The sequence below is a fragment of the Streptomyces sp. NPDC111628 genome, assembly GCF_055635195.1.
Window position 1 is genome coordinate 1 of sequence record NZ_JBVKBZ010000008.1, and the last position, 114,088, is coordinate 114,088.

Sequence of the window (114,088 nt, forward strand, 5' to 3'; positions counted from 1 at the left end):
CTGGCGTTGACTTTTGGCACGCTGTTGAGTTCTCAAGGAACGGACGCTTCCTTTGTACTCACCCTCTCGGGCTTTCCTCCGGGCGCTTCCCTTCGATGTTTCCAACACTATCAGGCTTTCCTGCTGCTCTTGACCACCGTCCTGCGGGCATGCAGAAGGCGATCCAGCGATAGGATCTGACAAGTTGGATGCTGCCGAGGCGAGGACACCTTGCTACGCATCACTCAACCCCAAGCAGGAGTAACGACTGTACACGGAGTCGCGGAACGGGTGCAAATCCGTGAGGAGTGTGGTCTAGACCTCTAATCGGAACACTCATGCGGAACCGGTACTTCCTATGACATACCCTGCTGCTCAGTGTGCCGTCCGGGACAAGGCAGTGACGGCCCGTACAGATCCCCGCCCTGGGAGGCTTCCCATGACCACCGTCTCGTCCCCGCTCGCAGGACGCGCCATCGGACTGGCCGCCGTGCCCGATCCCGTCTTCTCCGGGGCCATGGTCGGCCCGGGCACCGCCATCGACCCCGTGCGGGAGCCCTCCGAGGCAGTCGCTCCGGTGGACGGCGTCATCGTTTCCCTGCACCCCCACGCCTTCGTCGTCGTCGACGAGAGCGGGCACGGCGTGCTGACCCATCTCGGCATCGACACCGTGCAGCTCAACGGTGAGGGCTTCGAACTCCTCGTGAACAAGGGCGACACCGTCGTGCGGGGTCAGGGCGTGGTGCGCTGGGACCCGGCCGCGGTCGAGGCCGCGGGCAAGTCGCCGATCTGCCCGATCGTGGCCCTGGAGGCCACCGCCGAGGCGCTCACGGACCTCCGTGAGGACGGCGACGTGAAGGCCGGCGAGAGTCTCTTCCTCTGGAAGTGACGTCGATGCCGTCGCACGGCGGTATCGACTGCTGGTAGGACAACCACCGCGGCGGCGGGACCCGCCGCACTATCGGGACGGGTGAGATGGAGACAACGCTGCGAGGCGTCGGTGTGAGCCACGGTGTGGCGATCGGCGAGGTTCGGCACATGGGGACGGCGGTTCTGGAACCGCCGGCGAAGCAGATTCCGGCCGAGGACGCGGAGCGTGAGCAGGGGCGCGCCCGCAAGGCGGTGGAAGCTGTGGCGGCCGATCTGATGGCGCGCGGCAACCTGGCCGGGGGTGAGGCGCAGGCCGTGCTCGAGGCGCAGGCCATGATGGCGCAGGACCCCGAGCTGATGGCCGACGTCGAGCGGCGGATCACCGTCGGGAGCACGGCCGAGCGTGCCGTGTACGACGCCTTCGCCGCCTACCGGGCCCTGCTCGCAGGGGCCGGCGAGTACCTGGCCGGCCGCGTGGCTGACCTCGACGACGTGCGGAATCGTATCGTCGCCCGTCTGCTCGGGGTCCCGATGCCGGGCGTTCCGGACAGCGACGAGCCGTACGTCCTCATCGCGCGGGATCTGGCGCCTGCGGACACCGCGCTGCTCGACCCGACGCTCGTTCTGGGCTTCGTCACCGAGGAGGGCGGGCCGACCAGCCACAGCGCGATTCTCGCGCGGGCGCTCGGTGTGCCCGCCGTGGTGGCCCTGCCGGGCGCCGGCGAGATTCCCGAGGGCACCGTCGTGGCGGTGGACGGAAGCACCGGTGAGATCTTCGTGAATCCCGCCGAGGAGAAGAAGGCACGGCTGGCGGCCGAGGCCGCCGAGCGCAAGGCGGCGCTGGCCGCCGCGACGGGTCCGGGGGCGACCTCGGACGGTCACAAGGTGCCGCTGCTGGCGAACATCGGTGGTCCCGCCGACGTGCCCGCGGCGGTCGAGGCCGGCGCGGAGGGTGTCGGCCTGTTCCGGACCGAGTTCCTCTTCCTCGACGACAGCGCGAACGCTCCGTCGGAGGAGAAGCAGATCACCGCCTACCGCCAGGTGCTGGAAGCGTTCCCGGAGGGCCGGGTCGTCGTGCGGGTGCTGGACGCCGGTGCCGACAAGCCGCTGGACTTCCTCACCCCGGGTGACGAGCCGAACCCCGCGCTCGGCGTGCGTGGTCTGCGGACGCTGCTCGACCACCCGGACGTGCTGCGGACGCAGCTGACGGCGCTGGCGAAGGCGGCCGAAGGGCTGCCGGTCTATCTCGAGGTCATGGCACCGATGGTGGCGGACCGGGCGGACGCCAAGGCGTTCGCGGACGCCTGCCGCGAGGCCGGGCTGCGGGCGAAGTTCGGCGCGATGGTGGAGATCCCGTCGGCCGCGCTGCGGGCCCGCTCGGTACTGCAGGAGGTGGAGTTCCTGTCGCTGGGGACGAACGACCTCGCGCAGTACACCTTCGCCGCCGACCGTCAGGTGGGCGCGGTGTCGCGGCTGCAGGACCCGTGGCAGCCGGCGCTGCTCGACCTGGTCGCGTTGTCGGCCGAGGCGGCGAAGGCCGAGGGCAAGAGCTGCGGTGTCTGCGGCGAGGCTGCGTCGGATCCGCTGCTGGCGTGTGTGCTGACCGGTCTCGGTGTCACCTCCCTGTCCATGGGTGCGGCGTCGCTGCCGTACGTGCGCGCGACGCTGGCGAAGTTCACGCTGGCGCAGTGCGAGCGTGCCGCGGCCGCCGCCCGGGCTGCGGAGAGCGCCGAGGAGGCGCGGAACGCCGCGCAGGCGGTGCTGTCCGGCGAATAGGGCCGGGTGCGGCCTGCCGCTCGGGCCACGGTGCGGGGCGTTCCACCTTCGGGTGGGGCGCCCCGCCCGCGTTCAGTGGTGGTGTCCCGGTGGGAGGCGGTCGTCTCCGAGGTCGGGCGGTGCGCAGTAGTCGACGTTGGATTCCGGGGAGATGAGGTCGCCGGACTCGACGTCGGTGCAGTAGGCGTCGAAGACCTGTGCGGCGGTGAGGGGTTCGAGGCCGTATCCCCGCAGGCTCCAGCCGTGGATGCGGTCGGGGCCGCCCGGGGCGCTGATCCGCATGACGAGTCCGCCGGGGCTGTGCGTCGCGAGGCCGAGCGCGAGGACGCTGGTGAACTCCAGGGCCTCGGCCTCGTCGATGTGCGGGGTGCCGTCGGTCTCCTCGTCGACGAGGAGGACGGAGACGAGGGTCTCCTCCGGATGGCCCGAGACGCTGCAGACCAGGTGCCGGCTGCCCGGTGGTGCCGTGGCGAGGACGCGACGCAGGAGGCCGGTGGCCCGGGTGAAGGCGGCGCGGCCGAGGTCCTCCCCGCAGGTGGCGCAGTTGCCGAGGCGGGCGAGGAGGGTCGACGTGTACTCCCAGGTGGCCTGGCGGACGGCTTCGTCGACGAGGGCCGGGAGCAGGTCGGTGAGGGGCTGGCCCTCGTAGGGCACGGTGGGGCCGTGGGCGGCAAGTTCGGCGGTGAACCGGGCGCGGCTGGTGGAGGCGTCGGCGTCGAGGCCCGCCGCCGTGCAGAAGTCCGCGTACTCCTCAGGGTCGAAGAGCGCGACCGTGGTGTGGGTGCCCTGGGCCGCGCGGGTCCTGAGCAGGGATTCCACCTGGCGGAGGTAGGCGGTGTGGTCGTGGAAGGTGAAGCTGCGGTAGCGCCGCATGGTGCGGAAGTCGTGTTCGTCGGTGAGCAGGCCGATGGTGCCCGCGATTTCGCGGCGCAGGACGCGTCGCATGGTCTGGTCGGTCTGGTCGGTGTGCGCCATGTTTCCCCCTGTGCACGGTCGATCAATGCTCACTCACAGTAATCGGCGGCACTGACAACGGGGCCGGGCGGGCGCGGGGAGCCGACCGTCGCCCGGGGCGGCCGGCTCGTCGGCGTGCTGGTCAGGAGCGTTTGCGGGCGAGGTCCTCGTAGAAGTGGAGCAGGTCGAGGTTGTCGATGGAGCCGGGGTTGACGGCCTTGTCGAGCGGGGTGCCCTGGAGGAGGCGTTTGACCGGGACCTCGATGCGTTTGCCGGTGAGGGTGTGCGGGATGCCGGGCACCTCGATGACCTCGTCGGGGACGTGGCGCGGGGAGAGGTTGGCGCGGATGGTCCGCTTGATGCGGTCGAGGAGGGCGTAGTCGAGGGCGGCGCCGGGGGCCAGGTGCACGAAGAGGGGCATCCAGTAGCCGCCGTCGGGCTGTTCGATGCCGATGACGAGGGATTCCCTGATCTCGGGGAGTCGCTCCACGGCCTCGTAGATGTCGGCCGAGCCCATGCGGACCCCCTGCCGGTTGAGAGTGGAGTCGGAGCGGCCGTGGATGACGACGGAGCCGCGGGAGGTGAGGGTGATCCAGTCGCCGTGCCGCCAGACGCCGGGGTAGGTGTCGAAGTAGCTGTCGTGGTAGCGGCTGCCGTCGGGGTCGTTCCAGAAGCGGATCGGCATCGAGGGCATGGGGTTGGTGACGACCAGTTCGCCGACCTCGTCGGTGAGGGCGTTGCCGCTCGGGTCCCAGGACTGGAGGTCGGTGCCGAGGCCGGGGGCCTGGAGTTCGCCGATGTGGACCGGGAGGGTGGGGACAGCGCCCGCGAAACAGGAGCAGACGTCGGTGCCGCCGCTGACGGAGGCGATCCACAGGTCGGCGCCGCCGGCGGCGAACTCGTCGTGCAGCCAGCGGAAGCCGTCGGGCGGGAGCGGGGAGCCGGTGGTGGCGACGCACTGGATCGCGGAGAGGTCCAGGTCGCGGGCCGGGTGGACGTCGGCCTTGCGGCAGGCCATGACGTAGGCGGCGGAGGTGCCGAAGAGGGTGGCGCCGGTGCGTTCCGCGATGCGCCACTGGGCGTCGGTGGCGGGGAAGCCGGGGCTGCCGTCGTAGAGGACGATCGTGGTGCCGGTGAGCAGGCCGGAGACGAGGAAGTTCCACATCATCCAGCCGGTCGAGGTGTACCAGAAGAAGCGGTCCTCGGGGCCGAGGTCGCAGTGCAGGCCGAGTTGTTTGAGGTGCTCGACCAGGATGCCGCCCTGGGACTGGACGATGGCCTTGGGCAGTCCGGTGGTGCCGGAGGAGTAGAGCACCCACAGGGGGTGGTCGAAGGGCACCTGCTCGAAGACCGGTTCCGTGTCCGCGGCGGTAAGGGTCTCCCAGTCCAGCGCGCCGTCGGGGGCCTCGGTGCCGAGGAGCGGGATGTGGACCACTGCGCGAAGGGTGGGCAGCTCCCGGCGGAGTTCGGCGACGGTGTCGCGGCGGTCGTGTTCCTTGCCGCCGTAGCGGTAGCCGTCGACGGTGAACAGGACGACGGGTTCGACCTGCTGGAAGCGGTCGAGGACGCTGCGGGCGCCGAAGTCGGGGGCGCAGGAGGTCCAGACGCCGCCCACGGCGGCCGTGGCGAGGAGGGCGACGACGGCCTGCGGGACGTTGGGGAGGTAGCCGCTGACGCGGTCGCCCGGGCGTACGCCGAGGGCGCGCAGTTCGGCGGCCAGGGAGGCGACCTGGCGGCGCAGCTCGGCCCAGGTGACGGGGGTCGGCTCGTGGGTCTCGTCGACGTGCAGGAGGGCGGGTTCGTCCGGGCGGGTGCCGGCCGCGCGCAGGGCGTGTTCGGCGTAGTTCAGCGTGGCGCCGGGGAACCACTGGGCGCCGGGCATGGTCCGGTCGCCGAGGACGCGCGCGTAGGGAGTGGAGAAGCGGACGTCGAACCACTCCGTGACGGCTTTCCAGAAGGTGTCCAGCTCGTCGACGGACCAGCGGTGCAGGGCTGCGTATCCGCCCTCGGCGGGGGCCCCGTGGTGCTCGGCCGCCCAGGTCTGGAACCTGGTGATGCGTGCCCGGGCGATGCGTTGCGCGTCTGGCTGCCAGAGCGGCTGTGGGTTCTCGGTCGACATGGGGCGGCTCCCGGACTGTGCGCGTCGTGTGCGTCCTCCGCGCACGGGCTGGGGTGTGCGCGTGACGCGGCTGACAGGGACGATGCCATGTGATCGACTTCCGCACCAGGGCGCGCCCCACATAGTCGGTGACATGAAGATGTGGTCCGGTCACGGGTGAACGGCAGTTGAACGACGTCTCCGGGCGCGGCGGTCGATGGCAGGGTGAGCAGCATGGACGGTCGTGACCTGGTGCGTTCGATGAAGACGGTCGGTTCCGTGGGGGTGGCGCAGGGGTTGCGTACGGTACGGGCGGCGTGGCGCAGGCGGCGTGCCGATGCGGCCGGGCTGCCGCCGCGGGGTGCGGAGCGGGCGCGGGTGCCGGGTCCGCTGCGGGAGGTGGAGCCGGGGCCCGGGGGCGGTGTCCTGCGGTTCGGCCGCTCGGAGCTGCGCGTTCTCGTGGCGGTGAACGGAGCCGTGTTCTGGGGGTGGGACGGGGCCGGTCCCGAGCCTTCGTACGCGCTGGCGGGCCGCTGTCCCGAGCCGGATCCGCGGGCGGTGCTGGAGCCGGACAAGGACGGCGGTTGGCGGGTGGTGGCGGAGCGCGCCACGGTGGCCGTGTCCCGGCACGGCGCGGTCGAGGTGCGTACGCCCGGGGGTGTGGTGCTGCGCCGTGAGCTGCCGCCCCGCTGGTGGGAGCCGGCGGGCGGCGGTCCCGCGCGCTGGACGCAGCGGTCGGAGGTGGCGGCCGACGCCCGGTTCTTCGGGCTCGGCGGGCGGTCCGCGGGGCCCCGGCTGCGCGATGGCACGTACCGGCTGTGGAACACCGGTCCCGGCCTGCCCTTCGCCGCCGCCGAGGACGCGTCGTCCGTCACGATGCCGGTGCAGCTGGTGGTGGCGGACGCCGGGACGCACCTGGTCTTCCACGACAGCACGTGGGACGGCACGGTGGCGTTGCGGGAGGGTGAGGAGGGGGCCGGGTCGGGGCACGACCGGCCGGGGCGGAGCGTGCTGCGGATGGACGGCGGTCCGCTGCGGTGCTGGGTGACGGTGGGCACCCCCGCGCGCGTGCTGCTGGCCTGGGCGTCGCTGACCGGGGCGCCCGTGCTGCCGCCGGCGTGGGCGCTGGGCCATCATCACGCGTTGTGGGGTTCCGGCGACGAGCAGGATCTTAGGCGGGTCGTGGCCGGCCACCAGGAGCGGGATCTGCCCCTGGACGCGGTGCATCTGGGCGTCGGACACGGCACGGCCCGGCAGGTGTTCACCGTCGACGAGGAGCGGTTCCCGAAGCTGCCCGTACTCGCCGAGGAGCTGCGCAGGGAGGGGGTCCGGCTGGTGTCGGCCGTGGAGCCGGCGGTCCGGGCCGCGCCCGGCAACCTCGTGTACGACGGCGGTGGCCGCGGGGACGTGTTCGTACGGGATGCGGCTGGGACGGTCGTCCGGGGTGTGGGGCGTCCGGGGGAGGTGGTCTTCCCGGACTTCACCCACGCGCGCGTGCGCGAGTGGTGGGGCGGGCTCTACGAGGAGCGGCTCGGGCAGGGGTTCGCCGGGTTCTGGCACGACCTGGACGAGCCCACCTCGTTCGCCGCGTTCGGGGAGTCGACGCTGCCGCGGTCGGCCCGGCATGCGCTGGAGGGCCGGGGCGGTGATCACAGGGAGGCGCACAACGTCTACGCGTTGTGCATGGCGCGGGCCGGTTACGAGGGGCTGCGGGCGCTGGCGCCCGACGAGCGGCCGTTCGTCCTCTCCCGTTCCGGGTGGGCCGGCCTGCAACGCTACGGCGGCGTCTGGTCCGGGGCCGCGGCCACGGGGTGGCCGGGGCTGCGGGCGTCCCTGGCGCGGGTGCTGGGGCTCGGGCTGTGCGGGGTGCCGTTCTCGGGGCCGGATGTGAGCGGCTCCGAGGGCGATCCTTCGCCGGAGCTGTATCTGCGGTGGTTGCAGCTGGCCGCGTACCTGCCGCTGTTCCGCACCCGTGCCGGGACGCGGGCGGGGCGCCGGGAGCCGTGGGAGTTCGGGACCGAGGTGCTGGAGCACGCGCGCGTGGCGCTCGTCGAGCGGCGGCGGCTGCTGCCGTACTTCGTGACGCTCGCGCACCTGGCCCGGCGTACGGGTGCTCCTTGTGTGCGTCCCCTGTGGTGGTCGACGCCGGAGGACCGGGCGTTGCGGGACTGTGAGGACGCGTTTCTGCTGGGCGACTGTCTGCTGGTGGCCCCGGTGCTCGGTGCCGGGGCGGACCGGCGTGCGGTGCGGTTGCCACGGGGCCGCTGGTACGACGTGGTGACAGAGCGGGCGTACGACGGACCGGCGCAGGTGCTGGTGGACGCGCCTGCGGCGCGGATTCCGGTGTTCGCGCGCGCGGGAGCGGTGATTCCGGTGCGGGGAGCGGACGGCGGGCCGGAGCTCGAGGTGTGGGCGCCCGCGCGGGGGCGGACCGGCGGTGGGCTGGTCGTGCCGGACGCGGGCGACGGCTGGGTGGAACCGGAGATCGAACGGTACGTGGCCCGCTGGGAGGGGCAGCGGGTCGTCGTGGAGCGGGAGGGCGAGGACGGGCTGAGCGCGCCGTCCTGCCCGGTCCGCGTCCGGGGGCTCGCTCAGCGCCCGGCTCAGATGTAGCGGCCCTCGAAGAAGGCGCGTACGGCCCTGGTGTGCAGCGGGAAGGCGAGCTCTTCCGACCTGCGCAGGAGGTGCCATCCCTCGGTCTCGTCCGTGGCGGCGGAGGGCGGCAGACCCTCGGCCGGCCGCTCGGGCAGCAGCCCGAAGAGCAGCAGGTGGCCGTCGGGCGAGCTCATGGCGTCGGCGAGCCGTACGTCGCGGCTCGCCGCGTCGATGCCGGTCTCCTCTTTGAGCTCGCGTACGACGGCCTGCCGCCAGTCCTCCCGGTCGTCGACGTAGCCGCCGGGCAGGGCGACGCCCCCGCGCGCGGGGGTCACGGTGCGGGTGATGACGACCAGGGCGGTGCCCTGCGTGTCGTACACGGGCTGGAGGGCCACCGCGACCGGCAGCGGATTGCGGTAGGCCACGGTGCCGCACCCGGGGCAGGTGCGGGGCCGGCCGGAGACGCCCTCTCCGTAGGGCGATCCGCAGCTCGAACAGTGGGAGCCGGGCGCGGAGTTGGGAACGGAGGTTTGAGTTTCGGACACCCGGCGGACGGTATCCGATTACGGAGGGGACGGCTCCGGCAGGCCGGTCAGCGGCGGCCGGAGAGCGACTTCGCGGAGACCGGGAAGTCGAAGTAGGTGTCCGGGTAGGGCTCGGGCCGGTAGGTGAAGTGCCACCATTCCTCGGGGAGGTTCACCAGGCCGACGTCCTCCAGGGTGTTCTTGAGCAGCAGCCGGTTGGCGCGCTGGACGCCTTCGATGCGGGGGTCGAGGGTGTGCGAGCGGGTGTCGAAGCAGTCGTAGCCGGTGCCCATGTCGACGGAGTTGTCGGGGAAGCGCTCGTCCTTCGGGGCGAAGCAGGGCACCAGGGGCTGTCCGGGGTGGTACGGGCGGGTGGGCTTGGCCGGGAGCCGCACGAGGGTGAGGTCCATGGTGGAGCCGCGGCTGTGGCCGGACTTCTCGGCGATGTAGCCGTCGGCGAAGAGGCGGGTCTTGTCGACCTCCGGGTAGAACTCGGCCTTCATGTCCTGGTCGTCGAGGTCTTCGGCCCAGCGCACGAAGTGGTCGACGGCGCGCTGGGGCCGGTAGCAGTCGTAGACCTTGAGGGAGTAGCCCTGCCGCAGCAGCCGGGTCTGGGCGAGGTGGAGGGCTTCGGCCGCGGGGCGGGTGAGGATGCACAGGGGCTGCCGGTAGCCGTCGACGCGCTCCCCAACGAAGTTGTGCGCGGTGACGTAGCGCATCTCCTCGATGATCGTCGGGTCGACGGCGCGCAGGGCCACGAAGTCCTCGGGGGCCCTCGGCTCGTGCCGTGCCTGCGCGGTGGCGGGGGCGGACGCGGCGGGGAGGGCGGTGACGGCGAGCAGGGCGGCGAAGGTGGTGGCCAGACCGCGGAGGGCGGCGGAGAGTCGTGTCATGTCCCCTGCATTTATCAGGCTGGGACTCCGGGAGGGAAGTGGGCGGCACCGCGACTCGCCGGACACACGCTGCGTGAGCGCACCGGAATCCTGCGTGAACGTCGCGTGAACCGGGCCCGGGTGGGAGCCTGCCGCGCCATCCTGCTCCCGTGCGCTCCTGGACGGACACTCTCCGCTTCGCCTTCCAACCGGTGGTCAACCTGATGACCGGCGGGGTCGCGGCGCTGGAGATACTGGCCCGGCCGGAGAGCGGCGACGTGCTCGCCGAGGCACGGCGCGATCCCGAACTCGACGGCCTGCTGGCGGTGTCGGCGCTGCGTGCGGCCGTGCGCCGGGAGACTCTGCTGCCGCTGCACGTCAACGTGTTCGCGGGCACGCTCGCCGACCTCGGTGGTCTGCGGCCCCTGCACGACGCCGTGCGCGAGGCGGGTCGGCTGCCGTGGGAGGTGACGCTGGACGTGTGCCCGCCGTACACGCATGTGCCGCGGCGGGCCCTGCTCGACGCGGTGGGCGTGTTGCGGGGGCAGGGGTTCCGGATCTCGGCGGACGGGGTCGGTGACGGGGACGCGCCGTTGCGGCTGCTGGCGGACCTGGCGCCGGAGCTGGTGAAGCTCGACGCGTCGCTGCTGGCGCGGCCGGCGGCCGTGCGGGCGATGCGGGTGCTGTGCGACGAGTCGGGGGCGCTGCTGGCCGTCGAGGGCGTGGAGACGGAGGCGCAGTGCGCCGTCGCGCGGTCGGCGGGTGCGCAGTTGGCGCAGGGCGAGCTGTTCGCACCGCCCGCGCGGCTGCCCGCGGCGGACGTCTACGTTCCGCCCGGCTCCCCCGGCCTCGTGCCGGCGCCTCGGCCGGGGCCGTCGGTACGGCAGTTCGTGCGCCCGGCCGCGCTGTTGCCAGCGACGGCCTCGGCGGGGCGGGTGCGGGCGCTGCTGACCGGGTCGCCGGACGTGTCCGGGGTGCTGCTCGTGGACCGGGACGGGGTTCCGGTGCGCTCGGTGCACCGCTCCCGCTTCCTGCTGTCGATGTCGGGGCGCTACGGGCACGCCCTGTACGCCGACCGGCCCGCCGCGAAGCTCGGCGACCCGCCGCGGACGGTGGGCGTCGACGCGACGGCGTGGGAGGTGCTGGACGTGGTGGCCGTCGGTGGTCCGAGCCGTACGTCGGACGACGTGGCCGTGGTGGACGCGCGCGGTCGGTGTGTCGGCGTCGTTCGGCTCTCGGACCTGGTGCGGGCGCTGGCGGAGAGCCGGGTGGAGGAGGCGGCGGGGCTCAATCCGCTGACGCGGCTGCCCGGTTCGGAGGCGATCACGGACGAGGTGGACCGGCGGATCGCGGCCGGGCGGGCGTTCGCGCTGAGCTGGCTCGACGTGGACCACTTCAAGCAGGTCAACGACGGGGCCGGGTTCGCCGCGGGCGACGAGCTGATCCGGTCCGTCGGGCGGACGCTGCTGCGGACGGCCGGCGGGGAGACCCGCGTGGGGCACATCGGCGGTGACGACTTCCTGGTGCTCTGCGACCCGGAGGTGCTGGATCCGCTGGCTGCCGCCGTGCTGGACGTGTCGTGGTCGGCCGGCGGGCGGCCCGTCACGCTGTCCCTGGCGACGGTCCTGTGCGCGCCGGGCAGCGTGCCCGACCACCGGCGGGCGGCGGCCCGCCTGGCGCCGCTGAAGAAGGCCGCGAAGGCGTTGGGCGGGGCGAGTTGGGTGCTGGGCAGGGCGGAGGCACCGGGCCACGAGGTCCGGCGCGGCACGGTCCGGACGACGGCACCGGCCGGCTGAGCGCCTGTCGGCTCGGCACCACCGACGTGGAGACGCCGGTGCCCCGACCGCGAGCGCCACGACCGCCGCGGGGCGGTGGAGCGCGGGACGACGGAGGAGGGCCGGCCGCACGGACGAGCGAGACGTACGGCGGTCCGGCCGGCGGGACCTCAGGTCGGCACGGCCCGACGGGGACCTCAGGTCGGCACGGCCCGACGGGGACCTCAGGTCGGCACGCCCGGCGGGGACCTCAGCTCGGGACGGACCGACGGCGACCTCAGGTCGGCACGCCCGGCGGGGACCTCAGGTCGGGACGGCCCGGCGGCGGTCTGCCGCCTGGGTCATCGCGTGCTGGACGACGCCGATGAGGACCTCCTTGACGGACTCCCGGTCCCGGGCGTCGCACATCACCAGGGGTACGTCCTCGTCGAGGTCGAGGGCCTGGCGGACGGTGTCGCCGGGGTAGCGCGCCGATCCCTCGAAGCAGTTGACGCCCACGACGAACGGGATGGAGCGCCGCTCGAAGTAGTCGACGGCGGCGAAGCAGTCCTCCAGGCGCCGGGTGTCGGCCAGCACGACGGCGCCCAGCGCGCCCTCGGACAGCTCGTCCCACATGAACCAGAACCGCTCCTGGCCGGGCGTGCCGAAGAGGTAGAGCACCAGGTCCTCGCGCAGGGTGATCCGCCCGAAGTCCATGGCCACCGTGGTGGTGTGCTTGCCCTCCACGCCGCTGATGTCGTCGACGGGCCGCCCGGCCTCGGTGAGCAGCTCCTCGGTGCGCAGCGGCCTGATCTCGCTGACCGCGCCGACGAGGGTGGTCTTGCCCACGCCGAACCCGCCGGCCACCAGGATCTTGAGCGTGACGGGCTCGACCGGCGGCTTGCCGCGCTGGGAACGCCCGAAGATCATCGGTCTCTTCTCCTTAACCTGCCGCCGCCCGACGGGCCCGGGGGCCGGCTCACAGTGCCCTCAACCCGTTGATCACGTCGCGCAGAATGTTCTCGTCCGGCAGTTCGGCCGGGGGCACGGGCCGGTTGACGTGGACCAGTTCGATGTCCACGAGGTCGCCGACCAGGACCCGCACGACCCCGATGGGGAGGTCGAGTCCGGCGGCGAGTTCGGCGACCGACTGCGGGGCGTCGCGGCACAGGCCGACGATGTCCACGTGCTCCGGGGAGAGGGTGACGTCCGCCTCCGGATCGTCCGCGTGCGGTTCCACGACGACCACCGCGATCAGGTCGAGGCGGTGCTGCGCCGCGCTGCTGGTGCGGCCGCGCGTCATGGCGTACGGACGGACGACGGGACCGGCCTCGTCGTCGAACCAGTGGTTTCTTCCCTGACCGTCTGCGCTCATGTCATCCCACTTACCCGCCCGAGGGCAGATCGGTGCGCGGCGCGGTGCCCAGGTGCACGCCGACCCGCTTGACGAGCAGGGTCATCTCGTAGGCGACCTGGCCGACGTCCGAGTCGGCGTCGGACAGGACGGCCAGGCAGCTCCCGTCGCCTGCGGCGGTGACGAAGAGGAAGGCTTCGTCGAGTTCGACGACGGTCTGCCGGACGCTGCCCGCCTCGAAGTGCCGGCCCACGCCCTTGGCGAGGCTGTGGAATCCGGACGCCACGGCGGCCAGGTGCTCGCTGTCCTCCCTGGTCAGGTCCTTGGACACGCCCGTGGCCAGGCCGTCGCCGGACAGGACGACGGCCTTGCGGATGCTCGCGACACGGTCCACCAGGTCGTCGAGGAGCCAGTTCAGCTCGCCGGACTTGGTCGCGGTGTGGCCGGTCGCCTTCGGTGCGGTCATCGACCGTCCCCCTTTGTCGTTCCTCGTGGTGCTGATGGTGCTGTGCCGCCGGGTGGGTCGTCACCCGTGGCGTTCTCCCTGCGGCCGCGCTGCCAGCCGCGCTGGAGCGAGGCCATGCGGCTGCGTACCTCGTCGGCGTCACGGTCGGCGGGGTCGGAGCGGTCTTCGGCGGCCGGTTCGGGGCTCTGCCTGAGCTGGGGGGCCAGACTGGCCTGCCGGACGCGTCGGGGCAGTGCCCCCGCCTCGGCGCCCGCGGGCGGAGCGTCCTCGCGCGCGGCGGGCACGCCGCCACCTCGCTCGGTGGTGGAGCCCTCGGTGCGGTCGGTGCCGGGGTCTCCGGTGCGGTCGCTGGCGCGATCTCCGCGTCGGCGGGCGGGCAGGGCGGGCAGCTCGTCCGCACGGGTGCGGGACGCGGTCGGGGGCTCCGCCCCGTCCGGGCCGGCCGCGGGCGGCTGGTCGGCGCTGTTCCGGGCGCCGCGTTCGGTGACGGGGCGTCCGTGCGAGCTGACCAGCTTGGGAGTGCGGCGGCGGGGCAGCGCCACCGGTGCGTCCGCCTCGGTCCCGTCCTCGGCCGTCGCCTCGTCACCGTGACGGGACTCGGAGCGTCGCGGTCCCGGGCGGCGGGCCACCTGGTCGTCGTCGGCCGCGACCAGGGAGCGGCGCGGACGGAACAGGCCGCCGCGTTCGCTGTCCTGGTCGTCGAGCGCGCCCGGGAGGTCGTCGAGGGCGTCCAGGTCGACGGGCGCCTCCAGCTCGACGGGGCCGTCCAGCAGCGCGGCCGGACGCTCCGGGAGCCGTGCGGGCACGTGGGAGAGGGCGGCACGGCGGCCCTCCTCCCGCTCCTTGTCCTTGACGTGCTGGGGTCGGTCGAGGCGGAAGCCGACGCCGTTGGTGTCCGGGGCGTCGTCGGTGAGCAGCGCGTCGGGGACGAAGACGACCGCGGTGGTGCCGCCGTACGGGGAGGGCTGCAGGGAGACCCGGACGTTCTGCCGCTGGGCGAGCCGGCTGACGACGAACAGGCCGAGCCGGTCGGTGTCGGACAGCTCGAACTCGGGTGTCTCGGCCAGCCGGAGGTTGGCGTCGAGGAGGGCGTCGGCGGCCATGCCGAGGCCGCGGTCGTGGATCTCCAGGGTGAAGCCGTTGGCGACGCGTTCGCCGAGGACCTGCACCGCGGTGTGCGGCGGCGAGAACACCGTGGCGTTCTCCAGGAGTTCGGCCACCAGGTGGGTGAGGTCGGCGACCGCGGGTCCGGTGACGGCGACGCGCGGCAGCCTGCGGACCTCGATGCGCTCGTAGTCCTCGACCTCGGCGACAGCGGCCCGCACCACGTCCATCAGCTGGACGGGCTTGCGCCACTGCCGGGAGGGTGCGGCGCCGGAGAGGATGACCAGGCCCTCGGCGTGCCGGCGCATGCGGGTGGTCAGGTGGTCCAGGCGGAACAGGTCGGCGAGTTCCTCGGTGTCCTCGGTCCTGCGCTCCATGGTGTCGAGCAGGGTCAGCTGCTTGTGCAGGAGGACCTGGCTGCGGCGCGCGAGGTTGACGAAGACCTCGGAGACGCCCGCGCGGAGTTCGGCCTGCTTGACGGCGGCTTCCACGGCGGCCCGCTGAAGGGTGTTGAGGGCCTGGCCGACCTCGCCCATCTCGTTCCGGTCGTACTCGAGGCGCGGTACCTCGGTCTCGACGTCGACCTCCTCGCCCGCCGACAGGCGGCGCATCACGCTGGGCAGGCGGACACCGGAGGCCTCGTGGGCCTCCAGGCGCAGCTGCTTGAGGTCGCGGATGAGGGAGCGGCCGACGCGGACGGACAGGAAGAGGGAGTACAGCAGGGCGATCAGGCCGAGCGCTCCGGCGACGACGGCCTTGGCGATGGTGCTGGTGGCGACCGGGTCGACGCGGTCCTGGTAGCGGTCGGCGGCGTTGTCGTCGAGGTCGCCGAGTTCCTTCAGGACACTCCCGGCGGCGGTGTCCCAGCTCTTGGCGGTGACTCCGCGCGGCGTGCCGGTGTCGGAGGATACGGCGGCCTGCTCGGCGACCCGGAGGGGGGCGGAGGAGGCGTTCTTCCAGAAGCGCTGGTAGCGGCCGCGTTCGGTGGCGGGCAGCAGCGGCAGGTTGATGTCGTACATCACGGTGCGCTGCGCCACGAGGTCGGAGACCTCCCGTACCTCCGTGCGGCTGAGCCGTCCGGTGACCAGGGCGGAGCCGAGGAGGGCGTCCTCACGGGAGAGCAGTTCGCGGGCGCGGGAGACGTTGACGAGCGCGCGGTACTGCTTGTCGAGGCCCACGTCGTCGACGACGTTGAGGTTGGCGAGCAGGTCGTGGCAGGGGTCGACCAGACGGTTGTAGAGGCCGAGGGCCTGGGCCCGGTCCACGGTGCCGTCCTCGACGCTGCGGCGCAGGGAACCGAGGCCGTCGAAGGCGTCCAGTACCGCGGTGAGCCGTTCGTCCCCGGCCTGGCCGAGGTCGTCCCGTACGCCGGCGTCGGCGGCGTTGCGGCGGATCTCCGCGACGGCCTCGTCGGTGGCGGTGCGGCTGCGCTCCAGTGCGGCCAGTCCGTCGGAGGCGCGGGGGTCGGCGAGGTGGACGAGGGTCTGGCGGCGTTCCTGCTGGAGGACCCGGACGGTGTCCTCGACCGGGTAGCCGATCTCCTCGACGACGGTGGAGACGCTGAACAGCCGTGCCGCCTCGCGGCCCGTCAGTACCGTGGCGAAGGCCCAGATCGCGGTCAGGGACAGCAGCGGCACGAGGAGCAGCGCCACGATCTTCCGGCGGATCGACTTCCCGCGAAAGCGCATGGCCTCCCCCAGCTCGACCCCCACCGGTGGGGGTACTCATGTGCGTCAACAAACGGCGCGAGCCTACTACTGACGCACAGGTAACTCGAAGACCCGTCCGGAGGCCGAACTTCCGCACCCGTGGCGGACGATGGTCAGTTGTCCGGTCATTGCGGGAGATTGCCTCCCGGGATCGGCGGACGGGCGGGAGGCGGTCACGACGGCGTGACGGGCGGATTGGCCGAAATTATTCGACTGCGCGGGATTTTCGGGAATCTTGGGGGCCCGTCGTTCGTCCTTCACTACGGGAAACGGAGGCGGAATCGGCCACAGGAGCCGCATCCCGCCCCTGGGCGGCGTAAAGCAGTGCAAGCCGGGCAGTCAGAGGGGAGACGTGTCCTCGGACACGGACGAGCGGTCTGCCGGCGGTGGGGAGTGACATGTTGATGGGCACGGCGGAGCGACGCGGGGCGCCGGATCGCGACGTTCCGGCGACCGGGCCGGACACTCGGGCGGGCGAGCGGCCGTCGGGGTACCGGCCGTTGTGGAGCGAGGAGCCCGCGCGGCGCCGCAGGATGCCGGATCCGGTGCGTACGGCGGCCGTGCGCGCGGTGCTGGTGGTCGCCGTGACGCTGATACTGGCGATGGTGGCCTTCCTGTGCACGCTGGCGGAGTCCTGGCTGGCGTTCCCGATGGTGCTCGGCAGTGTGGCGGGCACGGTGGTGGCCACCTGGGGCGTGCTGGACGTGTGGGTGACCCGGCAGGTGTGGAATCAGCGGCACGGTGTCGTGTCGGTGCCGAGCAGCACCGCGCGAGCCATGCGCCGCGAGCGTCGCCGGGCGAGGCGGCAGGCGAGGGCCGACGAGCGGGGCCGTGGGCGGATAGGCCGGCGGGGCGGCACGGGGCAGCTGTCGCACCCCTGAGCTGCGGGGCGGCGCCGTCCGGACGGCGGGAGTCACCAAGCTACGCCGGCACCGCCCGGTCGGCCTCGCGCGCAAGTTCGCGCCGCGCCCTCATGAAGGAGCGGGGGCGGTCCACGGCGAGCACGGCGGTGGTCCGGCCGTCACGTTCGTAGTGGGCGAGAAGACCGTCGTCGCCCGGAGCGTCGTCGCTCACCCGGCCCTCGACGACGCGGACGGTGTCGCCCGCCCGTCGTCGGCCGGCGAACTGAAGGCGGGCTCCGTACTGGTCGGACCAGAAGTACGGCACCGACCTCGCGCTCTCCACCGTGCGTCCGGCGAGCAGGTTGGCCACGGCGGCCCGGGGCTGCCGGGTGGCGGAGGTCCAGTGCTCCGCGCGGGTACCGCCGACGCGGGCCACATCACCGACGGCGACCACCTGCGGCAGGGACGTCACACAGCCGTCGTCGCACAGGACGCCGTCGTTCACGACCAGCGGCGAGCCCGCCAGCCAGGCGGTGTTGGGCGTGGCCCCGATGCCGACGATCACCACCTCGGCGGGCAGGGCACGGCCGTCGGTGAGTGCCACCCCGGTGACGGTCCCGCCGCCCCGCAGCGCGCTCACGGAGGCGCCCGTGACCAGCCCGACGCCACCCCGGCGGTGCAGTGCGGCGCACACGGCGGCCATCTCGGGGCCGAGCTGGGGCGCGAGCGGGAGCGCGGCGGCCTCGACGACGGTGACTTCGTGCCCGAGGGCGGCACACGAGGAGGCGGTCTCCGCACCTATGAATCCGGCGCCGACGATCACCACCCGGCGTGGCCCGCGGGTGAGTTCGGCACGCAGAGCACGGGCGTCGTCCAGGGTGCGCAGCGTGTGAACACCGGACAGTCGGCCACCGGACCGTCGAACGCCGGACCGTCGATCGCCGTACGGTGAATCACCTGACCGTCGGCCCCCGGTCAGGCCCCGGGCCGACGCGCCGGTGGCGACGACGACGCCGTCGGTGGAGACGGTGCGTCCGCCGTCGAGCAGGACGGTACGCCCGCGCGCGTCCAGTCCGCGGGCGCGGACGCCGAGCAGCCACTCGGCGTCCAGGTCGGCGGTCTCCTCCGCGTCGGTGAGCGCCAGCCGGTCCTCGTCGGCCCCGCCCGTGAGGTACTCCTTGGAGAGGGGCGGCCGGTCGTAGGGCCGGTGCGGTTCGTCGCCGACGATCACCAGTCGGCCGTCGAAGCCCTGGGCCCGCAGTTCCCGGGCGGCGTACAGGCCGGCCAGCGAGGCGCCGACGACGGTCACGGTTCTCATGCGGCGCTTCCCTCCTCGGCGGCGAGGTGGACGTGGACGACGCCGTCGTCGTCCACGGAGACCCGGTGGGTGCGCACGGGCCTGCGGGCCGGCAGGCAGGTGGGCCGGCCGGTGCGCAGGTCGAACGCGGCGGCGTGCAGCGGGCATTCGACCAGGCAGCCCTCGAGCCAGCCCTCGGACAGGGAGGCGTCCTGGTGGCTGCAGGTGTCGTCGATGGCGTAGAGATCGCCGTCGTCGGTGTGGAAGACGGCGATCGGCGGAGTGGACGCGACGCGGGCGGACTCGCCCTTGGGGAGGTCTTCGAGGCGGCAGACCGGAATCATGGGGGCTCCCCTCTCGGTCCGGAACGCGGGTCCTGTCGGGCCGCGGTACGCGTACCCTTCCGGGATCCGGACGCTTGAGTAACATGATGTTTCACATGGCGCACTGGAGAGCGCTATGCGCAACAGAATCCGGGGCGGGTGCCCGTGCCGTCAAGGGCTTCCCGCGGACGCGGTCCCCACAGGGCCGTCAGGTGATGAGAGTTGAGCCATGACCCGCACACAGAGGCAGCCCGACCATCGTGAGGACCGCGTGGCGAACAAGCAGGCCGGCGGCAGGGGCGCGGCGAGCGCCGTGCAGTCGGTGGACCGCGCCGTGAGCGTGCTGGAGATCCTCGCCCGGCACGGCGAGGCGGGCGTCACCGAGATCGCCGACGAACTGGAGGTGCACAAGTCCACCGCCTTCCGGCTGCTCGGCGTGCTGGAGAACCGCGGCCTGGTGGCCCAGGAGAAGGAGCGCGGCAAGTACTACCTGGGCGCCGGCGTGCTGCGCCTCGCGGGAGCGGCCGCGGTACGGCTGGACATCTCGCAGGAGGGCGTGCCGGTCTGCCGCGAACTGGCCGACGAACTCGGCGAGACGGCGAACATCGCGGTCCTGGACGACGACGCGGCGGTCAACGTCATGCAGGCCCGCGGCACCGCCTCCGTGACCGCGCAGAACTGGCTCGGCCGGCGCACCCCGCTGCACGCCACCGCCAGCGGCAAGGTGCTGCTCGCCCATCTGCCGCCCACCTTGCGCGAGGGCCTGCTGGCCCGCCCGCTGCACCGGTTCACCGAGCACACCGTCACCGGCGCGGCGGTGCTCCGCGGCGAGTTGGAGACCGTGACCGGGCAGGGCTACGCGATCACCCAGGAGGAGCTGGAGATCGGGCTGGCCGCGGTGGCGGCGCCCGTCCGGTCCCACGACGGCAAGGTGATCGCGTCGATCAGCGTCTCGGGCCCGGTGTACCGGCTGACGCCGGACCGCCTGCCGGACCTGGCGAAGCGCACCTCGGCGGCGGGAGGCGAACTGTCCCGCCGTATGGGCTACGGCGGCTGACCGGGTGCCAGGGGCGGCGCGGGCGGCCGGGCGAGCCGTCTCGGCGCGATTCGGCCGTCCCGTTCCCTTTTGCCGAGGGGTTGACCCGCACCTCTTGACGGCTCCTGGACGGCGTTCTCACTATGTTCCTCATCGCGCAACCCATCGTGCTATGCGCAACAGCAGAGGAGCTTGTCGTGCCACACGAGGTCCGTGCCGTAGTCGCTGTGAAGAGGGGCGCACCCGTCGAGGTGCAGACGATCGTCGTCCCGGATCCGGGACCCGGCGAGGTGCTGGTCGCGGTGCAGGCCTGCGGGGTCTGTCACACGGATCTGCACTACCGGGAGGGTGCGGTCACGGACGACTTCCCGTTCCTGCTGGGTCACGAGGCGGCCGGCACGATCGAGGCGGTCGGCGAGGGCGTCGACGCACTCGCGCCGGGCGACTACGTCGTGCTGGCGTGGCGGGCTCCCTGTGGGGACTGCCGGTCCTGCCGGCGCGGCCGCCCCTGGTACTGCTTCCGGTCGCGCAATGCCGCCCAGCCGATGGCGCTGCCGGACGGCACCCCACTGACCGCCGCCCTCGGCATCGGGGCGTTCGCGGAGAAGACGCTGGTCGCGGCCGGTCAGGCGGTGAAGGTCGATCCGGCCGCCCGGCCCGAGGCCGCCGGTCTCGTCGGCTGCGGGGTGATGGCCGGATACGGCGCCGCCGTCCACACGGGCAGGGTGGGGCGGGGCGACTCGGTCGCCGTCATCGGCTGCGGCGGAGTGGGCGACGCGGCGATCGCGGGCGCCGCCCTGAACGGCGCCGTCAAGGTCATCGCGGTCGATGTGGACGGCCGGAAGCTGGACCGGGCGGAACGGTTCGGCGCCACGCACACCGTCGACTCCCGCGGCACCGACCCGGTCGAAGCGGTCCGTGCCCTCACCGACGGCCACGGCGTGGACATCGCGATCGACGCGGTGGGCCTCCCGGAGACGTTCCGCCAGGCGTTCTACATGCGCGACCACGCCGGAGTGCTGGTCCAGGTCGGTGTCCCCACGCCCGGGACGACGGTCGAACTCCCGCTCGCCGACGTCTTCTCGCGCGGCGGCGCGATCAAGTCGTCCTGGTACGGCGACTGCCTGCCCAGCCGCGACTTCCCGTTCCTGATCGACCAGTACCTGCACGGGCTGTTGGACCTGGGCGCCTTCGTCTCGGAGACGACGACGCTGGACGGGGTGGAGGAGGCGTTCGCCAGGATGCACCGCGGCGAGGTGCTGCGCTCGGTGGTGGTCCTGTGAACACCCCTGACCCCGGCCGCCGCCCGCCCCGCGTGGTGGTCATCGGTGCCGGCATCGTCGGCTGCTCCCTCGCCGACGAACTGACCGCCCGCGGCTGGACGGACGTCACCGTCCTCGAACAGGGCCCGCTGCCCGCCCCCGGCGGCTCCACCTCGCACGCGCCCGGCCTGGTCTTCCGCACCAGTCCGTCCCGCACCCTGACGGCCTTCGCCCGGTACACCGTCGAGAAGTTCTCCTCCCTCGCCTCGGCCGGCGTGCCGTGCTTCCAGCCGGTCGGCGGCCTGGAACTGGCGACCACCCCGGAGCGCCTCGCCGACCTGCACCGCCGGGCCGGGTACGCCGCCTCCTGGGGCGTGCGCGGCGAGATCGTCGACGCCGCCCGCTGCAAGGAACTCTGGCCGCTGCTCGACGCGTCGGTGGTCCTCGGCGGCTTCCACACCCCGGAAGACGGGCTGGCCGACGCCCTGCACGCCTCCCGTGCCCAGCTGGACCGCGCCGTCGCGCGGGGCGCCCGTGCCCTGGACCGGCACACCGTCACCGGCATCGAGCGGGCGGACGGCAGGGTCACGGGCGTCGTCACCGACCGGGGCGCCTTCCCCGCCGACCACGTCGTCTCGGCGGCGGGATTCTGGGGACCGGTCGTCGGCCGCATGGCGGGGGTCGACGTCCCCCTGCAACCGCTCGCCCATCAGTACGCGCGAACCGGGCCGCTGCCCGAGCTGCGCGGCGCCACGGCGGAGGCCTCGAAGCCGATCCTCCGCTTCCAGGACCGGGACCTGTACTTCCGCGAACACGGCGACCGTCTCGGCATCGGCTCCTACGCCCACCGTCCGCTGCCCGTCGACCCGTTCGCCGTCCTCGGTCACGACGAGGCCCGCGCCCGGGGCATGGACATGCCGTCGTCGTACCCCTTCACTCCCGAGGACTGGGCGCCCAGCTGGGAGGACTGCCGCCGCCTGATGCCCGCCCTGCGCGGGGCCGGGATCGAGTCCGGGTTCAACGGCGTCTTCTCCTTCACCCCGGACGGCATGCCGGTCCTCGGCGAGTCCCGCGCGCTGCGCGGCTTCTGGCTGGCGGAGGCGGTCTGGGTGACCCACTCGGCCGGGGTCGCCAAGGCCGTCGCCGAGTGGATGGTGAACGGGCGGCCGTCGATCGACGTGCACGAGTGCGACCTCACGCGCTTCGAGGAGGCGCAGCGTTCACCGGCGTACGTCCGTGAGCGCGGGGCACAGCAGTTCGTGGAGGTGTACGACGTCGTCCACCCGCTCCAGCCGATGGAACGGCCGCGTCCCCTCCGGGTCAGTCCCTTCCATGCCCGTCAGCAGCGGCTCGGCGCGTATTTCCTGGAGGGCGGCGGCTGGGAACGCCCGCACTGGTACGAGGCGAACGCGCCTCTCGCCGCAGACCTCCACGTGCCCGGCCGCGACGCCTGGTCGGCCCGCCACTGGTCCCCGATCGCGGCGGCGGAGGCACGCGCCACCCGTGAGCGGGTCGCCCTGTACGACATGACCCCGCTGCGCCGCCTGGAGGTCACCGGCCCCGGCGCCCTGGCCTTCCTGGACCGCATGACCAGCAACAACCTCCGCAAGAAGCCCGGCGCGGTCACGTACACGCTGCTCCTCGACGAAAGCGGCGGCATCCGCTCCGACCTCACCGTCGCCCGCCTCGCCCCCGACCGCTTCCAGGTCGGCGCCAACTCCCCCGCCGACCTGGACCACCTGCTGCGCCACGCGCCGGACGGTGTCCACGTCAGGGACATCACCTCCGGCACCTGCTGCGTCGGCGTCTGGGGCCCGCTCGCCCGCGACCTCGTCCAGCCGCTCACGCCGGACGACTTCTCGCACGAGGCGTTCGGCTACTTCCGCGCGAAGCAGACCTACGTCGGCCACGTCCCGGTCACCGCGCTGCGCCTGAGCTATGTCGGTGAGCTGGGCTGGGAGCTGTACACCACGGCCGACCTGGGGCTCAGGCTCTGGGACACGCTGTGGGAGGCCGGGCGCGGACTCGGCGTGATCGCCGCCGGGCGGTCCGCCTTCGACTCCCTGCGGCTGGAGAAGGGGTACCGGGCCTGGGGCAGGGACATGACCGACGAGGACAACCCCTACGAGGCGGGGGTCGGCTTCGCGGTCCGCATGGACAAGGGGGACTTCGTCGGCAGGCCGGCGCTGGAGCGCACGGGCGAACCGGAGCGGCGGCTCACGCCCCTCCTCCTCGACGACCCCGCCGCCGTGGTGCTCGGCAGCGAACCGGTGTACGTGGACGGCGCTCCCGCCGGGTACGTGACCAGCGCCTCGTACGGCTACACCCTCGGCCGCTGTGTCGCGTACGCCTGGCTCCCGGCGGGTCTGCCGGACGGCACCGGCGTGCACGTGGAGTACTTCGGCGAGAAGGTGTCCGCCACGGTCGCCGAAGAGCCCCTGTTCGACCCGAAGATGACCCGCATCCGCCGTTGACCGTCCCCAGGAGGCCCCGAGTTGTCCCCCACCTACGACGTGATCGTCATCGGTCTCGGCGGCATGGGCAGCGCCGCCGCCCACCACCTCTCCGCGCGGGGTGTGCGCGTCCTGGGCCTGGAGCGGTTCGGCCCGGTGCACAACCGGGGCTCCAGCCACGGCGGTTCGCGGATCACCCGCCAGTCGTACTTCGAGGACCCGGCGTACGTCCCGCTGCTGCTGCGCGCCTACGAGCTGTACGAGGACCTGGAACGGGCCACCGGCCGGGACATCTCCCTGCTCTGCGGCGGACTGATGATCGGCCGCCCCGACGCGTGGACCGTCTCCGGCTCACTGCGCTCGGCCCGCCAGTGGGACCTGCCGCACGAGATGCTGGACGCCCGGGAGATCCGCCGCCGCTTCCCCACGCTCGCGCCGGACGACGACGAGGTCGCGCTCTACGAGGCCAAGGCCGGGCTGCTCCGGCCGGAGAACACCGTGGCCGCCCATCTCCAGCTCGCCACCCGGCAGGGCGCCGACCTGCACTTCGACGAGCCGACGACCCGCTGGGAGCCGTACCGGGACGGCGTGCGGGTGCACACCGCCGAGAACACCTACACCGCTTCCCACCTGGTGGTCTGCCCGGGGGCGTGGGCGCCGCGGCTGCTCTCCGACCTCGGGGTGCCGTTCACGGTCGAGCGGCAGGTCATGTACTGGTTCCAGCCGCGCGGCGGCATCCGCCCCTTCCGCCCCACGAGCCATCCGATCTATGTCTGGGAGGACGCGGCCGGTGTCCAGGTCTACGGCTTCCCGGCCATCGACGGCCCCGACGACGGCGCCAAGGTCGCCTTCTTCCGCAAGGGGCGGGCCACGACCCCCGAGACGATCGACCGCACCGTGCACGAGCACGAGGTCCGGGCCATGGCGGACCACATGTCCGGCCGCATCCCCGATCTGCCCGGCACCTTCCGCAAGGCCGCGACCTGCATGTACACCACCACGCCCGACGAACACTTCGTCATCGCCCGCCACCCGGCGCACCCAGACTCGGTCACGGTGGCGTGCGGCTTCTCCGGGCACGGCTTCAAGTTCGTGCCCGTGGTCGGGGAGATCCTCGCCGACCTGGCCCTGACCGGCACCACCGCGCACCCCATCGGTCTCTTCGACCCCGCCCGAGGAGTACGCACGTGACGACGACTCCCCTGCCCTCCAGCCTCGTCCCGACGCTGCCGGGCCGCTACTACACCGACCCGGAGGTCTTCCGCGAGGAGCAGCGGCACGTCTTCGAGGCGCTGTGGTTCTGCGCCGTACGCGGCGCCGACCTCGAACGGCCCGGCGCCTTCCGCACCGTGCAGGTCGGCCGCGAGAACGTGATCGTCACGCGGACCCGGACCGGCGACCTGCGCGCCTTCCTCAACATCTGCCGGCACCGCGGCGCCAGGCTGTGCCTGGAGGAGTCCGGCGAAGTGCGCCGCACCCTCCAGTGTCCGTACCACGCGTGGACGTACGACCTCGACGGCAGGCTGGTCGCCGCGCCCGACCTGCCGAAGATGACGGACGTCGACCGGTCGGCGTACGGCCTGGTCGAGGTGGCCCTGCGCGAATGGCTCGGCTATGCCTGGGTGTGCCTGGCCGAGGAGCCGCCCTCGTTCGAGGAGACGGTGTGCGGGGCGGTGGTCGAACGGCTCGGCGATCCGGCCGCCGTCGAGCGGTACGGGACCGAGAGGCTCGCGCTCGGCCGGCGCGTCCGGTACGACGTGCGGGCCAACTGGAAGCTGATCGTCGAGAACTTCATGGAGTGCTACCACTGCGCGACCATCCACCCGGAACTCACCGACGTCCTGCCCGAGTTCGCCGACGGCTACGCGGCGCAGTACTACGTGGGGCACGGTGCCGAGTTCGGCGCGGGCGTGGAGGGCTTCACGGTCGACGGCAGCGCGGGCTTCGGCAGGCTGCCCGAGGTGTCGGACGGCCAGGACCGCCGGTACTACGCCGTCACCGTGCGGCCGACGGTCTTCGTGAACCTGGTGCCGGACCACGTGATCCTGCACCGCATGTTCCCGCTGGCCGCGGACCGCACGGTCGTCGAGTGCGACTGGCTGTACGAGCCCGAGGTCGTGGCGTCCGGGGCGGACCTGTCGAAGTCGGTCGAGCTGTTCCACCGGGTCAACGCCCAGGACTTCGCGGCCTGCGAGCGGACCCAGCCGGCCATGGCGTCCCGGGCCTACCGCGCGGGCGGGGTGCTGGTGCCGACCGAGCACCACATCGGGATCTTCCACGACTGGCTGCTCGGCCGGCTCGGCGAACGGCCGGCCCAGGCCGGTGACGCCCGGGCCGGTGACGCCTAGGCCGGTGACTGGGCGGGACGCTTGAACATGCGGGTCGCGGTGATCTCGCTGTGCACCGCCTCGCCCTCCCCCTCGGCGGCGGGTGTCGGCTGGGGCAGGCCCGGCCTGAGGTGCTCCTCCACGCTGATGTACTTCAGGCCCGCCCGGAGGTCGGCGTCGTTGCGCAGCCGGATGACCAGCGGGAACTCGGCCAGCGCGGTCGTGTCGAACAGGCCGGTGGTGTACAGGAGCTGGACGCCGAGCGCGTCCGAGACCGCCCGCTGGAGCTCCAGCAGGTAGGTGGCGTTGGCGCGGCCGATGGGGTTGTCGAGGAACAGGGTGCCGGCGTGGCGGTGCCGGTCGCGGCCCCGGTCGTTGCTGCGCAGCGCGGCCATCGTGCAGTACAGGGCGATGGCCGCGGTGAGCAGCTGGCCGCCGGAGAAGACGTCGCCCATCTGTCCGACGGGGACGCGTTCGGCGCGCAGTACGGCGTCGGGTTTGAGGATCTCGACGGCGACGCCCCTGGGCTGCAGGGCGGCACCGACGCCGCGCAGCAACAGGGACATGCCGTCGCGGCGCAGGTCGGAGTTCTTCTTCACGGCCGCGCGAGTGGCCTCGTCGACGACCTCGCCGAGCCGCTCGGTGAGGGTGGCCTGGTCGGGCTCCTCGAAGCGGATGCGCAGGAACTCCTGCCCGGACCACTCGCCGAGGCCCTCCGGCAGCCGGGACAGGCGCTGGGCGGAGCGGAGGGTGGCGAGGGCGGACTCGACCAGTCCGCGCAGCCGGTCCACGATCGAGTCGCGGTTGCGCTCCAGCTGGGCCAGCTCGTCGGTGAGGACGCGCAGCCGGGGCGCGAAGGCGTCGGCCCACTTGGCGGCGTGCTCGGGCAGCGCGGCGGCGGGCAGTTCGCGGATCTGCTGGCGGGCGGGGGTGCGGACCTGCTCGTAGCGGGTGGAGTTGGCGTGCCGGACGAGGACGTCGCTCGCCTCACGTACGGCGGCCTCGGCGGCGGAGAGGTCGGCGGCGCAGCCGCGCAGCGAGCGGCGGGCCTCGGCGGCGGACCGTCGGGCCTCCTCCAGGTCGCCCGCGTAGGGCTCGGGCTCCTCCGGCTCCTCCTCGGGCGCGTGTTCGCGCAGCAGGTCGCGGAGCATGGCGGCGATCTCGTCGAAGCCGCCGGCGGCGTCCTCGGCGGCGCGGTGCGCGTCGAGCAGTTCGGCGTGTGCCTCGCGAGCCTGGGCCAGGGCCTCGGTGCGGGTGGCGAGTTCGGCGGTCGCCGTGCGCAGCAGGGTCTGGGCGTGCTCGGCGTCGCGCGGCAGGAGTTCCTCGGGGAGGTCGGTGTGGGTGTCGCCGTCCTCGGGCGCGTGCCGTTCGGCCTCGCCGCGCAGCCGGCCGAGCTGTTCGCTCGCGCTCGACATGCGGGTTTCCAGGAGCTGCACCAGTTCCTCCGCCCGGGCGACGGCGGCCTGCCGGGAGGGTCCGTCGGAGCCGTCGGGCGACTCCAGGAGCTGTGCGGCGCGGGTGCGGACCTTGTTGCTGAGCCGGTCGAGATCCGCGCGGGCCGCGCTCTCGTCGCTCTCCGCGCGGGCCTGTTCGGCGCGCAGGTCGGCGCCGACGCCGACCTTCTCGTACACCTGGGAGGCGGCGCGGTAGGCCTCGCGGAGGTCGGGCAGGGACGCCTTCGGCGCCTCGGCGCCGTCCCCGGGTGCCTCTTCGGGTACGTCGTCGGGGGCGCCGGCGATCTCGGAGCGCTCGGCGCGCAGCGCGCGGGCGGTGCGGCGGGCGTCGTCGGCGGCGCGCTGGGCGGCGCGCCGGTCCTCGTCGGCGGCGCGGGCCCGCTCCAGGCAGACCTGGGCGCGGGCCTCGGACTCGGCACCCTCGTCGGCCAGTTCACGGAGTCTGACCTGCCAGCCGGCGCGTTCGCGCAGCCGGAAGGCGAGTCCGGCGAGGGCGTCGGCGGCGCGGCGGGCCTTCTGCGCGGCCTCCTGCCGCTCGTCGCGCAGGTGGACGGCCTCGGCGGCCCTCTCGTCCGCCTCGGCGCGCAGGGTGCGGGCCTCGGTCAGCTCGGCCTCGGTCTCCTCGGCGAAGGCGCGGGCCTCCTCGGCGGTCCTGGCGAGTTCCGCGAGGCGTCCGGCCGGGCAGCCGGTGCGCCAGGAGGCGAGCCGGGCCGCCAGCTCCCGGTCCTTGCCGAGGCGGGCGGCGAGGGTGCGGATCTCCTCGTCCCGCTCGCCCGCCCGGGCGCGCAGCGCGTGCCGCTCCTCGTCGGCGGCCTGCTCGTCGTGCATGGCCGGGTTCGGCGGTACGAGGAAGACATCCCCGGTGTCGGCTGCCGCGACGGCAGGGGTGGGGGCCAGCAGGGCGGCGGCCGTGCCGACGGCGACGGCGGAGCGCGGCAGCAGGGCCGCGTCGTCGAGGACCTCGCGGGCGCGGGTGTGCGAGTCCGGGTCGGTGATGATCACGCCGTCGACCAGCTCGGGGCGGGCGCTCAGCACGCGCGCGTGGTCGGCGGGGTCGACGGCCTGGGCGAGGTAGCGCCAGCCGGGCAGGGCGGGGATGCCGTGCTCGCCGAGGAACTCGACGGTGGCCAGCACGTCCGGTCCCGGTGGCAGCAGTCCGCCGTCGCCGAGCGCGCCGAGGATGCGGGAGTCGTCGGCCGCGGCGGTGCGCAGGTCGAACAGCTGGCGTTCGGCGGAGGAGACGGTGTCGTCGAGCAGTTCGCGCAGCTCGTCGGCGAAGCGGTCGAGTTCCTCGGGGGTCAGGGCGCCGTCCGCCGCGGTGGGGGCGGCGGCCCGGTCGTCGCGGTCCGCGTCCCTGCGGGGCTGCGGGATGCCGGGGCGGGCCTCGGCGGCCAGGCCGAGCAGCTCGGCGAGCCGCTCCTCGGCGGCCAGCGCCTCGGCGGTGCGCCGCTCGGCCCCGTGGGCGCGCCCGGCAGCGGTGGCGGCGTCCGCCGCGCGGGCCGCGGTCAGTTCGGCACGGCTCTCCGCGGCGGCGGCCTCGCGCGCGTGTTCGGTGGCCCGGCCGGCCGTCTCGCGGGCGGTGTCCCAGGCGGCGACGGTCGTCTTCTCCGCGTCGCTGGCCGCGAGGGCGGCGCGGGCGGGGTCGGCGTCGGGCGCGCTGTCGTCCAGCCAGCCCGCGCGGACGGCCTCGGCGGTCTCCTGCTCGACCTCGGTGAGGCGCTGGCGCAGGTGTCCGGCCTCGCTGCGGGCGCGCTGCGCCTCGGTGGCGGCGGTGGTGGAGTCCCGGTGGGCGGCGTCGCTGACCTCCTGGAGGCCGGCGGACCTCGCCTCCTCCTCGTTGGCGTGGTGCTCGGCCTTTCCGGCCGCCGCGTGCAGGGCGCGGACGAGTGCGACGGCGGCCTTGGCGCGGGCGGCGAGCGCCGGGGCGGCGTCCCGCTCGGCCTCCTGGATGGCCGCGGACACGCGGGCGACCCGGTCGGCGGCGGCGCGGTGGCGCAGGACGGCCTCGGCGGCCTGCCAGGCGGAGTGCAGGGTGCGGGCCTCGGCCAGTTCGCGCTTCTGCGCGGCGGCGGCCTTCTCGGCGCCGGTCAGGGCCAGCGAGGCGTGCCGGTAGGCGAGTTCGGCGGCGATGAGGGCACTGCGGTCCCGGGCGGACTCGGCGTGCGTGACGGCGTACGCGGCGGCCGTGACGCGCTGGGCGAGGTCCGAGGCCCGCACCCGCTCCTGGGCGCCGCGCGCGGTGAGCCGCCGGGCCAGGTTCCTGGTGCGGCGTTCGGCGGCGGTGTGGATGTCACGCGCGCGGGTGCGCGCCTCGGCGGCCTCGACGATCCGGCCCAGGAGGTCTACGGATCCGGCGGTGAAGTCCCGTTCGGCGATCAGCTCGGCGCGTCGGCCCAGTTTGTTGCCGAAGCCGCCGACCAGGTCGGCGAGGCCGTCGGTGTCGCGGGTGTCGGTGACGGCCCGCAGCAGCAGGTCGGTGAAGTCGGAGTCCTTCTTGACCGCGAAGAGACCGGCGGCCTCGCCCTCGTCCGCGTTCATCTCGCGCTGGTAGCGGAAGAGTTCGGGGTCGAGTCCGAGGTCGCCGAGGTGCTCGATCCAGCGGTCGTGGATCTCCTCCCAGTGCACCTCCAGGTGCGGGTAGGCCTTGCCGGCCTCGGTGAGCGCGTCCCGGAAGCCCTTCATGGTGCGCCGCCTGCCCTGCGCGCCGGAGGCGCCCTCGACGGACGGGCGGACGGCGGTGGCCTCGGCGACCGGCAGGTTGTCCAGGGTCAGTCCGGGGCCGGGCCGGAAGGAGTACCAGGCCTCGGCGAACTTCCGCGGGTCGCCCGAAACCTGCCGCCCGCGCCACTCGCTGACCTTGCCGACGACGACGCACTCGCCGGTCAGCACATGCTGCCACTCCAGCGCCACATGGCCGCAGTCGTCGGCGAGCAGGAACTTGCGCAGCACGCCGGAGCTGGCGCCGCCCAGGGTGTTGCGGTGGCCCGGCAGCATCACGGAGAAGATCAGCTTGAGGAGCACGGACTTGCCGCCGCCGTTCTCCAGGAAGAGCACGCCGGCGGGCGCGGGCCGGCGCGGCGGGCCGACGGGCTCCTCCTCGAAGAACTCCGCCTGCGTGGGGGCGGGATCGGGCACGGGCAGGCCCACACCGCGCAGGTCAAGCACGGTGTCGGCGTAGCGCGCACCGGCGGGTCCGATGGAGTAGAGGCGGACCCTGGACAGCTCGTACATGGCGGACTCTCGTAAGTCTTCGGACGTCGGGGACGGGCGGGGCGGTCGGGCGGGGTCAGGCGGAGTGGAAGGGCAGGCCGGCGTCGGCGACCAGCTCCAGGTCGTCGGTCTCCTCGGCGGGCAGCAGCGTCGCCGTGCCGTCGGTGACCGGGACGACGCCCAGGTCGAGCAGCTCGGTCAGGGCGGCGCTGCCCGCCATGTCCCGCACCTGGAGCTGGTAGCGGGCCGTGGTCCGGTAGGTGCCGCCGTGGTCGTCGCCGGTGCGCTGGAGGAAGCCGGAGTCGGTGAGGAACGCTGCGGCCTTGCCGACGATGCCGGTGGTGGAGCCGGGGAGTCGACGCGCGTCCTTGGTGGCGCCGGTCGAGCTGCGCCTGACCCAGATCCGCCAGGCGCCCTCCAGGCCCGGGGCGTCGGTGGCCGGGTCGGTGTTCTCGCCCTGCTGCTCGGCCCGCTCCTCGAGTCTGCGGCAGGCCTGGCGGACGAAGGCGTCCACGCCGTTGACCGTGACGCGGCCGATGTAGCCGTCGTCGGCGAGGTCCTCGGGGCGCGGGTAGGCCATGGCGGCCACCGCGAGGTGGGCGAGGCCGTGCAGGAAGCGGTCGCCGGAGTCGGTGGCGGCCCGGCGCGCGTAGTCGCCCATGCGGACGGCGAACACCGAGTCCTCGGCGGCGGCCACGGCCATCCCCGCGCGCGGGGACACCTCCAGGACGATCAGCCCCAGGCCGGCCGCCACGGCGTCGGCGAGCCGCGCGAAGGGCGGGTCCTCGCGGTAGCGGCGCAGCAGGTCGGCGTACTCCTGGTCGCGGGCAGGCAGCAGCTTGGGCTGGAGGCCGAACGCGACGAGCCGCGCCGCGTCGGCGGCGTCGGCGGGCGTGACGGCCGCCGTGGTCGGCGCGGCACCCGCCTCCGGTTCGCTCCGGTCGACGTACTCGGTCACGGTCGGTGCTCCTCGCTGTGCTGTCGTGCTGTGCCGCGGTGGTGGGTGAGGTGGTGGCCGGGGCGGTCGGAGGGGCGGTGCGGGCCGGTCATGCCGCCTCCGTCCGGTCCGCCGCCATTCCCGCCGCGTCCAGCAGTGCCGTGCCGACAATGAGGTCGGCGCCGCCGAACTCGGGGTCGTCCAGTTCGGTGCCGTCGTCGACGGCGAACAGCAGCTTCGGCTCGCCCTGGCGGTAGGCGGTGCCGACCGGCGGGCTGGCCGCGTGGACGGCCAGCAGCGCGACGAGGTACGGCAGTTCGGCGTCGCGGGCGCGGGCGTCGGCCAGCAGCCCAGAGAGCCGGCGCGGGGCGTCGTGCGGCAGGTCGAGCAGTTCCATGGCCGCGGCGAGCTGCTCCTCGCTGAAGCGGCTGTCGTCCGGGGTGGCGATCAGGTCGGGCTCCGGCATCTCGGCGCCCAGGTGCTCCCGCTCCACCGGTGGGGTGAGGAGGAGGTCGACGAGGTCGCCGACCCGGACGGAGACGGGCGTGCGCAGGCCGGTGCCGCGGGCGAAGAAGGCGTCGGTGACGCGCAGGGCCCGCTCCACGGGCAACGGCAGCACGGGGGCGACGAGATGGCCGTACAGGTCGAGGCCGGAGGTGGTCAGGGGGGTGGCGAAGGCCTGCCGGTCCTGTTCGGCGCGGAAGAGCGGGCCGGCCTCCAGGAGGCGGGACTGGAGCTGGGTGTGGCGGCGGATGCAGTCCTTGACGATGTCGACCAGCTCGGCGGCGCGGCGCTTGTGCTCGGCGTCCTCGGTCTCGTCGCGGGCCTTGCGGATGTTGGTGAGGATCGCGTTCTCGTGCCGGTACCGGTCGGCGACGTGGTCCAGGGCCTCGGCGATCATGTCAGGGACGGCGCCGAGCCAGTCGACCGCGCGGACGTTGCGCCGGGTGGCGTCCAGGGCGCGGCGGAGGGTCTCCGAGTACTGGACGGTGCGGTACCTGGCCTGTTCGGCGGCGAGCTGGGCGTCGGCGAGACGGCCGCGGCTGATCAGCACCTCGAGCTTGACCTCGGCGGCGATCTGGGCGCTGGTGACGTCGGTGTCCAGGGCGCCGACGAGGACGTTGACCGCCTCGTCGGTGGTGCGCAGGTAGACGGTGCCGCCGGGGCCGGGGACCTCTTCGAGCAGTTTGAAGTCGTAGTCGCGGCGGACGTAGGTGCCGTCGGGCCCGAAGGTGCCGTACACCGCGCGGAAGCCGCGGTCGACGCTGCCGACGTTGATCAGGTTCTCCAGGACCCAGCGGGCCACCCGCTCGTGCTCGGCGGCGGGGCGGGGCGGGGCCTGGGCGGCGACGCGCGGGATCAGCCTGGCCACTATCTGGTCGTGGTCGGCGCCGGTGTCGAAGTCCATGTTCAGTGTGACGAGGTCGATGGCGGCGAGGGCGACCTCCGCCATGCCGTAGACCGAGTACTCGCCGGCGAGGTTGGCCTTGCGTGCGTCGAGGTCGTGCAGCGGCGCCGTGCAGGCGAGCGCGCGCAGCCGCCGCGCCAGCCCTTCGTCGGCGGCCGGGCCCGGGGCGGGGCGCGGCCCCGCGCTGAGCTGGGGCGGAACGCTGTCCGTCGATGCAGGCGAAGTCACGGTGCACAGACTAGGTCCTCGGTCTGACATCGGCCCAAACGACGCAGATGGGCCGCCGCGGGCACCGTGGCCGACCGCCGTGCCGCCCGGGCCCGGCCCTCGTGGCTACCCCTCGTCCCCGACCCGGCGCAGGTAGACCTCCACCACGCGCTTGAGCGAGTTCTCCAGGTAGACCGCGAGCAGTCGCGCCGCCGTCTCCCGCTCGCCGCTCTCCAGGGTCGCGAGGATTTCCGCGTTCCGGGCGATGTACGGCTCGTGCAGGCGCCGGGGGTCGTCCACGACGTGGAAGGCGAGGCGCAGTTCGGCGAAGACGCTGCGCATCAGTTCGTCGGTGCGTTCGCTGCCGGCGAGGGCCACCAGTTCCCGGTGGAAGTGGATGTTGGCCGTACCCACGCCTTTCCAGTCACCTTCGCGGGCCGACCGCCGCCCGTCCTCGACGGCCTCGGCGAGCCCGTCCAGCGGGTACGGCGGGTCGCCGAGGCCGCGGACGACGGCGCACTCCACCAGGGAGCGGGTGCGGTAGATGTCCTCGACGTCCTCGACGGTGAGGACCCGGACGAAGACGCCCCGGTTCAGCTCGTGGACCAGTAGCCGTTCGTGTGTGAGCAGGCGGAACGACTCGCGCAGGGTGTTGCGGGAGACGCCGAGGGCGCCGCCGATGCTGTCCTCGGACAAGCGGGTCCCGGGCGGGAAGTAGCCCTCGGCTATCCGGCTCCTGAGGATGTCCGAGACCCGCTCGGCGGTGCTGGTGCGCCCGAGGAGGGCGCGGTCGTCGGCCAGTCCCGTCAACTGCTCTGCCATGCCCGGAATTCAATCGCAGATACCAGAACGAAACAACAGGGGTATTGAGGGATCGTTGAACGATCCCCTACGGTGCCCAAGTACCGTCGCTGTACCGCTCGACCAGCACCCTCCGTCCTCCCACTGCGAGGTGCACCATGAGCACTCCTCCTCCCCCACGGATCCTCCCCTCCGGTACCCGTCCCCCCGACACGGCCGAACACGCGCCGGAAGCGGGCCCGTTCGGCTGGCTGCGCGCCCTCGGTCCGCGGGGCCGCCGCGCCTTCGGCGGCGCTTTCGGCGGCTACGCCCTCGATTCCTACGACTACTTCACGCTGCCCCTGACCATGGTCGCGCTGGCCGCGTACTTCGGTCTGGACAGCGGCCAGACCGGGCTGCTCACCACGGTCACGCTGGTCGTCTCGGCCGTCGGCGGCGCGCTCGCGGGTGTGCTGGCGGACCGCGTCGGCCGGGTCAGGGCGCTGCTGCTCACCGTGATCACCTACGCCGTGTTCACGGTGGCCTGCGGTTTCGCGCCCAACTACGAGACACTGCTCGTCTTCCGCGCCCTCCAGGGCCTCGGCTTCGGGGGCGAGTGGGCGGTCGGCGCCATCCTGGTCGCCGAGTACGCGAGCCCCAGGCACCGCGGGCGCACGCTGGGCGCGATCCAGAGCTCCTGGGCCGTGGGCTGGGCCCTGGCGGTGCTCGTGTACACGCTGGTCTTCTCACTGGCCGGGGACGACCTGGCCTGGCGTGTGATGTTCTGGACGGGCGCGCTCCCGGCGCTGCTCGTGGTGTGGGTGCGGCGCAGCGTGCAGGACGCGCCGCGGGCCGCCGAAGTCCGGGAGAGGGGAGCCGGCAAGGGTTCGTTCGCGGCGATCTTCAAGCCGGGCACGGCGGACTCACCGGGCCTGTTGCGCGTCACGCTCTTCGCGAGCCTGCTGTCCACCGGCGTCCAGGGCGGCTACTACACCCTCGCCACCTGGGTGCCGACCTATCTGAAGGACGAGCGCGACCTGTCGGTCGTCGGCACCGGCGGCTACCTGACGTTCCTCATCTCGGGCGCCTTCCTGGGCTACCTCACCGGCGGTGTGCTCACCGACGTGCTGGGCCGCAGGCGCAACATCTGGCTCTTCGCGCTGCTGTCGGCGGTCTGCATCCTGGCGTACGCGAACATCCCCAGCGGCGCCGACACCCTGCTCCTGGTGCTCGGTTTCCCGCTCGGCTTCTGCATGTCGGCCATCTTCAGCGGGTTCGGCTCGTATCTGAGCGAGCTGTACCCCACGGCGGTGCGGGGCGCGGGCCAGGGCTTCACGTACAACACCGGACGCGCCGTGGGCGCCGTCTTCCCCACCACGGTCGGCTTCCTCGCCGACAGCTGGGGCGTGGGCGGCGCACTGGTCTTCGGTGCCATCGGCTACGGCATCGCGGCACTGGCCCTGCTGGGGCTGCCGGAGACGCGCGGAAAGGAACTGGCATGAACCGTCCGCACCCCGCGACCGGGGACCGGCCACCGGCCCTCGTCGACGAGCACGCGCACGCGTGGAGCCCGAAGACGGCCCGCGCCCGCTTCCGGAAGGGGCTGACCGGCCCCACGGCCGGGGTCGCCGCCGGCCACACCCAGGCCAACCTGATCTCGGTGCCCGCCGACTGGGCCTACGACATGCTGCTGTTCTGCACCCGCAACCCGCAGCCCTGCCCGGTGCTCGACGTCACCGACGCCGGGTCCTGGACCACCGTGCTCGCCGACGGCGCCGACCTGCGCACCGATCTGCCGCGCTACCGGGTGTGGCGGGACGGCGAGCTGGTGGACGAGCCGTCGGACGTGCGCGAGCACTGGCGGGACGACCTGGTGACGTTCCTGATCGGGTGCAGTTTCACCTTCGAGTGGGCGCTGGCCGCGGCCGGCGTCCCGATCCGCCACGTCGAGCAGGGCCGCAACGTCCCGATGTACGTCACCTCCCGCGCGTGCCGTCCGGCCGGGCGGCTGCGCGGCCCGATGGTGGTGTCGATGCGTCCGGTGCCGCCCGCGCACCTGTCGGCGGCGATCCACGAGAGCGGCCTGCTCCCGGCGGTGCACGGCAGCCCCGTGCACTGCGGCGACCCGTCGGCGCTGGGCATCGACGACCTGGACCTGCCCGACTTCGGCGAGGCGGTGGACCGTGAGCCGGACGACATCCCGGTGTTCTGGGCCTGCGGAGTGACTCCGCAGGCGGCGGTCATGGCCTCGCGGCCGCCCTTCGCGCTCACCCACGCGCCGGGGCAGATGTTCCTCACCGACGCCCGTGACGAGCAGTACCGGGTGGCCTGACCGCCGGTGCCACGACACGGCTCGGGACGGCCGCTGCGCAGGGCTCCTGCCGGGACCTGGCAGGTTTCGGGCGGCGCGCGCGCCGGACGTGCCGCCCGCCGGGCCGGCGGACACGCGCTTCGTGGCGGTACGCCGACGCCGAGACGGCCACGCGCCACCGGCCGGGTCACACCCGGCCGGGGTCTCTCCGTCGACCGCGGCGCCGCCCGGCCACCCGGCATCGACCGGGCACCCAGAAACGCCTCGACGGCCGCGAAGGCGCCCCCGCCCCGCGATCGGTGTCCCCGCGATCGGCGGCGACGGCGCCGTTCACCCGGCGCGGCCCCGCGCTCGAGCCGCGCGGCCTGCGCGGCTGCCTGCCGCGCCGGGTGCCGGGGCTGTCACACGGTGGGCGCGTCCGGTCCGAAGCGGCTGCGGACCGCCGTCTGGACCTCGTCCTCCTCGGCCGGGTCGGTGGCGAGCCTGCGCAGCCGTTCGACGACGCGGTTGTCTCCGGTCTCGGCGTGGCGGGCGGCGAGTTCGCGGGTGGTCTCCTCGCAGTCCCACAGGCACTCGATGGCGAAGCCCGCCGCGAAGGACGCATCCGTGGCGGCCAGCGCGCGGGCGGCCCGGCCGCGCAGGTGGGAGGAGGCGGTTTCGCGGTAGATGTGGCGCAGTACGGGCGCGGCGCAGGCGATGCCGAGCCGTCCGGTGCCGTCGACGAGGGTCCACAGGGTCGACGCGTCGGGGCCTTCGCCACGTACCGCCTCCCGCAGCGCGGCGAGCACGAGATCGCGGTCCTGGGCGGCGCCCCGGCAGGCCAGCACCCGTCCGGCGGCGGCCCCCAGGGCGTCGGGCCGGTGCACCCAGCCGCGGGCCCGGTCGACGGCGGCGAGGCTGCGCATGCGCTCGTACGCGGCGACGGCGGCCTCCACGACGGGGGTCGAGCCCGTCGCGACGGCGCCGTCGATCAGATCGAGGACGTCCGGGTCGTTGCTGTCGGCGAGATAGCGCAGGGCGGTGCAGCGGGCGCCCTCGGTGCCCGACCGCGCGGCCTCGACGATCTCGGGCCGGTCCTCGGGCCCGGCGACGGCCGTGAGGCAGCGGGCGGCCGGCACATGGAGCGGGGTGCCGCGCTCGATTCCCTGCTCGGCCCACTCGAAGACGGCGCGCACGCTCCAGCCGGGGCGCGGCCCGGAGGAGTTCATCTGGCGCTGCCAGCGGTCGAAGCAGCCCGTCTCCTGGGCGGCACGCACGCGCGTGGCGATCGATTCGCGGGGGTCGTCGGCCCACAGGCGCCAGGGCCTGGGTTCGAAGGCGTCCCGTACGGCGGCGGCCAGCTCGGCCTCGCCCTCGGCGTCGCGCGGGAAGCGGGCCAGGACGGGCGCGGCGAGGGCGCGCAGTCCCGCGTCGTCGTCGCGCAGCGCCAGCTCGTCCAGGGCCCACGCCCAGTTGACGCCGTGGGCGGCGTACCGGCGCAGCAGCTGGAGCGCGTCCAGCCTGCCGTAGGAGGCGAGGTGACCGAGAACGGCGAGGGCCAGCCCGGTGCGCGACTCGTCGGCGTCCAGGACGTCCTCGGGGTCGAAGAGATGGGCCTCGATCGCGTCCAGCTCGCCGTTCAGGTCGAGGTAGAGGCGGGCGTAGTAGAGGGAGCGGTTCTCGACCTGCCAGTCGTGGCGCGGGTCGTGGAGCACACAGTGGTTCAGCGCCGCGAGCGCTTCGGCGCGCGGAGCGGTGAGCGCGTGCAGCGTGCCGTCGCCGCGACCCCGCTGAAGCAGGCCGAGCAGCGTACCGCTGGGCGCTATGACCGGATCGAACATGGGAAACAGCCTCACATCAAGCGTCGACGCAACCGGGGAGCACGCGTTACCTGGCCGTGCGCCAACACGTCGGAGCGCCCGCCGTCTCTTGCTTGCTGAAGACCATGTTCCTCTGCCTCTCGTCGGTGGCCCTTGCGGGCCGAGTCACGGCCCGCGCGGTGCGGCAACACCTGCCCAGCCATCACGTCCGTGAACCACGTCGTCATGATGGCCCGGCGGTCACATCTGCCGCGACCGAAATTTCGGCGGCCCTGTACCGCCTCCCCCGTTTTCGGTGTTTTCCCTGGTCAGAAAATGTGGAGCGGGTCCGGACAGGACCCTCTCCACCGCCCCGTCACCGGGCGCCGAACAGCTCCAGCAGGTCCGTCCGGGCGAACATCCGGGCCGTGTCGACGGCCGACGGGGTGCCCGCCGCCGGGTCCGCGCCCGCCTCCAGCAGCGCCTTGGTCACGTCGATCTCACCCTTGAAGGCGGCTCCGGCGAGCGGCGTCTGACCCCGGTCGTTGACACGGTCGGCGTCGGCGCCACGGGTCAGCAGCGCGCGCACCGCGTCGCCGTGGCCGTGGTAGGCGGCGAGCATGACGAGGGAGTCGCCGCGGTCGTTGGTGAGATCGGCCGGGACGCCGGCGTCCACGTACGCCACCAGCTCCTCGGTCCGCCCCTGCCGGGCCAGATCGAAGATCCTGGTCGCCAGCTCCACGACCTCGGGGTCGGGGGCTTCACTCATCGGCCGGACCACCTCTCACTGCGAACATTCGGCAAATCGCCAGGGTACTGGCTCGCGGCGCACCCGAGCGGCCCAAGGACCTCTCCGCCACCTGGGGTAATTCCGGCGAATTTCGCCCGTTTGCACCTTTTATCGTATGGATACATGCTGTGAGCCTGGAAGTACTCATGGTGACTGTCCCCGTGAACCAGGAGAACTCACATGATCCTCTCGATCTCAGGCGTGGTCCTGCTCGGCATCGTCGTCTTCATCTTCTTCCGCAAGGACGGCCTCAAGGCCTCGCACCTGCTGGTCGCCGTACTGTTCGGGTTCTACCTCGCGAGTACGGCCATCGCCCCGAGCATCAAGGCGGGCGGCGAGAGCCTGGCGGGCCTCCTCGGCGGCATCAAGTTCTGACGACCCGCTCCCCCGCCCGACATCCGCACGTACGCACCTCCAGGAGGCAGCAGTGGCCCGGCGGCCCCTCCCCCGCATTCTGAGCAACGGCGGCGCACAGCTCGCCCGGAGCCGGGAGCTGGCCCGGACGGCGGCCGACAGCGCCACCGACGTCCTCCAGCCGCTGATCACGATCGCCCGCGGTCTGCGCCGACTGGCCGCGGCCGCGCGGCGCAGATGGACCGAGACCCCCAAGGACCGGCGCGGCGCGCTGCTGTTCCTGGTGGCCTCGGTGGTCCTGGTCGTGGCGCTCGTGCCGTACGGCCCGCTGCTCGCCGTCATCGTCCTGATGGCGGCGGCAGCCTGGCAGGGCAGGGATCGCACCCCTCCTGCGCCCACGGTCACGGACGACCAGCGGGCCGGGCGCCTCCAGTCGCTCTACGAGGCGCTGGTCCCGTACTTCTCGATCGCCGAGGACCCCGACCCCCTGTACGCCCACGGCGGGGGGTGGGAGAAGGCGTTCCCGGCCCACGAGTTCGACGAGGACGGGCGCGTCGCCCATCTGGTGATCCGCTACCCCGCCTACTTCACCGACGGGGAGGCGGAGTCCCGGGCCCGGATCGAGCACCTGCTCACGGCGAAGTCCGGCCGGGGCCGGGAGTACCGCTTCACCTGGGACGAGGAGGCCAACCACCTCTCCGTCGACGTGCTCGCGGCGCTCCCCACCGACATCGCCGCCCAGCGTTTCGTGACGGCGCCCGGCGAGACCGTCCTCGGTTTCACCGACCCGACGCGCGTCCAGCGCACGCTCCCGCTCACCCACGGCGCGGAGCAGCGGGACGTACCGCCGGTCGTCTGGCGCACCGGCATCCGCTCGACCGAGCCCCACCTGCTGGTCCTGGGGCAGCCCGGCACCGGCACGTCCACCCTGCTGCGCTCGGTCGCCCTCCAGGCGCTGCACCACGGCGACCTGCTGATCGTGGACGGCGGCGGCACCGGGGAGTACGCCTGCCTGGTCGGCCGGGACGGCGTCCTGGCCGTGGAGTGCGGCCTCACCGGCGCGCTGACCAGCCTGGAGTGGGCCGCCGCGGAGACGGAGCGGCGGCTGATCTCCGTGAACCGCGCCCGTCAGCAGGGCCTCGCGGCGCCGGACGACACCCGGCGGCCCCTGTGGGTCTTCCTGGACCGTCCGACCGCGTTCACGCACCTCGCCGCCACGGGCGGGCGCCGGGACCCGCAGACCCTGCTCCAGGTCCCGCTGCGGCACGGCCGGGCGGCGAACGTGACGGTGGTCGTCGCCGACCAGCTCGACGCCCTGGACGGCCTCACCGACGCCGTACGGCAGCACACACGCGCGCGTGTCGTGCTCGGCCCGGCCACCGCGGACGAGCTGGCGAACGCGCTGGGCGCTCCCCCGCACACCACTCCGCTCGACCAGGTCCCGCCCGGCCGGGGATACGCCCGCCTGGGCACCGGCCCGGTGCACCGCCTCCAGGTCCCGGCCACCCCGGACCCGTACGACGACGCGACGAGCGAGGCCCACCGGCAGGCGGTGCTCGACCTGCTCCCCCCGCGCACGACACCGGCGGACGGGGAGCAGGCGCCCCTGCCCCCGGAGGCGGAGGCCGAGGTGGAAGCGGAGGCCGAGGCGAAGGCGAAGACCGTCTCCATGGAGAAGGAGGACGCCCCGGTCCGCGTGGTGGCGAGCGAGCCGGAGGCGACCGCGGCGGACGCGGAGCCGACCCCGGTGCCGGCGGAGAAGGCCACGGCCGGGACGCCGGCCGAGCCCGCAATCGCACCCGCTGAGACGGTCCCCGCCGACGCGGTCGCGGCGGAGACCTCCTGACACCCCGGCCGGGACGACGCACCCCACCGCCCGTCCCGGCCCCTGTCACCTCTCCGTCGCCCGTCCGCGTCCCACCCCTCTCGCGGATCGGCGGCCACGGCGCCCCCGGCGGGGCACCCCGCGGCGGGTGCGGCACGCACGCACGCCGTGGTCGATACGCCTAGGCCACGAACGTCCGCGGTGCCTCGCCGCCGCCCCCGACGCCGCCGCTCTCCACCAGCCGGGCCGCCGCGGCCAGGCGTACCGCCGCCTCCTCGGCCACCGCGCCGCCGACCGTGAACGGCAGTCGGACGTACCCCTCGAAGGCACCGTCGACCCCGAAGCGCGGCCCGGACGGGACGCGGACGCCCACCCGCTCCCCCGCCTCGGCGAGCCGGGATCCCGACAGGCCCCCCGTGCGCACCCAGAGGGTGAGCCCACCGCGGGGCACCTCGAACTCCCAGTCGGGCAGCTCCCGGCGCACCGCCGCCACCAGTTCGTCCCGGTTCTGCCGGGCCTGCTCACGGCGCACCGTCACGGCCTGCTCCCAGCCGCCCGTGCTGAACAGCCAGTTCACGGCGAGCTGCTCCAGCACCGGTGTGCCCAGGTCGGCGTAGGCCCGCGCGGCGACCAGGCTGCGGATCACGTCGGGCGCGGCACGGACCCAGCCGATGCGCATCCCGGCCCAGAAGGCCTTGCTCGCGGAGCCGACGGTGATCACGGTGGAACCGGCCGGGTCGAAGGCGCACACGGGACGTGGCATCTCGACCTCGTCGTCCAGCCACAGCTCGCTCATCGTCTCGTCGGCCACGAGCACCGTCCCGGCCGAGCGGGCCGCGTCGACCAGCCGCCGCCGCTGGTCGTCGTCGGCGAGCGCGCCGGTGGGGTTGTGGAAGTCGGCGACGACGTAGGCGATGCGGGGCGCGGCGTCGCGCAGTACCTGGCGCCAGCGGTCCACGTCCCAGCCGGTGAGGCCCTCGGCCATCGCGACGGGCACCAGCCTGGCCCCGGCCTCGCGCATCAGCTGGAGGATGTTGGCGTAGGACGGGGACTCCACGGCGATGCGCTCGCCGCGTCCCCCGAAGAGGTGGCAGATGGCGTCGATGGCGCCCATCGCCCCCGTGGTCACCATGATCTGCTCGGGCATGGTGGGAATGCCCCGCACGGTGTAGCGCTCGGCGATCATCGCGCGCAGCGCGGGCAGCCCGGCCGGGTAGTCGCCGTGAGTGTGCGCGTACGGCGGCAGCTCTTCGAGGGCGCCCTGCACGGCACGGGTGAGCCAGGGCTCGGGTGCGGGCAGCGCCGCGCATCCCAGGTCGATCACCGAGCCGAGCGCCTCGGGGGGCAGCGGTTCGAGTCCGCGCGCCGGCAGCGGGTTCCCGGCCGGTACCGCGGTCCAGCTGCCCGCGCCCCGCCGGGACTCCAGGAAGCCCTCGGCACGCAGGGCCTCGTAGGCGGCGGCGACGGTGGTGCGGCTGACGGTGAGGGCGAGGGCCAGTTCGCGTTCGGCGGGCAGCCGGGCGGCGACCGGGACGCGGCCCTCCAGCACGAGCAGCCGGATGCCGTCGGCGAGCGCGCGGTAGGCCGGCGGACGGCGCGTGCCGGGCCCGGCCGGGCGGTCCTGCTGGGAGCCGAGCAGCCGCGCGAGCTGCCCCGCCCCCACGGCCGAGGTCCACTGCGCCATAGAAATCAGTCCACCTTCCCCGAATTGGCCATGGTTGACTCTTCTTCTCAAGCCACAGGGTGTCATGTGGCAGTCCACTACCACCACCCAGGGGGCACTTCTTGTCCAGGCAGTCCAGGCAGTCCAGGCAAGTCAGGCAGTCCGGGCAGTCCGGGCGACTCGTGCGGCGGCTGACCCAGCTCTACGGCGGTCTGGTCCTGTACGGAGCGAGTTCGGCGCTGCTGGTCAGGTCCGGGCTGGGCCTCGAACCGTGGAACGTGCTGCACCAGGGCCTCGCGGAGCACACCGGGCTGTCGATGGGCGTGGTGCTGACCGTCGTGGGCGCGGCGGTCCTGCTGCTGTGGATCCCGCTGCGCCAGCGGCCGGGCCTCGGCACGGTCTCCAACGTGCTCGTGATCGGCGCCGCGATGGACGCCACGCTGAGCGTCGTGCCGGACGCCCACGGCTGGACGCTGCGGATCGCCGCGATGGTGGCGGGCATCGTCCTGAACGGTGCGGCGACCGGGCTGTACATCGCCGCGCGTTTCGGCCCGGGCCCTCGGGACGGCCTGATGACGGGGCTGAACCGGCGCACGGGGCTCTCGGTGCGTCTGGTGCGGACCGCCGTCGAGATCACGGTCGTGGTGACGGGCTTCGCGCTCGGCGGCACGGTGGGCCTCGGCACGCTGCTCTACGCCGTGTCGATCGGTCCGCTCTCCCAGGTGTTCCTGCGCGTGTTCGCCGTTCCGGCGGCGCCTGACGGCAGCACGGTGGTTGCCGCCGGTCAACCCCGGCGCGCGATACTGCGTCGGTGACCACCCCGATACGCCACCCCTACCTCGACCATCCGGGACCCATCGCCTTCGCCCACCGGGGCGGGGCGGCGAACGGCCTGGAGAACACGCTGCGGCAGTTCCGCCGCGCGGTGGAGGCGGGCTACCGGTACATCGAGACCGACGTGCACGCCACAAGGGACGAGAAGCTCGTCGCCTTCCACGACGCGACGCTGGACCGGGTGACGGACGGGGCCGGGCGGATCGCCGACCTGCCGTGGAAGAAGGTGCGCCACGCGCGCGTGGCGGGCGAGGAACCGGTGCCGCTCTTCGAGGAGCTCCTGGAGGCCTTCCCCGAGGTGCGCTGGAACATCGACGTGAAGGCGGAGCCCGCGCTGGAGCCGCTCCTTGAGCTGATCGGCCGGCACAAGGCCTGGGACCGGATCTGCGTCGGCTCGTTCTCCGAGGCGCGCGTGGTCCGCGCGCAGCGGCTGGCCGGCCCGCGCCTGGCCACCTCGTACGGCACCCGCGGCGTCCTCGGTCTGCGGCTGCGCTCCTGGGGCGTGCCGGTCACGCCGCGCCGCTCGGCGGTGGCCGCGCAGGTTCCCGAGACGCAGTCGGGCATCCCGGTGGTGGATCACCGCTTCCTGCGGGCCGCACACGCGCGCGGGCTGCAGGTGCACGTCTGGACGGTGAACGATCCGGACCGCATGCACCGGCTTCTGGACCTGGGAGTGGATGGCATCATGACCGATCACATCGACACACTGCGCAAGGTCATGGAGGACCGCGGCGCCTGGGGATGAACCCCCGGCTCGCGCCCCGGGGACGGTGCGCGTTCACGGGGAAGCGAGGGCACGGTGGGCACCGACACCCTGCGGACGGATGCGGCGGACGGGGCCGACCCGGCCGCCGAACGGCGGCGCGAGCAGCGTGGCTGGTACTTCTACGACTGGGCGTGCTCCGTCTACTCGACGAGCGTGCTCACCGTGTTCCTGGGGCCCTATCTCACCTCGGTCGCGGAGTCGGCGGCGGACGCGGACGGGTACGTCCACCCGCTGGGCATACCGGTGCGTGCCGGGTCGTTCTTCGCGTACTCGGTGTCGTTGTCGGTGATCGTGGCGGTGCTGGTGATGCCCCTGGTGGGCGCGGCGGCCGACCGCTCGGGACGCAAGAAGCCGCTGCTGGCCGCCGCCGCCTACACCGGCGCCGCGGCGACGACCGGCATGTTCTTCCTCGACGGCGAACGCTATCTGCTGGGCGGTTTGCTCCTGGTCGTCGCCAACGCGGCGCAGTCGGTCGCGATGATGCTCTACAACTCCTATCTGCCCCAGATCGCCCCGCCCGAGGAACGCGACGCGGTCTCCTCCCGCGGCTGGGCCTTCGGCTACGCGGCCGGCTCCCTGGTCCTGGTCGTCAATCTGGTCCTCTACACCGGCCACGACTCCTTCGGACTGAGCGAGAGCGCGGCGGTCCGCATCTGCCTGGCGTCGGCGGGACTGTGGTGGGGCGCCTTCGCGCTCATTCCGCTCCGGCGGCTGCGCGACCGGCGGGCGGTGGCCCGGGAGGCCGCGCTGCCCGGGTTCCGGCAGCTCGCGGCGACCGTCCGCGACATGCGCCGCCGCCCGCTGACGCTGGCCTTCCTGCTGGCGTACCTGGTCTACAACGACGGCATCCAGACGGTGATCTCCCAGGCCTCGGTCTACGGCTCCGAGGAACTGGACCTCGGACAGTCCACGCTCATCGTGGCGGTGCTGCTGGTCCAGGTGCTGGCGGTGGCGGGCGCGCTGGGCCTGGGCCGACTGGCCCGGAGGTACGGGGCCAAACGCACGATCCTCGGCTCGCTGGTCGCCTGGACGGTGACCCTCGCGGCCGGGTACTTCCTGCCGGCCGGGGCGCCGGTGTGGTTCTTCGTGCTGGCCGCCGGGATCGGGCTCGTCCTGGGCGGCAGCCAGGCGCTGTCCCGCTCCCTGTTCTCCCACCTGGTCCCGCCGGGCAAGGAGGCCGAGTACTTCTCGGCGTACGAGCTGAGCGACCGCGGGATGAGCTGGCTCGGGCCGCTGCTCTTCGGGCTGACCTACCAGCTGACCGGGAGCTACCGGGACGCGATCATCTCGCTGGTGGCCTTCTTCGTCATCGGTTTCGTGCTGCTCGCGCGGGTCCCGGTACGGCGGGCGATCGCCGACGCGGGCAACCCGGTACCCGAAAGGATTTAGCACTCGACGCGAAAGAGCTGTAGTGTACGCGTTTGGCCTGCCAGGCGTACCGTTACTGCGCGTCAAAGGTGCCGAATCGCTATGTCACATCTGCCAGCAGAGGTGACAAACCGGACGTCGGCGGGTACTGCACTGGTTGCAAGGCTGCGGCTGCGACGGCGACGCAGGGCCCGGATCGGGAGTCGGGACGGGAATCTTTACCGCCGCCCGGACGTTGACCGGATGACGACGACAGCGACACCTGTCCTGTGGGCGACAAGCCCGGGAGGCACGATTCATGAGTGAGCGAGCTCTTCGCGGCACGCGCCTCGTGGTGACCAGCTACGAGACGGACCGCGGCATCGACCTGGCCCCGCGCCAGGCCGTGGAGTACGCATGCGAGAAGGGGCATCGATTCGAGATGCCCTTCTCGGTCGAGGCGGAGATCCCGCCGGAGTGGGAGTGCAAGGTCTGCGGGGCCCAGGCACTCCTGGTTGACGGCGACGGCCCTGAGGAGAAGAAGGCCAAGCCCGCGCGTACGCACTGGGACATGCTGATGGAGCGACGCACCCGCGAGGAACTCGAAGAGGTCCTCGAGGAGCGGCTGGCCGTTCTGCGCTCCGGCGCGATGAACATCGCGGTCCATCCGCGAGACAGCCGCAAGAGTGCGTAGCGGGAAACCGTAGGCGACACAACCGAACAAAAACCGCGGGTGCCGTACATGAGCTTCATGTACGGCACCCGCGGTTTTGCCCTGCCGAGCCCGGACCGCGGGCTCAGCGCGTCAGCGGAGGGCGGGGGTCCTGCGGCGTGTCGTCCGGGTCGTCCCGTATGACCTCGCCCTGGACGACCTTGCCGTCCGGGTGCTGCATCCGGGCCTGGCGGAAGGCGTCGCCCAGGGTGCCGGGCCCGGCGTCGCGGAGCTTGCGCTCCACCGTCCGCTGGGCGTAGCGGCTGACGCCCTTCTGCACCGGGGGCAGCAGCATGAGCAGGCCGAGCGCGTCCGAGATCAGGCCCGGCAGGATCAGGAGCAGCCCGCCCAGCATCATCAGGCCGTTGCCCTCGCTGTTCGGGCGGGCCTCGGGCGGCATGCCCGCCTGCATGGCCGACTGCTGCTGGTTGAGAGTCTCCGTGAGGTTGCGGAAGGCCCGGCGGCCCGCCGCCTTGATGACCAGGGAGCCGAGGACGACACCGGCGACCAGGAGCAGGAAGACCACGAAGCCGCTGGACGCCCCCGCGACCACGGTCAGCAGCCAGATCTCCAGCACGAGCCAGGCGGCGACGCCCAGCGGCAGGAAGGTGCGCAGCCGGGAGCGCGGAGGCCGGGCGGGGGACCTGGGGGTCTGAGCGCCAGTCGTCATACTCCCAGTGTGCCTGGCCCCGGCTCAGTGCGGCATAAGAGGGCGGTCAGGCCTTGGCGTCGGACGCCTTCGCCGACTCGTCACGGGAATCCCCCGACTCGTCACGGGAATCTGTCGACTTGTCGCCCGAGGCCGTCTGCTGCTCGCTCGAAGCCGTCTGCCCGTCGGCCGCCGTGCCGGACTGCTTGTCGCGGCCGAGTACCTTGCCGACCCTCTCCCCCACGCCCCACGTGGTGACCCGCCACAGGGCCTCCACCAGGATGTCGCGGCTCATCTTGGAGTCGCCGAGTTCCCGCTCGACGAACGTGATCGGCACCTCCACGACGTGATAGCCGGCCTTGATCGCCCGGCGGGCGAGGTCGACCTGGAAGCAGTAGCCCTGGGAGGCGACCTCCTCGAGGCCGAGCCCCTCCAGGGTCTCGCGGCGGAAGGCGCGGTAGCCGCCGGTGATGTCGCGCAGCGGCAGGTCGAGCGCGATCCGCGAGTACATGCTGCCGCCGCGCGAGATGATCTCGCGGGACTTGGGCCAGTTCACCACCCGGCCGCCGGGCACCCAGCGCGAGCCGAGGACGAGGTCGGCGCCCTTGAGGGCGGTCAGCAGCCGGGGCAGTTCCTCGGGCTGGTGGGAGCCGTCGGCGTCCATCTCGATCAGCACGCCGTAGCCGTGCTCCAGGCCCCAGCGGAAGCCCGCGAGGTAGGCGGCGCCCAGGCCTTCCTTGCCCTTGCGGTGCATGACCTGGACGTGGTCGTCCCCGGCCGCAAGTTCGTCGGCGAGCTTGCCGGTGCCGTCGGGGCTGTTGTCGTCGGCCACGAGAACGTGCGCCTCGGGGACCGCCTCGCGCACCCGCGTGACGATCGCCTTGATGTTCTCCGCCTCGTTGTAGGTCGGGATGATCACCAGGGCCGTGCCCAGGGGGTCGAACCGCCTCTCCCGCCCCGCCGCCGCGGGCGTCCCGTCGCCGTCGTTCACCACTGCCCCTTCGTGTCCGTACACAGAGGTCCACCATAATCGCCGCGGCCTGCGCCGACGTGACAGGACGGCCGTACGGTGGTGTCGTTTTCCCGGAACCGGGGTAGGGATGGCCGATTCAGGCCGTTTGTGCGACGGATGGGGGCCCGGCGCCCTTCGGGCCGGCCCGGGACCCGCCGGCTGCGGGTCGACCTAGGCCGTTGTCTACTGAGCGCCCGGGCCCCACCCGGGTCACACCTCCCGACCGGCCGGAACGTTCCCTCGTCGCGGTGCGGGCACTGAGCCTGGCTCCCAGTGGCGGTGCCCCGGTGCGGCACACCGTCCCTGACTCAGCGGCGCCGCGACGCGTATGCGGAAGGTTCCCCGGTCGGGCGTCCGGTGGTGGACCCGGCCGAACCTACCGGCCCCCCGCCGTCGCCTGTCAACAGTCGTTCCACCTGCACCTTTGATGTCAATGCGCAGGTCAGCGCGGAGGAGACGCAGGTCGGGGCCGCGCGAAGATCATCGCCCCGTCGGCCGTGGAGATCACTCGCCCGGCCGTACGAAGACGGTCCGGCCGCCCACCACCGTACGCAGGCAGACGGGCAGGTCCCGGCCGGGGGTGAGGTCGGGCAGGCCGGGGGTGCCGGAGCGCGGGTCGGTCGACCAGCGGGCCACCCGGTCGTCCGGGGCCTGGACCACGAGTTCGCCGGTACGCCACACGGCGTAGTCCGCGGGCACGCCCGGCACCAGGACACCCGCGTCGTCGCGGCCGATCGCCCGCCAACCGCCGCGTGTGTGCGCCGTGAACGCGGCGCGGACGGAGACCCGGTGCTCCGGGGTGCGGTGGAAGGCGGCGGCCCGGACGGTCCCCCACGGGTCGAGGGGCGTGACCGGGCTGTCGGAGCCGAAGGCGAGCGGCACGCCGGCGCGCAGCAGAGCGGCGAAGGGATTGAGCGTGCGGGCCCGCTCGGCACCCAGGCGCTGGGCGTACATGCCGTCCTCGCCGCCCCAGAGCGCGTCGAAGGCGGGCTGGACGGAGGCGGTCAGGCCCAGCTCCGCGAAGGCCGCGACGGTCTCGGGGGTGAGCATCTCGGCGTGCTCGACGCGGTGGCGGGCGGCGCGCACGCGGGCGAGGCCGATCTTGTCGGCGGCGGCGCGCACTCCCTCCACGACGGCGCTCACGGCGGCGTCGCCGATGGCGTGGAAGCCCGCCTGGAGGCCCGCCTCGGTGCAGGCGACGACGTGCGCGGCGACGGCGGCGGCGTCCAGGTGGGCGGTGCCGGTGTGGTCGGCGTCGGCGTAGGGCTGGTGCAGGCAGGCGGTGTGGGAGCCGAGGGAGCCGTCGACGAAGAGGTCCCCGGCGGCCCCGACGGCGCCCAGTTCCCGCGCCTTGTCGACGTCCTGTTCGGCCCAGTAGCCGATCACCCGCGGCCCGGGCTCCTCGGCGGACAGGCGCAGCAGGCCGGTGAGGTCGTCCTCGGAGGAGATCTCCGGGCCTGCGCATTCGTGAACGGTTCCGATGCCGAGGGAGGCGGCGTGCGCGAGGGCGGCACGCTGGGCCGCGGTGCGCTGGGCGGGGGTGACGGCCCCGAGGGCCGCGGCGCGTACGGCGTGGTGCGCGTCGCCGGTGAGCGGGCCGTCCCCGGGTGCGGGGTCGCCGGGCGCCAGGTCGAGCAGGGCGGTGGTGACGACGGCCGAGTGGACGTCGATCCGGCTGAGGTAGAGGGGACGGCCGCCGGCCGCGGCATCCAGTTCGGCGCGCGTAGGAGGCTGCCCGTCGGGCCAGCGCGCGGCGTCCCAGCCGTGACCGAGGAGCACGCGGTCGTCCGGGCGGGCGGCGGCGAAGTCCCGTACGAGGGCGAGGGCCGCCTCGCGGGTCGGGACGCCGGACAGGTCGAGCCCGGTGAGGGCGAGGCCCGTGGCGGTGGTGTGCACGTGTGCGTCGGTGAACGCCGGGGTGACGAGGGCGCCGTCCAGGTCGATCACCTCGTCGACCCCGTCCGCGAAGGCGTCCGCGGCGCCCTCCGAGCCGACCCAGGCGACCTGGCCGCGTTCGACGACCATGGCCGTCGCGAAGGGGTCGGCGGGACTGTGGACCTCGCCGCGGCGCAGCAGGACGGTCGAGGACGGGGTGGTGGACTCACTCATGGACACCAGTCTCGCCCCTCGCGGGGGCCGCCCGGCAGCCGGGGCGGCCGGGCGCGCGGCCGTGGCCCCACGCTCACGCGCGGGCGCCGTCAGATGCGCGGCGGACGGGACTCGTAGGGGGTCGAGAGGACCACGGTGGTGCGGGTCGAGACGCCGGCGAGGGAGCGGACCCGGGCGAGCAGTTCCTCCAGCTCGTGCGGGGTGGCCACCCGGACCTTGAGGATGTAGTTCTCGTCGCCCGCGACGCTGTGGCAGGCCTCGATCTCGGGGACCCCGGCGAGGCGGTCCGCGATGTCGTCGGGGGCGCTGGGGTCGAACGGTTTCACCGAGATGAAGGCGGTCATCGGCAGCCCGACGGCCTCCGGGTCGACGACCGCGGCGTAACCGCGGACGACGCCACGCTGTTCCAGCCGCCGCACCCGCTGGTGCACGGCCGACGTGGACAGGCCCGTGGCCTTGCCCAGGTCGGTGTAGCTCATCCGCCCGTCCTTGACGAGCAGCTGCACGATCTGTCGGTCCAGCTCCTCCATGGCGCAAGAACCTACAGTGCCGTTGACCTCCTCGGACACCTGATCAGTCCGGGTCATGCCCCGTTCGTGATGTGACGGGTCGTCGGAGGGGGCCCGGGTGGGGACAAACCCGCCGCACGGGGCATCTGCGAGCGGCATGTGACGAAGACCACACTGGTTGAACGTTCTCCGTGATGTTCTCGTGATTACCCCGGAGGGGGGACGGGAAGTGCTTGCTGTGGTCGAGGCCGCAGTGCCGTCACGGCCCAGCCCGAGGGGGAGAATCCCATGCAGAGTCTTAAGCGCCCTGGTCGTACCACGCCCAAGCGGCAGCAGCCGGTCGTCGAACTCGCATCGGAGGGCGTCGAACCCGACGCCTTCGACGACGAGGAACTCGACACCTACGACACCTTCGAGATGTACCGGGTGTTCTGCCCGGACTGCGCGCAGCCCATCGCCCTGCTGGCGGACGAGGAGACGCTGCCGGAGCACGCCCTGTGCGCCTCCCCGTGGAACCCGTTCGGGCTCACGGTCTGCGCCGGCACCGGCCGCAGGGCCACCGAGGCGCGTCCCGCGGACGACTCGTTCCGCCCCCACGAGCAGGACACCGCCCTGCTGCTGACGCTCCCCCGGGGCCTCGACTGGCGGACCCAGCCCTTCTCCCACGTCGGTGGCCCGGGCTCGCGCCCGATGCGGGTGCCGACGATGCGGCGGGAAGCGGCCTGAGGCGCCCGGGCACCCGGTTCGGGGGGCTCGCCCGCCCCTTCCGTCACCCCGCCCGCGCCGCGGCTCACAGGATGCCGTGGCGCGGATCGGTGGCGGACGCGCACGAACTCACTCTCGATTGCGTCCGCCGGTGACCTGTCCGCACTTCGGCGCGTTGCCCGGGTATGACCCCCACGTACTCGTCGACCGGGAGTCGGCGCCGCGTGTTCGTGCCGGTGCCCGCGGGACCGGTTCCCCCGGCCCCGCAGATCCCGGACCCGCCGATCTACCGTGAGCTGATGCGGACCTGGGCCGACGGTGGCCGCACCCTGCCCGGACGCCACGACCCGGAGTGGGTCAGACTCGCGGAACCCCCGCGCGGCCTCGGGGACTTCTTCGCCACGGGTGACTTCTTCACCACCGGCGACTTCCGCGTCGGCGGCGACTTCGCCGTCGCCGCCGACCTCACCGCTCCTCGGGACCCGCGAGGTGACGGGCGATGACCATCCGCTGGATCTGGTTGGTGCCTTCGACGATCTGCAGCACCTTGGCCTCGCGCATGTACCGCTCGGCCGGGAAGTCGGCGGTGTAGCCGTACCCGCCGAGGATCTGCACGGCGTCGGTGGTGGCCCGCATCGCCGTGTCGGTGCAGTGCAGCTTGGCCATGGCGGCCTGCTTGGCGAACGGCAGCCCGGCGTCGCGCAGTCGGGCCGCCGTCAGGTACAACGCCCGGCCGGCCTCGATCTGCGTCGCCATGTCGGCGAGCATGAAGCGCAGCCCCTGGAAGTCGGCGATCGGCTTGCCGAACTGCCGCCGTTCGGCCGCGTAGGACACCGCCTCGTCCAGCGCCGCCTGGGCCACACCGATCGCGCAGGCGGCGATGCCGAGCCGGCCGGATTCGAGCGCGGACAGGGCGATCGCGAAGCCCTGCCCCTCGTCGCCGAGGCGCCGGGCGTCCGGCACCCGTACCCCGTCGAGGTGCACCTGCGCGGTGGGCGAGCCCTTGAGCCCCATCTTCTTCTCCGGCACCGCGGCGCTCAGCCCCTCGGCGTCGGCGGGTACCAGGAAGGCGGTGATACCGCGGGGTCCGTCCTCGCCCGTGCGCGCCATGACGGTGTAGAAGTCGGCGATGCCGCCGTGCGTGATCCACGCCTTGGTGCCGGTGATCACCCAGTGGTCGCCGTCGCGCACGGCCCTGGTGCGCAGTGAGGCGGCGTCGGAGCCGGAGGCGGGCTCGGAGAGGCAGTAGGCGCCGAGCAGACCGCCGCCGAGCATCGCGGGCAGGTGCTCGGTCTGCTGCTCCTTGGTGCCGTAGGTGGCGAGCGCGTAGGAGGCGAGCGTGTGCACGCTGACGCCGAGGCCGACGGTGAGCCGGGCCGCGGCCAGCTCCTCCAGGACCTGGAGGTAGACCTCGTACGGCTGCTCGCCGCCGCCGAACTCGGCGTCGTAGGGCAGTCCGAGGAGGCCTGAGTCGGAGAGGAGGGTGAAGACCTCGCGCGGGAAGCGTCCGGTGTCCTCCTCCTCGGCCGCGTTCGGGGCGATCTCACGCTGCGCGATGTCGCGGACGAGCGAGATCAGGTCCCGTGCCTCGTCCGTGGGCAGTTGCCGGTCCACCGGCTGCGGGGCGCGGTCGGGCATGGCGACGCTCTCCTCCCTGTCGGGCACATCGGCGGACGTGCGCCTTGGGTGGAGGCGGCTCCGCCGGGTCGTTCGGGCCTGGCCGATGCTCGCACTCCCGGGTCGCGGAAGCGGCTGACCAGCGGCTGTGCGCTGTGAGTATGCCCGATCGGAGGCATGGAGTCACCAGTTAACGACCGCTTACTCAAAGAATTCCGAGAATGGCTCCGGGCGGACCGTCGGGGGACGGGACACCGACTGGATTCCGGCTGGATTCCGACTGCGGGACTCAAGAATGGTCCGAACCATTGACCACACTGGTCTAGTCCTCCTACGGTGACGGACCGAGCGCATTACCGCGTTCATGCCAATCGGCGCGCGTTTCCCTCATCCCCCCACGAGGAGACACCCGATGCACGTCCCGCACCTCCCCCGCGTCCGCCCCATCCGGGCGCTGTTCTCCGCCCTGTGCACCGTCGCCCTCGGCGCCGGTCTGCTGGCCGGGGCCGGCCCCGCCACGGCCACCGCCGCGCAGGCCGAGGCACCCGCCGCGCAGGCCGCGGCCGGGTCCAAGGTCGTCGGCTACTTCACCGAATGGGGCGTCTACGACCGCAACTACCACGTCAAGAACATCGAGTCGTCGGGCTCCGCCGACAAACTCACCCACATCAACTACTCGTTCGGCAACGTCACCGGCGGCAAGTGCGCCATGGGCGACGCCTACGCGGCGACCGACAAGGCCTACACCGCGGCCGACTCCGTCGACGGCGTCGCCGACACCTGGGACCAGCCGCTGCGCGGCAACTTCAACCAGCTGCTCAAGCTGAAGCAGAAGCACCCCGACCTGAAGATCCTCTGGTCGTTCGGCGGCTGGACCTGGTCCGGCGGCTTCGCGCAGGCCGCGCAGAACCCGGAGGCGTTCGCCCAGTCCTGCTACGACCTGGTCGAGAACTCCAAGTGGGCCGACGTCTTCGACGGCATCGACATCGACTGGGAGTACCCGAACGCCTGCGGCCTGAGCTGCGACACCAGCGGCCGCGACGCCTTCCCGAAGCTGATGGGTGCCCTGCGCGCCAAGTTCGGCCAGGACTACCTGGTCACCGCGGCGATCACCGCTGACGCCACGGCCGGCGGCAAGATCGACGCGGCGGACTACGCCGGGGCCGCGCAGTACGTCGACTGGTACAACCCGATGACGTACGACTTCTTCGGCGCCTGGGACGCCACCGGGCCGACCGCTCCGCACTCGCCGCTGACCTCGTACGCGGGCATTCCGAAGGAGGACTTCCACACCTCGGCGACGATCGCGAAGCTCAAGGGGCTCGGCGTCCCGCCCTCGAAGCTCCTGCTCGGACTCGGCTTCTACGGCCGCGGCTGGACCGGCGTCACGCAGTCGGAACCGGGCGGCACCGCGACCGGCCCGGCGAAGGGCACGTACGAGAACGGCATCGAGGACTACAAGGTGCTGAAGACCAGCTGCCCCGCGACCGGCACGGTGGGCGGCACCGCGTACGCCAAGTGCGGCAGCGACTGGTGGAGTTACGACACCCCGCAGACCATCGCCGGCAAGATGGCGTACAAGAACGAGCAGGGTCTCGGTGGCACCTTCTTCTGGGAGCTGAGCGGCGACACCGCGAACGGTGAGCTGATCAAGGCGATCGACTGAACCACCTGGCGCGTACGGGGGGCGAAGGGGCGGGGACCTGCTCGGGTTTCCGCCCCTTCGTCGGCGTCGTCCCGGTCGTCAGGCGTCGTCGCGGTCGTCAGGCGTCGTCGCGGCGGGCCGGGGCCGGGGCCGGGTAGGCGGGGTCCAGTTCCTCGATGGCGCGCAGCGTGCCGCCGAGCGACTTCACCAGCAGTTCGCGCATGGTCTCGCGGGGCAGTTCGGACCGGCCGATCCAGTCCAGGGTGGCGCCCTCGACGCTGCACACCCAGGCGAGCAGGCCCATCCGGGCCAGCGGACCGATGTCCGAACGGCCGTACGCCCCTTCGGCGATGGTGGCGACGATCGCCTCCCGCACCCCGTCCCGGATGCCGTGCACCTCGGTGTCGAAGCCGACTCCGCCGCTGACGATGGTGCGGTAGGCGGCCTGGTTGTGCTCGGCGTAGCGCAGATAGCCGTCGATGGTGCGGTGGACGCGGTCCACCTGCGGCAGTTCGGTGCCGCGCGCCGCGGTGGTGACGAGGCCTGCGACGGAGTCCTGGATGATCGCCAGGTAGTAGCCCCGCTTGGACTGGAAGTAGTAGTAGATCAGCCCCTTGGCGACATGCGCCTGGCGGGCGATGTCGTCCATCGAGAGCGCGTCGTAGGACGTGTCGGCGAACAACCTCCGCCCGATGGCGATGAGTTCGGCGCGGCGTGCCATCGAGCGCTCGGTGCCGCGAGCCCGGGGACGGGCCTCGGCACCTTGTTGACTGATATTCAATTTCGACCCTGGTCTCCTACGGGCAGCGGGACTTCCGCAGTATGGCAGGTCGGGTCGTGGGGCAGGTCACACGCGGGTCACGTCACAGAAGGCCCAGCTGAACCACGAGCATCGCGACCACCACGACGAGGGTCCAGCCCATGACGTGTTCCAGGATCTTCGGGCCGTCGTCCTTGGGGCCGCCGGTACGGACGCGGGTGGCGGCTGCGCTGTGTGCGGTCATGGCTTCTCGCTGATCTCGGGTTCGGCTTGGCGGAGTCCCCCCGCTCACGGTGTCCACCTTGCCACCGTGAGCGGCTTTTGCGGCCGAGAGCTTGGTCACAGCGGTGCGGCCCGGTCCGCTCAGCGCACGCCCACCGCCGCGAGGGCCTTGCGCTGACGCGGGCCGGGGTGGGCCGGGAAGTACAGGTAGCAGACACCGCCGGTGCCGGAGACGACCTTGCCACTGGCGTTGTACCGCTTCGTCCTGAGCCAGATGTTCTCCCACTCGCGCCGCTTGTAGACGCGGCGGACGGCGTCGTTGTCGTCCGAGGCCGGATCGTTGGCGATCACGTCGCCGTCGGCGGTGAAGCCGATCACGGTCATCAGGTGGCCGGAGGTGCCGTACCCCGATCCGGTCAGCTCCTCCTCCAGGAACGACTGGGACGTTATGGCCGGGATGCCGGCCGCGATCAGCGTCTCCAGGTCGGTGAGGGAGCCGAGGCGGGTGACCACGCCCTGCATGCCCTTGAACGTGGCGGCGTAGGCGGCGTTGAAGGGCCAGTTGCCGCAGCCCTCGTACTGGTTGTCGTACGTGTACCGGGCGGCGTGGCAGACCTGCGGGTCGGCGTAGGAGGGGTCGACCCAGGCGAGCTGGTCCTCGGTGAGGCGCCCGCCCCAGTACTCGATGATCATCTGCGAGGAGGTGGGGCTGCACCAGGCCTCACCGCCGTTGTCGTACTCCGGGTACTGGCCCTTGTGGATCTCCTGCGAGTAGCGCGGGACGCGCAGTTCCCCGGCGTGCCCGGGGGCGGACGCCGGCACGGTGAAGCGGTCGGGGACGTCGGATCCCATCGCGCCGAGCCGCCAGACGGTGGGTGTGGTGCGGGTGCCCGGGCGGCGGTGCAGGGTGAGCCGGAGCCGGTAGGAGACCAGGCGCAGGCCGGTGGAGGCGTCGTCGACCGAGAAGGTGTCGGTCCAGATGCTGCTCCTGCCGTCGCTCTGGTCGTCGACCGAGGTCCGCGCGATGTCGTCGGCGCCGTCGCCGGCCGTCCAGCGGCCCATCACGTACCAGGGCGTGTCCGTGCCGTCGGAGTAGGTGCCCTTCAGTTCGACCTGGATCCAGGTGCCGCCCGGCGTGTGCGCGTTCCAGGAGGCGATGACCTCCGTCGAGGGGACCGCGAGCCGGTGGACGGGTGAGGTCCAGGTCGCGTACTCCCAGGCGGCGGTGGTGCCGGTGTGCGGGTCGGCGTAGTCGACGGTGCCGGCCGGGGCGCCGATCACGACGCCCGGGCGGGCGCCCGCGACGGGCCGGGCGCCCCGCACGGTCCCGCGCCGCCAGTCGCCGAAGGTGGTCCAGGCGCGGTAGTCCACCGGCCGCCGGGCGTCGTCCCGGCCGCGGTCCGCGGCGCCACCGCCGGCACTCGCGCCGGACGCGGCCCGGGCGGTCGCCGGGATCGCTCCGCCCGTCACGGCGGCCGCGGCGACGGCTGCGGCCAGGAGGGTTCTGCGGGACGGCTGTTCGACTCTGCTCATGAGCGGGAGACCCCCAGGTGTCCGGGTCGGGCGGGTCCGTCGTTGCACGGTCGTGCGCCAACTATGGCCGCAGATGCCCGCTCCTGCCAGCACTTCCACGCACGCCACGCCACCAATATTGGTGTCGACCACTGGTTAGAGTGCGACTGAACATGTCCGTCCCCGCGCCACCCCAGGATCCGCCATCCTCGACCTCGCAGCCCGGCTCCGCCGGCTTCCCCCCTCCTGCGGACCGGTACGCCTGGTCGGTGTCGACGGACACGCCGGGTCCGGCAAGTCCACCTTCGCCGGGCGGCTGGCTGCCGGACTGGGTGGTGCGCCGGTGCTGCACCTCGACGACATCGCCAGTCACGACGAGCTGTTCGGCTGGACCGCGCGACTGCTCGCCCAGGTGATCGAGCCACTGGGGCGCGGTGAGACCGCGCACTACGCGCCGTACGACTGGCGGACCCGGCGGTTCGGGGCACCGCTCCCCCTGGAGCCCGCTCCGGTGATCCTGGTCGAGGGCGTCGGCGCCGGGCGCGCGGCGTTGCGGCCGCACCTGGCCGGACTCCTGTGGATGGACCTGCCCGCGGAGCGGGCGTGGGCGCGCGGACGGGCGCGCGACGGAGCGGAACAGCGGACGTTCTGGGACGGGTGGATCCCGGCCGAGCGCCGGCACTTCGCCGAGGACCCCTCGCGCCCCTTCGCGCACCTTCTGGTGCGACAGCGCGAACAGGGGTACGAGGTGCTGCCGGGGCCGGCGGGGAGCACCTCCGGAGCCCACTTCCTCACGCAGAGTGACGGACCTTCCGCAATGTGCTGAACTCGTGAAGATCGCGACCCGGCAACCCGCCGACGTGCCCCAACTTCGCTTGACCCAGGGGCCGTACAGGTCTTACGTTCTGAATGTGCGGCAGTTCGAAGCCGCCGACAGACGCGAAGCCCCCGGTTGTTCCCCCGTGATCGGGGGCTTCGTTCTGCCCCGAGCACGTCTTCCGGCTCCTCCGCGACGCCATACGCTCACCCTCGGTCACCGTCCGGTCGTGCGCCCCGCCCGCTCCCACCTCGCGGAACGACCCCTCCCGCACCCTTCGGAGGAATGACCGCCGCGGGTACGATGCCCTCGGTGCGACCTACGGGAGATTGCCGCACGCACCTGCAACTCCGGTCCGCGGTACAGCCGTTGACCGAGGCGGCCGACGAGCGACGGCTCGGTGGCATACCGACGGGGGCACGTAGGTGGGGGACGTGATGGACTTCGGCACGCAGGGCCCACAGGCCCCGGCCGAACTCGCCTGGCTGCGCGGCGTGGACGCCTACACCATGGGGGCCTACCCGCAGGCGGAGGAGGAGTTCCGGGCGGCGGTGCGGATCGATCCCACGATGGCCGACGGCTGGCTGGGACTGCACGCGCTGCGCGTCGACACCACGAACGCGCTCCTGCGAATGTTCCGCAACCGCGACCGCTTCGGCGAGCAGCGGGCCCGCCACCGCCGCACCCTCAACTCCTGGTACTGGCTGGGCTGGTGGGTGCAGCCGGTGCTGGAGAACCCGCGCGACCTGCTGCTGGCGCACGCCTCGCACTGGCTGGACGGCCGGCACGTCCCGGAGCTGGACCGCGCCCTGGCCGGGCTGCCGCCGGTGGACTCCGACGCGCAGGTCCGCTTCCTGCACGCGTGCCGCGCCTACCTCGTCAAGGACTGGGACCAGCTGGTCCGGCACACCGACCCACTGCTCGGCGACCCCTTACTCGGCATCGAGGCCGGGCTGTTCAGCGGCATGGCCCGGGTCCGCCTGGAGATGTACGGGCAGGCCGAGCCGCTCCTTTCGGCGGCCCTGATGCGGTGCCGCAGCGAGCAGCCGCAGCGCAAGGAGCTGCGCTACTGGCTGGCGAGGGCCCACGAGGGCACCGGGCGCAGCGCCGCCGCGCTCCCGCTGTACCGGGCGGTGCACCGCGTCGACCCCGCCTTCATGGACACCTCGGCCCGGCTGGCCGCGATCGCCGAGGGCGACGGCTACGACGACTCGGCCGACCTCACCGGATACGCGCAGGCGGGTGCGGGGGCGGACGGTCTGGACGGGCTCGACCCCCTGTTCGGCACCGAGGAGCGTGGCGTCAAGGTCTCCGCCCCGGAGCCCGCGCCGTCCGCCCCGCTGCCCCCGCTCGGCGGGCCGTCGGTGCGCGAGAAGGCGGGCGGGCCCGACCCGTCCCTGCCCAGCGGGCCCACCGATCCGGCACTGCTGGAGGAGGCGCTCGCCGAGCTGGAGCGGATGGTGGGCCTGGAACCGGTGAAGCGCCAGGTCAAGGCGCTGTCCGCGCAGCTGAACATGGCACGGCTGCGGGCCGGGCAGGGCCTGCCCGTGCAGCCGCCCAAACGTCACTTCGTCTTCTCCGGCCCCTCCGGCACCGGCAAGACCACCGTGGCCCGCATCCTGGGCCGGGTCTTCTACGCCCTCGGGCTGCTCGGCGGCGATCATCTGGTGGAGGCGCAGCGGGCGGATCTGGTCGGCGAGTACCTGGGCCAGACCGCCGTGAAGGCGAACGAGCTGATCGACTCCGCGCTCGGCGGTGTCCTCTTCGTCGACGAGGCGTACTCCCTGTCGAACTCCGGGTACGGCAAGGGCGACGCGTACGGCGACGAGGCGTTGCAGGTGCTGCTGAAGCGGGCCGAGGACAACCGGGACCACCTGGTGGTGATCCTGGCCGGCTATCCGGAGGGCATGGACCGGCTGCTGGGCGCCAATCCCGGGTTGTCCTCGCGTTTCACGACGCGGGTGGACTTTCCGTCGTACCGGCCGCTGGAGCTGACCTCGATCGGGGAGGTGCTCGCGGCGGAGAACGGGGACGTGTGGGACGAGGAGGCGCTGGACGAGTTGCGGTCGATCGCCGGGCACGTGGTGGATCAGGGGTGGATCGACGAGTTGGGGAACGGGCGGTTTCTGCGGACGCTGTACGAGAAGAGCTGTGCGTACCGGGATCTGCGGTTGTCCGTGTATGCGGGGGTGTTGACGCGGGATGATCTGGCGACGTTGCGGTTGCCGGATCTCATGCAGGCGTACGGGGAGGTGCTGTCGGGGCGGGGGCCGGGGGTTCCTCCGGCGGTGTGAAGCGTGCGGCGGGGGGGGGGGACGCTTGCCCGCGCTGACAGGGTGCCGCTGCGCCCACCCGTGCCGCCCCAGCGGCACGACTGCCCGCAGCGGCGGCGGGGGCGGGGGCACGAGCGCCCGCGGTTATGTGGCCAGGGTTACCTCTTTGTCCCTGTGGGCCGGGTCCCTCACTTCACCCACCAGGAGTTCCAGTACGTCCTCCAGGGCGACCAGGCCCAGGATCCTGCCCGAGGCGTCCGTCACCTGGGCCAGGTGGGTCGCTGCGCGGCGCATGACCGTGAGGGCGTCGTCCAGGGGGAGTTCGGGGCGGAGGGTGGTCATCGGGCGCCACAGGTGCTGGGGGACGGCGCGGTCGGACTCCTCCAGGTCGAGGACGTCCTTGACGTGCAGGTACCCCATGAAGGCGCCCTGGTCCGCCGCGATCGGGAAGCGCGAGTACCCGGTGCGGGCGGTGAGCGCCACGATCTCCCCCGGCGTGACCGAGGGGCTGACCGTCACCAGGGACTCGCGTGGCAGGAGTACGTCCGTCACCGGGCGGGAGCCCAGTTCCAGGGCGTCCTCCAGGCGTTCCTGCTCCTCCGGGTCGAGGAGCCCCGCCTGACCGGCGTCCTCCACCAGCCGGTTGAGCTGCTCGCTGGTGAAGACGGCCTCGACCTCGTCCTTGGGCTCGACGTGGAAGAGCCTCAGGATGCCCTGGGCGCAGGCGCCGAGCGCGACGGTGATCGGCCTGCACAGGCGGGCGAAGGCGACCAGGCCGGGGCTGAGCCACAGCGCGGCCTTCTCGGGGGCGGCCATCGCCAGGTTCTTCGGGACCATCTCGCCGATGACCAGGTGGCAGAAGACCACGGCGGCCAGCGCGATGACGTAGCCGAGCGGGTGGATCATGCCGTGCGGCAGGTGGATCCACTCGAAGACCGGCTCCAGGAGGTGGGCGACGGTCGGCTCGGCGACGGCGCCGAGGGTCAGTGAGCAGACGGTGATGCCGAACTGGGCGGCGGCCATCATCTGCGGCAGCCGTTCCAGGCCGTACAGCACCTGCCGGGCGCGGGTGGTGCCGAGCGGTTCGATCTGGCTGCGGCGCACGGAGACGAGGGCGAACTCGGCGCCGACGAAGAAGCCGTTGGCGAGCACGAGCAGTGCGGCGAAGAGGAGTTGCACGACGCTCATCGGGCGGCCTCCAGGGCGGAGACCGCGGCGGTGCGCACCAGGCGTATCCGCTCGGCGCGGTAGTGGCCGACCTGGCGGACGGAGAGCCGCCAGCCGGGCAGTTCCGCGCGGTCGCCGACGGCGGGGATGCGGCCGAGCAGGTCGGCGACGAGTCCGGCCACGGTCTCGTACGGCCCCTCGGGCGCCTCCAGGCCGACACGGCGCAGGGCGTCCACGCGACAGCTGCCGTCGACGTCCCAGGCGGGGCGGCCGTCCTCGGGCGGGGCGGGGGCCAGTTCGGGCGCGTCGAGTCCGTCGTGCTCGTCGCGGACCTCGCCGACGATCTCCTCGACGATGTCCTCCAGGGTGACGACCCCGGCCGTGCCGCCGTACTCGTCGACCACGACCGCGATGGGCTGCTCGCTGCGCAGCCGGGTCAGCAGCGGCCGTACGGGCAGGGTCTCGGGGACGAGCAGCGCGGGGCGGGCGATCCGGCCCGCGGGGGTGCGCAGCCGGTCGTGCACGGGGACAGCCAGGGCGTCCTTGAGGTGGACCATGCCGACGATCTCGTCGATCTTCTCCCGGTAGACGGGGAAGCGGGACAGGCCGGTGGCGCGGGTCAGGTTCACGACGTCCTCGGCGGTGGCCGAGGAGTGCAGGGCGCTCACCTTCACGCGGGGGGTCATGACGTGCTGGGCGGTCAGTTCGCCGAGGGAGAGGGTCCGTACGAAGAGGTCGGCGGTGTCCTGTTCCAGGGCGCCGGCCCGGGCGGAGTGCCGGGCCAGGGAGACCAGTTCGCCGGGGGTGCGGGCGGAGGCCAGTTCCTCGGCGGGTTCGATGCCCAGCGTGCGGACCAGGCGGTTGGCCACGGTGTTGAGCGCGGCGATCACCGGGTGGAAGAGCCGGGCGAAGGCGTGCTGGGGCCCGGCGACGAAGCGGGCGACCTGGAGCGGCTTGGACACCGCCCAGTTCTTGGGCACCAGTTCGCCGATCACCATCTGCACGGCGGAGGCCAGCAGCATGCCGACGACGACGGACACGCCGGACACGGCGCCGTCGGGGACGCCGACGGCCGTGAACGGGCCGTCGAGCAGCCGGGCCAGCGCCGGTTCGGCGAGCATGCCGACGACGAGCGAGGTGATGGTGATCCCGAGCTGGGTGCCGGAGAGCTGGAAGGACAGCTCCTTGAGGGACTCGACGACCCGGTGGGCGCGGCGGTCGCCGGCCGCGGCGGCCTGTTCGGCGTCGGGCCGTTCGACGGTCACCAGGCCGAACTCGGCCGCGACGAAGAAGCCGTTGGCGAGGATCAGCAGGAACGCGGCTGCCAGGAGCAGCAGGGGGGTGGTCATGAGGCCGCCGCCTGTGGGGTGTCACAGCAGGGGGCGGCGCAGGTACTGCAGGACGGTCCGTCCATCGCCGGAGGGAGTCACTCCTCGGGTAGCAGGAACCCCGCGCACCGGGCGGAGCGACGGGGGCGAGGACGCGACGTCCGCGTCCTCGTTCCCAGATTAATCACGAAAAGGGGGCCCGCGGCAGGGTCGGCGGCGCCGCGTCAGTCGCGCGGCGCCTCCGGGAGGGCACCGGAACGGGCCTCCACGAGGTCGCGCAGGGCACGTGCGTCGGCGAGGGCCTGCTGCTTGGCGATGCCGGGCTGGATGCCGAGCGCGGGCAGGCTGGTGCCGTCGCTGAGGTCGAGGAAGACCCAGGGGTCGCCCTGGCGGAGGTTGACCCGGAGGATCTCGGGCCAGGCGAGGCGCCGCCTGGCGGTCAGGTTGACGACCGTGACGCCCGTCTCGTCGGCGTCGACCCGGGGCCGGGCCAGCAGGATCAGCACGCCCGCCAGGAGGAGTGCCGTCAGCACGAAGCTGAGGCGCTCTCCCGGGCCGAGGCCGGCCAGCACCATCCCGAGCACCGTGACGGTCACGAAGGTGACGACCGCGAGGACGATCAGGACGGCACGGGTGCGTCCGGGACGGAAGGTGACGGGCAGGGCGGGCAGGTGGTCCGGCGTGGTGTCGGGCATGGTGTGGCTCCGGGTCGTGCTCCGAGGCGGGGCGGGGGTCAGAGCCGGCAGGCGTGGATGGCCGTGGTCAGGATGGCGCGGGCGCCGATCTCGTACAGGTCGTCCATGATCCGCTGGGCCTCCTTGGCGGGGACCATGGCGCGGACGGCGACCCAGCCCTCGTTGTGCAGCGGGGACACGGTCGGGGACTCCAGGCCGGGGGTGAGGGCGACGGCCTTCTCCAGCTGCTCCACCCGGCAGTCGTAGTCCATCATCACGTAGGTCCGGGCCACCAGGACGCCCTGGAGGCGGCGCAGGAACTGCTGGACCTTGGGCTCGGTGGTCTCGTCGGGCTCCGCGTCCGAGCGGCGGATCACGATGGCCTCGGACTTCATGATGGGCTCGCCGAACACCTCCAGGCCCGCGTTGCGCAGGGAGGTGCCGGTCTCCACGACGTCCGCGATGACCTCGGCGACGCCGAGCTCGATGGCGGTCTCGACGGCGCCGTCCAGGTGGACGACGGAGGCGTCGACGCCCCGGTCGGCCAGGTGGGCGGCGACGATGCCCTCGTAGGAGGTGGCGACGGTGCGGCCCTTGAGGTCGTCGATGCCGGTGGCGGTGCCGGGCTTGCCGGCGAAGCGGAAGGTGGAGCGGGCGAAGCCGAGCGGGAGGATCTCCTCGGCGTGGGCGCCGGAGTCGATGAGCAGGTCGCGGCCGGTGATGCCGATGTCGAGCTTGCCGGAGGAGACGTAGATCGCGATGTCGCGGGGGCGGAGGTAGAAGAACTCGACCTCGTTGACCGGGTCGACGATCCGCAGCTCCTTGGACTCGCGGCGCTGCTGGTAGCCGGCCTCATGCAGCATCTCCCCCGCGGGGCCTGACAGGGAACCCTTGTTGGGGACGGCGATGCGCAGCATGAGGTCGGCTTCCTTTGTGTGAAGGGGCGGAGAGAAGGGGGTCCGGCTTTACAGGTGGGCGTAGACGTCGTCCAGGGAGATGCCGCGGGCGACCATCATCACCTGGACGTGGTACAGCAGCTGGGAGATCTCCTCGGCCGCGGCGTCCTTGCCCTCGTACTCGGCGGCCATCCAGACCTCGGCGGCCTCCTCGACGACCTTCTTGCCGATGGCATGGACCCCCTTGTCCACCAGCTCGGCGGTGCGGGAGGTGGCGGGGTCGCCGTTGGCGGCCTTGTGCTGGAGCTCGGTGAAGAGCTCCTCGAAAGTCTTCTTGGACATGGTGCCGCCCACTTTACGCGTAGTGCCGAGCGGCCTAGCGCCACGGTTCGGATACTGAGCGGAGCGTGGCCGCCGTGGCGACGGCCGCCGTCACCGCCTCGTGTCCCTTGTCCTCGCTGGAGCCCTCGATGCCGGCCCGGTCCAGGGCCTGCTCCTCGGTGTCGCAGGTGAGGACGCCGAAGCCGACGGGGACGCCGGTCTCGACGGAGACCTGGACCAGGCCCTGGGTGACGCCCTGGCAGACGTAGTCGAAGTGGGGGGTGCCGCCGCGGATGACGACGCCGAGGGCGACGATCGCGTCGTAGCCGCGGCCCGCGAGGACCTTGGCGACCACCGGCAGTTCGAAGCTGCCGGGGACCCTGAGCAGGGTCGGCTCGTCGATTCCGAGCTCGTGCAGGGCGCGCAGGGCGCCGTCCACCAGTCCGTCCATCACCTTGTCGTGCCACTGCGACGCGATCACGGCGACCCTGAGGTCCCCGACGTTGCGTACGGACAGTTCCGGTGCGCCCTTGCCGCTCACGTGTACGTGTCTCCTCGTATCGCTTGCTTACTGGTTGCCGCAGGTGGACACGGGGGTCGTGTCCAGCCAGGGCAGGTCGTGTCCCATCCGGTCCCGCTTGGTGCGCAGGTAGCGGAGGTTGTGCTCGCCGGCCTGGACGGGCATGGGCTCGCGGCCGGTGACCGTGATGCCGTGCCGTTCGAGGGCGTCGCTCTTGTCCGGGTTGTTGGTCATGAGGCGCACGGCGCGCACGCCCAGGTCCTGGAGGATCTGGGCGCCGGCTCCGTAGTCGCGGGCGTCGGCGGGCAGGCCGAGTTCCAGGTTGGCGTCGAGGGTGTCGAGGCCGCGCTCCTGGAGTTCGTAGGCGCGCAGCTTGGACATCAGGCCGATGCCGCGCCCCTCGTGGCCGCGCAGGTAGACGACGACTCCCCGGCCCTCGGCCTGGATGCGGTCCAGGGAGGCGTCCAGTTGGGGGCCGCAGTCGCAGCGCTGGGAGCCGAAGACGTCGCCGGTGAGGCACTCGGAGTGGACGCGGACCAGGACGTCCCGGCCGTCGCCGATCTCGCCGTGCACGAGGGCGATGTGCTCGACGCCGTCGACCGTGGAGCGGTAGCCGTACGCCGTGAACTCGCCGTGCCTGGTGGGCAGCCGGACTTCGGCCTCGCGGCGGACGGTGGGCTCCGCGCTGCGCCGGTAGGCGACGAGGTCCTCGATGGAGATGATCGTCAGCCCGTGCTTGCGGGCGAAGGGGATCAGCTCGGGCAGCCGCAGCATGCGCCCGTCCTCGCCGGCGATCTCCACGATGGCGCCGGCCGGGCGCAGTCCCGCGAGGCGGGCCAGGTCGACGGCGGCCTCGGTGTGGCCGTTGCGGACGAGCACGCCGCCGGGGCGGGCGCGCAGCGGGAAGACGTGCCCGGGGCGGACCAGGTCGGTGGGCTCGGCGGCGCCGCTCGCGAGGAGTTGGAGGGTGGCGGCGCGGTCGGCGGCGGAGATGCCGGTGCTGACGCCGTGCGCGGCGGTGGCGTCCACGGAGACGGTGAAGGCCGTCTTCATCGACTCGGTGTTGTCCTCGACCATCTGCGGGAGCCGGAGCCGGTCCAGTTCCTCGCCCTCCATGGGGGCGCAGATCAGGCCGCGGCACTCGGTCATCATGAAGGCGACGATCTCCTCGGTCGCCTTCTCGGCGGCGATGACGAGGTCGCCCTCGTTCTCGCGGTTCTCGTCGTCGACGACCACGACGGGGCGGCCCGCCGCGATGTCGGCGACGGCCTGTTCGACGGGGTCGAGGACGAGGTCCTCGGGGCCGTCGGGGCTGTAGAGGATGGGTGCCGTGCTCATGCGGGCGCTCCTTCCGGGAGGGGGCGGGCCGCGTTGCGCGAGCGCAGCCACCAGTCGCGCAGGCCCCACAGGACGAGCGCGCCGTAGAGGACGTAGACGAAGCCGGAGAAGGCGAAGCCGTTGGCGAAGTTCAGCGGGACGCCGACGAGGTCGACGAGCAGCCAGGCGAACCAGAACTCGACCATGCCGCGGGCCTGGGCGTACATGGCGACGACGGTGCCGACGAAGATGTACGCGTCCGGCCAGGGGTCCCAGGACAGGGTGGGGAAGGCGGTGAAGAGGCCGCCGACCGCGAGGGTGCCGACGGCGGCCGCGGCGGCCAGCGCGCCGCGTTCGCGCCAGGTGGCGAACCGTACGGCGACGGAGCCGTCCTGGGTCTGCCGACGGCCGCGGTTCCACTGCCAGAAGCCCCAGGCGGCGACGACCATGACGACGATCTGCTTGCCTGCGCTGCCGGACAGGTGGGCGGTGGCGAAGGCCGCGAAGAGGACGAGCCCGGAGGCGAACTGCACGGGCCAGGTCCAGATCGAGCGCCGCCAGCCGAGGGCGAGGCCGAGCAGACCGATCACGTTGCCGATCATGTCCGACCACTTGATGTGCTGGTCGAAGAGCGTGAACGCCTCGGAGTTGAGCCAGTTCACTTGGTACTCCCCTGGGCTCCGAGCAGCCGCTCGACGTACTTCGCGATGACGTCGACCTCGAGGTTGACCGGGTCGCCGGGCTGCTTGATGCCGAGCGTGGTCAGGGCGAGGGTGGTGGGGATGAGGCTGATGGTGAAGAAGTCGGGTCCCGCGTCGACGACGGTGAGGCTGATGCCGTCGACGGTGATGGAGCCCTTCTCCACGACGTAGCGGGCGAGGCCGGCGGGGAGCGAGATCTTGACGAGCTCCCAGTGCTCGGAGGGCTTGCGCTCCAGGATCTCGCCGGTGCCGTCGACGTGGCCCTGCACGATGTGCCCGCCCAGCCGGGCGCCGACGGCGGTGGGGCGCTCCAGGTTGACGCGGGAGCCGACGGCGAGGGCGCCGAGGCTGGAGCGGTTCAGGGTCTCGGCCATCACGTCGGCGGTGAACGCGTCGCCCTCGTGGTCGACGACCGTGAGGCAGACGCCGTTGACGGCGATCGAGTCGCCGTGCCGGGCGCCCTCGGTGACCGCGGGGCCGCGCACGCGGAAGCGACAGGCGTCGTCGAGGGTCTCGACTGCGGTGATCTCGCCCAGCTCTTCGACGATTCCGGTGAACACTTCCCGGGTCCTCCTGCCTCTTCGGGCACGGACTCCGGGGCTGTCGGAACGACAGAGTCACGAACGAGGACACCGGGAGCGACGCCGGACAGGGCGCACCCTTGAGGGGCACGCCCAGAAATCGGCGGCGCGCACGAGTGCTCGCCCGCCGCGCACTGCCTCCCATCCGGACTTTAACCGTCGGTCCAGGAATTTCACCTGGTCAACCGGTCGCTGGAGGCGACCGGGTCGCGGACTGTAACCGCCGGTTCGGACTTTCACCGACCCCGGAGTGCGCTGCTTCTGGTACACGGCCAGTGTGCCACGACTGATCCCCGTCCATGCGAACGGAGGGTGTGGAGTGGCTCACAGAACGCTCTTCCGGCGGCCGGAGCCCCGTCGCTTCCGCTCCAACTGGGCGGCCGTCCAGCTGCCTTGAGATTGGTCCATACCTATTGACTCACTGGTCTAGTCCTCTCTAGGGTCTGCGCAACTTCCGTGGAGAGGAACCGACTGTGCCTTCCCCGTCACGCTCCAGATCCCGCCGCAGAGCGGGGCCGGCCCTGTTCGCGGCGGTCGCCGCCGTCGCCGGCCTGCTGCTCGCCGGTCTCCCGGCGACCGCGTCACAAGCCGCCGACCAGGAGTCCTGTCGACCCGACGGGCTCTACGAGACCCCCGGCGTCGACGTCCCCTACTGCTCGGTCTACGACGCCGACGGCAGGGAGAAGATGGGCGCCGACCACCCGCGCCGGGTGATCGGGTACTTCACGAGCTGGCGCACGGGCAAGGACGGCAGGCCGGCCTACCTCGCCTCGGACATCCCGTGGGACAAGATCACCCACATCAACTACGCCTTCGCGCACGTCGACGGCGGCAACCGGCTCTCCGTGGGCTCCGACGGCGAGAAGAACGCGGCGACCGGCATGACCTGGCCCGGGGTCGAGGGCGCCGAGATGGACCCCGACCTCCCCTACAAGGGCCACTTCAACCTGCTCAACAAGTTCAAGAAGCAGCACCCGGACGTCAAGACGATGATCTCGGTGGGCGGCTGGGCCGAGACGGGCGGCTACTTCGCGGACGACGGCTCGCGCGTGGACTCGGGCGGCTTCTACTCGATGGCCACCAACGCCGACGGCTCGGTCAACCAGGCCGGTATCGACACCTTCGCGGACTCGGCGGTCGACTTCGTCCGGAAGTACGGCTTCAACGGCGTCGACATCGACTACGAGTACCCGACGACGATGAAGGACGCGGGCAACCCGCTCGACTGGTCCTTCGCCAACGGCCGCCGGGCCGGGCTGGTCAAGGGCTACGCGGTCCTGATGAAGACGCTGCGCGAGAAGCTGGACCGCGCGGGCGCCGCGGACGGCAGGCACTATCTCCTCTCCGTCGCCGCGCCGTCCTCCGGATACCTGCTGCGCGGCATGGAGACCTTCCAGGTCCAGAAGTACCTGGACTACGTCAACATCATGTCCTACGACCTGCACGGCGCCTGGAACGAGTACGTCGGCCCGAACGCCTCGCTCTTCGACGACGGCAAGGACGCCGAACTGGCCGCCGCGGGCGTCTACGGCAGCGCCCAGTACGGCGGCGTCGGCTACCTCAACACCGACTGGGCCTACCACTACTTCCGCGGCTCGATGCCGGCCGGCCGCATCAACATCGGCCTGCCGTACTACACGCGCGGCCACAAGAACGTCCAGGGCGGCACCGACGGCCTGTGGGGCAAGGCCTCCGCGTCCACCTGCCCGGCGGGCTCCGGCCTGACCAAGTGCGGTGACGGCGCCGTCGGTATCGACAACCTCTGGCACGACCTCGACACCAACGGCAAGGAGTCCCCGGCGGGCTCCAACCCGATGTGGCACGCCAAGAACCTGGAGAAGGGCATCGTCGGCGACTACGTCACCGACTACGGCTTCCCGGCGGACACGAAGCTGACCGGCACCTACGCCCGCAAGTACGACGCGACGCTGGTCGCCCCCTGGCTGTGGAACGCCGAGAAGAAGGTCTTCCTGTCCACCGAGGACGAGCAGTCGGTCGGTGCCAAGGCCGACTACGTGGTGGACCGCGGCATCGGCGGCGCGATGATCTGGGAGCTGGCCGGCGACTACGGCTGGAACGCCGCCAAGGGCCAGTACGAGATGGGCGACACGCTCACCTCGCTGATGTACGACACCTTCAAGTCGGCCGCGCCGTACGGCGCGAGGAAGTCCAACGCGGACCTGCCGACAGAGGCCGTGAACGTGGACGTGGAGTTCACCGACTTCAAGCTCGGCGACTCCAACTACCCGATCACGCCCAAGCTGCGGATCACCAACCACACGAACACCGCGCTGCCGGGCGGCACCGAGTTCCAGTTCGACTACGGGACCTCGGCCCCGGGGAACGCCTCCGACCAGTCCGGTTTCGGCACCAAGGTCATTCACAGCGACCACACGGGCGGCAACGCGGGCGGTCTGAAGGGTGACTTCCACCGGGTGTCGCTGAAGCTGCCGGCGTGGCAGTCGCTGGCGCCGGGCGCGACCGTCGACCTGGCGTTCAACTACTACCTGCCCGTGTCGACCCCGTCGAACTGGACGGTGACGATCGGCGGCAAGGCGTACGCCCTGGCCGGTGACCTCGCGCGGGGCACGACCGTGGTGGACCCCGGGACGCAGACGCCCACGCCGACCCCCACGGGCACCGGGTCCCCGGGACCGAGCCCCAGCCCGACGGACGGCGCCGGGCAGTGCACCGCCCCGGCCTGGAACACGGCCTCGTCGTACGGCGGCGGCACCACGGTGTCCCACCAGGGGCACACGTGGAAGTCCAAGTGGTGGACGAAGGGCGAGGAGCCCGGAACCACCGGTGAATGGGGTGTCTGGCAGGACCTCGGCACCTGCTGACCCCTCCCGGACGGGCCCGGCGGCGGTGACGAAGGCCCTTGCCCGCCGCCGGGTCCCCCCAAGGCACCCTGCCGGGCTCTGGCAGGGTGCCGTCATGACCACCGCGACCACCCCGAGCGCCGCCGACGAGTTCGAACGTCACCGCCCCCGGCTGTTCGGCATCGCCTACCGCATGCTGGGCTCCGCCCACGAGGCCGAGGACGCGGTCCAGGACGCCTGGCCGCGCTTCGCCGCGGCGGACCGGGCGGGGATCGAGCAGCCGGGGGCCTGGCTGGCCAAGGTCGTCACGAACCTCTGTCTGACCCGGCTCACCTCCGCCCGCGCCCGGCGCGAGAGCTACGTCGGCACCTGGCTGCCGGAGCCCGTGGTCACCGCGGACGGCACGCTGGGTCCTCCCCCACTGCCTGAAGGGCGTGGGCGGTGCCCCCAGAGTCGGCCGAGCAGCGCGACGCCGTGTCCACGGCGCTGCTCCTGCTCCTGGAACGCCTCACACCGACCGAGAGGGCGGTGTACGTGCTGCGGGAGGCCTTCGCTTACGGGTACCGCGAGATCGCCGGGGTGCTGGACCTGGGCGAGGCCAACTGCCGTCAGCTGCACCGGCGGGCGGTACGGCGGGTGGGCGAGCCGGGGTCCCGGTTCGAGCCCGCGCCCGGGCGCGGGAGCGGCTGGTCGCGTCCTTCCTCACCGCGGCGCGCGAGGGCGACCTGGCGGGACTGGAGAAGCTGCTCGCCGAGGACGTGACCTGGTGGAGCGACGGCGGCGGCAAGGTGTCCGCGGCCCGTCGTCCCGTCGAGGGCCGGGACAAGGTCCTGCGCTTCGTGGTGGGCGCGATGCAGCGCTTCGCGACGGGCTGGGAACTCACCCTCGCCGAGGTCAACGGCGCGCCCGCCCTCGTCGCCCACTCGGGTGCGGACCTGGTCGGCGTGCTGTCCTTCGCGCTGCGCGACGGTGCGATCAGCGAGCTGCACGCCGTGATGAATCCGGACAAACTGGGGTTCGCAGGCTGTCAGCTGGCCCGGCCGTGAGAATTCCGCCCCGGCGATGTCACATTTCGCGGGTGCCGCGCGGTCCCAGCTGACGACAGGGCGCTCCACCCGGGAGCCCCACGTCCGACAGGGGCTGAACAGCATGACCACGATCCTGGTGACCGGCGGCACCGGAACGCTCGGCCGGCTCGTCACCGAACGGCTGCGCGCCGACGGGCACGAGGTGCGGGTGCTCAGCCGGCACAGCGAGCCCTACGCCGTCGACCTGCGCCAGGGCGGCAGCGGCCTGGACACGGCGCTCGCCGGGGTCGACACGGTCGTGCACTGTGCGACCACGCAGCGCGGCGGGGACGAGCGGTCGGCCGCGAACCTGATCGCGGCGGCGCGTCGGGCCGGGGTGGCCCACCTGGTCTACATCTCGATCGTCGGTGTCGACCGGGTGCCGCTCGGCTACTACCAAACCAAGTTCGCGGTCGAGAAGCTGGTGGAGGAGTCGGGGATCGGGTGGACGGTGCTGCGGGCGACCCAGTTCCACGACCTGGTGGTGCAGATGCTCCAGGCCCTGGCCAAGCTGCCGGTCGTGGTGCTGCCCGCCCATGCCTCCGACCAGCCGGTGGAGGTGGCGGAGGTCGCGGACCGGCTCGCCGAACTGGCCCAGGGGGCGCCCGCCGGGCGGGTGCCGGACGTGGGCGGTCCCGAGGTGCGCACCTTCGCGTCGCTGGCCCGCGCCTATCTGGGCGCGACGGGACGCCGGCGGGCCGTGGTGAACGTGCCGCTCGCGGGGAAGACTTACCGCGCGTTCCGCACGGGCGGACACCTCGCGCCCGAACACGCGGTCGGCACGGGCACGTTCGAGGAGTACCTGGCGGTGCGGTTCGGCGGCGGGGAGGACGGGCGGCGCGGATGAACGGACGGGTGTGGCTGCGGGCGGGGCTGGGGCTGCTCGCGGGCGGCCAGGTGGTGCTGGGACTGTGGATCCTGCTGCTGCCCGAGCTGTTCTGGAAGTGGCCCTGGGTGTCGCACCTGCCGCCCTACAACGAGCATCTGCTCCGCGACTTCGGCGGTGCGAGCCTCGCGCTCGCCGTGGTGCTGTGCGCGGCGGTGGCGACGATGGAGCGCCGCCTGGTGCTCACGTCCCTGGTGGCCTACCTGGTCTCCTCCGTCGCCCACCTCCTGTTCCATGCCCGGCATCTGGAGCCCCTGTCCGCGGGGAGCGCCGCGGGATTCATGGCCCTGCTGGCAGCGGCGGTCCTGCTCCCGGCGGTACTGGTGTGGCTGGCGGCGGACGGCACGGCGTTCCGGGCACCGGACCCCGCAGAACGACGGCCCGCCCGACGCCGATCCGCTCCCTGAGCCGACCCGCGACAGGACCGCGCGGGCGATGCGTCCCACGCGTCTCCCGGTCACCCCCGGGGACGGGCAGCTACCCCGGCGAGGCGCCGCGGGCTACCGCTCCGGCGGTGCGAAGAGCTCGTCCTGCGCGCGGTCGCGGGCGGTGAGCAGGGCGCCGCGCAGCACCGCGCCGCCGCCCAGGGTGCTGGGCCGTACCTCCGTGGCCAGCGGTGACATGCGGGTGAGCCGGTGCTGGACGCGGTCGGCGAGCGCGTCGGCCCCGGCCCGGCCGATCTCACCGGCGAGGACCAGGCAGCCGGGGTCGAGGACGGAGACGACGGCGGCGGCGCCGAGCACGACACGGTCGGCGAGCGCCTCGAGGAACCGCTCGGCGGCCGGGTCGCTCCCGGACGCCGACCGGCGTACCGCCTCCCGGACCAGCGCGGCGGCGTGCGGCTCGGGCCCGGCGGGCCGGGCCGTCACACCGTGCTCCGCCGCGAGGGCGGTCACCGCCGCCGAGCCCGCCACGGAGTGGAAGCCGCCGTCGCAGTCGGTGGCGGAGGGCAGGCCCGCGGTGCCCGGCACCGGCATGAAGCCGATCTCGCCCGCGCCGCCGGACACTCCCCGGCGCAGGGTGCCGTCCAGGACGACGGCCGCGCCGATGCCGAGGCCGAGCCAGAGGAGGACGAAGGTGTCCCGGTCGCGGGCGGCGCCGTCGCGCTGTTCGGCCAGGGCGGCGAGGTTGGTCTCGTTCTCGACGCCGACCCGGGCCTCGGGGAACTTCTCCTGGAGGGCCGCGATCAGACTGCGGTGCCACTCGGGCAGTCCGCTGGAGTCCCGGAGTTCCCCGCCGACCGGGTCGATCAGTCCGGGGGCGCCGATGCCGACGGTGTGCAGCCGGTCGGCGCCGGCCTCCTTGACCGCGCGCTCGACCAGGCTCACCGCCTGCTCCACCGCGGGACCGGTGCCGGAGTGGTCGTCGATGGGCACGGAGGCCTCGGCGAGGACCCGGCCGAGCAGGTCGGAGACGAGCACGGCGACGCCTTCGGTGCGCACGTCGAGGGCGGCGAGGTGGGCGCGTTCGGCGACGATGCCGTACAGCTTCGCGTTGGGTCCGCGGCGCTGCTCGCCGGACTCCCCCGCCACCTCGATCAGTCCGGAGGCGGTGAGGCGTTCGACGAGGTCGGCGACGCTGGGCCGGGACAGGCCGGTCAGCTGCTTCAGCTGCCCGGCCGTCAACGGGCCCTCCTGCTGGAGCAGCTGAAGGGCGAGCCGGTCGTTGATGGCCCGGGCGGTGCTCGGGGATGCGGGCATGCCGGGATCCTTCCAGATCGGCGGCGCGGGGGCCGCACCGGTAATCCACTATCTATCAGGCAGGCTCCCTGATAGTTTACGCCGCGACCTGCAGACACGGAGGGGTGGACCATGAACACAGGGACCTACGGGCATCGCGAGGTGAGACACGCCCGGTACGCCGTGGCGGCCGTGTTCGCCGTGCACGGCTCCGTCACCGGCTCCTTCGCGACCCGCGTGCCCTGGATCCAGGACCACGCCGGCGTGAGCGCGGGCCAGTTGGGGCTGGCGCTCGCCTTCCCGGCGCTCGGCGCCTCCCTCGCCATGCCGCTGGCCGGCCGCGTCACCCACCGCTTCGGCGCCCGCGCCGCCCTGCGCGGCCTGCTGGCCCTGTGGACGCTGGCGCTGATCCTGCCCTCCCTCGCCCCGAACCTGCTCACCCTGTGTCTCGCGCTGTTCGTCTACGGCGCCGCGGCGGGCATGTCGGACGTGGCGATGAACGCCCTGGGCGTCGAGACCGAGAACCGTCTGGACAAGTCGATCATGTCCGGGCTGCACGGCATGTGGAGCGCGGGCGCGCTGATCGGTTCGGCGGCCGGGACGCTCGCCGCCCACCTGGGCACGGACGCCAGGACGCACCACCTCCTGGCCGCCGCGGTGCTGACCGTGGCGGGCCTGGTCGCCTGTACGTGGGTGCTGGACCTGCAGCCCGCCGAGGACGAGGACCCGCCGCCGCGCTTCGCGCTGCCGCCCAAATCGGCGCTGCTGATCGGCGCGGTCGGGTTCTGCGCGGTGTTCGCGGAGGGCGCGAGCCTGGACTGGTCCGCGGTCTATCTGCGGGACGAGCTGGAGACCTCGGCCGGTCTGGCGGCGGCCTGCACGACGGGCTTCACGCTGACGATGGCGCTGGCCCGGCTCGCCGGCGACAAGGTGGTGGACCGGTTCGGCGCGGTGCGCACGGTACGGGTGAGCGGTGTGCTGGCCACCCTCGGCGGCCTGCTCGTCGTGATCGGCGGTCACCCGGCGGTGGCGATGACCGGCTTCGCGCTGATGGGCCTCGGCATCGCCGTGGTCGTCCCGCTGTGCTTCGCCGCGGCCGGCCGGGCCGGCTCCAACCCCAGCCTGGCCATCGCGGGCGTCGCGACCATCACGTACACCTCGGGCCTGGTCGCGCCGAGCGCGATCGGCGGTCTGGCCCAGGCGACCAGCCTGGTGGTCTCGTTCGGTCTGGTGACCCTGCTGGCCTGCTGCCTGGTGGTGTTCGCGCGGGTGCTGCGGGCCGGGGACCGGAACCGTCCGAAGATCAGTCCGCCGGTCGCAGAAGTGTCCGACCGGCGGTCCTGAACGCCTCGCTCCACGGCGCCGGGCGCAGCGTACGCGCGTCCAGCCGGACCAGCACGCGGGTGCCGCGGGCGTAGGTGGTGGCGCCGTCCGCCGAGCAGAACCGGAAGCCGTAGGTCAGTCCGGTGCTGCCGAGCCGGTCCAGCCACAGGTGGACGGCGTACGCGCCGGGGCGGGTGACCGGCGCCTCGTAGCCGATCGTCAGTTCCCTGACCGCGTTGCAGGCGTCGCCGGCCGCCTCCCAGTCGCCCTCGAACCGGACGCCGTGCCCGGCCCACAGCTCCGTCCAGGCCCGCTCGACCATCACCGGGTAGCGGGCGTTGTGCAGCAGTCCGAGGGCGTCCAGGTCGTCGAAGTGGACGGTCACCGGGACGAGCCGGCCGTGGGGGACGGCGGGCGGGACGGGGGCGGCGGGCGCTTCGGCGGTCACGGCGGGCTCCTGGGTGGTGCGGGGTGGGTGGTGCGGGGTGGTACGCGTGGTGTGTCGGCGCGTCGCGTGGTGTGTCGGCGCGTACGGGGACAACCACCATCCTAAGCGGACGCTCAGGACGCGCTTCGGGGAAGGGCGCAGGTCAACCGCACGGCCGGGCACCCCCGACAATGGTCCGGTCAGACCTCGGCACAGAGAAAGCGAAACCTCACCATGGACCTCGGCGTGCGTTGGAAACTGCACGGGGACGGGAAGGTACCCGCCCCCGGAGCGGTGGTCCGCCCCGACGAACGGCTCTCGTGGCCCCGCACGGCCGGGCTCGGCGCCCAGCACGTGGTGGCCATGTTCGGGGCGTCCTTCGTGGCTCCGGTCCTGATGGGCCTGGACCCCAACCTCGCGATCATGATGTCGGGCGTCGCGACCGTCATCTTCCTGCTCGCCACCCGCGGCCGGGTGCCCAGCTACCTCGGCTGCTCGCTCTCCTTCGTCGGCGTCGCCGCGGTCATCCGGGCACAGGGCGGCACCAGCGCCACGGTGACCGGCGCGGTCCTCGTCGTCGGCGTCGCGCTGTTCCTGGTGGGGCTCGCCGTGCAGCGGTTCGGGGCGCGGATCATCCACGCCGCGATGCCGCCGGTCGTCACCGGCGCGGTGGTGATGCTGATCGGCTTCAACCTGGCCCCGGTGACCGCGTCCACGTACTGGCCGCAGGACCAGTGGACGGCGCTGTTCGTGATGCTGTTCACCGGTCTGGCCGTGGTCTGCCTGCGCGGCTTCTGGTCCCGGATCGCGATCTTCCTGGGGCTGGTTTTCGGATACGTCCTGTCCTGGGCGCTCGACCGGATCTTCGGGAAGATCCACTCGGTGGACGGCAGCGGCAAGCTCACCGACCACTGGCGGCTGGACTTCTCAGCCGTGGGCCAGGCCGACTGGATCGGGCTGCCGGCCTTCCACGGGCCGAGCTTCGAGTGGTCGGCGATCCTGGTCGCCCTGCCCGTCGTCATCGCCCTGATCGCGGAGAACGCCGGACACGTCAAGGCGGTCGGCGAGATGACCGGCGACAACCTCGACGACAGGCTCGGCACGGCGATCTCGGCCGACGGCATCGGCTCGGTGCTCTCCACCGCCGTCGGTGGCCCGCCCAACACCACGTACTCCGAGAACATCGGCGTGATGGCCGCGACCCGGGTCTACTCGACGGCCGCCTACTGGGCGGCGGCCGGTTTCGCCCTGCTCTTCGGCCTCTGCCCGAAGTTCGGCGCGGTCGTGGCGGCGATCCCGGGCGGCGTCCTCGGCGGCATCACCGTCATCCTCTACGGCATGATCGGGCTGCTCGGCGCCCAGATCTGGATCAACGCCAAGGTGGACATGCGCAACCCGCTGAACCTGGTGCCGGCCGCCGCGGGCATCATCATCGGCGTCGGCAACGTCAGCATGGAGTTCACCGACACGTTCTCGCTCAGCGGCATCGCGCTCGGCACCCTGGTCGTCATCACCGGCTACCACGCGCTGCGCGCCTTCGCCCCGGCCCACCTCAAGACGCAGCAGCCGCTGCTGGACGAGGGCACGTCGTCGTACGACGAGAAGACGGCGGAGGGCGGCGCGGGCGGCGACGGCGACGGGACTCAGCGCGCCAGGTCGTAGGCGTACGACGGGGTGAACGTGCCCGGTTCCCCCTTGCAGCCGTCGGACTCCCCCGGGAGCTTGACCCACAGGTAGGCGTCGATGCGCCCCATGCCGGTGCTCAGGGTCGGTGCGCGGCCGATCCGGCGGCCGGCCGGGTCGCACCACTCGCCGTCCGGCGGGGCGCCGTTGCCGTTGCGGCTGGTGTCGATGACGGCGCCGAGGCTCGCCGGGCCGCCGAGGGCGTCGAGGACCGCGCGGTCGTAGGCGACCTCGTCGGCGGTGGCGTGGAAGTTGGAGACGTTGCTGAAGACGCCGTCGGAGGAGTCGGCCGAGGCGGCACCGGCCTGCTTCAGCCAGCCTGCCTGCTTGGCGGGCGCGTGCCAGCCGGAGTGGCCCGCGTCGTAGTAGACCCGGGCGGCCGGGTTGGCGTCCTTCATGACCCGCCCGGCGCGGGCCAGCGAGGCGAAGCGGTCGGCACGCTCACCGGCGGTCAGGCACTCGGACTGGGCGACCGAGTCGGGCTCCAGCACGACGATCACCTCGCCGGAGCCCAGCCCGGCGGCGAACCGGTCGATCCAGGCGTCGTAGGCGTCGAGGTCGGGCGCGCCGCCCTGCGAGTGGCCGCCGCAGTCGCGGTCGGGTATCGCGTACGGCACGAGGACCGGCACCCGGCCCTGGGCGGCGCCCGCGGCGGTCACGGCACGGACCCGGGAGGTGATGGTGGCCGGTGTGTGGTCGGCGAACCAGACGGCGGCCGGGTGGCCGGCGATCCGGGACGCGATGACGTCCTGGCGCGGGTCGTCGGGGTGGGCCCGGACCCAGTCGAGGATTTGGGAGTCGGGGTGCCGGTAGAGCCGGGTGGCGGCGTCCGTCGTCCGGGGGTCCTTCTTCGTGGAGTTGCGCTTCGGCGAAGGAGAGGACGTGGGCTTCCCGGCGGTCGGTGACGGCGACGCCGACGGCGACGCGGGTCGCGACGACACCGCCGACGCGGACGGGGACGGGGACGGGGAGACCGGCAGGGCGTCCAGCCGCACCGAGTGGGTCACCCGCGGACGGCCGGCGTCGGCACCGCCGCCGTCCTCACCGCCGAGCGCGGTGAGCATTCCGGCGGCGGTCCCCACGGCGACGACGACGGACGCAGCCGCGACCATCGCACCGCGTCCCGCGGCGCGCCTGCGCTCGGTCCTGCGAGCAGCCCGACGCCGGGCACGACGGCCTGACACGTACGGTCCCCCTCCCCCGCGCGGCGGGCGCGTTCCCCCGTTCTGGGGAAGCGTCGGGCCCGCCGGCACTCCCGTCAGCCTAAAGCTGCCACGCTGCGGCCATGGCGCACTGCGAGCAAGTCCCGACGGCCGCCTCGACGGTGGACACCGTCCTGTCCCGGATGCGCGCCCTCGACACCGCGCTGCCGGCCCGGGACGGAGTGGGGGTCTTCAACCGCGTCTACCTCGCCGTCACGGAGGCCGTGGACCGGCACATCGACGGCGGCCGGTTCGCGGACGCCTCGGCCGCGACCGCGCTGGACGTGCGGTTCGCGGAGCGCTATCTGGCCGCCGTGGACGCGGCGGAGGAGGACCGCCGTCCGCCCGCCTGCTGGCGCCCCCTGTTCCAGTTCCGCCGCCACCCCGGGGTACGGCCGCTGCAGTTCGCGCTGGCGGGCATCAACGCGCACATCGGCCACGACCTCGCGCTGGCCGTGGTGGACACCTGTCGTACGCTCGGCTGCGAACCCGTCGACCTGGAGGACGAGTTCGACCGCGTGGGCGATCTCCTCGTCTCGCTGGAGGAGCGCATCCGCGACGAGCTGATGCCGGGTCCCGACCTCCTCCAGATCGCCGACCCGCTGACCCATCTGCTGGGCTCCTGGAGCCTGGACCGCGCCCGCGAGGCCACCTGGGCGGCGGCCCGCGCGCTGTGGGCCCTGCGCCGGCTGCCGGACGTCGCCGGGGAGTTCACCGTACGGCTGGACGCCGCGGTGGGCTTCGCGGGCCGCATGCTGCTCACACCGCTGCCGGACTGACCGGCCGGTTCCCGCGGCGTGCGGTCCCGGAACTCCCGCCCGATCGCTGTACGTTGAAACTGGTGGGCCCCATGGGCAACCTGGTGGGAACCATGGGCGACATCGCACCCCGACTGCGAAGGAGTACCCCGGTATGACGACCCGGCTCGGACTCGGCCTCCCCCAGATGCGGCAGTACGACATCGGCAAGGACGTCCCCGACGTGGCGCGCGCGGCGGAGCGGATGGGCTACGAGAGCCTGTGGGTGTTCGAGCGCGCCCTGTTCCCGGAGCCCGCGACCCAGGGCCTCTACGGCATCGAGGGACTGCCCTGGCCGGACACGTACCGGAGCGTGGCGGAGCCGCTGGTGAGCCTCGCCCTCGCCGCCGCGGTCACGGAGCGGGTCCGGCTGGGCACGAGCGTGCTGGTCGCCCCGCTGCACGTCCCCTTCCAGCTGGCCAGGTCGCTGGCCACGCTGGACGCGGCAAGCGGCGGCCGGGTGGTGGCGGGCTTCGGCACCGGCTGGTCGCACGACGAGTACGCGGCGGCCTCCGTGCGGCCGTTCGCCGAGCGCGGCGCCGCCCTCGACGAGCTGATCGGGGTGTGCCGCGCGGTATGGGGGCCCGATCCGGTGGTGTACGACGGGGAGGTCACGAAGATCGCGTCCGCCGTGGTCGGCCCCAAACCCGCCCGGCCGATCCCGATCCTGCTGGCGGCGGGCGACAGCGGGCGGGCCCGGCGCCGCCTGGTCGACCACGCCGAAGGCTGGCTGCCGACCGGCATCGGCGCCGAGACCGTCGCCGCGCAGTTGCGGGCACTGCGGGAACTGGCCGCCGAGCGGGGCCGCACGAAGCCGATCCGGACGGTGCTGCGGGTCAACACCCGCTACAGCGCGGCGAACTACGAGGGCTCCGACCGCCGCCCCTTCCAGGGCGGCGTCGACCAGATCGTCGAGGACCTGGCCGCGCACGCCGAGGTCGGTTTCGACGTGATCCTCATCGACGTGCAGAGCACCACGCGCGACGCCGAGGAACTCAAGGACGTCGCCGCCCAGGTGTACGAGAAGGCGAGGGCGGCCGGGGTCTAGGCCCTAGTCCTCGGGGAGCTCCACCGGCGCGATCTCCTCGTACAGGTCGCCGGGGCCGGGGTTGGTCGCGTCGGTCTCGCCGCCCAGGTGGTGCATGACGCCCCAGACCGCGTTCAGCGCGGTCTGGACGGCGCCCTCGGCCCAGCCGGCCGTCCAGGAGATGTCGTCTCCGGCGAGGAAGATGCCCCGCTTGTCCTCCGGCAGCCGTTCCTGCATGAAGTGCGTGAACAGGCGCCGCTGGTAGCGGTAGTGCCCGGGCAGGTTGGCCTTGAACGCGCCCATGAAGTAGGGCTCGTTCTCCCAGGAGACCGTCACCGGGTTGCCGATGACGTGCTTCCTGATGTCGACCTTCGGGTAGATCTCGCCGAGCGACTTCAGCATGACCTCCATCCGCTCGTTCGCGGACAGCGGCAGCCACTTCAGGCTGTCGTCGCACCAGGTGTAGGAGAGGCAGATGACGGCGGGCCTGTCCGGTCCGTCGTCGAGGAGGTAGGTGCCGCGCGTCATACGGTCGGTGAGCGTCATCGACATGACGTCCCGGCCCGTGTCTTCGTCCTTGTCCAGCCAGAAGGGCCGGTCCACGGGCACGAAGAGCTTGGAGCTCTCCATGTAGTGGGTCCGCTCGATCGCGGTCCAGTGGTCGATCGGGAAGAGCGAGTCGTCGCAGGCGATCTTCGAGAGCAGCATCCAGGACTGGGCGGTGAAGATCGCCGCCCGGTAGGTGCGGATGTCGCCGTCGGCGTCGGTCACCGTGATGCGGTTGCCCGCGGTGCGGTTCAGCCGGGTCACGGCCGGGCGGGGCTCGCCGTCCGCGTGCAGGGCCTTCAACGAGGTGCCGTACGGCCAGTGGACGATCTTCTCGGGCTCGCGCTCCCACAGCCGGAGCGGCAGCTGCTGGGAGCCGCCGACGATGCCGCGGTGGTGGTCGTCGGCCTCGGTGTAGACGACGCGGAGGATCTCCAGGATGGAGTTGGGGAAGTCGGTGTCCCAGCCGCCGGTGCCGAAGCCGACCTGGCCGAAGATCTCGCGGTGCCGGAAGGACTTGAAGGCCTCCGAGTCGCACAGGAAGCCGTAGAAGGTCTGGTTGTCGAGCCTCTCGACCAGCTTCGCCCAGATCTCGCGGATGCGCGGGACGTCGCGCTCGCGCAGGGCGCGGTTCATGTCGGTGAAGTCGGCGCCCTCTTCGAGGCACTTCGCCCAGGCGTCGGCCACGTCCCGGTAGACCTGCGGCAGGTCGTCGAGGGTCTCCGCGTAGTGCGACTCGCCCTTGAGGTCGACGACGGTCGACGGCGTGGCCTCGGCGAGGGGGTTGGGGAAGGCTTGGGTCCGAAGGCCCACCAGGTCGATGTAGTGCTGGAGGGCGGTGGAGGACGGCGGAAAGCGCATCGCGCCCATCTCGGCGGTCAGCGAGGGGTCGCAGCCGTCGAAGCCGACGGTGCGCAGGCGGCCGCCGATCCGGTCGGCCTCGTAGACGACGGGCCTCAGGCCCATCTTCATCAGCTCGTAGGCGGCCACGATGCCGGACAGGCCGCCGCCGATGACGGCGACCTCGGTGCCGTGCTCGGTGGCGGGTATCTGGCCGAGTCCCGCCGGGTGGGCGAGGAAGTCGTCGTACGCGTACGGGAAGTCCGGCCCGAACATGGTGATCGGCGGCTGCTGCTCGTCTGCGTGCTCGATCGCGTTGGGCACGGTGGACGTCATGGGGTACGGACTCCTTGCGCGGGTGGAACGGGTGGAACGGCGAAAGCGGGTGGCGGGACGCGCGGTTCGGGGCTCAGCCGAGGGCGCCGTAGAGGCCGGGGCGGCGGTCCTTCAGGTACGGGTTGGCCTCGCGGGACGCGGCCAGGAAGGCCGGGTCGACGTCGGCGAGGATCAGCTCCTCCGCCCGCCCGGCGCGGGCGCGGGCGACGCCGTCGGGCCCCACGAGGGTGGACAGGCCGACGAACTCGAACTCGCCCTCCCGGCCGACACGGTCGACGTACGCGACGTACATCTGGTTCTCGAAGGCCCGCACCGGCACCACCGACTCGGCGACGAACTGGAACGGGTGCATCTGCGCGGTCGGGACGAGCAGCAGGTCGGTGCCGGCCAGGGCGTGGGCACGGACGTTCTCCGGGAACTCGACGTCGTAGCAGATCATCAGGCCGACGGTGAGGCCGTTCAGCTCGGCCTGGACGACGGGCTGCTCGCCGGGGGTGAAGTGGTCGCGCTCGAAGCAGCCGAAGAGGTGGGTCTTGCGGTAGCCCGCGAGCCGGGTGCCGTCCGCGGTGATGAGCTGGACGGAGTTGAAGACGCGCGCGCCGTCCCGCTCGGGGTAGCCGTACGCGACGGCCAGCCCGTGGCACCCGGCGATCTCCGCGACGGCGTCGGCCGCGTCGCCGTCGGCGGGTTCGGCGAGGACGCCGACGGCGTCGCCGATGGCGTATCCGGTCAGGAACAGCTCGGAGGTGACGAGCAGCGCGGCTCCCGCGGCGGCGGCGCGGCCCGCGGCCTCGTCGAGGACCTTGAGGTTCTCGGCGGTGGAGCCGGGGCGGCCGGAGCTCTGGAGCAGGGCGGTGCGCATGCGTGTTCCTCACCGGTCGCAGGGGGGTTCGGGGGCCAGATAGACGGTACGGTCGGCGGACTCGGCCGGACAAGACGGACCTGTTGCGCGCCGGTGAGCGGATCGTTGCGTGCCCCGGGCACCGCACGGCGATTCGTTGCGCACCCTGCGGCGGGTGCGGTCCTCGTCCCCCGGGAGCAGACCGGGCCGGCGCTCCCCGCCGCGCGGCGGAGGCGGCTCCCGTCCTGGGTCCGATGTGGTGCGGGCGCGGCGCCGGGACAGTGGTGACCGTTCGGTTCACCGGCTTCGATCCACGGGAGACGACCGCCATGAAACGCCGTACCGCGACCGCCGCGCTCTGCGCCGCCCTGCTGCTCACCGCCGTCACCACGGGCGCGGCGGTCGCCGCCGGCCCCGACGGGAAGCCGCACGACGGCCCGCCCCCGAGGGAGGCCGCCGCCCTGACCGGCACCGCCAAGCTGTACCGGTCGGCGGGGGACGACATCACCTTCACCTTCGACGCCCATCTGGCGGCCGAGGACAATGACGACCCCCTGAAGGCGACCGGGACCTTCGCGTTCAGCCACTACCTGGACGGCAGGGGGGCGCGGGCCGAGGCCACCGTGGACTGTCTCCTGACCGGCGGTGACGTGGCTGTCGTCTCCGGCGTCATCACCGACTCCGACCTGCCCGGCGCGGAGGGCAAGCGGGTCGGCATCACCGTCCACGACCTGGGCCGCCACGACCGCCTCGGCTACAGCTGGGCGGCGACGGGCAGCCCCGCGGAGGGCGGGGAGCTGCCCCGGTGCGTGGGGTCAGCGCCCTTCGAGAAGGTCAGGAAGGGGACCGGCGACTTCGACGTCGTGCCCTGGCAGCCGCGGCTGTAGTCCGGGCGGCGCCGGTCAGCAGCAGCGCCGTCAGGAGGTACGGCAGCGCGGAGAGCGCGAAGGCGGTGCCGTGGCCCCATGCCGTGGCCGCCGCCGCGTAGGCACCGTAGGTGGCGAGGTTGCCCAGCTCGGTGCCGAGGCCCGCGACCGAGGTCAGGGTGGCCCGCCCGGTGTCGTCGATGCGCTGCTGGAGGCGGGCGTCGGCCAGCACGGTCGCCAGCTGGAAGCCGCCGAAGGCGAAGGCCACCAGGACCAGGGCGGCCGGTGTGCCGGCGAGGCCCCCGACGGCCAGGGCGAGCGCGGAACCGGTGAGCAGGGCGACGAACCCGTGGGGGGTCAGGCGCTCCGCCACACCGGCCAGCAGGCTGCCGGCCGTGGCTCCGGCCCAGATCACCAGCAGCAGCCAGGGCACGGTCTCGGCCGCCACGCCGGTGTCGCGCGCCAGCAGCGGCGTGTACTCGTCGAGCGCGCCCCACACCGCGGTCACGGCCGGTACGAGGAGCAGCGCGCCGCGCACGGACCGGTCGGCGCGGGCGTCGGCGAGTCCGGCACGCAGGGTCGCGGACCAGCGCTCGCCGCCGCCGGAGGGTGTCCGGTGCTCGGGGAACCGGGTGGCCACGGCCGCTGCCGCCAGACAGGCGAGCACGCTCGCGGCGCCCACCGCCTCGTAGCCGCCCCAGGCGAAGACCGGACCGGCCAGGCCCATGGCGGACATGGTCGCGGCGATGCCGATCGCCCGGGCCCGGCCCATGACGCGGGCGTAGTGGTCGGCCGCGCCGGCCCGCTCGAGTTCGTCGTAGACCAGCGCCTCCAGCGCGCCCGAGCCGAGCGCGCCGCCCGCGCCCCACAGCACGAAGCCGAGCGCGAAGGCGCCGTAGGAGGGCGCGAGCACCCACAGCGCGAAGCCGGCGGCGGTGAGCAGCGGGCCGAGGATCAGCAGCAGCCGCCGGGAGACGGCGTCGGCCCAGGCGCCGGACGGCACCTCGAGCAGCACGCCGGTCAGCGACCACAGGGCGAACAGCGAGGCCGTCTGCCAGACGGACAGACCGGTGTCGCTGAACAGCAGCGCGTACACCGGGTAGAGCAGGACGAACTCGTCGCAGAACGCGGAGGCGTACAGCGTGCGCACGAGCCGGCGGGTGCCGACGAGCGCGGCGGCGGCGCGCTCGGGCGGAGGTGAGACGGTCATGAGGCCTTCCCGAGGGGGCGGATCGGACACCGGAGGTACGGCGTCCGGGGCGGCCCTCGGGAGGAGGCGCTACGGGTGACGCGGGTGGATCAATGTCGTCGGCTCATGGCACCGATGCTAGACGCCGGCCGGCGTCCTGCCCATGGGGTTACGTGGGCGAGCCCGACGAGAAGCGCCGCAGCAGCGGGGAGAGCACCAGCACGGACTTGGTGCGCTCCACGAACGGCTCCCCGGCGATCCGCTCCAGGACCCGCTCGAAGTGCCGCATGTCGGAGGCGAAGACCTGGGCGACCGCGTCCGCGTCCCCGGTGACGGTGGACGCGGCCACGACCTCCTGGTAGCGCTCCAGGCCCCGCTGGATGGTCTCGGGCGAGGTGTTGCGGCGGCAGAAGATCTCGACGAACCCCTCCGTCTCCCAGCCGAGCGCGGCGGGGTCGACCCGTACCGTGAAGCCGGTGATGGCTCCGGTGGCGCGCAGCCGGTCCACGCGCCGTTTCACGGCGGGCGCGGAGAGGCCGACCGACTGCCCGATGTCCGCGTAGGAGCGGCGGGCGTCCTCGGCGAGGGCGTGCACGATGCGTTCGTCGAGATCGTTCAGCACTGCGGGTCGTTCACTTCACTTCTGGTGCGTGCGGACCTCGGACGGGTCCGGTGTGGCGAGTCGGGAGCGGCGGTGGCCGTACCCGAAGTAGAACACGAGCCCGACCGCCATCCAGACACCGAAGACCACCCAGGTGACGGTGGACAGGCTGCCCATCATCCAGACGCAGAAGCCGAAGCCGAGGGCGGGCAGGACCGGCGACAGCGGGACGCGGAAGGTGCGGCGCATGTCGGGTCGGGTCCGGCGCAGCATCACGACGGCGACGTTGACGAGCGCGAAGGCGAAGAGGGTGCCGATGCTGGTGGCGTCGGCGAGCTGTCCGAGCGGGATGGCGGCGGCGAGGACGCCGCAGAACAGGGAGACGATCAGCGTGTTGGCGCGGGGTGCGCCGGTCTTCGGGTGGACCCGGGAGAACACCTTGGGCACCAGCCCGTCGCGGGACATGGCGAACAGGACGCGGGTCTGGCCGTAGAGGACGGTCAGGACGACGCTGGCGATGGCGACGACGGCGCAGAAGGCCAGCAGGGTGCCCCAGAAGCTCTGCCCGGTGACGTCGGTCATGATCTGCGCGAGGGAGGCCTCGGAGTCGGTGAAGGTCCGCCAGGGCTTGGCGCCGACGGCGACGGCGGCGACCAGGACGTACAGCACCGTGACGATGACGAGGGACAGCATGATCGCGCGGGGCAGGTCGCGCTGGGCGTTCTTCGCCTCCTCGCCGGCGGTGGAGGCGGCGTCGAAGCCGATGTAGGAGAAGAAGAGCGTCGCCCCGGCCGCGCTGACCCCGGCCATGCCGAGCGGCATGAAGTGCTCGTAGTTGCCGGAACGGAAGCCCTGCACGCCGATCGCGCAGAAGAGCACCAGGGCCGCGATCTTGACGACGACCATGATCGTGTTGGCGCGGGCGGACTCGCGGGCGCCGCCGAGCAGGAACGTCATGGCGAGGAGCACGACGATCAGTGCGGGGAGGTTGAAGATCCCGCCGTCGCCGGGCGGTGCCGACAGGGCCGCGGGGAGGGTGACGCCGACGGTGCCGTCGAGCAGTTCGTTCAGGTACTCGCCCCAGCCGACGGCGACGGCGGCCACGGACACGCCGTACTCCAGGATCAGGCACCAGCCGCAGATCCAGGCGACCAGTTCGCCCATGGTGGCGTAGGCGTACGAGTACGAGGATCCGGCGACCGGGATGGTGCCGGCCAGCTCGGCGTAGGACAGGGCCGAGAAGAGCGCGGTGAGGCCCGCGATGACGAAGGACAGCGTGACGGCCGGTCCGGCCTTGGGGACGGCCTCGCCGAGGACGACGAAGATGCCGGTGCCGAGGGTGGCTCCGATGCTGATCATCGTGAGCTGCCAGAGGCCGAGGGAGCGGCGGAGGCTGCCGCCCTCGCCCTGGCCGCCCTCGGCGACCAGGCGTTCCACCGGCTTGCGGCGCGTGAGGCGCGCGGCCAGGCCCGGGGACGGTGGGGTGGCCGATGCGTCGTGGTGCGGGGGTGCGCCTTGGTCGAGCACGCGTTGACTCCTTTGTCGCTGCCGGTCGCACCGCCGGGGTGGGCGGACGGCTCCCGGCGGGCCTGGGGAGCGGCGGGGACCTGGGGGCGCGCTCGTGCAGAACGGGAACCCACCGAGCGGGGTCCCCGCCACGCCACGTACAGCGCAGAACACTACGAGCGGGGCGGTGCCCCGGTAATGCAGCAACCTTGCGCGTTCGGGCACGATCGTTGCGTTCGACGCGGCAGCGCGGGTGTTCGTTGCGCGCGGGGTGCGCGGTGGTGCGCCCGGGGGCGACGGACGGTGGATCGGGGCTGGTCAGTGGCTGTCCGGCTCGCCCGCGGCGGCGCGTGCCTCGGCCGCGTCCGCGGCGTCGAAGCCGATCTCTCCGGGCCGGCCGCGGGCGGCCTCCTGGGCGTCGATCCAGCGCATGTGCGCCTCCCAGGCGGCCTGCTTGCTGGTGCCGAGGGCGGCTCCGATCTGCGCCCAGGAGGCACCGGCCTCGCGGGCGGCCCGGACGGTGAGCTGGCGCCCGTAGGCGGCCTTGCGGGCGACCACCTCGCTCAGCGCGAGCAGTTCGAGGAGCTGGGGGCGGTCCAGGGCCTCGTCGTCGCTGCCGAATCCGGCGAGGGACTCGCGGGCGCGCAGCTCGTCGAGCCGGGCCACGGCGGTGAGCAGGGTGTACTGCGGCTCGATGCTCTGCGGTGTCGTCATGCGTCCAGCGTCGCGTCAGGGCGACTTGACGTCAAGGCGCCCTGACGCGACGTGTCGGGCTACGGGCCGGTCAGCTCCAGCTGGCGTGCAGCGGCTTGCCCTCGGCGTAACCGGCGGCGCTCTGGATGCCGACGATGGCCTTCTCGGCGAACTCCTCCAGGGAGCCGGCACCGGCGTAGGTGCAGGACGAGCGGACGCCCGCGATGATCGCGTCGATCAGGTCCTCGACGCCCGGCCGGGCCGGGTCGAGGAACATCCGCGAGGTGGAGATGCCCTCCTCGAACAGCGCCTTGCGGGCCCGGTCGTACGCCGACTCCTCCGAGGTGCGGTTGCGCACCGCGCGCGCGGAGGCCATGCCGAAGGACTCCTTGTAGGCGCGGCCGTTGGCGTCGTGCTGGAGGTCGCCCGGCGACTCGTAGGTACCCGCGAACCAGGAGCCGACCATCACGTTGGACGCGCCGGCCGCGAGGGCCATCGCCACGTCCCGGGGGTGGCGGACACCGCCGTCGGCCCACACGTGCTTGCCGTACTTCTTCGCCTCGGCGGCGCACTCCAGAACGGCCGAGAACTGCGGTCGGCCCACGCCGGTCATCATGCGGGTGGTGCACATGGCACCCGGGCCCACGCCGACCTTGATGATGTCGGCGCCCGCCTCGATGAGGTCGCGCACACCCTGGGCGGAGACGATGTTGCCCGCGACGATCGGGACCCGCGGGTCGAGGTCGCGCACCACCTTGACGGCGCTGATCATCGACTCCTGGTGACCGTGCGCGGTGTCGATGACGAGGGTGTCCACGCCCGCGTCGAGGAGCTGCTTGGCCTTGCCGGCCACGTCGCCGTTGATGCCGACGGCGGCGGCGATGCGGAGCCTGCCCTGCGCGTCGACGGCCGGGGTGTACAGGGTGGCGCGCAGGGCGCCCTTGCGGGTGAGGATGCCGGCGAGGCGGCCGTCCTTGTCCACGGCGGGCGCATAGCGCCGGTTGGCGGCGTCGAGGGTGTTGAAGGCCTCGCGCGGGTCCAGGTCGGCGTCGATGAGGATCAGGTCCTTGGACATGACCTCCTCGAGCTGGGTGAAGCGGTCCACGCCGGACAGGTCGGTGTCGGTGACCACGCCGACCGGCTTGTGGTCCTCGTCCACGACGACGCCCGCGTTGTGCGCGCGCTTGGGCAGCAGGGCGAGCGCGTCGGCGACGGTCTGGTGCGGGGCCAGCACGATCGGGGTGTCCAGGACGTGGTGGCGGCTCTTCACCCAGGAGACGACGTCGGTGACGACCTCGATCGGGATGTCCTGCGGGATGACCACGAGGCCGCCCCGCCGTGCCATCGTCTCGGCCATCCGGCGGCCCGCGATGGCGGTCATGTTGGCGACGACCAGCGGGATCGTGGTGCCCGTGCCGTCCGGGGAGCCGAGGTCCACGCCCTGCCGGGAGCCCACGGCGGAGCGGCTCGGCACCATGAACACGTCGTCGTACGTCAGGTCGTACGAGGGCTGGATGTCATTGAGGAAACGCACGTGCTGCACATCCCAGTCGATCAGAGGTGGCCCCCGGACAGGTCAGCCAGGGGGAAAGAGCACGTACTTCATTGTCCCATGACGCGTGGCCGACAACCCCCGGGCAGATCATCCAGGCTGGTCAGCGGCCCTCTTGGAGCTTCCTCCAGGGCCGAGGGTGACGAAGAGCCCCGGGGTGCGGTCGGTGGCCTCGGCGAAAATCTCCTCCGCGACGGCCCACTCCTCCGGCCGCGTCTCGGCGTACGCCCGCCAGCCCTCCACCACGAGGACCAACCCCTGGCCCGCCGCGCCCTCGGGCCACACCGAGAGGTCGGTGAGGGAGTCGGCGAGCGCGTCCCAGTTCCGGCCGAACCAGTCGGGCAGCGCCAGGTCACGGGCGCAGCGGTCCATCAGGCCCGCCTTGTCCGTGACCCCGCCGAGGTCCAGCGTGACCACGAGCCGTCCCGCGGAGTCCTCGGTCATGTCGCGCCCTTCTTCCTGCTTACCGGTGCTGATCGGCCGTCAGATCCCGTCGGGGTCGGTCCGGTTGAGCGTCGACTTCGGTGCCGAGCCCGCCGTCATCAGGTAGTCCGCGGCCGACGTGTCCGTGACCAGGCTGGTGACGAGACCGGAGCGCAGCACCGCGTCGATGGCCGCCGCCTTGCGCTGCCCGCCCGCGATCGCGACGACCTCGGGGATACGCCGGAGCTGGTCGGCCTTGACGGTGATGCAGCGCTCCCCCAGGTCCCGCCCGACCCGGCGCCCCTCGGCGTCGAAGAGGTGCGCGGACATCTCGGCGGCGACCCCGAGCGAGGCGTAGTGCGCGCGCTCCTCGTCGCTGAGCATGTCGTGCACGGTCGAGATGCCCGGCTCCCAGGAGCCGATGGAGACGCAGGCGACCGTGACCTTGTCGAAGTACTCGAAGGCCCGGGCGATCCCGGTCTGGTGCCGCAGCGCCTGCGCGGTGGCAGCGTCCGGCAGCAGCATTGGCGCGTAGATGGGGTGCGCGTCGCCGCCCGACACCTGGGCGGCACGGCGCACGGCCTCCACCGAGCCGCGCTCGGCGGTCCCGGCGTCGTACACGCCCGTCAGCTGCACCACGGTGCACGGCGGCAGCCGGTCGAGCGCCGCCGCCATGTGGATGGTGGACCGGCCCCAGGCCAGGCCCAGCACGTCGCCCTCGTTGACCAGCTCGCCGAGCAGGTCGGCGGCCACCTCCCCCAGGTTCTCCGGGTCGGGTGTCTCCTCGGCGTCGGCCGGGGACTCCACCACGACGGCGTGCCGGAGCCCGTAGCGGGCCCGCAGGGCGTCCGAGCGCTCGGCGTCCAGCTCGGCCGGCACCCGGATCTCGATGCGTACAAGGTCCCGCTCGAGGGCGGTCTCGAGAACCCTGGCCACCTTGAAGCGGCTGACGCCGAACTCCTCCGCGATCTGGATCTTGGACTTGCCCTCGAGGTAGAAGCGGCGGGCCATGGCCGCCGCCTGGACCAGCTCAGCGGGTCCCATCCGCATGGCTGAACGGCCCGCCGACATACCCGACACGGCGATCTCCTCACTGCTGTTCACACTCTGGATACGCCGTTCATCCTTGCAGATTCGGCGCACTTGATCAGCCCTGGTGGGAGCCGTTCACTTTCTGTTCCTCAGTGGTCGCAGGACCAGGATGCCTTGGCGGTCGCCGCGTCGGCCTGCGTGCGCAGTGCACGTACCGCCTCGGCCGGGTCGGACGCCCCGTACACCGCGGAACCCGCGACGAAGACGTCGGCACCGGCGTCGGCACACCGCTCGATCGTGGCCGCCGAGACACCGCCGTCGACCTGGAGCCACAGTTCCAGACCGTGCTTCTTGATCAGCTCACGGGTGCGGCGGATCTTCGGAAGCATGATGTCGAGGAACGCCTGCCCGCCGAAGCCGGGTTCAACCGTCATGATCAGCAGCATGTCGAGTTCGGGGAGCAGGTCCTCGTACGGCTCGATCGGCGTCGCGGGCTTGAGCGCCATGGACGCGCGGGCGCCCTTGGCCCGGATCTCCCGGGCCAGCCGCACCGGCGCGGCGGCCGCCTCGGCGTGGAAGGTGACGGAACCGGCCCCCGCCTCCACGTACTGCGGCGCCCAGCGGTCGGGGGCCTCGATCATCAGGTGGCAGTCCAGCGGGGTGTCGGTCGCGCGAGCCAGGGACTCGACCACCGGCACGCCGAGCGTGAGGTTCGGGACGAAGTGGTTGTCCATGACGTCGACGTGGAGCCAGTCGGCTCCCTCGACCGCCTTGGCCTCGTCCGCGAGGCGGGCGAAGTCGGCGGACAGGATGCTGGGGTTGATCTGGGCGGCCATGGGCCCAAGCCTGCCATGCCCTCCGGGGGTGGGCGGGGATGGGTCCTCGGGTTGTGGGGTTGCTCTTCGGGTGCGGGCCCGGTGGTGGGTTGCTCGCGCAGTTCCCCGCGCCCCTTCGGGGGCGCGGTCCCGTGCGGGGCGTTCAGCCCGTGCCGCAGACCGGGAGGTTCTGGGGTTTGCGTAGGCGGTCCAGTTCTTTGAGGCGGGTGTTCAGGTCGGTCGGGTCGGCGAAGGTGCGGAGTACTGCCTGGTGGAAGGCGTCGCGGGTGGTGCGGGGCATCGCGTCGGAGGCGTCCCAGCAGCGGGTTCGGCCGGGTTCGCGCAGGATGGCTCCGATCTCCCGCTCGGTGGCGTCCTGGTCGCCGTCGGCCGCGGCCGCCCGGTTCGCCGTGTACTCCGGCAGCGCGGTGTCGGGGTCGGCGAGGTAGCGGATCAGCCGCTCGGCCTCCGGGGTCGGGTTCAGTACGGCCGCGAGGTCGCCGGAGACCTCCCAGGCGCCGGCCTCCGCTCCGGCGCCGGGCACGACCTCGGCGGAGTGGACGTGGTCGCCGCCCTCCTGCCGCCAGTGCCCGGCGCGGAAGGAACCCTGGTGCTCCAGGCGGCCCGGCCCGCAGTCGGCGTCGAAGGCGGTGGTCAGCACCTGCTCGACGCGGGTACGGTCGCCCGCGCCCACCAGGTCGGCCCAGGTCGTCCAGGCCCTGCGTACGGCGTCGTCGGTCCACCGCAGCCTGCCGTTGGCCCACTCCTCGTACACCCGTGGGCCGGCCTGCTGGAGCAGGATGTCCTCCACCCAGTCGGTGCCCGGCCAGCCCGAGGTCGCGCCGGACTCCAGGCCTGCGCACCACCGTGCGGGAGGGCCGGCCGTCCTGGCCGTCGGTGCCGGTCCGGCGTACCAGACCATGCTCTTGAGGCCGGTCTTCACGGGCAGCCAGTACGTGTGGGCGCCCTGCCCCGGCACGGTGACCTCGGGAGCCCAGAACCGGTCGTAGTCCCGGGCGTCGAAGAGGCCGTCCAGCGGGTGGAGCCGGCCGTCGACGGCGTAGGCGAGCAGTTCGCCGGGGCCTGGCAGCACCGCCACGTCGGGCGGGTTGCCGGCCGCCATGTCGGCGGCCAGCACCTGGCTGAGCGCGGAGCTGCCCTGGTAGACGACGTCGATCCGGTACTTCTCCTCGAACGGCTCGATGACGTGCTCCTCGAACTGCTCGCGCTCCGTGCCGCTCCAGTTGGCGAGCAGGGTGACCGAGCCCTGCCAGTCGCGCGCCCAGCGCACTCCGGCGTACACCCCGGCCCCGAGCAGGACCAGACAGAGGCAGAGGATGCCGAGGGTGCGGGTGCTCGGGCGGCTCATCGCTGCCCCCGGAACCGGTACTCGGCGATCCGCGGCCACAGTCCCCACAGCGTCAGCGCCACCACCACGGCCCCTCCCAGCAGTATCCAGTCGGACAGCGAGGCCCAGAACCCGGCGTCCGCGAGCGCGCCCTGCACCTCGTCGGCCACTTCGGGGATGGCGTCCGGGGCGGCCGGCGGCACCCGTACCCCGGCGACGGAGTCGGTCATCGCGCGGTGTGCCGAGACGGTCTGCCAGGCCAGTACGGGCACGCCGACGGCGCACACCGCGGTGGCGGCCAGCAACCGCAGTTGCACGGGCCGCCGGAAGCGGCGCCGGAGGAACCGCTGGCTCTCCAGCAGCGCGCCGCACAGGGCCGCGTACAGCACCGCGACGGTGCACCAGCCGAGCCACAGCTCCCAGGGGAAGGCGGCCTGCCGCCGGGCCTCGGCCAGCTGTTCGCCGCGCAGGGCGTCCAGGCGGCTCATGATGTCGCCCTCGGTTCCGGCCTCCGCCTCGAGACCGAGGACCTTCTCGGCGTACTGGAGGAAGGCGGCGCGCAGCGGTGAGCCGTCCGGTTCGCGGCCCCGGCGCTCCACCCAGCCCGAGTAGACGGCGATCAGCCCGGTGACGGTCTGGACGTCGTGGCGGCCCGCCAGGCCGGTGACGTTCTCCGAGGCGGCCAGGGCGAGGCTCTGCTGGGCGACCGAGACCTGGGTGAGGAACTCGCCGCTGGTGTCGCCCTCGGCGCCGGTCTCGCGGACCACGGCGTTCGCCTGGCGCAGGGCGCTCTGCGCGGTGTCGACGGCGCGGATGCCGGGCGTGCTCGCGGTGGACAGGGGGACGGTGTCGTCGTGCACGCCGCGGTAGGCGAAGAACAGCGCGAGGGTGGTCGCGGTCGCCAGCACCAGCAGCAGCCTGAGTCTGCGGACGAGGTCCCGGCCGGTGGTGCTCACGGCCGCGCCTCGAGGCGGTGGCCGCAGGCCGGGCAGAACCGGGCGGCCGCCGGAGCCTTCCGCGAGCAGGCCGGGCAGGGCACGGTGGCCCCGCCGCCCGGCGCGCCGCCTGCCGCATCGGAGCCGGTCCCGATGCCGGTTCCGGTGCCGGATGCGGGGCCGTAGGTGCTGTGGCTGCTCGCGGTGATCAGGTGCTGGAAGTCGACGGCCGTGACCTCGGAGCGCAGGGCGACCCGGCCGGACGGCGCGTCCTCGATCCGCACCAGCCGGGCCAGCCGGGCGATCTGCTCGTCGGCGCCCATGGCGTGGGCGAGCCGCACGGCCCGGCCGAGCTGCTGTTCGGCCAGGTCGCGCTGTCCCCGGCGGTGGGCGTCGGTGGCGGCGGCGACGGCCTCGCCGAGCCGCTGGTGCTGCTCGAAGTGCTCGACCTGGGCGTCGGTGTGCCGGGACAGGGCCGGATCGTCGGTCCAGTGCACCAGGCAGGGCTGCGGCGGCGGCAGCCGGACCTCGCCGCCGCCGGGTACGTCGACGGCGACCACGGCGAGCTGAAGGTCCTCCCGACGTGGACGGCCGGTCGGGTCGGCGGCCAGGCACAGCTGGTAGCGGCGCGTCTCGTCGCCCCAGGCCCGGGTGACGAACCGGCCGGTGCCGTCCTCGGCGGTCAGCTCGGCCTCGGTGGGGAAGACCTGTTTGAGGTAGCGCACGGTGCACCCGGGCATGGCGGTCACGGAGACGACCAGTTCGGGGACGGTCTTGGTGAGCAGGCGGTTCATCAGCTGCTCGTACTCCCCGGGCAGGGCCTCCTCCTCGCGCACGGAGGCGGCGCTGCCGTGCAGCCGGCTGGTGATCCGCAGCAGTTCCCGGCCGTCCCAGCCGTCACCGATGCCCCAGGCGTCGCAGACGAACCGGCCCGCGCACTCCTCCAGCACCCGGGCGAGCGGCATGTGCTCGTCGTGCTGGTTCTTGCCGTCGGTGAGCAGCAGGACGTGCCCGATGGGGGCGTCCTGCTCCGTCAGCAGCCGGCGGCTCAGGTCCAGCCAGGCGCCGATGCAGGTGCCGCCGCCCGCGACCGTCTCGCGCACGGCTCGTTCCGCCCGCGCCCGGGTGCGGGCGGAGGCGCGGGCCATGCGCGGGGTGTCCGGGTACACCACGGCCGCCTGCTCGTTGCCCCGGACCACCGCGAACGGGGTGCCGTCGGGCAGCTTGCGGATCGCCGCGACGGCCGCCTGCTGCGCCGCGTGCAGCTTCTCGACCGGCCAGGTCATCGAGCTGGAGCAGTCCATGGCCAGCACCTGCGCGAGCACCGGGCCGCCCGGGTGGCCGTCGCCCCCGGTGCCGTCCACGCGCACGCTGAGGATGGCGTGCATCTGCGGGTCGCCCGCCTCGCCGGGCAGGTACTTCCACTGGCTGATCTCCAGTCCGGCGGCCACCCGTCCGGCCGCCTCGCCCGTCCGGGGCGTTCCTGTCTCCACGTGTCCGTGCCCCCTCGCCCACCGTCGTCGCTGCCTCGCACCCTCACGTGCTCACGTGCTCACGCCGTACGCCGCCACCCCCGCACCAGCTCGCGCAGCCCGGCCGGTGCCGGGAGCACCGCGTACGCCGTGTCCAGCAGGTCGCCGCGCTCGCCGACGCTGCCCGCCTGGTCGGCGAGGCGCCTGAGCGACCCGGACAGCAGCCTGCGCAGCGCCTCCTCGGTGTCCTGTGGGCCGAACAGCTCGCCGGCGGGGAAGCCGCTCCCCCAGCCGCCGGGCGGGCGGCAGACGAGCGCGTGCTCGCGCAGTTCGGTCACCAGCCGGTCCCAGGACCCACTGCCGTCCAGGTGCAGCCCCGCCAGCCGTTCGGCGGCCTCGCGCAGTTCGGCGGCGAGCGGGGCGGGCCGGTCCGGCAGCCTGCCGGTCAGGATCCGCACCGCCGCGACGCGGGCGGCGTCGTAGTGCCGGGAGGTGGTCGGCACGCCGTCCAGGACGTCGACGGCCGGGCGGCGTCCGGCGCGGCGCAGCCGGACCCGGGCGAGTCCGAAGGCGGCGCTGCCCTGGGTGGGGTCGCGCCGCAGGACGGCCTCGTAGAACTCCTCGGCCTGCGCCCAACGGGCCCGCGTCCGCGCGGCCGCCTGTGCGTCGGCCGGTCCGGCCCCTCCCGCCGCGGACTCGCGGGGCCGCTCCGCGAGGTACTCGGCGCAGAAGCCGAGCGCCAGCTTGGGCGCCGCCTCGCCGGGCAGGGCCGCGTAGGTGGCGGCGAACTCGTCCTCCGCCTTGTCCACCGCGCCGCGCGTCAGGTGGACCAGTCCCCGGTGCCAGAAGATCCGCCAGTCGTAGTCGCCGCTCCACCCCTTGGCGCGGGCCACCCACTCCTCGGACCGTGCGGCGTCCCCGGCGTCCAGATAGGCGCGGCACAGCCACAGCGCCGTCTCCACGGTCCGCAGCGCCGGGTCGCCCGCCGCCCGTTCGGCGATGCGGTCGGGGGTGTCCGCGGCGAGCCCTCCGAGCAGGACGGCCGCCGGGTCCGAGGCGTCGGGGAGGGGGACCGGCAGGGCGCGGGCCGCCGCCCGGGGTTCGGGGGCGCCGGCCGGCAGCTCCGGTGTCCCGGTCCCGGGGCGTCGCGTCCACCACTGGAGCGCCGGGACGGTGCCGAGGGCGGCGCCGAAGACCGCCGCGGTCGGCTCGAACCGGGTGGAGCGCTCGGGATACGGGTCGTGCCCGCCGAGGGCCTGGTCCTCGCGCAGCACCTCCCACAGCTGGCGGGACATCTCGGCCGCGGAACGGAACCGGGCGGCGGGCTCGGGGTGGGTGGCGCGGCGGATCAGCGCCTCGAAGGAGCGGGCGGCCAGTCCGGCGGGCCGGGTGGCGCGTTCGGCGAGCACCTTGAGGGTCCGGCCGACGGTGTACAGGTCGCTGTCGACGTCGAGTCCGCGCCGGTCGCGTTCGCGCTTAGGCGGGGCGTAGCCGTGGGTGTGGACGAGCCCGGAGGAGCGGTCGTCGGTCCGGCGGATGGCGCCCAGGTCGATGACCTTGATCTCCCGGCCGTAGTGGATGACGTTCTCGGGCTTCATGTCGCAGTAGAGCAGGCCCCGGTCGTGCAGGTACTCCAGGGCGCCGAGGATCTTGCAGCCGTACGTGATGACGTGCCCGAACTCGAAGCCGCCGGCGCCGAACAGCCGCGCCAGGTCCTCTTCCGGGGCGAAGCGGATCCAGGACAGGGACCGGCCGCCGACGTACTCCATCACGATGTAGCCGGTCGGTTCGGCGTCGCCGGGTACCTGGTGCTGGACGTGGGTGACGATGCGGACGATGTCACGGTGGTGCAGCGTGGTCAGCGAGCGGCGCTCCTCGACGGCCGCCCGGCGGGCCACGGCGTCGCCGGTGTTGATCAGGCCCTTGAGGACGACGTGCAGGCCGGGCACCCGGGTGTCCTCGGCGAGGTAGACCCAGCCGTGGCCGCCGACGGCGAGGTAGCCGAGCACCGCGTAGTGCCCGCCGACCCGGTCTCCGGGGCGCAGCTTCGGCCGGAACGAGTACTCCGTCCCGCACTCCGGGCAGAACCCGTGGTCGGGCGCGGGGCCGCCGTCGTAGGAGACCCCGATGGTGCCGGCGCAGTTGTCGACGCCGCAGCGCCGGCCGCCGGTGGGGGGCCGGGCGACGGTGTCGGCGGCCTCGGAGGGATCCGGGGAGGACAGGTGGGGCAGGACCAGCAGCCCGTCGCGGTCCAGCTCTCCGGCGGTCGGGGCTCCTGGGCTCTGCGCGGGCTGGGCCGGTGTGTCGGGTCCGGCCGGGTCGGGGCCGGGGTCGGGCCGGGTGGCGGAGGGCTCGGGTACGGGGGGCCGGCGGAAGCAGGTGTCGCAGAACCCGGTGACCATGATGTGGCCGCCCCGGCAGTCGGCTCTGGCACAGGCTCTCCCGCTCATGCCGAGGGCTCGCCGTGCGGCCGTGGGTCGTGCCGGGACGTTCTCGGTGTCATGGCGCATCCCCTCCGCCGTGGCCGTCTCCGTGGCCGTACTGGGCTCCGTGACTGTCCCCACCGCCGTAACCGTCCCCGGCGGGGCGGCCGTCCGGGGCGGGGTGCCCGTCCCCGGCCCCGTGGCCGTCCCCGTACCTGTCCCGGGGGCCGTAGCCGTCCCGCGTGCCCGGTCCGTCGTCTCCGACGTGGCCGTCGACGCGCCGGGTGTAGGCGTCCACCGCCGCTTCCGCCGCGCGTATGTCGCAGGGCCTTGCCCGGAGCAGGGTGTGGGCCCGGAGGTAGAGGCCGTCCACCGCCGGGTCCTCCTCGCCCTGAAGGGAGTGCTGGTGCAGGACCTGGTAGCTCCGCAGGCGCCCGGCGAGTTCGTCGCGCCGGTCGCGGAGCCGGTCGAGTGCCGCGACACCGGCCGTCAGCCGGCCCCCGACCCGGTCGGCCAGCCGCTCGTACCGCGCGAGGTCCGGGCCGGGTCCAGGGTCCGCTTCCGCAGGGCCCTCCCCGTCGTCGTCCCTTGCGCCCGCCGCGCGGAGCAGGTCGGCGAGGGCGGCGTGTGCGGCCACCAGGTCGGAGTCGAGGGGACGCATGCCCTGCGGCACCACGGCGGCGAGGCGTTCGCGCAGGTCCTCGGCGAGCGGACCGGTGATCTCCTTCAGCCGCTCGACGAGCCGGGCACGCCGCCCCCGCGCGGGCCCGGTGATCAGTTGCTCGCGGGCACGACGGTGGCAGTCCCCGGCCGTGCGCAGGACGAGCAGCAGGCGGCTGCCGTCGGCACGCAGCACGTCCAGCAGGTCCAGCACGCCGAGCGGATCGACCGCCTCGTCGACTCCGACGACGACCAGGTTGAGGATGGCCCTCCCGGCCCGGATGCGCTCGAGCGGGGCTTCCTCCGGGTGCCGCGCCAGTCCCAGGCGTTCGGCGATCCGCTCGGCGATACCGGCCGAGGTCCGCCCCCGCGCGTGGACGGCGAGGTCGTGACCGCCGGCCGACGGAACGGTGCCCGGCGGGTCGAGGGAGGCCCGGTCGACGGAGACCGGTGTGCGCAACTCGCGGTCAGCGAGGGTGATGGCGCGGCGCAGGGTGGCCTCGCGCGCCGCGTCGCCGTGCCGGACGACGCTGATCTTCACCTGGCTGCCGTCGTCGCGCAGCCAGGCGGCGAGGCGCTGGGCGAACGGCCGGTCGAGCAGCTCCGGCAGTATGTCGTCGGCGGTGGACCGCAGTTGGGGGTCGACGGCACTGGGACCCGTGGTGACGTCGTCGAGCCGGGGCAGGTGGCGCACGATGGTCTCGACCGGACTCATGAAGGAGAACCGGTTGCCGTGCCGGTCCTCCTGACCACTGAGCACCATGCCGATGACCTCGCCGGTGTCGCTGTCGGCGACGCCCGCACCGCTGCACCCCGGGCTGGCCAGCTCACCGGGGCTGGCCGGGATCAGCTGCACCTGTCCGTCGCGTCCGCAGACCCCGACGGCGGTGGCGCGGAACCAGATGCCGCCGTTGTGCTCGTACGGGAAGCCGTACATCCGCACCTCACGGTTGGGTGCGGACAGCCGGTGCAGCCGAACCGTTTCCTCGACGGGGCGGGGCCGCTCCAGCCGCAGCAGCGCCACGTCGCCGCTCGGGTCGCCGTCGGCGTCCAGCGTCTCCGGCACGTAGGCGTCGCGCTCCAGCCTGGCGGGGACCGCGGGCACGCCGTGGCCGACCGCGCCGACGAACTCCGCGGTCATCGCGTCCGCCGTCCGGTCCACCACATGGGCGCAGGTGAGCACCCATTGCGGAGTCAGCAGAATGCCGGCTCCCGCGATCTCCCCGTCCGCTCCCCGGATCCGCACCGCCCAGCTCGGCGTCGTCATCGGCGAGACGGCCGGGCCTCCCCCGCCAGCAGCCATATGCGAACTATACGGGCGTCTGCTCCTGTCGCATACTGCTGCGACAAGAGTGAACGGGCTTTGTACGGAGGCGAATTGACGAACGAACCGGGTTTCGTGGGACTGGCCGAGGTGATCGGCCGGATCCGGGGCGAACTGGAGGAGGCCCGCGCCGACGCGGAGGGCCGGGACCTCGGTTTCGCCGTGGAGAACGTGAGCCTGACCTTCACCGTGCAGGTCCACCGCGCGGGCAGCGGCCGGGGCGGCGTCCGGATCGGCGTGGTGACGGCCGAACTGGGCGGCTCGGTCGACCATCAGACCACCCATCAGGTCCAGGTGGACCTGAAACCGGAGCTGTCGGGCGGGGAGCGGGTGAAGGTGCGCAGAGGCTAGGGGGTGTCGTTCACGAGGTCCGGCCGACGACCTCGTTCACGAGGTCCGGCGCACGAGCGCCAGGTACATGGCGTCCGTACCGTGCACATGCGGCCACAGCTGGACGTCGGGCCCCTCGCCCAGGCCGGGCACGCCGGGCAGCAGCGGCCGGGCGTCGAGCAGCTCGGTGCCCGGGTGCTGCTTCAGGACGTCCGTGACGACGGCGCGGGTCTCGGCGAGATGCGGCGAGCAGGTCGCGTAGGCGACGACACCCCCGACGCGTACGGCCTCCAGGGCGCTGCGCAGCAGCCCGCGCTGGAGCGGGGCGAAGCCGTCCAGGTCCTCGGGGCGGCGTCGCCAGCGCGCCTCGGGGCGGCGCCGCAGGGCGCCCAGGCCCGTGCAGGGGACGTCGACCAGGACGCGGTCGAAGCTCCCGGGCCGCCACGCCGGGCGGGTCCCGTCGGCGGCGATCACCTGGTACGGGCCGGGATTTCCGTCCAGGGCCCTGGCCACGAGCCCGGCGCGGTGCGGCTGCTTCTCGGAGGCCAGCAGGAAGGCACCCCGCTCGGCGGCCAGCGCACCGAGCAGCGCGGCCTTGCCGCCGGGGCCCGCGCACCCGTCCAGCCAACGCCGGTCCGGGCCGTCCAGGGGGGCGTTGGCGAGGGCCAGGGCGACCAGCTGACTGCCCTCGTCCTGCACCCCGGCGCGGCCCTCCCGTACCGCCTCGACGGCCCCGGGTTCGCCGCCCTCGCTCAGTCGCACCGCGTACGGCGACCAGCGCCCCGGTACGGCGGCCTCCTCGCCGAGCAGTTCCTCGCGGGTGGCGCGGCCCGGCCGCGCGACGAGGGTCACCTCGGGACGTTCGTTGTCGGCGGCCAGCAGTTCCTCGATGCCCGCCCGGCCGCCGCCCAGCGAGTCCCACAGCGCCGAGACGACCCAGCGAGGGTGCGAGTGCACGACGGCCAGGTGGTCCTCGGGGTCCTCGTCGTAGGGCGGGGCGACCCGCTCCAGCCAGCCGTCCAGGTCGTCCCGGGCGACCTTGCGCAGCACGGCGTTGACGAACTTGGCCCGTCCGTCCCCGAGCACGACCCGCGCCAGCTCCACGGAGGCGGAGACGGCGGCGTGGCTCGGGATGCGCGTCCCCAGCAGCTGGTGCACGCCCAGGCTGAGGACGTCGAGCACCGGCGGGTCGACCTCGCGCAGCGGCCGGTCCACGCAGTCCGCGATGATCGCGTCGTAGGTCCCCTGCCGCCGCAGCGTCCCGTACACCAGCTCGGTCGCGAGGGCCGCGTCCCGGGCGTCGAACTTTTCGGGGCCCTCCTTCTCCCGCGCCTTGCGCAGCAGGGGCGGCAGGACGAGGTTGGCGTACGCGTCCCGCTCGTCCACGGCCCTGAGCGCCTCGAAGGCGAGCATGCGGACGGGGTCCTTCTGGGGCCTGCGGTACGGCTTGCCGGATGTGCGGGGACGACGAGGCTGCTCGCTCACGAAAAGGTGCTCCGGGTGTGGGGTGAAGTGCGCTCACCAGCGTACGCCGGGCAGGTGAACGGTGAAGCGGAGACGCTGCGGCGCGGGTCAGTCGCCGACCAGCTCGCCCTCGGTGATCCGCGCCCCGCGCGCCCAGTCCGCGGCCCGCATCGGCTTCTTGCCCTGGGCCTGCACCCACAGCAGCTCGACGGCGTGCGACCCGGTGCCGACGTACACGTTGTTCTTCCCGGCGGCGAGCTGCCCCGGCGCGAGGTCGCTCCGGTCGGGCAGGGGAACGGCCTGCACGAGCTTGAGCCGCTCGCCCCGGAAGGTGGTCCAGGCACCGGGGGCCGGGGTGCAGCCGCGCACCACCCGGTCCACGCGCAGCGCCGGGGCGGTCCAGTCGACCCGCGCGTCCTCGACGGTGATCTTCGGGGCCAGGGTGACGCCCTCGCCGGGCTGCGGTACGGCCTCCAGTCTGCCGTCCTCGATGCCGTCCATGGTGGCCGCGAGCAGCCCTGCACCGGCGAAGGCCAGCCTGGTCAGCAGGTCGCCGCTGGTGTCGGTGGGGCGGACGGTCTCGGTGACCGTCCCGTAGACGGGGCCGGAGTCCAGGCCCTCCTCGATCAGGAAGGTGGACGCGCCGGTGATCTCGTCGCCCGCCATCAGCGCGTGCTGCACGGGGGCGGCGCCGCGCCAGGCGGGCAGCAGCGAGAAGTGCAGGTTGACCCAGCCGCGGGCGGGCACGTCCAGGGCGACGCGCGGCAGCAGGGCGCCGTAGGCGACGACGGGGCAGCAGTCGGGCGCGATCTCGCGCAGCCGCTCCAGGAAGTCGGGGTCGCGCGGCTTCGCGGGCTTGAGCACCTCGATGCCGGCCTCCTCCGCCCGCTCGGCCACGGGAGAGGCGACCAGCCGGCGCCCCCGCCCGGCCGGAGCGTCGGGCCGCGTGACGACGGCGGCCACCTCGTGCCGCCCGGAGGCGATCAGGGCGTCCAGGGCGGGAACGGCGACCTCGGGGGTACCGGCGAAGACGAGCTTCATGGGTGGGACGGGCCTCTCGGGCGGGAACGTTGGCGGGCGACGCCCCAGTCTACGAGCCGTCGAACGAGGGAAAGCCGCCGACGGCGCGGCACCACGACGGCACACGCTCACCTCTCGACCGACGGCGAACGTGTGGTGCGCGGGTGGGAGACCCCTCGAGGCCGAAGGCCGAGGGGGCGCACGAACAAACCCCCACGCCCCCACCCCGTGACCAACCCCGCACCCACACGTTGGTCAAGAAAGAGTTGACACACCGGGCCGCCCGCGCGGCCCGATTCCTTTCAACGCCGGTTCGAGAGGCTTGTTCATGGCCGACCACGCAACCCACGACGCCCAGGCTCGGGCCAGCCTGCACTTGCTGGTGCGGGACATCGAGCGGGTCCGCCGGCAGGTGGACGCACTGCGCACCCTCACCGCCCAGTTGGGCAACGTCTACCGCCCGCGCCGCTCCGGCCCCTCCACGGGCTTCGTCGTCTACGGACGTGCCCCCGCCCCGACCGTCCGTCTCGCCCAGGAGCTGCGGGACAGCGTCGAGACCCTGGTCACGGCCGCCGTCGACTTCGACCGTTCGCTCGGCTTCTCGTGGGACGCGGTGGGCTCCGCCCTCGGCGTCACCAAGCAGGCGGTGCACCGGCGCTACGGCTCCCGCCGCCCCGCCGCCCCGACGGTGTCCGCCGCCGAGGCCACCGAGCACCCCCAGGAGCCGACGGGTACGCGCCCGGTCAACGTGGGCTCGGGCCTCCCCCCGGTGCCCACGGTCCCGGCGGCCCGCTCCATGCCGACCCAGCCGACGTCCGGCAGCCCGTCCCTGCGCGACGAGGTCCGCCCGACCGCCTTCCCCGGCCCGCGCAACGGCTGACCTGCACCGGCCCCGCCCTCCCGGAACGGCGGGGCCGCGGCGTGTCCGCGCCGCATCCGATTGCGTGCCTCACCCGATGTCGGGCGGATCGATCCGCACCCACACCGCCGTTTCGCTCCCCCGGGCCGTCCGTGCCGCCTGAGCGGCCTTCAGCGCACCGGCCAGCGCCGCCCCGCGCCCCGGCGGGACCCGGACCAGCGCACGTTCCCAGTGCTCTCCGGGCGGCGGCCCTCCCACCCGCCGCGGCCGCCCGGCCGGCGTGACCGGCAGGGGCACCGGGCCGAGCACCTCCGCCTCGCTGGGCAGTTCGACCGCGTCGAGGAAGCCCGTCACGGCCTCCGGCGGCCCCGCCACGGCCGCCATCCGCGACACCGGCGGGAAGCCCAGCTCGGCCCGTTCCGCCAGCTCTCGCAGCGCGTGTCCGACCGGGTCCCAGCGCACCAGCGCCTGCACCGGCCGCAGCGTCGGCTCGGCGACCGCGACCACGGTGCCCCCGGCGCTCTGCGGGCGCACCAGGGCGGCGGCGGCCAGCCAGCGCCGCAGCGCGTCCTCTCCGGCACGCAGATCGGGGCGGCCGAGCATCGCCCAGCCGTCGAGCAGCAGCGCCGCCGCGTAACCGCCCTCCGCCACCGGCTCGGCCCCCGGGGTGCTCACCACCAGCGCCGGGGTCTCGGACACGGTGTCCAGCACGTGCTCCCGCCCGGAGGTGCGCACGGGCACGGCCGGGAAGGCCCGCCCCAGCTCCTCCGCGGTGCGCCGGGCGCCCACGATCTGCGCCCGCAGCCGGAACGCCCCGCACTCCGGGCAGTGCCAGGCGTTCTCCTCGCGCCCGCACCAGCCGCACCGCAGGGCGGATCCGGACTCCTGCCCCTCCAAGGGTCCCGAACAGTGCCGGCACCGCGCAGGCGTCCGGCACGCCGCGCAGGCCATCCGGGGTACGTAGCCCCGCCGGGGCACCTGCACGAGTACCGGGCCGTGCCGCAGCCCGTCCCGGACGGCCTGCCAGGCCAGGGTGGGCAGCCGCGCGGCACGCGCGGCCTCGTCCCGGGCCAGGTCCTGGTCCCCCACGGTCCGCACCAGCGGCACGGCGGCCCGCACCTGCTCCCGCGCGGCGATCAGCGGCCGGGCCCAGCCGGTCTCCACGAGCTGGGCCGCCTCCACGGTGCAGCTCCAGCCGCCCAGCAGGAAGGCGCACCGGTCCTGGGCGGCGCGCAGCAGCAGTACCTCGCGGGCGTGCGGCTGCGGGGCGTGCGGCTCGCTGTGGCTGTCGTCGCCGTCGTCCCACAGGGCGACCAGACCGAGGTCCCGGACCGGCGCGAACATGGCGGCCCGGGTCCCGATCACGGCCCGTACGGCTCCTCGGCGCACCGCGAGCCACTGCGCGTACCGCTTCTCGGGACCGGCGTCGGCGGTGAGCACCGCGTGCCGTCCCTCGCCCAGGAGCGCGGTGAGCGCGGCGTCGGCGCGGGCGACCGCCCGCCCGTCCGGCAGGACCACGAGGGCGCCCCGGCCGGAGGCCAGCGTCGCCGCCACGGCCCGCGCCAGCTCGTCCGTCCACTGCGCCCCGGGCAGCGCGTTCCACACCGCCCGGGGCGCGCCGCCGGACGCGAGGGCGGCCACGAACGCGGCCCCCCGCTCGTACCGCGCCCACGACCCCGGCTCGGGGACCGGCGGTGCGGGCAGCGGCTGCGGCGAGGCCCGCTTCTCGGCGCGCGCGTTGCGCGGTGGTACGGCGAGCTGGAGGACGTCGGCGACGCTGCCCGCGTACCGGTCCGCGACCGCCCGGACGACGCCGAGCAGCTCTTCGTCGAGGATCCGCTCCGGCGAGACGACCTGGGCCAGCGCGGCCAGCGGCCCCGCGTAGTCGGACTCCGCCAGCCGCTCGACCAGGTAGCCGTCGATGAGCCCGCCGCCCTCGCGCCGCCCGTCCCGCACCCGGTGCCGTCCGGCGCCGAACCGCACCCGCACCCGCACCCCCGGCTGGGCCTCGGCATCCAGCTCCTCGGGTACGGCGTAGTCGAAGTACCGGTCGAGGTGCAGCACGCCCTTGTCGACGAGGACCCTGGCGACCGGCAGCTCCTTGGCGAGCGCGGCCCCGCGCCAGGTGCGCGGCTTGGCCCTCGGGGCCGCCGTCCTGCGCACCGTCTCCCGGATGAGCGCGAGCTGCTCGGGCGGCGTGTCCTGCGCGCCGCCCTGCTCCGGTCCGTTCTCGCTGCTCACGCCTGCATTCTCGCAAAGGCCACTGACAACACGGCCGGGGCCGGAACACGTGGCGAGGCCCGGCGTCCCCTCGGGGAGCACCGGGCCTCGTCACCTGCCGTGGGGCGCGGTGCGCCCCGGATCCTTACAGGCCCGCGGCCTCGCGCAGCGCGTCCACGCGGTCGGTGCGCTCCCACGTGAAGTCGGGCAGCTCACGGCCGAAGTGACCGTACGCCGCGGTCTGGGCGTAGATCGGGCGCAGCAGGTCGAGATCGCGGATGATGGCGGCCGGACGCAGGTCGAAGACCTCGTCGATCGCCTTCTCGATCTTCTCGGTGTCGACCTTGGCGGTACCGAAGGTCTCCACGAACAGCCCCACCGGCTCGGCCTTGCCGATGGCGTAGGCGACCTGGACCTCGCAGCGCGCGGCGAGCCCCGCGGCCACGACGTTCTTGGCGACCCAGCGCATCGCGTACGCCGCGGAGCGGTCCACCTTCGACGGGTCCTTGCCGGAGAAGGCGCCACCGCCGTGCCGGGCCATGCCGCCATAGGTGTCGATGATGATCTTGCGGCCGGTCAGACCGGCGTCACCCATCGGACCGCCGATCTCGAAGCGGCCGGTCGGGTTGACCAGGAGACGGTAGTTCTCCGTGTCGATCTTGATGCCGTCCTCCAGGAGCGCCTTCAGCTCCGGCTCGACGACGAACTCCTTGATGTCCGGAGCCAGCAGCGACTCCAGATCGATGTCACTCGCGTGCTGGGAGGAGACGACGACCGTGTCCAGACGGACCGCCTTGTCACCGTCGTACTCGATGGTGACCTGGGTCTTGCCGTCCGGACGCAGGTACGGGATCGTGCCGTTCTTGCGGACCTCCGACAGACGCTTGGACAGGCGGTGCGCCAGGAACACCGGCAGCGGCATCAGCGTCGGCGTCTCGTCCGACGCGTAGCCGAACATCAGCCCCTGGTCGCCGGCACCCTGCCGGTCCAGCTCGTCCTCATCGCCCTCGACGCGGTTCTCGTACGCCGTGTCGACACCCTGCGCGATGTCCGGGGACTGCGCGCCGATGGAGACCGAGACGCCGCAGGAGGCGCCGTCGAAGCCCTTCTTGGAGGAGTCGTAGCCGATCTCCAGGATCTTGCCGCGGACCAGGTTGGCGATGTCCGCGTAGGCCTTGGTGGTGACCTCGCCGGCCACATGCACCAGACCGGTGGTGATCAGGGTTTCGACGGCGACCCGGGAGGTCGGGTCCGCGCGCAGGAGCGCGTCGAGAATCGTGTCGCTGATCTGGTCAGCGATCTTGTCGGGGTGACCTTCGGTCACGGACTCCGAGGTGAACAGGCGACGGGACACAACGCTCCCTGGGGTTGCAGCGGCTGCTGGCTGATCATTGGTGGACGGCACGGGGAGCTGCACCCGGCGACGTCCGAGAACAGTTTATCGGTCGCGCTCTGCCGCGGGCCCACCTGTCTCAGCTCTCGGGAGGGCTGTGACCTGCGGCACGGGCATTCTGCCCAGAAGGAAGCGTCCTTGGCCAGGGGCGCCACGCTCGAATGCGTCGTCTTCTGCGCCGTCTCCGGGCTCCTTCGAGCAAACGGGTCATTCATTCCAACCGCCGGGCGACGAGGTCCCAGACCGTGTCGGCCAGGGCTTCCTTGGGGCCGTGGGCGACCGGTGTCTCGCTGCCGTCGGCGCCCAGGACCACCGCCTCGTTCTCCTCGGAGCCGAAGGTCTTGCGCTCCCCCACCTCGTTCACCACCAAGAGGTCGCAGCCCTTGCGTTTCAGCTTGGCCCGGCCGTTGGCCAGGACGTCGTCGGTCTCGGCGGCGAAGCCGACGACCACCTGTCCGGAGCGGACCCGGGTCGTGGAGATCTCCGCGAGGATGTCCGGATTACGCACCAGGGTGATCGGTGCGGGTTCCTGGTCGTCCTTCTTCTTGATCTTCCCGGCGGCGTACGTCGCGGGCCGGAAGTCCGCCACCGCCGCGGCCATGACGACGGCGTCGGCGTCGGCCGCGGCGCGCAGCATCGCCTCGCGCAGCTCCACCGCCGTGCCGACCGGCACCACGTCCACGCCGGCCGGGTCCGGCATCGAGGCGTTCGCCGCGACGAGCGTGACGCGGGCACCGCGGGCGGCCGCGGTGCGGGCGAGGGCGTAGCCCTGCTTGCCGGAGGAGCGGTTGCCGAGGAAGCGGACCGGGTCGAGGGGCTCCCGGGTGCCGCCCGCGCTGACCACGATGTGCCGTCCGGCGAGGTCGGGCTCGCGCACACCGCGGGCGAGCACCCGGCGGCAGACCTCGAAGATCTCGCCCGGGTCGGGCAGCCGGCCCTTGCCGGTGTCGACGCCGGTGAGGCGGCCGACGGCGGGCTCGATCACTACGGCGCCGCGGCGGCGCAGCGTCGCCACGTTCTCCTGGGTGGCCGGGTGCTCCCACATCTCGGTGTGCATCGCGGGCGCGAAGACGACCGGGCAGCGGGCGGTGAGCAGGGTGTTGGTGAGCAGGTCGTCGGCCAGTCCGTGGGCGGCCTTGGCGAGCATGTCGGCGGTGGCCGGGGCGACGACTACCAGGTCGGCGTGCTGGCCGATGCGCACGTGCGGGACCTCGTGGACGTCGTCCCAGACCTCGGTCGACACGGGGTTGCCGGACAGGGCGGACCAGGTGGCGGCGCCGACGAAGTGCAGCGCGGAGGCGGTGGGGACGACCCGGACCTCGTGTCCGGACTCGGTGAGTCTGCGCAGCAGCTCACAGGCCTTGTACGCGGCGATGCCGCCGCTGACCCCCAGAACGACCTTGGGCTTGTCCACCGTCTCTCCCCGGCTCGGATAACGCGCTCGGACCACGCGCCGCTCGGACTACGCGCTCGGGCTGCGTGTACGACCCATCACACACCACAGGCCCGACAGTCGGGCTGCCGGGCCTGTGGATAAGTCAGCGTAAGGCTGAAGATACTACCGCCGATGTCGCCGGTGTTACTGCGCCGGACCCTCGATGGCCTCGGAGGTCAGCAGCCCCGCGTTGATCTCGCGCAGGGCGATCGAGAGCGGCTTCTCGTGGACGTGGGTGTCGACGAGCGGACCGACGTACTCGAGGAGGCCCTCGCCGAGCTGCGAGTAGTACGCGTTGATCTGGCGGGCCCGCTTGGCCGCGTAGATCACGAGGCTGTACTTCGAGTCCGTGGCCTCGAGGAGCTCGTCGATCGGCGGGTTGATGATGCCCTCGGGCGCGGAGATGGAAGAGGACACGCTCTACCTTCCGATGGATGGGAAAGATTCGGTCGGGATGACCACGGGGTGACCAGTGGCGATCACACGACGTTCGTCAAGGCTAGCAGCTCGCGCGCCACGTCCTCGACGGAGGTGTTCACCAGGGTCTGGTCGAACTCCGGCTCGGCCGCCAGCTCGACCTTGGCCGCGGCGAGACGGCGCTCGATCACCTCGGGCGGTTCGGTGCCCCGGCCGGTGAGTCTGCGCACCAGCTCGTCCCAGGAGGGCGGGGCCAGAAAGACCAGCCGGGCCTCGGGCATGGAGTCGCGGACCTGCCGCGCTCCCTGGAGGTCGATCTCCAGGAGGACCGGCTCACCGGCCTCCAGGCGCTCCAGCACGGCCGTGCGCGGCGTGCCGTAGCGGTTGCCGGCGAACTCGGCCCACTCCAGCAGCTCGCCGTTGGCGATCAGCTTGTCCATCTCCTCGTCGCTGACGAAGAAGTAGTGGACACCGTGCTGCTCGCCGGGGCGGGGCCTGCGGGTCGTCGCCGAGACCGACAGCCATACCTCGGGGTGTTCCTTGCGCATATGGGCGACGACCGTGCTCTTGCCGACCCCCGAGGGGCCGGAGAGCACGGTCAGCCGCGGACGTGCGTCCGGGGGTACGGGGGACGTCCCCCGGGGTGTTGCAGCCATGCAGCGATTATTCCAGCAATCCCGGAGTGGTCCGGACTCAGCTGCCGGTGCTGCCGAACTCGCGCTCCAGGGACGCGATCTGGTTGGACCCGAGACCGCGCACGCGGCGGCTCTCGGAGATGCCCAGTCGCTCCATGATCTGCTTGGCGCGGACTTTGCCCACGCCCGGCAGGGACTCGAGGAGGGCGGAGACCTTCATCTTGCCGATGACGTCGTTCTCCTGACCCTGCTTGATGACCTCGTGGAGGGAGGCGCCGGAGTGCTTGAGTCGATTCTTGACCTCGGCCCGCTCCCGGCGAGCCGCGGCGGCCTTTTCGAGCGCGGCTGCGCGCTGTTCAGGGGTAAGGGGCGGAAGAGCCACGCCTACGTCACCTCGGATGTCGAACTGTCGGATACGGACCGGTGAGGAACCTAGTCGCCCCTCACCTGGTGAGCCACGAGCAACACGCTCGCCCGTTGACTCTCGACGGAGACTAGCGGTCAAGTCCGCCAGAGTCAGCGAGAACAGCGGAAAAGTCCTGGTCAGCCTGCGCCAGGCCGGACATTTAGGACATACTCCCTCTGATTTGAGGATGTATCCAGGGTCAGGACGCCGTGACCGCGGTCCGGATCTCCACCGCGAAGCGGTCGGCGGCCGTCCGCAACGCGGCCACGTCGGGTCCGTGACGAAGGACACCCCGGCTGACGTTCGGCACCACGTTGCGCACCGCCGCGCCGAACACGCGCGGCAGGTCCGCGGGCGTGGCCCCCTGGGCTCCGATGCCCGGCGCCAGCAGCGGACCGTTGATGCCCAGGTCGTACGAGGACAGGTCGCCGAGCGTGGCACCGACCACCGCGCCGAAGGAGCCCAGCGGCTCCTCCCCCGCGTTCTCGGCGGCCAGGTGCGCCAGCATCGTCGCCCCGACGCTGCGCCCGTCGCCCCGGACCGCGTGCTGGACCTCGCCGCCCTCCGGGTTGGAGGTCAGCGCCAGCACGAACAGGCCCGCGCCGCTCTCGCGCGCAAGGTCTACGGCCGGCTTCAGCGAGCCGTAGCCGAGGTACGGGGACACGGTCAGCGCGTCCGAGAACAGCGGGGCGTCCTTGCGCAGGAAGGACTCGGCGTACGCGGTCATGGTCGAGCCGATGTCGCCGCGCTTGGCGTCCATGACGACCAGCGCACCGGCCGCCCGCGCCTCCTGGACCGACGTCTCCAGGACCGCGACGCCGCGCGAGCCGAAGCGCTCGAAGAAGGCGCTCTGCGGCTTGAGGACGGCGACCCGGTCGGCCACCGCCTCCACGACGGTGCGGCTGAAGCGCTCAAGCCCGGCCACGTCGTCGTTCAGGCCCCACTCGGCGAGCAGGGAGGCGTGCGGGTCGATGCCGACGCACAGGGGACCGCGCTCGTCCATCGCGCGGCGCAGCCGGGCACCGAAGGGTTCCATCACCGTCATGCGTGCTTCCTTACGTCGGCGCCGACCGCGTCGGCGAGGGTGGCGTACGGGCTCTGCCGCAGGCGCGCGGCGAGCCCCTTGTGGATCGCACGGCCCCAGAAGGGGCCCTGGTAGATGAACGCGCTGTAGCCCTGGACCAGCGTGGCGCCGGCCAGGATGCGCTCCCAGGCGTCCTCGGCCGTCTCCACGCCGCCGACGCCGACCAGGGTGATCCGGTCGCCCACGCGCGCGTAGAGGCGCCGCAGCACCTCCAGGGAGCGCGCCTTGAGGGGGGCGCCGGACAGACCGCCGGTCTCCGCGACCAGGGCGGGCGAGGAGGTCAGGCCGAGTCCCTCGCGCGCGATGGTGGTGTTGGTGGCGATGATGCCGTCCAGGCCCAGCTCCACGGCCAGGTCGGCGACCGCGTCCACGTCCTCGTCGGCGAGGTCCGGCGCGATCTTGACCAGCAGCGGCACACGCCGGACGGTCACCGCGCGGTCGGCGGCCTCGCGGACCGCGCTCAGCAGCGGGCGCAGCGCCTCGGTGGCCTGGAGGTTGCGCAGGCCGGGCGTGTTGGGCGAGGAGACGTTGACGACGAGGTAGTCGGCGTGCGGGGCCAGCCGTTCGGCGGACTTCACGTAGTCGCCGACGGCCTCCTCCTCGGGGACGACCTTGGTCTTGCCGATGTTGACGCCGACGACGGTCCGGAGGACGGGCGTACGGGAGGCCAGCCGGGCCGCGACGGCCAGCGAACCGTCGTTGTTGAAGCCCATGCGGTTGATCAGCGCCCGGTCGCCCACCAGCCGGAACAGCCGCTTCTTGGGGTTGCCGGGCTGCGGCTCCCCCGTGACCGTGCCGATCTCGACGTGGTCGAAGCCCAGCATCGCCATGCCGTCGATCGCGACCGCGTTCTTGTCGAAGCCCGCGGCGAGCCCGAAGGGGCCGTGCATGCGCAGGCCCAGGGCCTCGGTGCGCAGTTCCTCGTACCGGGGCGCGAGCGCGGCGGCGACGAAGGTGCGCAGGACGGGGACGCGGACGGCCAGGCGGATCCAGCGGAAGGCGAGGTGGTGCGCCCGCTCCGGGTCCATGCGGGAGAAGACGAGCTTGAAGAAGATCTTGTACATGTGTCCTCGTGAAGCCTCTGTGATGCTCTGGGCTCTGTGCTGCTCTGTGCTGCTCTGGGGGCTCATGAAGAGGGGGACACCGTTTCCGGTGTCCCCCTCGGGGTGCTAGTCGCGGGCCGCGATCAGGAACCCGGCGTGTTCCTGGAGTGAGCGCACTCCCACGTCGCCGTGGTTGAGGGCGTCGATGCCCTGCACCGCCGCCGCCAGTGCCTGGACCGTCGTCAGGCAGGGCACGGAGCGGGCCACGGCCGCCGTGCGGATGTCGTAGCCGTCGAGGCGGCCGCCGGTGCCGTACGGGGTGTTGACGATGAGGTCGACCTCGCCGTCGTGGATCAGCTGGACGATGGTCTTCTCACCGTTCGGGCCGGTGCCCTCCGACTGCTTGCGCACGACCGTGGCGTTGATGCCGTTGCGCTTGAGGACCTCGGCGGTGCCGGAGGTGGCCATCAGCTCGAAGCCGTGGGCGACCAGCTCGCGGGCCGGGAAGATCATCGAGCGCTTGTCTCGGTTGGCGACCGAGATGAAGGCGCGGCCCTTGGTCGGCAGCGGCCCGTACGCGCCCGCCTGCGACTTGGCGTACGCCGTGCCGAAGACGGAGTCGATGCCCATGACCTCGCCGGTGGAGCGCATCTCCGGGCCGAGCACCGTGTCGACGCCGCGGCCGTGGATGTCCCGGAAGCGGGACCACGGCATCACGGCCTCCTTGACGGAGATCGGCGCGTCCAGCGGCAGGGTGCCGCCGTCGCCGTTCGCCGGGAGCAGGCCCTCGGCGCGCAGCTCGGCGATGGTGGCGCCCAGCGAGATGCGGGCGGCTGCCTTGGCCAGCGGCACCGCGGTCGCCTTCGAGGTGAAGGGCACGGTGCGCGAGGCGCGCGGGTTGGCCTCCAGGACGTAGAGGATGTCCCCGGCCAGCGCGAACTGGATGTTGATCAGGCCGCGCACGCCGACGCCCTTGGCGATGCCCTCGGTGGAGGCGCGCAGCCGCTTGATGTCGAAGCCGCCGAGCGTGATCGGGGGCAGGGCGCACGCCGAGTCGCCGGAGTGGATGCCGGCCTCCTCGATGTGCTCCATGACGCCGCCGAGGTACAGCTCCTCGCCGTCGTACAGGGCGTCGACGTCGATCTCGATCGCGTCGTCCAGGAAGCGGTCGACCAGGACCGGCCGGGACGGGCTGATCTCGGTCGACTCGGCGATGTACGCCTCCAGGCGGGTCTCGTCGTAGACGATCTCCATGCCGCGTCCGCCGAGGACGTAGGAGGGCCGTACGAGGACCGGGTAGCCGATCTCGTCGGCGATGGCCTTGGCCCCGGCGAAGGTGGTGGCGGTGCCGTGCTTGGGGGCCGGGAGCCCGGCCTGCGCGAGGACCTGGCCGAAGGCGCCGCGGTCCTCGGCGGCGTGGATGGCCTCGGGCGAGGTGCCGACGACCGGCACGCCGTTGTCCTTGAGCGCCTGGGACAGGCCCAGCGGAGTCTGGCCGCCGAGCTGGACGATCACGCCCGCGACCGGCCCGGCCTGCTGCTCCGCGTGGACGATCTCCAGGACGTCCTCCAGGGTGAGCGGCTCGAAGTACAGCCGGTCGGAGGTGTCGTAGTCGGTGGAGACGGTCTCGGGGTTGCAGTTGACCATCACGGTCTCGTACCCGGCGTCCGACAGCGCGAAGGAGGCGTGGACGCAGGAGTAGTCGAACTCGATGCCCTGGCCGATGCGGTTCGGGCCGGAGCCCAGGATGATGACGGCCGGCTTCTCGCGCGGCGCGACCTCGGTCTCCTCGTCGTAGGAGGAGTAGAAGTACGGCGTCCTGGCGGCGAACTCGGCGGCGCAGGTGTCGACCGTCTTGTAGACCGGGCGGATGCCGAGCGCGTGCCGGACCTCGCGGACGACGTCCTCGCGCAGCCCGCGGATCTCGCCGACCTGCTGGTCGGAGAAGCCGTGCCGCTTGGCCTCGGCGAGCAGGTCACTCGTCAGCTCGGGCGCGGCGGCCAGCTCGTCGGCGATCTCCTTGATCAGGAAGAGCTGGTCGACGAACCAGGGGTCGATCTTCGTGTGCTCGAAGACCTCCTCGGGCGTGGCGCCCGCGCGGATGGCCTGCATGACGGCGTTGATGCGGCCGTCGGTGGGCCGGACGGCCTCGCGCAGCAGC

General features: G+C 73.0%; 98 protein-coding genes, 1 pseudogene and 1 riboswitch (1 of these 100 cut by a window edge). Of the genes and pseudogenes, 36 read left to right on the top strand and 63 right to left on the bottom strand.

Translation table 11 applies throughout. The features are described from left to right. Positions 1-418 precede the first annotated feature (418 nt). Both ACZ7MF_RS35695 and ptsP read left to right on the top strand, forming a co-directional pair. The gene (locus ACZ7MF_RS35695) at positions 419-868 is read left to right on the top strand and encodes a PTS sugar transporter subunit IIA (protein WP_115741075.1); all 450 of its coding nucleotides are present in this window, start codon (positions 419-421) and stop codon (positions 866-868) included. An 86-nt stretch (positions 869-954) separates the two neighbouring features. Continuing rightward, entirely contained in the window at positions 955-2,625 is a 1,671-nt protein-coding gene (gene ptsP, locus ACZ7MF_RS35700; RefSeq protein WP_471482347.1) for a phosphoenolpyruvate--protein phosphotransferase, read from the top strand. A 72-nt stretch (positions 2,626-2,697) separates the two neighbouring features. On the opposite strand, the gene ACZ7MF_RS35705 is transcribed toward ptsP, so the two are convergent. Together ACZ7MF_RS35705 and ACZ7MF_RS35710 are read right to left on the bottom strand one after the other, a co-directional pair. After that, positions 2,698-3,600 (bottom strand): hypothetical protein, encoded by a 903-nt coding sequence (locus ACZ7MF_RS35705; RefSeq protein ID WP_471482348.1) that lies wholly within the window; start codon positions 3,598-3,600, stop codon positions 2,698-2,700. A 121-nt stretch (positions 3,601-3,721) separates the two neighbouring features. Then, positions 3,722-5,698 (bottom strand): acetoacetate--CoA ligase, encoded by a 1,977-nt coding sequence (locus ACZ7MF_RS35710; protein WP_471482349.1) that lies wholly within the window; start codon positions 5,696-5,698, stop codon positions 3,722-3,724. Positions 5,699-5,911: 213 nt separating this feature from the next. On the opposite strand from ACZ7MF_RS35710, the gene ACZ7MF_RS35715 reads away from it, so the two are divergent. Beyond that, positions 5,912-8,290: a glycoside hydrolase family 31 protein gene (locus ACZ7MF_RS35715; protein WP_471482350.1), complete on the top strand. Its 2,379-nt coding sequence runs from the start codon at positions 5,912-5,914 to the stop codon at positions 8,288-8,290. On the opposite strand, the gene ACZ7MF_RS35720 is transcribed toward ACZ7MF_RS35715, so the two are convergent. Both ACZ7MF_RS35720 and ACZ7MF_RS35725 read right to left on the bottom strand, forming a co-directional pair. After that, positions 8,281-8,817, bottom strand: a complete 537-nt coding sequence (locus tag ACZ7MF_RS35720; RefSeq protein ID WP_471482351.1) for an NUDIX domain-containing protein — start codon at positions 8,815-8,817, stop codon at positions 8,281-8,283. The two genes, ACZ7MF_RS35715 and ACZ7MF_RS35720, sit on opposite strands and share 10 nt — an antisense overlap. 47 nt (positions 8,818-8,864) lie before the next feature. Continuing rightward, positions 8,865-9,689 (bottom strand): M15 family metallopeptidase, encoded by an 825-nt coding sequence (locus ACZ7MF_RS35725; protein WP_471482352.1) that lies wholly within the window; start codon positions 9,687-9,689, stop codon positions 8,865-8,867. A 149-nt stretch (positions 9,690-9,838) separates the two neighbouring features. On the opposite strand from ACZ7MF_RS35725, the gene ACZ7MF_RS35730 reads away from it, so the two are divergent. Then, entirely contained in the window at positions 9,839-11,464 is a 1,626-nt protein-coding gene (locus ACZ7MF_RS35730) for an EAL domain-containing protein (protein ID WP_471482353.1), read from the top strand. Positions 11,465-11,746: 282 nt separating this feature from the next. Here ACZ7MF_RS35730 and ACZ7MF_RS35735 read toward each other — a convergent pair whose 3' ends face one another. The 4 genes from ACZ7MF_RS35735 to ACZ7MF_RS35750 are packed head-to-tail and all read right to left on the bottom strand — an operon-like array spanning position 11,747 to position 16,034. Further along, positions 11,747-12,352, bottom strand: a complete 606-nt coding sequence (locus ACZ7MF_RS35735; RefSeq protein ID WP_471482354.1) for a GTP-binding protein — start codon at positions 12,350-12,352, stop codon at positions 11,747-11,749. A gap of 49 nt (positions 12,353-12,401) precedes the next feature. Beyond that, positions 12,402-12,797 (bottom strand): DUF742 domain-containing protein, encoded by a 396-nt coding sequence (locus ACZ7MF_RS35740; protein ID WP_356866606.1) that lies wholly within the window; start codon positions 12,795-12,797, stop codon positions 12,402-12,404. Positions 12,798-12,807: 10 nt separating this feature from the next. Then, positions 12,808-13,242: a roadblock/LC7 domain-containing protein gene (locus ACZ7MF_RS35745; protein ID WP_052837959.1), complete on the bottom strand. Its 435-nt coding sequence runs from the start codon at positions 13,240-13,242 to the stop codon at positions 12,808-12,810. Then, positions 13,239-16,034 (bottom strand): nitrate- and nitrite sensing domain-containing protein, encoded by a 2,796-nt coding sequence (locus ACZ7MF_RS35750; RefSeq protein ID WP_471482355.1) that lies wholly within the window; start codon positions 16,032-16,034, stop codon positions 13,239-13,241. The genes ACZ7MF_RS35745 and ACZ7MF_RS35750 overlap by 4 nt, the downstream gene beginning before the upstream one ends. 425 nt (positions 16,035-16,459) lie before the next feature. Between ACZ7MF_RS35750 and ACZ7MF_RS35755 the strand changes: the two genes are divergently transcribed. Beyond that, positions 16,460-16,936 carry a hypothetical protein gene (locus ACZ7MF_RS35755; protein ID WP_471482356.1) on the top strand — a complete coding sequence of 159 codons (477 nt, stop codon included), beginning with the start codon at positions 16,460-16,462 and terminating at the stop codon, positions 16,934-16,936. 40 nt (positions 16,937-16,976) lie between these two features. Here the strand turns inward: ACZ7MF_RS35755 and ACZ7MF_RS35760 are convergent, their stop codons facing one another. Further along, positions 16,977-18,215, bottom strand: a complete 1,239-nt coding sequence (locus ACZ7MF_RS35760; RefSeq protein ID WP_471482357.1) for an NAD(P)/FAD-dependent oxidoreductase — start codon at positions 18,213-18,215, stop codon at positions 16,977-16,979. Next, positions 18,212-18,538, bottom strand: a complete 327-nt coding sequence (locus tag ACZ7MF_RS35765) for a bifunctional 3-phenylpropionate/cinnamic acid dioxygenase ferredoxin subunit (protein ID WP_356866614.1) — start codon at positions 18,536-18,538, stop codon at positions 18,212-18,214. The genes ACZ7MF_RS35760 and ACZ7MF_RS35765 overlap by 4 nt, the downstream gene beginning before the upstream one ends. A 208-nt stretch (positions 18,539-18,746) precedes the next feature. On the opposite strand from ACZ7MF_RS35765, the gene ACZ7MF_RS35770 reads away from it, so the two are divergent. From ACZ7MF_RS35770 to ACZ7MF_RS35790, 5 genes are all read left to right on the top strand, one after another. Next, positions 18,747-19,574, top strand: a complete 828-nt coding sequence (locus tag ACZ7MF_RS35770) for an IclR family transcriptional regulator (protein WP_471482358.1) — start codon at positions 18,747-18,749, stop codon at positions 19,572-19,574. Positions 19,575-19,750: 176 nt separating this feature from the next. After that, entirely contained in the window at positions 19,751-20,836 is a 1,086-nt protein-coding gene (locus tag ACZ7MF_RS35775) for an S-(hydroxymethyl)mycothiol dehydrogenase (protein WP_471482359.1), read from the top strand. Then, the gene (locus ACZ7MF_RS35780; RefSeq protein ID WP_471482360.1) at positions 20,833-23,289 is read left to right on the top strand and encodes a GcvT family protein; all 2,457 of its coding nucleotides are present in this window, start codon (positions 20,833-20,835) and stop codon (positions 23,287-23,289) included. Before ACZ7MF_RS35775 ends, ACZ7MF_RS35780 begins: the two co-directional genes overlap by 4 nt. 21 nt (positions 23,290-23,310) lie before the next feature. Further along, the gene (solA, locus tag ACZ7MF_RS35785; protein WP_471482361.1) at positions 23,311-24,459 is read left to right on the top strand and encodes an N-methyl-L-tryptophan oxidase; all 1,149 of its coding nucleotides are present in this window, start codon (positions 23,311-23,313) and stop codon (positions 24,457-24,459) included. Continuing rightward, a complete protein-coding gene (locus tag ACZ7MF_RS35790; RefSeq protein WP_471482362.1) occupies positions 24,456-25,616 on the top strand; it encodes an aromatic ring-hydroxylating oxygenase subunit alpha in 1,161 nt (386 codons plus the stop codon). Before solA ends, ACZ7MF_RS35790 begins: the two co-directional genes overlap by 4 nt. Here the strand turns inward: ACZ7MF_RS35790 and ACZ7MF_RS35795 are convergent. The 4 genes from ACZ7MF_RS35795 to ACZ7MF_RS35810 all read right to left on the bottom strand — a co-directional run bounded on the left by ACZ7MF_RS35795 (position 25,613) and on the right by ACZ7MF_RS35810 (position 33,633). Then, complete coding sequence (locus ACZ7MF_RS35795; protein ID WP_471482363.1) at positions 25,613-30,280, bottom strand: coiled-coil domain-containing protein; 4,668 nt, start codon at positions 30,278-30,280, stop codon at positions 25,613-25,615. The two genes, ACZ7MF_RS35790 and ACZ7MF_RS35795, sit on opposite strands and share 4 nt — an antisense overlap. Positions 30,281-30,335: 55 nt before the next feature. After that, positions 30,336-31,217, bottom strand: coding sequence for a hypothetical protein (locus tag ACZ7MF_RS35800; protein WP_471482364.1), 882 nt, complete (start codon positions 31,215-31,217; stop codon positions 30,336-30,338). An 88-nt stretch (positions 31,218-31,305) separates the two neighbouring features. Next, positions 31,306-32,832, bottom strand: coding sequence for a hypothetical protein (locus ACZ7MF_RS35805; RefSeq protein WP_471482365.1), 1,527 nt, complete (start codon positions 32,830-32,832; stop codon positions 31,306-31,308). Between the two features lie 105 nt (positions 32,833-32,937). Next, positions 32,938-33,633, bottom strand: a complete 696-nt coding sequence (locus ACZ7MF_RS35810) for a GntR family transcriptional regulator (protein ID WP_471482366.1) — start codon at positions 33,631-33,633, stop codon at positions 32,938-32,940. A 137-nt stretch (positions 33,634-33,770) separates the two neighbouring features. On the opposite strand from ACZ7MF_RS35810, the gene ACZ7MF_RS35815 reads away from it, so the two are divergent. After that, positions 33,771-35,093, top strand: coding sequence for an MFS transporter (locus ACZ7MF_RS35815; RefSeq protein WP_471482367.1), 1,323 nt, complete (start codon positions 33,771-33,773; stop codon positions 35,091-35,093). Beyond that, entirely contained in the window at positions 35,090-35,923 is an 834-nt protein-coding gene (locus ACZ7MF_RS35820) for a putative hydro-lyase (protein WP_471482368.1), read from the top strand. The genes ACZ7MF_RS35815 and ACZ7MF_RS35820 overlap by 4 nt, the downstream gene beginning before the upstream one ends. A 380-nt stretch (positions 35,924-36,303) precedes the next feature. Here the strand turns inward: ACZ7MF_RS35820 and ACZ7MF_RS35825 are convergent, their stop codons facing one another. Both ACZ7MF_RS35825 and ACZ7MF_RS35830 read right to left on the bottom strand, forming a co-directional pair. Further along, a complete protein-coding gene (locus ACZ7MF_RS35825; protein WP_471482369.1) occupies positions 36,304-37,722 on the bottom strand; it encodes a HEAT repeat domain-containing protein in 1,419 nt (472 codons plus the stop codon). Between the two features lie 334 nt (positions 37,723-38,056). Beyond that, entirely contained in the window at positions 38,057-38,449 is a 393-nt protein-coding gene (locus ACZ7MF_RS35830) for an ankyrin repeat domain-containing protein (protein ID WP_471482370.1), read from the bottom strand. 201 nt (positions 38,450-38,650) lie between these two features. On the opposite strand from ACZ7MF_RS35830, the gene ACZ7MF_RS35835 reads away from it, so the two are divergent. Beyond that, entirely contained in the window at positions 38,651-38,845 is a 195-nt protein-coding gene (locus tag ACZ7MF_RS35835; RefSeq protein WP_115741101.1) for a hypothetical protein, read from the top strand. A 52-nt stretch (positions 38,846-38,897) separates the two neighbouring features. After that, the gene (locus ACZ7MF_RS35840; RefSeq protein ID WP_471482371.1) at positions 38,898-40,670 is read left to right on the top strand and encodes a hypothetical protein; all 1,773 of its coding nucleotides are present in this window, start codon (positions 38,898-38,900) and stop codon (positions 40,668-40,670) included. A 160-nt stretch (positions 40,671-40,830) separates the two neighbouring features. Here the strand turns inward: ACZ7MF_RS35840 and ACZ7MF_RS35845 are convergent, their stop codons facing one another. Beyond that, the gene (locus ACZ7MF_RS35845; RefSeq protein ID WP_471482372.1) at positions 40,831-42,333 is read right to left on the bottom strand and encodes an SCO1417 family PLP biosynthesis transcription factor; all 1,503 of its coding nucleotides are present in this window, start codon (positions 42,331-42,333) and stop codon (positions 40,831-40,833) included. 101 nt (positions 42,334-42,434) lie between these two features. Here ACZ7MF_RS35845 and yczE point away from each other — a divergent pair, with 101 nt between their 5' ends. The 4 genes from yczE to ACZ7MF_RS35865 all read left to right on the top strand — a co-directional run bounded on the left by yczE (position 42,435) and on the right by ACZ7MF_RS35865 (position 45,953). Continuing rightward, positions 42,435-43,127 carry a membrane protein YczE gene (gene yczE / locus ACZ7MF_RS35850; RefSeq protein ID WP_471482373.1) on the top strand — a complete coding sequence of 231 codons (693 nt, stop codon included), beginning with the start codon at positions 42,435-42,437 and terminating at the stop codon, positions 43,125-43,127. Beyond that, a complete protein-coding gene (locus ACZ7MF_RS35855) occupies positions 43,124-43,891 on the top strand; it encodes a glycerophosphodiester phosphodiesterase (protein ID WP_471482374.1) in 768 nt (255 codons plus the stop codon). The genes yczE and ACZ7MF_RS35855 overlap by 4 nt, the downstream gene beginning before the upstream one ends. 54 nt (positions 43,892-43,945) lie before the next feature. Next, positions 43,946-45,301 (top strand): MFS transporter, encoded by a 1,356-nt coding sequence (locus ACZ7MF_RS35860; RefSeq protein ID WP_471482375.1) that lies wholly within the window; start codon positions 43,946-43,948, stop codon positions 45,299-45,301. A 277-nt stretch (positions 45,302-45,578) separates the two neighbouring features. After that, the gene (locus tag ACZ7MF_RS35865) at positions 45,579-45,953 is read left to right on the top strand and encodes an RNA polymerase-binding protein RbpA (protein ID WP_003977404.1); all 375 of its coding nucleotides are present in this window, start codon (positions 45,579-45,581) and stop codon (positions 45,951-45,953) included. A 103-nt stretch (positions 45,954-46,056) separates the two neighbouring features. Here the strand turns inward: ACZ7MF_RS35865 and fxsA are convergent, their stop codons facing one another. The 4 genes from fxsA to ACZ7MF_RS35885 all read right to left on the bottom strand — a co-directional run bounded on the left by fxsA (position 46,057) and on the right by ACZ7MF_RS35885 (position 50,271). Beyond that, entirely contained in the window at positions 46,057-46,641 is a 585-nt protein-coding gene (gene fxsA / locus ACZ7MF_RS35870; protein WP_471482376.1) for an FxsA family membrane protein, read from the bottom strand. Positions 46,642-46,687: 46 nt separating this feature from the next. Continuing rightward, the gene (locus ACZ7MF_RS35875; RefSeq protein ID WP_471482377.1) at positions 46,688-47,611 is read right to left on the bottom strand and encodes a polyprenol monophosphomannose synthase; all 924 of its coding nucleotides are present in this window, start codon (positions 47,609-47,611) and stop codon (positions 46,688-46,690) included. 525 nt (positions 47,612-48,136) lie between these two features. Beyond that, positions 48,137-49,741 carry an amidohydrolase gene (locus tag ACZ7MF_RS35880; protein WP_471482378.1) on the bottom strand — a complete coding sequence of 535 codons (1,605 nt, stop codon included), beginning with the start codon at positions 49,739-49,741 and terminating at the stop codon, positions 48,137-48,139. A gap of 89 nt (positions 49,742-49,830) precedes the next feature. Then, positions 49,831-50,271, bottom strand: a complete 441-nt coding sequence (locus tag ACZ7MF_RS35885; protein WP_104633953.1) for an Lrp/AsnC family transcriptional regulator — start codon at positions 50,269-50,271, stop codon at positions 49,831-49,833. Between the two features lie 267 nt (positions 50,272-50,538). Between ACZ7MF_RS35885 and ACZ7MF_RS35890 the strand changes: the two genes are divergently transcribed. Further along, complete coding sequence (locus ACZ7MF_RS35890; protein ID WP_471482379.1) at positions 50,539-50,976, top strand: hypothetical protein; 438 nt, start codon at positions 50,539-50,541, stop codon at positions 50,974-50,976. A 164-nt stretch (positions 50,977-51,140) separates the two neighbouring features. Beyond that, complete coding sequence (locus ACZ7MF_RS35895; RefSeq protein WP_373906267.1) at positions 51,141-51,458, top strand: hypothetical protein; 318 nt, start codon at positions 51,141-51,143, stop codon at positions 51,456-51,458. On the opposite strand, the gene ACZ7MF_RS35900 is transcribed toward ACZ7MF_RS35895, so the two are convergent. Further along, positions 51,421-52,593: an acyl-CoA dehydrogenase gene (locus ACZ7MF_RS35900; RefSeq protein WP_471482380.1), complete on the bottom strand. Its 1,173-nt coding sequence runs from the start codon at positions 52,591-52,593 to the stop codon at positions 51,421-51,423. The two genes, ACZ7MF_RS35895 and ACZ7MF_RS35900, sit on opposite strands and share 38 nt — an antisense overlap. Positions 52,594-52,984: 391 nt before the next feature. Here ACZ7MF_RS35900 and ACZ7MF_RS35905 point away from each other — a divergent pair, with 391 nt between their 5' ends. After that, complete coding sequence (locus ACZ7MF_RS35905; protein WP_471482381.1) at positions 52,985-54,238, top strand: glycoside hydrolase family 18 protein; 1,254 nt, start codon at positions 52,985-52,987, stop codon at positions 54,236-54,238. A gap of 97 nt (positions 54,239-54,335) precedes the next feature. On the opposite strand, the gene ACZ7MF_RS35910 is transcribed toward ACZ7MF_RS35905, so the two are convergent. From ACZ7MF_RS35910 to ACZ7MF_RS35920, 3 genes are all read right to left on the bottom strand, one after another. Further along, the gene (locus ACZ7MF_RS35910; RefSeq protein WP_471482382.1) at positions 54,336-54,998 is read right to left on the bottom strand and encodes a TetR/AcrR family transcriptional regulator; all 663 of its coding nucleotides are present in this window, start codon (positions 54,996-54,998) and stop codon (positions 54,336-54,338) included. An 82-nt stretch (positions 54,999-55,080) separates the two neighbouring features. Next, positions 55,081-55,221 (bottom strand): SCO1431 family membrane protein, encoded by a 141-nt coding sequence (locus ACZ7MF_RS35915; RefSeq protein WP_106977898.1) that lies wholly within the window; start codon positions 55,219-55,221, stop codon positions 55,081-55,083. A 119-nt stretch (positions 55,222-55,340) separates the two neighbouring features. Then, on the bottom strand, positions 55,341-56,732 hold the full coding sequence (locus ACZ7MF_RS35920; RefSeq protein WP_471482383.1) for a peptidase C39 family protein: 1,392 nt from the start codon (positions 56,730-56,732) through the stop codon (positions 55,341-55,343). 184 nt (positions 56,733-56,916) lie between these two features. On the opposite strand from ACZ7MF_RS35920, the gene ACZ7MF_RS35925 reads away from it, so the two are divergent. Continuing rightward, a complete protein-coding gene (locus ACZ7MF_RS35925; protein WP_471482639.1) occupies positions 56,917-57,537 on the top strand; it encodes a uridine kinase family protein in 621 nt (206 codons plus the stop codon). Positions 57,538-57,965: 428 nt separating this feature from the next. Then, positions 57,966-59,822 (top strand): AAA family ATPase, encoded by a 1,857-nt coding sequence (locus ACZ7MF_RS35930; protein ID WP_471482384.1) that lies wholly within the window; start codon positions 57,966-57,968, stop codon positions 59,820-59,822. 123 nt (positions 59,823-59,945) lie between these two features. On the opposite strand, the gene ACZ7MF_RS35935 is transcribed toward ACZ7MF_RS35930, so the two are convergent. The 9 genes from ACZ7MF_RS35935 to ACZ7MF_RS35975 all read right to left on the bottom strand — a co-directional run bounded on the left by ACZ7MF_RS35935 (position 59,946) and on the right by ACZ7MF_RS35975 (position 67,285). Beyond that, positions 59,946-60,989 carry a hemolysin family protein gene (locus ACZ7MF_RS35935; protein ID WP_471482385.1) on the bottom strand — a complete coding sequence of 348 codons (1,044 nt, stop codon included), beginning with the start codon at positions 60,987-60,989 and terminating at the stop codon, positions 59,946-59,948. Beyond that, on the bottom strand, positions 60,986-62,317 hold the full coding sequence (locus ACZ7MF_RS35940; RefSeq protein WP_471482386.1) for a hemolysin family protein: 1,332 nt from the start codon (positions 62,315-62,317) through the stop codon (positions 60,986-60,988). Before ACZ7MF_RS35940 ends, ACZ7MF_RS35935 begins: the two co-directional genes overlap by 4 nt. A 203-nt stretch (positions 62,318-62,520) precedes the next feature. Next, positions 62,521-62,991 carry a PH domain-containing protein gene (locus ACZ7MF_RS35945; RefSeq protein WP_471482387.1) on the bottom strand — a complete coding sequence of 157 codons (471 nt, stop codon included), beginning with the start codon at positions 62,989-62,991 and terminating at the stop codon, positions 62,521-62,523. Between the two features lie 38 nt (positions 62,992-63,029). Continuing rightward, a complete protein-coding gene (hisG, locus tag ACZ7MF_RS35950) occupies positions 63,030-63,887 on the bottom strand; it encodes an ATP phosphoribosyltransferase (RefSeq protein WP_471482388.1) in 858 nt (285 codons plus the stop codon). Between the two features lie 48 nt (positions 63,888-63,935). After that, entirely contained in the window at positions 63,936-64,208 is a 273-nt protein-coding gene (locus tag ACZ7MF_RS35955) for a phosphoribosyl-ATP diphosphatase (protein ID WP_011027788.1), read from the bottom strand. Positions 64,209-64,242: 34 nt separating this feature from the next. Further along, on the bottom strand, positions 64,243-64,728 hold the full coding sequence (gene ribH / locus ACZ7MF_RS35960; RefSeq protein ID WP_003977385.1) for a 6,7-dimethyl-8-ribityllumazine synthase: 486 nt from the start codon (positions 64,726-64,728) through the stop codon (positions 64,243-64,245). 27 nt (positions 64,729-64,755) lie between these two features. After that, on the bottom strand, positions 64,756-66,045 hold the full coding sequence (locus tag ACZ7MF_RS35965) for a bifunctional 3,4-dihydroxy-2-butanone-4-phosphate synthase/GTP cyclohydrolase II (RefSeq protein ID WP_471482389.1): 1,290 nt from the start codon (positions 66,043-66,045) through the stop codon (positions 64,756-64,758). Continuing rightward, complete coding sequence (locus tag ACZ7MF_RS35970; protein ID WP_356866685.1) at positions 66,042-66,686, bottom strand: nicotinamide mononucleotide transporter family protein; 645 nt, start codon at positions 66,684-66,686, stop codon at positions 66,042-66,044. Before ACZ7MF_RS35970 ends, ACZ7MF_RS35965 begins: the two co-directional genes overlap by 4 nt. Then, the gene (locus ACZ7MF_RS35975) at positions 66,683-67,285 is read right to left on the bottom strand and encodes a riboflavin synthase (RefSeq protein ID WP_471482390.1); all 603 of its coding nucleotides are present in this window, start codon (positions 67,283-67,285) and stop codon (positions 66,683-66,685) included. The genes ACZ7MF_RS35970 and ACZ7MF_RS35975 overlap by 4 nt, the downstream gene beginning before the upstream one ends. A gap of 148 nt (positions 67,286-67,433) precedes the next feature. Continuing rightward, positions 67,434-67,564: riboswitch (FMN riboswitch) on the bottom strand. 215 nt (positions 67,565-67,779) lie between these two features. On the opposite strand from ACZ7MF_RS35975, the gene ACZ7MF_RS35980 reads away from it, so the two are divergent. The 6 genes and pseudogenes from ACZ7MF_RS35980 (at position 67,780) to ACZ7MF_RS36005 (ending at position 72,488) form a co-directional block, all read left to right on the top strand. Beyond that, positions 67,780-70,149, top strand: a complete 2,370-nt coding sequence (locus ACZ7MF_RS35980; RefSeq protein WP_471482391.1) for a chitinase C-terminal domain-containing protein — start codon at positions 67,780-67,782, stop codon at positions 70,147-70,149. 172 nt (positions 70,150-70,321) lie between these two features. Continuing rightward, positions 70,322-70,411 (top strand): annotated as a pseudogene (locus ACZ7MF_RS35985) (RNA polymerase subunit sigma-24); the annotation flags it as partial. A 158-nt stretch (positions 70,412-70,569) separates the two neighbouring features. Continuing rightward, complete coding sequence (locus ACZ7MF_RS35990; RefSeq protein ID WP_471482392.1) at positions 70,570-70,890, top strand: sigma factor-like helix-turn-helix DNA-binding protein; 321 nt, start codon at positions 70,570-70,572, stop codon at positions 70,888-70,890. Next, on the top strand, positions 70,887-71,174 hold the full coding sequence (locus ACZ7MF_RS35995; protein WP_471482393.1) for a hypothetical protein: 288 nt from the start codon (positions 70,887-70,889) through the stop codon (positions 71,172-71,174). The genes ACZ7MF_RS35990 and ACZ7MF_RS35995 overlap by 4 nt, the downstream gene beginning before the upstream one ends. Positions 71,175-71,277: 103 nt before the next feature. Further along, positions 71,278-72,042 (top strand): SDR family oxidoreductase, encoded by a 765-nt coding sequence (locus ACZ7MF_RS36000; RefSeq protein WP_471482394.1) that lies wholly within the window; start codon positions 71,278-71,280, stop codon positions 72,040-72,042. Continuing rightward, complete coding sequence (locus ACZ7MF_RS36005) at positions 72,039-72,488, top strand: hypothetical protein (protein ID WP_471482395.1); 450 nt, start codon at positions 72,039-72,041, stop codon at positions 72,486-72,488. The genes ACZ7MF_RS36000 and ACZ7MF_RS36005 overlap by 4 nt, the downstream gene beginning before the upstream one ends. Before the next feature lie 93 nt (positions 72,489-72,581). On the opposite strand, the gene ACZ7MF_RS36010 is transcribed toward ACZ7MF_RS36005, so the two are convergent. Then, positions 72,582-73,781, bottom strand: coding sequence for an ROK family transcriptional regulator (locus ACZ7MF_RS36010; RefSeq protein ID WP_471482396.1), 1,200 nt, complete (start codon positions 73,779-73,781; stop codon positions 72,582-72,584). Between the two features lie 111 nt (positions 73,782-73,892). On the opposite strand from ACZ7MF_RS36010, the gene ACZ7MF_RS36015 reads away from it, so the two are divergent. Continuing rightward, positions 73,893-75,104, top strand: coding sequence for an MFS transporter (locus ACZ7MF_RS36015; protein ID WP_471482397.1), 1,212 nt, complete (start codon positions 73,893-73,895; stop codon positions 75,102-75,104). Here the strand turns inward: ACZ7MF_RS36015 and ACZ7MF_RS36020 are convergent. Continuing rightward, entirely contained in the window at positions 75,064-75,531 is a 468-nt protein-coding gene (locus ACZ7MF_RS36020) for an acyl-CoA thioesterase (protein ID WP_471482398.1), read from the bottom strand. The genes ACZ7MF_RS36015 and ACZ7MF_RS36020 overlap by 41 nt on opposite strands. A 213-nt stretch (positions 75,532-75,744) precedes the next feature. Here ACZ7MF_RS36020 and ACZ7MF_RS36025 point away from each other — a divergent pair, with 213 nt between their 5' ends. Continuing rightward, complete coding sequence (locus ACZ7MF_RS36025) at positions 75,745-77,172, top strand: uracil-xanthine permease family protein (protein ID WP_471482399.1); 1,428 nt, start codon at positions 75,745-75,747, stop codon at positions 77,170-77,172. Here the strand turns inward: ACZ7MF_RS36025 and ACZ7MF_RS36030 are convergent. Beyond that, positions 77,154-78,305, bottom strand: a complete 1,152-nt coding sequence (locus ACZ7MF_RS36030) for a glycoside hydrolase family 6 protein (protein WP_471482400.1) — start codon at positions 78,303-78,305, stop codon at positions 77,154-77,156. The two genes, ACZ7MF_RS36025 and ACZ7MF_RS36030, sit on opposite strands and share 19 nt — an antisense overlap. Positions 78,306-78,478: 173 nt before the next feature. Here ACZ7MF_RS36030 and ACZ7MF_RS36035 point away from each other — a divergent pair, with 173 nt between their 5' ends. Continuing rightward, on the top strand, positions 78,479-79,174 hold the full coding sequence (locus tag ACZ7MF_RS36035; protein ID WP_471482401.1) for a DUF5995 family protein: 696 nt from the start codon (positions 78,479-78,481) through the stop codon (positions 79,172-79,174). A gap of 133 nt (positions 79,175-79,307) precedes the next feature. Continuing rightward, the gene (locus ACZ7MF_RS36040; RefSeq protein ID WP_471482402.1) at positions 79,308-80,240 is read left to right on the top strand and encodes an LLM class F420-dependent oxidoreductase; all 933 of its coding nucleotides are present in this window, start codon (positions 79,308-79,310) and stop codon (positions 80,238-80,240) included. A gap of 3 nt (positions 80,241-80,243) precedes the next feature. On the opposite strand, the gene ACZ7MF_RS36045 is transcribed toward ACZ7MF_RS36040, so the two are convergent. Together ACZ7MF_RS36045 and ACZ7MF_RS36050 are read right to left on the bottom strand one after the other, a co-directional pair. Beyond that, entirely contained in the window at positions 80,244-81,941 is a 1,698-nt protein-coding gene (locus ACZ7MF_RS36045; RefSeq protein WP_471482403.1) for a flavin monoamine oxidase family protein, read from the bottom strand. Between the two features lie 73 nt (positions 81,942-82,014). Beyond that, a complete protein-coding gene (locus ACZ7MF_RS36050) occupies positions 82,015-82,803 on the bottom strand; it encodes a carbon-nitrogen hydrolase family protein (protein ID WP_471482404.1) in 789 nt (262 codons plus the stop codon). 308 nt (positions 82,804-83,111) lie between these two features. Between ACZ7MF_RS36050 and ACZ7MF_RS36055 the strand changes: the two genes are divergently transcribed. Further along, on the top strand, positions 83,112-83,669 hold the full coding sequence (locus ACZ7MF_RS36055) for a Repetin (RefSeq protein WP_471482405.1): 558 nt from the start codon (positions 83,112-83,114) through the stop codon (positions 83,667-83,669). Here ACZ7MF_RS36055 and ACZ7MF_RS36060 read toward each other — a convergent pair. From ACZ7MF_RS36060 to ACZ7MF_RS36120, 13 genes are all read right to left on the bottom strand, one after another. After that, positions 83,617-84,858 carry an MFS transporter gene (locus ACZ7MF_RS36060; RefSeq protein ID WP_471482406.1) on the bottom strand — a complete coding sequence of 414 codons (1,242 nt, stop codon included), beginning with the start codon at positions 84,856-84,858 and terminating at the stop codon, positions 83,617-83,619. The genes ACZ7MF_RS36055 and ACZ7MF_RS36060 overlap by 53 nt on opposite strands. Positions 84,859-85,006: 148 nt before the next feature. Continuing rightward, positions 85,007-85,459 carry an Lrp/AsnC family transcriptional regulator gene (locus tag ACZ7MF_RS36065; RefSeq protein WP_003977367.1) on the bottom strand — a complete coding sequence of 151 codons (453 nt, stop codon included), beginning with the start codon at positions 85,457-85,459 and terminating at the stop codon, positions 85,007-85,009. 15 nt (positions 85,460-85,474) lie between these two features. Further along, positions 85,475-86,965, bottom strand: a complete 1,491-nt coding sequence (locus ACZ7MF_RS36070; protein WP_471482407.1) for an amino acid permease — start codon at positions 86,963-86,965, stop codon at positions 85,475-85,477. 297 nt (positions 86,966-87,262) lie between these two features. Further along, the gene (locus ACZ7MF_RS36075; RefSeq protein WP_471482408.1) at positions 87,263-87,658 is read right to left on the bottom strand and encodes a hypothetical protein; all 396 of its coding nucleotides are present in this window, start codon (positions 87,656-87,658) and stop codon (positions 87,263-87,265) included. Positions 87,659-87,728: 70 nt separating this feature from the next. Next, on the bottom strand, positions 87,729-89,171 hold the full coding sequence (locus tag ACZ7MF_RS36080) for a GuaB1 family IMP dehydrogenase-related protein (protein ID WP_471482409.1): 1,443 nt from the start codon (positions 89,169-89,171) through the stop codon (positions 87,729-87,731). Between the two features lie 108 nt (positions 89,172-89,279). Next, positions 89,280-89,633, bottom strand: coding sequence for a barstar family protein (locus tag ACZ7MF_RS36085; RefSeq protein ID WP_471482410.1), 354 nt, complete (start codon positions 89,631-89,633; stop codon positions 89,280-89,282). Between the two features lie 39 nt (positions 89,634-89,672). After that, a complete protein-coding gene (locus ACZ7MF_RS36090; protein WP_087810377.1) occupies positions 89,673-90,716 on the bottom strand; it encodes a sugar-binding transcriptional regulator in 1,044 nt (347 codons plus the stop codon). Positions 90,717-90,793: 77 nt separating this feature from the next. Next, on the bottom strand, positions 90,794-91,480 hold the full coding sequence (rpe, locus tag ACZ7MF_RS36095) for a ribulose-phosphate 3-epimerase (protein WP_356868163.1): 687 nt from the start codon (positions 91,478-91,480) through the stop codon (positions 90,794-90,796). Between the two features lie 142 nt (positions 91,481-91,622). Continuing rightward, positions 91,623-92,828: an ABC transporter substrate-binding protein gene (locus tag ACZ7MF_RS36100; protein WP_471482411.1), complete on the bottom strand. Its 1,206-nt coding sequence runs from the start codon at positions 92,826-92,828 to the stop codon at positions 91,623-91,625. After that, complete coding sequence (locus ACZ7MF_RS36105) at positions 92,825-93,763, bottom strand: hypothetical protein (protein WP_471482412.1); 939 nt, start codon at positions 93,761-93,763, stop codon at positions 92,825-92,827. The genes ACZ7MF_RS36100 and ACZ7MF_RS36105 overlap by 4 nt, the downstream gene beginning before the upstream one ends. After that, positions 93,760-95,235 carry a VWA domain-containing protein gene (locus ACZ7MF_RS36110; RefSeq protein WP_471482413.1) on the bottom strand — a complete coding sequence of 492 codons (1,476 nt, stop codon included), beginning with the start codon at positions 95,233-95,235 and terminating at the stop codon, positions 93,760-93,762. The genes ACZ7MF_RS36105 and ACZ7MF_RS36110 overlap by 4 nt, the downstream gene beginning before the upstream one ends. 59 nt (positions 95,236-95,294) lie before the next feature. After that, positions 95,295-97,778, bottom strand: a complete 2,484-nt coding sequence (locus ACZ7MF_RS36115; protein ID WP_471482414.1) for a tetratricopeptide repeat protein — start codon at positions 97,776-97,778, stop codon at positions 95,295-95,297. Beyond that, complete coding sequence (locus tag ACZ7MF_RS36120) at positions 97,714-99,600, bottom strand: trypsin-like serine peptidase (RefSeq protein ID WP_471482415.1); 1,887 nt, start codon at positions 99,598-99,600, stop codon at positions 97,714-97,716. The genes ACZ7MF_RS36115 and ACZ7MF_RS36120 overlap by 65 nt, the downstream gene beginning before the upstream one ends. Positions 99,601-99,675: 75 nt before the next feature. Between ACZ7MF_RS36120 and ACZ7MF_RS36125 the strand changes: the two genes are divergently transcribed. Further along, positions 99,676-99,972 carry a trypco2 family protein gene (locus ACZ7MF_RS36125; protein WP_471482416.1) on the top strand — a complete coding sequence of 99 codons (297 nt, stop codon included), beginning with the start codon at positions 99,676-99,678 and terminating at the stop codon, positions 99,970-99,972. Between the two features lie 36 nt (positions 99,973-100,008). Here ACZ7MF_RS36125 and ACZ7MF_RS36130 read toward each other — a convergent pair whose 3' ends face one another. Beyond that, positions 100,009-101,436: an RsmB/NOP family class I SAM-dependent RNA methyltransferase gene (locus ACZ7MF_RS36130; RefSeq protein WP_471482417.1), complete on the bottom strand. Its 1,428-nt coding sequence runs from the start codon at positions 101,434-101,436 to the stop codon at positions 100,009-100,011. An 87-nt stretch (positions 101,437-101,523) separates the two neighbouring features. Continuing rightward, entirely contained in the window at positions 101,524-102,456 is a 933-nt protein-coding gene (gene fmt, locus ACZ7MF_RS36135) for a methionyl-tRNA formyltransferase (RefSeq protein ID WP_471482418.1), read from the bottom strand. Between the two features lie 307 nt (positions 102,457-102,763). Here fmt and ACZ7MF_RS36140 point away from each other — a divergent pair, with 307 nt between their 5' ends. Then, entirely contained in the window at positions 102,764-103,315 is a 552-nt protein-coding gene (locus tag ACZ7MF_RS36140) for a hypothetical protein (RefSeq protein WP_471482419.1), read from the top strand. A gap of 69 nt (positions 103,316-103,384) precedes the next feature. Here ACZ7MF_RS36140 and ACZ7MF_RS36145 read toward each other — a convergent pair whose 3' ends face one another. From ACZ7MF_RS36145 to carB, 9 genes are all read right to left on the bottom strand, one after another. Next, positions 103,385-105,535 carry a primosomal protein N' gene (locus tag ACZ7MF_RS36145; protein WP_471482420.1) on the bottom strand — a complete coding sequence of 717 codons (2,151 nt, stop codon included), beginning with the start codon at positions 105,533-105,535 and terminating at the stop codon, positions 103,385-103,387. Positions 105,536-105,659: 124 nt separating this feature from the next. Beyond that, complete coding sequence (gene metK / locus ACZ7MF_RS36150) at positions 105,660-106,868, bottom strand: methionine adenosyltransferase (RefSeq protein WP_471482421.1); 1,209 nt, start codon at positions 106,866-106,868, stop codon at positions 105,660-105,662. A gap of 250 nt (positions 106,869-107,118) precedes the next feature. After that, a complete protein-coding gene (gene coaBC, locus ACZ7MF_RS36155) occupies positions 107,119-108,321 on the bottom strand; it encodes a bifunctional phosphopantothenoylcysteine decarboxylase/phosphopantothenate--cysteine ligase CoaBC (RefSeq protein WP_471482422.1) in 1,203 nt (400 codons plus the stop codon). 165 nt (positions 108,322-108,486) lie between these two features. Further along, positions 108,487-108,759 (bottom strand): DNA-directed RNA polymerase subunit omega, encoded by a 273-nt coding sequence (gene rpoZ, locus ACZ7MF_RS36160; RefSeq protein WP_003977348.1) that lies wholly within the window; start codon positions 108,757-108,759, stop codon positions 108,487-108,489. Between the two features lie 62 nt (positions 108,760-108,821). Then, positions 108,822-109,415 carry a guanylate kinase gene (gmk, locus tag ACZ7MF_RS36165; protein ID WP_471482423.1) on the bottom strand — a complete coding sequence of 198 codons (594 nt, stop codon included), beginning with the start codon at positions 109,413-109,415 and terminating at the stop codon, positions 108,822-108,824. A 37-nt stretch (positions 109,416-109,452) separates the two neighbouring features. Next, a complete protein-coding gene (locus tag ACZ7MF_RS36170; RefSeq protein WP_003977346.1) occupies positions 109,453-109,776 on the bottom strand; it encodes an integration host factor in 324 nt (107 codons plus the stop codon). Between the two features lie 223 nt (positions 109,777-109,999). After that, positions 110,000-110,845 carry an orotidine-5'-phosphate decarboxylase gene (gene pyrF / locus ACZ7MF_RS36175; protein ID WP_471482424.1) on the bottom strand — a complete coding sequence of 282 codons (846 nt, stop codon included), beginning with the start codon at positions 110,843-110,845 and terminating at the stop codon, positions 110,000-110,002. Next, a complete protein-coding gene (locus tag ACZ7MF_RS36180; RefSeq protein WP_471482425.1) occupies positions 110,842-111,948 on the bottom strand; it encodes a quinone-dependent dihydroorotate dehydrogenase in 1,107 nt (368 codons plus the stop codon). Before ACZ7MF_RS36180 ends, pyrF begins: the two co-directional genes overlap by 4 nt. A 105-nt stretch (positions 111,949-112,053) precedes the next feature. Continuing rightward, positions 112,054-114,088: the 3' portion of a carbamoyl-phosphate synthase large subunit gene (carB, locus tag ACZ7MF_RS36185; protein WP_471482426.1), read on the bottom strand. Its footprint extends 1,274 nt past the window's final position; only the last 2,035 of its 3,309 coding nucleotides appear in the window; its start codon lies off the right edge, out of view; it ends in the stop codon at positions 112,054-112,056.

Coding starts and splice junctions, on each gene's coding strand:
- ACZ7MF_RS35695 (WP_115741075.1), top strand. CDS start 419: ATGACCACCGTCTCGTCCCCGCTCGCAGGACGCGCCATCGGACTGGCC.
- ptsP (WP_471482347.1), top strand. CDS start 955: ATGGAGACAACGCTGCGAGGCGTCGGTGTGAGCCACGGTGTGGCGATC.
- ACZ7MF_RS35705 (WP_471482348.1), bottom strand. CDS start 3,600: ATGGCGCACACCGACCAGACCGACCAGACCATGCGACGCGTCCTGCGC.
- ACZ7MF_RS35710 (WP_471482349.1), bottom strand. CDS start 5,698: ATGTCGACCGAGAACCCACAGCCGCTCTGGCAGCCAGACGCGCAACGC.
- ACZ7MF_RS35715 (WP_471482350.1), top strand. CDS start 5,912: ATGGACGGTCGTGACCTGGTGCGTTCGATGAAGACGGTCGGTTCCGTG.
- ACZ7MF_RS35725 (WP_471482352.1), bottom strand. CDS start 9,689: ATGACACGACTCTCCGCCGCCCTCCGCGGTCTGGCCACCACCTTCGCC.
- ACZ7MF_RS35735 (WP_471482354.1), bottom strand. CDS start 12,352: ATGATCTTCGGGCGTTCCCAGCGCGGCAAGCCGCCGGTCGAGCCCGTC.
- ACZ7MF_RS35740 (WP_356866606.1), bottom strand. CDS start 12,797: ATGAGCGCAGACGGTCAGGGAAGAAACCACTGGTTCGACGACGAGGCC.
- ACZ7MF_RS35745 (WP_052837959.1), bottom strand. CDS start 13,242: ATGACCGCACCGAAGGCGACCGGCCACACCGCGACCAAGTCCGGCGAG.
- ACZ7MF_RS35750 (WP_471482355.1), bottom strand. CDS start 16,034: ATGCGCTTTCGCGGGAAGTCGATCCGCCGGAAGATCGTGGCGCTGCTC.
- ACZ7MF_RS35755 (WP_471482356.1), top strand. CDS start 16,460: ATGGGCACGGCGGAGCGACGCGGGGCGCCGGATCGCGACGTTCCGGCG.
- ACZ7MF_RS35760 (WP_471482357.1), bottom strand. CDS start 18,215: ATGAGAACCGTGACCGTCGTCGGCGCCTCGCTGGCCGGCCTGTACGCC.
- ACZ7MF_RS35765 (WP_356866614.1), bottom strand. CDS start 18,538: ATGATTCCGGTCTGCCGCCTCGAAGACCTCCCCAAGGGCGAGTCCGCC.
- ACZ7MF_RS35770 (WP_471482358.1), top strand. CDS start 18,747: ATGACCCGCACACAGAGGCAGCCCGACCATCGTGAGGACCGCGTGGCG.
- ACZ7MF_RS35795 (WP_471482363.1), bottom strand. CDS start 30,280: ATGTACGAGCTGTCCAGGGTCCGCCTCTACTCCATCGGACCCGCCGGT.
- ACZ7MF_RS35810 (WP_471482366.1), bottom strand. CDS start 33,633: ATGGCAGAGCAGTTGACGGGACTGGCCGACGACCGCGCCCTCCTCGGG.
- ACZ7MF_RS35815 (WP_471482367.1), top strand. CDS start 33,771: ATGAGCACTCCTCCTCCCCCACGGATCCTCCCCTCCGGTACCCGTCCC.
- ACZ7MF_RS35820 (WP_471482368.1), top strand. CDS start 35,090: ATGAACCGTCCGCACCCCGCGACCGGGGACCGGCCACCGGCCCTCGTC.
- ACZ7MF_RS35825 (WP_471482369.1), bottom strand. CDS start 37,722: ATGTTCGATCCGGTCATAGCGCCCAGCGGTACGCTGCTCGGCCTGCTT.
- ACZ7MF_RS35830 (WP_471482370.1), bottom strand. CDS start 38,449: ATGAGTGAAGCCCCCGACCCCGAGGTCGTGGAGCTGGCGACCAGGATC.
- ACZ7MF_RS35835 (WP_115741101.1), top strand. CDS start 38,651: ATGATCCTCTCGATCTCAGGCGTGGTCCTGCTCGGCATCGTCGTCTTC.
- ACZ7MF_RS35845 (WP_471482372.1), bottom strand. CDS start 42,333: ATGGCGCAGTGGACCTCGGCCGTGGGGGCGGGGCAGCTCGCGCGGCTG.
- ACZ7MF_RS35865 (WP_003977404.1), top strand. CDS start 45,579: ATGAGTGAGCGAGCTCTTCGCGGCACGCGCCTCGTGGTGACCAGCTAC.
- fxsA (WP_471482376.1), bottom strand. CDS start 46,641: ATGACGACTGGCGCTCAGACCCCCAGGTCCCCCGCCCGGCCTCCGCGC.
- ACZ7MF_RS35880 (WP_471482378.1), bottom strand. CDS start 49,741: ATGAGTGAGTCCACCACCCCGTCCTCGACCGTCCTGCTGCGCCGCGGC.
- ACZ7MF_RS35885 (WP_104633953.1), bottom strand. CDS start 50,271: ATGGAGGAGCTGGACCGACAGATCGTGCAGCTGCTCGTCAAGGACGGG.
- ACZ7MF_RS35890 (WP_471482379.1), top strand. CDS start 50,539: ATGCAGAGTCTTAAGCGCCCTGGTCGTACCACGCCCAAGCGGCAGCAG.
- ACZ7MF_RS35895 (WP_373906267.1), top strand. CDS start 51,141: ATGACCCCCACGTACTCGTCGACCGGGAGTCGGCGCCGCGTGTTCGTG.
- ACZ7MF_RS35900 (WP_471482380.1), bottom strand. CDS start 52,593: ATGCCCGACCGCGCCCCGCAGCCGGTGGACCGGCAACTGCCCACGGAC.
- ACZ7MF_RS35905 (WP_471482381.1), top strand. CDS start 52,985: ATGCACGTCCCGCACCTCCCCCGCGTCCGCCCCATCCGGGCGCTGTTC.
- ACZ7MF_RS35915 (WP_106977898.1), bottom strand. CDS start 55,221: ATGACCGCACACAGCGCAGCCGCCACCCGCGTCCGTACCGGCGGCCCC.
- ACZ7MF_RS35920 (WP_471482383.1), bottom strand. CDS start 56,732: ATGAGCAGAGTCGAACAGCCGTCCCGCAGAACCCTCCTGGCCGCAGCC.
- ACZ7MF_RS35930 (WP_471482384.1), top strand. CDS start 57,966: ATGGACTTCGGCACGCAGGGCCCACAGGCCCCGGCCGAACTCGCCTGG.
- ACZ7MF_RS35935 (WP_471482385.1), bottom strand. CDS start 60,989: ATGAGCGTCGTGCAACTCCTCTTCGCCGCACTGCTCGTGCTCGCCAAC.
- ACZ7MF_RS35940 (WP_471482386.1), bottom strand. CDS start 62,317: ATGACCACCCCCCTGCTGCTCCTGGCAGCCGCGTTCCTGCTGATCCTC.
- ACZ7MF_RS35945 (WP_471482387.1), bottom strand. CDS start 62,991: ATGCCCGACACCACGCCGGACCACCTGCCCGCCCTGCCCGTCACCTTC.
- hisG (WP_471482388.1), bottom strand. CDS start 63,887: ATGCTGCGCATCGCCGTCCCCAACAAGGGTTCCCTGTCAGGCCCCGCG.
- ACZ7MF_RS35955 (WP_011027788.1), bottom strand. CDS start 64,208: ATGTCCAAGAAGACTTTCGAGGAGCTCTTCACCGAGCTCCAGCACAAG.
- ACZ7MF_RS35965 (WP_471482389.1), bottom strand. CDS start 66,045: ATGAGCACGGCACCCATCCTCTACAGCCCCGACGGCCCCGAGGACCTC.
- ACZ7MF_RS36000 (WP_471482394.1), top strand. CDS start 71,278: ATGACCACGATCCTGGTGACCGGCGGCACCGGAACGCTCGGCCGGCTC.
- ACZ7MF_RS36005 (WP_471482395.1), top strand. CDS start 72,039: ATGAACGGACGGGTGTGGCTGCGGGCGGGGCTGGGGCTGCTCGCGGGC.
- ACZ7MF_RS36010 (WP_471482396.1), bottom strand. CDS start 73,781: ATGCCCGCATCCCCGAGCACCGCCCGGGCCATCAACGACCGGCTCGCC.
- ACZ7MF_RS36015 (WP_471482397.1), top strand. CDS start 73,893: ATGAACACAGGGACCTACGGGCATCGCGAGGTGAGACACGCCCGGTAC.
- ACZ7MF_RS36025 (WP_471482399.1), top strand. CDS start 75,745: ATGGACCTCGGCGTGCGTTGGAAACTGCACGGGGACGGGAAGGTACCC.
- ACZ7MF_RS36030 (WP_471482400.1), bottom strand. CDS start 78,305: ATGGTCGCGGCTGCGTCCGTCGTCGTCGCCGTGGGGACCGCCGCCGGA.
- ACZ7MF_RS36035 (WP_471482401.1), top strand. CDS start 78,479: ATGGCGCACTGCGAGCAAGTCCCGACGGCCGCCTCGACGGTGGACACC.
- ACZ7MF_RS36040 (WP_471482402.1), top strand. CDS start 79,308: ATGACGACCCGGCTCGGACTCGGCCTCCCCCAGATGCGGCAGTACGAC.
- ACZ7MF_RS36045 (WP_471482403.1), bottom strand. CDS start 81,941: ATGACGTCCACCGTGCCCAACGCGATCGAGCACGCAGACGAGCAGCAG.
- ACZ7MF_RS36050 (WP_471482404.1), bottom strand. CDS start 82,803: ATGCGCACCGCCCTGCTCCAGAGCTCCGGCCGCCCCGGCTCCACCGCC.
- ACZ7MF_RS36055 (WP_471482405.1), top strand. CDS start 83,112: ATGAAACGCCGTACCGCGACCGCCGCGCTCTGCGCCGCCCTGCTGCTC.
- ACZ7MF_RS36060 (WP_471482406.1), bottom strand. CDS start 84,858: ATGACCGTCTCACCTCCGCCCGAGCGCGCCGCCGCCGCGCTCGTCGGC.
- ACZ7MF_RS36075 (WP_471482408.1), bottom strand. CDS start 87,658: ATGACGACACCGCAGAGCATCGAGCCGCAGTACACCCTGCTCACCGCC.
- ACZ7MF_RS36085 (WP_471482410.1), bottom strand. CDS start 89,633: ATGACCGAGGACTCCGCGGGACGGCTCGTGGTCACGCTGGACCTCGGC.
- rpe (WP_356868163.1), bottom strand. CDS start 91,480: ATGGCCGCCCAGATCAACCCCAGCATCCTGTCCGCCGACTTCGCCCGC.
- ACZ7MF_RS36100 (WP_471482411.1), bottom strand. CDS start 92,828: ATGAGCCGCCCGAGCACCCGCACCCTCGGCATCCTCTGCCTCTGTCTG.
- ACZ7MF_RS36120 (WP_471482415.1), bottom strand. CDS start 99,600: ATGGCTGCTGGCGGGGGAGGCCCGGCCGTCTCGCCGATGACGACGCCG.
- fmt (WP_471482418.1), bottom strand. CDS start 102,456: ATGAAGCTCGTCTTCGCCGGTACCCCCGAGGTCGCCGTTCCCGCCCTG.
- ACZ7MF_RS36140 (WP_471482419.1), top strand. CDS start 102,764: ATGGCCGACCACGCAACCCACGACGCCCAGGCTCGGGCCAGCCTGCAC.
- gmk (WP_471482423.1), bottom strand. CDS start 109,415: ATGGCTGCAACACCCCGGGGGACGTCCCCCGTACCCCCGGACGCACGT.
- pyrF (WP_471482424.1), bottom strand. CDS start 110,845: ATGACGGTGATGGAACCCTTCGGTGCCCGGCTGCGCCGCGCGATGGAC.
- ACZ7MF_RS36180 (WP_471482425.1), bottom strand. CDS start 111,948: ATGTACAAGATCTTCTTCAAGCTCGTCTTCTCCCGCATGGACCCGGAG.